This is a genomic window from Trinickia diaoshuihuensis, assembly GCF_003390925.1.
Lineage (GTDB): Bacteria > Pseudomonadota > Gammaproteobacteria > Burkholderiales > Burkholderiaceae > Trinickia > Trinickia diaoshuihuensis.
On sequence record NZ_QUBS01000076.1, the window covers coordinates 1 to 96364 of the forward strand.

Annotated in this window: 77 protein-coding genes and 3 pseudogenes; 42 read left to right on the forward strand and 38 right to left on the reverse strand. The window is 61.6% G+C overall.

Features of this window, described 5'->3' with window-relative positions:
- The first annotated feature begins 144 nt into the window (after nt 1-144).
- The 8 genes from DXT59_RS15605 to DXT59_RS15640 all read left to right on the forward strand — a co-directional run bounded on the left by DXT59_RS15605 (nt 145) and on the right by DXT59_RS15640 (nt 10105).
- On the forward strand, nt 145-3171 hold the full coding sequence (locus DXT59_RS15605; protein WP_116137796.1) for a type VI secretion system Vgr family protein: 3027 nt from the start codon (nt 145-147) through the stop codon (nt 3169-3171).
- 45 nt (nt 3172-3216) lie between these two features.
- Nucleotides 3217-7872 (forward strand): RHS repeat-associated core domain-containing protein, encoded by a 4656-nt coding sequence (locus DXT59_RS15610; protein WP_116137797.1) that lies wholly within the window; start codon nt 3217-3219, stop codon nt 7870-7872.
- Nucleotides 7869-8264 carry an immunity 50 family protein gene (locus DXT59_RS15615; RefSeq protein ID WP_240324529.1) on the forward strand — a complete coding sequence of 132 codons (396 nt, stop codon included), beginning with the start codon at nt 7869-7871 and terminating at the stop codon, nt 8262-8264. The genes DXT59_RS15610 and DXT59_RS15615 overlap by 4 nt, the downstream gene beginning before the upstream one ends.
- 103 nt (nt 8265-8367) lie before the next feature.
- Nucleotides 8368-8508, forward strand: coding sequence for an HNH/endonuclease VII fold putative polymorphic toxin (locus tag DXT59_RS31585; RefSeq protein ID WP_116137798.1), 141 nt, complete (start codon nt 8368-8370; stop codon nt 8506-8508).
- A 17-nt stretch (nt 8509-8525) separates the two neighbouring features.
- Nucleotides 8526-8909: an Imm50 family immunity protein gene (locus DXT59_RS31590; protein WP_116137799.1), complete on the forward strand. Its 384-nt coding sequence runs from the start codon at nt 8526-8528 to the stop codon at nt 8907-8909.
- A 59-nt stretch (nt 8910-8968) separates the two neighbouring features.
- A complete protein-coding gene (locus tag DXT59_RS15630) occupies nt 8969-9187 on the forward strand; it encodes an RHS repeat-associated core domain-containing protein (RefSeq protein WP_275895782.1) in 219 nt (72 codons plus the stop codon).
- Nucleotides 9188-9336: 149 nt separating this feature from the next.
- Nucleotides 9337-9582, forward strand: coding sequence for a hypothetical protein (locus DXT59_RS15635; RefSeq protein WP_240324530.1), 246 nt, complete (start codon nt 9337-9339; stop codon nt 9580-9582).
- A 199-nt stretch (nt 9583-9781) separates the two neighbouring features.
- The gene (locus DXT59_RS15640) at nt 9782-10105 is read left to right on the forward strand and encodes a hypothetical protein (RefSeq protein ID WP_116137802.1); all 324 of its coding nucleotides are present in this window, start codon (nt 9782-9784) and stop codon (nt 10103-10105) included.
- A gap of 38 nt (nt 10106-10143) precedes the next feature.
- Here the strand turns inward: DXT59_RS15640 and DXT59_RS15645 are convergent, their stop codons facing one another.
- From DXT59_RS15645 to DXT59_RS15695, 10 genes are all read right to left on the reverse strand, one after another.
- Nucleotides 10144-10854, reverse strand: a complete 711-nt coding sequence (locus DXT59_RS15645) for a serine aminopeptidase domain-containing protein (RefSeq protein WP_240324531.1) — start codon at nt 10852-10854, stop codon at nt 10144-10146.
- Nucleotides 10855-11092: 238 nt separating this feature from the next.
- A complete protein-coding gene (locus tag DXT59_RS15650) occupies nt 11093-12451 on the reverse strand; it encodes a glutamine synthetase family protein (protein WP_116137803.1) in 1359 nt (452 codons plus the stop codon).
- Between the two features lie 10 nt (nt 12452-12461).
- Nucleotides 12462-13385, reverse strand: coding sequence for a homoserine O-succinyltransferase (locus DXT59_RS15655; protein WP_116137804.1), 924 nt, complete (start codon nt 13383-13385; stop codon nt 12462-12464).
- Between the two features lie 84 nt (nt 13386-13469).
- Nucleotides 13470-14969 (reverse strand): GMC family oxidoreductase, encoded by a 1500-nt coding sequence (locus DXT59_RS15660; RefSeq protein ID WP_116137805.1) that lies wholly within the window; start codon nt 14967-14969, stop codon nt 13470-13472.
- A 52-nt stretch (nt 14970-15021) separates the two neighbouring features.
- The gene (locus tag DXT59_RS15665; RefSeq protein ID WP_116137806.1) at nt 15022-15627 is read right to left on the reverse strand and encodes a LysE family translocator; all 606 of its coding nucleotides are present in this window, start codon (nt 15625-15627) and stop codon (nt 15022-15024) included.
- A 51-nt stretch (nt 15628-15678) separates the two neighbouring features.
- Nucleotides 15679-16521, reverse strand: coding sequence for a gamma-glutamyl-gamma-aminobutyrate hydrolase family protein (locus DXT59_RS15670; RefSeq protein ID WP_116137807.1), 843 nt, complete (start codon nt 16519-16521; stop codon nt 15679-15681).
- Nucleotides 16518-17585, reverse strand: coding sequence for a fatty acid desaturase family protein (locus tag DXT59_RS15675; protein ID WP_116137808.1), 1068 nt, complete (start codon nt 17583-17585; stop codon nt 16518-16520). The genes DXT59_RS15670 and DXT59_RS15675 overlap by 4 nt, the downstream gene beginning before the upstream one ends.
- Nucleotides 17586-17615: 30 nt before the next feature.
- Nucleotides 17616-18938, reverse strand: a complete 1323-nt coding sequence (locus DXT59_RS15680; RefSeq protein ID WP_116137809.1) for an O-acetylhomoserine aminocarboxypropyltransferase/cysteine synthase family protein — start codon at nt 18936-18938, stop codon at nt 17616-17618.
- A gap of 1 nt (nt 18939) precedes the next feature.
- The gene (locus DXT59_RS15685) at nt 18940-20091 is read right to left on the reverse strand and encodes a 2-aminoethylphosphonate--pyruvate transaminase (RefSeq protein WP_116137810.1); all 1152 of its coding nucleotides are present in this window, start codon (nt 20089-20091) and stop codon (nt 18940-18942) included.
- 1350 nt (nt 20092-21441) lie between these two features.
- Nucleotides 21442-22494, reverse strand: coding sequence for a glycosyltransferase family protein (locus DXT59_RS15695; protein WP_116137861.1), 1053 nt, complete (start codon nt 22492-22494; stop codon nt 21442-21444).
- A gap of 231 nt (nt 22495-22725) precedes the next feature.
- On the opposite strand from DXT59_RS15695, the gene DXT59_RS15700 reads away from it, so the two are divergent.
- Nucleotides 22726-22989, forward strand: coding sequence for a PAAR domain-containing protein (locus tag DXT59_RS15700; RefSeq protein WP_116137812.1), 264 nt, complete (start codon nt 22726-22728; stop codon nt 22987-22989).
- 34 nt (nt 22990-23023) lie between these two features.
- Here DXT59_RS15700 and DXT59_RS15705 read toward each other — a convergent pair whose 3' ends face one another.
- The 9 genes from DXT59_RS15705 to DXT59_RS15745 all read right to left on the reverse strand — a co-directional run bounded on the left by DXT59_RS15705 (nt 23024) and on the right by DXT59_RS15745 (nt 30922).
- Nucleotides 23024-23695, reverse strand: a complete 672-nt coding sequence (locus tag DXT59_RS15705; RefSeq protein WP_116137813.1) for an HAD family hydrolase — start codon at nt 23693-23695, stop codon at nt 23024-23026.
- Nucleotides 23696-23704: 9 nt separating this feature from the next.
- A complete protein-coding gene (locus tag DXT59_RS31450; protein ID WP_275895780.1) occupies nt 23705-23827 on the reverse strand; it encodes an NUDIX hydrolase in 123 nt (40 codons plus the stop codon).
- 101 nt (nt 23828-23928) lie between these two features.
- Entirely contained in the window at nt 23929-24987 is a 1059-nt protein-coding gene (locus DXT59_RS15715) for a Gfo/Idh/MocA family protein (protein ID WP_116137814.1), read from the reverse strand.
- Nucleotides 24988-25118: 131 nt separating this feature from the next.
- On the reverse strand, nt 25119-25832 hold the full coding sequence (locus DXT59_RS15720; protein WP_116137815.1) for a phosphorylase: 714 nt from the start codon (nt 25830-25832) through the stop codon (nt 25119-25121).
- Entirely contained in the window at nt 25832-27826 is a 1995-nt protein-coding gene (shc, locus tag DXT59_RS15725) for a squalene--hopene cyclase (protein WP_116137862.1), read from the reverse strand. Before shc ends, DXT59_RS15720 begins: the two co-directional genes overlap by 1 nt.
- Before the next feature lie 126 nt (nt 27827-27952).
- Nucleotides 27953-28801 carry a presqualene diphosphate synthase HpnD gene (hpnD, locus tag DXT59_RS15730; protein ID WP_116137816.1) on the reverse strand — a complete coding sequence of 283 codons (849 nt, stop codon included), beginning with the start codon at nt 28799-28801 and terminating at the stop codon, nt 27953-27955.
- Between the two features lie 198 nt (nt 28802-28999).
- Entirely contained in the window at nt 29000-29941 is a 942-nt protein-coding gene (locus DXT59_RS15735; protein WP_116137817.1) for a sensor domain-containing diguanylate cyclase, read from the reverse strand.
- Complete coding sequence (locus tag DXT59_RS15740; protein WP_116137818.1) at nt 29938-30561, reverse strand: chemotaxis protein CheC; 624 nt, start codon at nt 30559-30561, stop codon at nt 29938-29940. Before DXT59_RS15740 ends, DXT59_RS15735 begins: the two co-directional genes overlap by 4 nt.
- Nucleotides 30554-30922 (reverse strand): response regulator, encoded by a 369-nt coding sequence (locus DXT59_RS15745; RefSeq protein ID WP_116137819.1) that lies wholly within the window; start codon nt 30920-30922, stop codon nt 30554-30556. Before DXT59_RS15745 ends, DXT59_RS15740 begins: the two co-directional genes overlap by 8 nt.
- Before the next feature lie 81 nt (nt 30923-31003).
- On the opposite strand from DXT59_RS15745, the gene DXT59_RS30650 reads away from it, so the two are divergent.
- The 3 genes from DXT59_RS30650 (at nt 31004) to DXT59_RS15755 (ending at nt 34425) form a co-directional block, all read left to right on the forward strand.
- On the forward strand, nt 31004-31189 hold the full coding sequence (locus DXT59_RS30650; RefSeq protein WP_162878100.1) for a hypothetical protein: 186 nt from the start codon (nt 31004-31006) through the stop codon (nt 31187-31189).
- Nucleotides 31190-31372: 183 nt separating this feature from the next.
- On the forward strand, nt 31373-33634 hold the full coding sequence (locus DXT59_RS15750; RefSeq protein WP_116137820.1) for a hybrid sensor histidine kinase/response regulator: 2262 nt from the start codon (nt 31373-31375) through the stop codon (nt 33632-33634).
- 53 nt (nt 33635-33687) lie between these two features.
- Nucleotides 33688-34425 (forward strand): hypothetical protein, encoded by a 738-nt coding sequence (locus DXT59_RS15755; protein WP_162878101.1) that lies wholly within the window; start codon nt 33688-33690, stop codon nt 34423-34425.
- A 4-nt stretch (nt 34426-34429) separates the two neighbouring features.
- On the opposite strand, the gene DXT59_RS15760 is transcribed toward DXT59_RS15755, so the two are convergent.
- A complete protein-coding gene (locus tag DXT59_RS15760) occupies nt 34430-34987 on the reverse strand; it encodes an NADPH-dependent FMN reductase (protein WP_116137822.1) in 558 nt (185 codons plus the stop codon).
- Nucleotides 34988-35432: 445 nt separating this feature from the next.
- Between DXT59_RS15760 and DXT59_RS15765 the strand changes: the two genes are divergently transcribed.
- The 4 genes from DXT59_RS15765 to DXT59_RS15780 all read left to right on the forward strand — a co-directional run bounded on the left by DXT59_RS15765 (nt 35433) and on the right by DXT59_RS15780 (nt 37833).
- Nucleotides 35433-35678 carry a BufA1 family periplasmic bufferin-type metallophore gene (locus tag DXT59_RS15765; protein ID WP_116137863.1) on the forward strand — a complete coding sequence of 82 codons (246 nt, stop codon included), beginning with the start codon at nt 35433-35435 and terminating at the stop codon, nt 35676-35678.
- A 90-nt stretch (nt 35679-35768) separates the two neighbouring features.
- Entirely contained in the window at nt 35769-36635 is an 867-nt protein-coding gene (gene bufB, locus DXT59_RS15770; RefSeq protein ID WP_116137864.1) for an MNIO family bufferin maturase, read from the forward strand.
- On the forward strand, nt 36629-37375 hold the full coding sequence (locus tag DXT59_RS15775; protein WP_116137823.1) for an HvfC/BufC N-terminal domain-containing protein: 747 nt from the start codon (nt 36629-36631) through the stop codon (nt 37373-37375). Before bufB ends, DXT59_RS15775 begins: the two co-directional genes overlap by 7 nt.
- Complete coding sequence (locus tag DXT59_RS15780) at nt 37372-37833, forward strand: DoxX family protein (protein WP_116137824.1); 462 nt, start codon at nt 37372-37374, stop codon at nt 37831-37833. Before DXT59_RS15775 ends, DXT59_RS15780 begins: the two co-directional genes overlap by 4 nt.
- 93 nt (nt 37834-37926) lie before the next feature.
- Here DXT59_RS15780 and arsC read toward each other — a convergent pair whose 3' ends face one another.
- Nucleotides 37927-38286 (reverse strand): arsenate reductase (glutaredoxin), encoded by a 360-nt coding sequence (gene arsC / locus DXT59_RS15785; protein WP_116137825.1) that lies wholly within the window; start codon nt 38284-38286, stop codon nt 37927-37929.
- A 588-nt stretch (nt 38287-38874) separates the two neighbouring features.
- On the opposite strand from arsC, the gene parA reads away from it, so the two are divergent.
- From parA to DXT59_RS15795, 3 genes and pseudogenes are all read left to right on the forward strand, one after another.
- A complete protein-coding gene (parA, locus tag DXT59_RS15790) occupies nt 38875-39537 on the forward strand; it encodes a ParA family partition ATPase (protein ID WP_116137865.1) in 663 nt (220 codons plus the stop codon).
- A gap of 24 nt (nt 39538-39561) precedes the next feature.
- Nucleotides 39562-39676 (forward strand): annotated as a pseudogene (locus DXT59_RS31595) (ParB/RepB/Spo0J family partition protein); the annotation flags it as partial.
- A 77-nt stretch (nt 39677-39753) separates the two neighbouring features.
- Nucleotides 39754-40623 (forward strand): annotated as a pseudogene (locus DXT59_RS15795) (ParB/RepB/Spo0J family partition protein); the annotation flags it as partial.
- A 149-nt stretch (nt 40624-40772) separates the two neighbouring features.
- Here DXT59_RS15795 and DXT59_RS15800 read toward each other — a convergent pair.
- Nucleotides 40773-42131, reverse strand: a complete 1359-nt coding sequence (locus tag DXT59_RS15800) for a replication initiation protein (protein ID WP_116137827.1) — start codon at nt 42129-42131, stop codon at nt 40773-40775.
- Between the two features lie 1843 nt (nt 42132-43974).
- Here DXT59_RS15800 and DXT59_RS15805 point away from each other — a divergent pair.
- Complete coding sequence (locus DXT59_RS15805; RefSeq protein ID WP_116137828.1) at nt 43975-45189, forward strand: DNA-binding protein; 1215 nt, start codon at nt 43975-43977, stop codon at nt 45187-45189.
- Nucleotides 45190-45277: 88 nt separating this feature from the next.
- Here DXT59_RS15805 and DXT59_RS15810 read toward each other — a convergent pair whose 3' ends face one another.
- Together DXT59_RS15810 and DXT59_RS15815 are read right to left on the reverse strand one after the other, a co-directional pair.
- Nucleotides 45278-45652, reverse strand: coding sequence for a DUF2471 family protein (locus DXT59_RS15810; RefSeq protein WP_116137829.1), 375 nt, complete (start codon nt 45650-45652; stop codon nt 45278-45280).
- Nucleotides 45653-45734: 82 nt separating this feature from the next.
- Nucleotides 45735-46349, reverse strand: coding sequence for a helix-turn-helix domain-containing protein (locus DXT59_RS15815; protein ID WP_116137830.1), 615 nt, complete (start codon nt 46347-46349; stop codon nt 45735-45737).
- A 156-nt stretch (nt 46350-46505) separates the two neighbouring features.
- Between DXT59_RS15815 and DXT59_RS15820 the strand changes: the two genes are divergently transcribed.
- On the forward strand, nt 46506-47705 hold the full coding sequence (locus DXT59_RS15820; RefSeq protein WP_116137831.1) for a glycine C-acetyltransferase: 1200 nt from the start codon (nt 46506-46508) through the stop codon (nt 47703-47705).
- A 12-nt stretch (nt 47706-47717) separates the two neighbouring features.
- The gene (tdh, locus tag DXT59_RS15825) at nt 47718-48746 is read left to right on the forward strand and encodes an L-threonine 3-dehydrogenase (RefSeq protein WP_116137832.1); all 1029 of its coding nucleotides are present in this window, start codon (nt 47718-47720) and stop codon (nt 48744-48746) included.
- Here tdh and DXT59_RS15830 read toward each other — a convergent pair.
- A complete protein-coding gene (locus DXT59_RS15830; protein WP_116137866.1) occupies nt 48724-49377 on the reverse strand; it encodes a YceI family protein in 654 nt (217 codons plus the stop codon). The two genes, tdh and DXT59_RS15830, sit on opposite strands and share 23 nt — an antisense overlap.
- 203 nt (nt 49378-49580) lie before the next feature.
- Between DXT59_RS15830 and DXT59_RS15835 the strand changes: the two genes are divergently transcribed.
- From DXT59_RS15835 to DXT59_RS15855, 5 genes are all read left to right on the forward strand, one after another.
- Entirely contained in the window at nt 49581-50222 is a 642-nt protein-coding gene (locus tag DXT59_RS15835) for a TetR/AcrR family transcriptional regulator (RefSeq protein ID WP_116137833.1), read from the forward strand.
- Nucleotides 50223-50231: 9 nt separating this feature from the next.
- A complete protein-coding gene (locus DXT59_RS15840; protein ID WP_116137834.1) occupies nt 50232-50717 on the forward strand; it encodes a nuclear transport factor 2 family protein in 486 nt (161 codons plus the stop codon).
- Between the two features lie 271 nt (nt 50718-50988).
- The gene (locus tag DXT59_RS15845; RefSeq protein WP_240324536.1) at nt 50989-51438 is read left to right on the forward strand and encodes a hypothetical protein; all 450 of its coding nucleotides are present in this window, start codon (nt 50989-50991) and stop codon (nt 51436-51438) included.
- A gap of 1038 nt (nt 51439-52476) precedes the next feature.
- Nucleotides 52477-56901 carry a response regulator gene (locus tag DXT59_RS15850; RefSeq protein ID WP_240324532.1) on the forward strand — a complete coding sequence of 1475 codons (4425 nt, stop codon included), beginning with the start codon at nt 52477-52479 and terminating at the stop codon, nt 56899-56901.
- Nucleotides 56902-57576: 675 nt separating this feature from the next.
- Nucleotides 57577-57822, forward strand: a complete 246-nt coding sequence (locus tag DXT59_RS15855; RefSeq protein WP_116137836.1) for an H-NS family nucleoid-associated regulatory protein — start codon at nt 57577-57579, stop codon at nt 57820-57822.
- A gap of 8 nt (nt 57823-57830) precedes the next feature.
- Here the strand turns inward: DXT59_RS15855 and bluB are convergent, their stop codons facing one another.
- Nucleotides 57831-58517 carry a 5,6-dimethylbenzimidazole synthase gene (gene bluB / locus DXT59_RS15860; protein WP_116137837.1) on the reverse strand — a complete coding sequence of 229 codons (687 nt, stop codon included), beginning with the start codon at nt 58515-58517 and terminating at the stop codon, nt 57831-57833.
- 76 nt (nt 58518-58593) lie between these two features.
- Nucleotides 58594-59100 (reverse strand): ferritin-like domain-containing protein, encoded by a 507-nt coding sequence (locus tag DXT59_RS15865; protein ID WP_116137838.1) that lies wholly within the window; start codon nt 59098-59100, stop codon nt 58594-58596.
- Nucleotides 59101-59258: 158 nt separating this feature from the next.
- Here DXT59_RS15865 and DXT59_RS31455 point away from each other — a divergent pair, with 158 nt between their 5' ends.
- Nucleotides 59259-59390, forward strand: coding sequence for a hypothetical protein (locus tag DXT59_RS31455; protein ID WP_275895781.1), 132 nt, complete (start codon nt 59259-59261; stop codon nt 59388-59390).
- Nucleotides 59391-59410: 20 nt separating this feature from the next.
- Here the strand turns inward: DXT59_RS31455 and DXT59_RS15870 are convergent, their stop codons facing one another.
- The 6 genes from DXT59_RS15870 to coxB are packed head-to-tail and all read right to left on the reverse strand — an operon-like array spanning nt 59411 to nt 65704.
- Nucleotides 59411-60733: a c-type cytochrome gene (locus tag DXT59_RS15870; protein WP_116137839.1), complete on the reverse strand. Its 1323-nt coding sequence runs from the start codon at nt 60731-60733 to the stop codon at nt 59411-59413.
- Nucleotides 60730-61725, reverse strand: coding sequence for a cytochrome c oxidase assembly protein (locus tag DXT59_RS15875; protein WP_116137840.1), 996 nt, complete (start codon nt 61723-61725; stop codon nt 60730-60732). Before DXT59_RS15875 ends, DXT59_RS15870 begins: the two co-directional genes overlap by 4 nt.
- Entirely contained in the window at nt 61701-62030 is a 330-nt protein-coding gene (locus tag DXT59_RS15880) for a hypothetical protein (protein WP_116137841.1), read from the reverse strand. Before DXT59_RS15880 ends, DXT59_RS15875 begins: the two co-directional genes overlap by 25 nt.
- A gap of 28 nt (nt 62031-62058) precedes the next feature.
- Nucleotides 62059-62679 carry a cytochrome c oxidase subunit 3 gene (locus tag DXT59_RS15885; protein WP_116137868.1) on the reverse strand — a complete coding sequence of 207 codons (621 nt, stop codon included), beginning with the start codon at nt 62677-62679 and terminating at the stop codon, nt 62059-62061.
- Between the two features lie 50 nt (nt 62680-62729).
- Nucleotides 62730-64682, reverse strand: a complete 1953-nt coding sequence (ctaD, locus tag DXT59_RS15890) for a cytochrome c oxidase subunit I (protein ID WP_116137842.1) — start codon at nt 64680-64682, stop codon at nt 62730-62732.
- Nucleotides 64679-65704: a cytochrome c oxidase subunit II gene (gene coxB, locus DXT59_RS15895; protein WP_116137869.1), complete on the reverse strand. Its 1026-nt coding sequence runs from the start codon at nt 65702-65704 to the stop codon at nt 64679-64681. The genes ctaD and coxB overlap by 4 nt, the downstream gene beginning before the upstream one ends.
- A 330-nt stretch (nt 65705-66034) precedes the next feature.
- On the opposite strand from coxB, the gene DXT59_RS15900 reads away from it, so the two are divergent.
- Together DXT59_RS15900 and DXT59_RS15905 are read left to right on the forward strand one after the other, a co-directional pair.
- Nucleotides 66035-67333, forward strand: coding sequence for an Nramp family divalent metal transporter (locus DXT59_RS15900; protein ID WP_116137843.1), 1299 nt, complete (start codon nt 66035-66037; stop codon nt 67331-67333).
- Nucleotides 67334-67648: 315 nt separating this feature from the next.
- Nucleotides 67649-69229 carry an aldehyde dehydrogenase (NADP(+)) gene (locus DXT59_RS15905; RefSeq protein WP_116137870.1) on the forward strand — a complete coding sequence of 527 codons (1581 nt, stop codon included), beginning with the start codon at nt 67649-67651 and terminating at the stop codon, nt 69227-69229.
- 129 nt (nt 69230-69358) lie between these two features.
- Here the strand turns inward: DXT59_RS15905 and DXT59_RS15910 are convergent, their stop codons facing one another.
- Together DXT59_RS15910 and DXT59_RS15915 are read right to left on the reverse strand one after the other, a co-directional pair.
- A complete protein-coding gene (locus tag DXT59_RS15910; RefSeq protein WP_116137871.1) occupies nt 69359-69961 on the reverse strand; it encodes a short chain dehydrogenase in 603 nt (200 codons plus the stop codon).
- Between the two features lie 56 nt (nt 69962-70017).
- Nucleotides 70018-70509, reverse strand: coding sequence for a hypothetical protein (locus DXT59_RS15915; protein ID WP_162878102.1), 492 nt, complete (start codon nt 70507-70509; stop codon nt 70018-70020).
- Between the two features lie 383 nt (nt 70510-70892).
- On the opposite strand from DXT59_RS15915, the gene DXT59_RS15925 reads away from it, so the two are divergent.
- The 4 genes from DXT59_RS15925 (at nt 70893) to DXT59_RS15940 (ending at nt 74032) form a co-directional block, all read left to right on the forward strand.
- Nucleotides 70893-71129, forward strand: coding sequence for a hypothetical protein (locus DXT59_RS15925; protein ID WP_116137846.1), 237 nt, complete (start codon nt 70893-70895; stop codon nt 71127-71129).
- A 77-nt stretch (nt 71130-71206) separates the two neighbouring features.
- Nucleotides 71207-72151: a serine O-acetyltransferase EpsC gene (gene epsC / locus DXT59_RS15930; RefSeq protein ID WP_116137847.1), complete on the forward strand. Its 945-nt coding sequence runs from the start codon at nt 71207-71209 to the stop codon at nt 72149-72151.
- Complete coding sequence (locus DXT59_RS15935) at nt 72148-72981, forward strand: AraC family transcriptional regulator (RefSeq protein ID WP_116137848.1); 834 nt, start codon at nt 72148-72150, stop codon at nt 72979-72981. Before epsC ends, DXT59_RS15935 begins: the two co-directional genes overlap by 4 nt.
- 100 nt (nt 72982-73081) lie before the next feature.
- A complete protein-coding gene (locus DXT59_RS15940) occupies nt 73082-74032 on the forward strand; it encodes a DMT family transporter (RefSeq protein WP_116137849.1) in 951 nt (316 codons plus the stop codon).
- 14 nt (nt 74033-74046) lie between these two features.
- On the opposite strand, the gene folE is transcribed toward DXT59_RS15940, so the two are convergent.
- The gene (gene folE, locus DXT59_RS15945) at nt 74047-74712 is read right to left on the reverse strand and encodes a GTP cyclohydrolase I FolE (protein ID WP_116137850.1); all 666 of its coding nucleotides are present in this window, start codon (nt 74710-74712) and stop codon (nt 74047-74049) included.
- A gap of 149 nt (nt 74713-74861) precedes the next feature.
- Between folE and pcaD the strand changes: the two genes are divergently transcribed.
- Nucleotides 74862-75653: a 3-oxoadipate enol-lactonase gene (gene pcaD / locus DXT59_RS15950; RefSeq protein ID WP_116137851.1), complete on the forward strand. Its 792-nt coding sequence runs from the start codon at nt 74862-74864 to the stop codon at nt 75651-75653.
- Between the two features lie 23 nt (nt 75654-75676).
- On the opposite strand, the gene DXT59_RS15955 is transcribed toward pcaD, so the two are convergent.
- On the reverse strand, nt 75677-75925 hold the full coding sequence (locus DXT59_RS15955) for a hypothetical protein (RefSeq protein ID WP_116137852.1): 249 nt from the start codon (nt 75923-75925) through the stop codon (nt 75677-75679).
- An 86-nt stretch (nt 75926-76011) separates the two neighbouring features.
- Complete coding sequence (locus DXT59_RS15960; protein ID WP_205417438.1) at nt 76012-77337, reverse strand: MFS transporter; 1326 nt, start codon at nt 77335-77337, stop codon at nt 76012-76014.
- A 782-nt stretch (nt 77338-78119) separates the two neighbouring features.
- Between DXT59_RS15960 and DXT59_RS15965 the strand changes: the two genes are divergently transcribed.
- From DXT59_RS15965 to DXT59_RS30965, 7 genes and pseudogenes are all read left to right on the forward strand, one after another.
- Nucleotides 78120-80222 (forward strand): two-partner secretion domain-containing protein, encoded by a 2103-nt coding sequence (locus DXT59_RS15965; protein ID WP_338065177.1) that lies wholly within the window; start codon nt 78120-78122, stop codon nt 80220-80222.
- Nucleotides 80207-82045 (forward strand): ShlB/FhaC/HecB family hemolysin secretion/activation protein, encoded by a 1839-nt coding sequence (locus tag DXT59_RS15970; RefSeq protein ID WP_420823394.1) that lies wholly within the window; start codon nt 80207-80209, stop codon nt 82043-82045. Before DXT59_RS15965 ends, DXT59_RS15970 begins: the two co-directional genes overlap by 16 nt.
- A 78-nt stretch (nt 82046-82123) precedes the next feature.
- Nucleotides 82124-82999 carry a peptidylprolyl isomerase gene (locus DXT59_RS15975; RefSeq protein ID WP_240324534.1) on the forward strand — a complete coding sequence of 292 codons (876 nt, stop codon included), beginning with the start codon at nt 82124-82126 and terminating at the stop codon, nt 82997-82999.
- A gap of 102 nt (nt 83000-83101) precedes the next feature.
- On the forward strand, nt 83102-83779 hold the full coding sequence (locus DXT59_RS15980) for a hypothetical protein (protein ID WP_116137856.1): 678 nt from the start codon (nt 83102-83104) through the stop codon (nt 83777-83779).
- Nucleotides 83780-83911: 132 nt separating this feature from the next.
- Entirely contained in the window at nt 83912-95236 is an 11325-nt protein-coding gene (locus DXT59_RS15985) for a two-partner secretion domain-containing protein (RefSeq protein WP_116137857.1), read from the forward strand.
- A gap of 9 nt (nt 95237-95245) precedes the next feature.
- A complete protein-coding gene (locus tag DXT59_RS15990) occupies nt 95246-95866 on the forward strand; it encodes a hypothetical protein (protein ID WP_116137858.1) in 621 nt (206 codons plus the stop codon).
- Nucleotides 95867-96105: 239 nt separating this feature from the next.
- Nucleotides 96106-96364: pseudogene (locus DXT59_RS30965) on the forward strand (hypothetical protein); the annotation flags it as partial.

The following is a 96364-nucleotide window of genomic DNA, read 5'->3' on the forward strand; positions in this document are numbered from 1 at the left end:
AAGACGATCGGCCGGTTCAGCAGAAACTCGCCGCTTGAAATCGATCGCCGTCAATTTGTTCATACACCACTATTGACGTTAGCTCCATTAAAATCTCGCCTCGCGCTGCCGATGATGCAGCTTCGCTTTCCAAGGAATGGCGGCATGAAGTCCAATACGCTTTTCGACGCCCTTTACTATGGCGCTGCCCAACGCAATCGGCTCATTAAACTCGATACGCCGCTAGGCGCCGATTGGCTCGTGCCGCTACAGGCTAAGGGCAATGCGCGGCTTGGGCGCGATTACGAATTCATTGTCGACGCCGCCTCCATCCGCGGTAACGAAATCAAACTCGACTCGCTGATCGGCCAAGCCGTGACGCTGTGGCTGCAGCAAACCGACGGCGGCTATTTGCCCCAACACGGCTATGTCCATGCATTCAGCCGGCTAGGGACGGACGGAACGCTCACTTTTTATCAGTTGAGATTTTCGTCGTGGCTTTATTTCCTACGGCTGCGCCGCGATATGCGTGATTGGCAGGAACAAGCGGGCGAACAGATCGTTGCCGACGTCTTCGAGCAGCATCCGCAAGCGCGCGGAGCCTATCGATTCGATTTGCGGCAGCCGATGCCGCAGTATTCGAACCGCGTGCAATGGGAATACGACTGGGACTTCGTTCAACGCAGCTTGGAAGAGGCCGGCGTTTTTAGCCGCTTCGAACAGGCGGGCGACGGCAAGTCGCATACGCTCGTGCTGATGGACGACGCCTTCGCCTTGCCTCAGCTCGCGCCCGATACGATCGAGTTTCGCCGTGCGGGATTGCGTGAGGAAGCCGATGGCCTGACGCAGTGGAAAGCGCAGCAGCAAATCCAAAGCGCGAAGCTGACCACGCGCACGTTCGACTACAAGCGCCCGGATTTGCCGAAACAAATGGTCAGCGTGATCGACTCGAACGATGCCATTCCGGCGCAAGGCGAGGTGTACGACTACACCGGCGCCTACACGTGGGGCGCAAGCGAGCGCGGCACCCACCAAGCGAGCGTGCGAACCGAAGCCTGGCAGTCGCAAGCCACGCGCTACCACGGCATCGGCAGCGTGCGTTACGCGAGCCCCGGCTATTGGTTCACGTTGACGGGTCATCCCGTTCACGATCGCGAAGCGCAGCAAGACCGGGAATTCGTCATCCTCGCCGCCACTTGGACGATCCGCAACAACCTGCCGGGAATGGACGGCGTAGCGGACTTTCCCGAAAGCCTGCAATCGGAGATCGTTCACGTCGCGTCGACCAGCGTCGATGGCGTGACCGTCAAACACCCCGACGGCAGCGCAGGCTTCTTTCAAGTCGAGATCGAGGCACAAGCCCGGCGTACGCCCTATCGCAGTCCACTCGAACATCGGAAACCTCTTTTGGGACTGCAAACAGGCATCGTCGCCGGTCCCAACGACGAAGAGATCTATACCGATGCGCTAAACCGCGTGAAGGTCTGGTTCCCGTGGAATCGGCGCAACGAGGGCGACGAGGGCGCCTCCGTTTGGGTACGCGCCGCGTTCCCCGATGCGGGCGGCGATCGCGGCGGCCACTATCCGTTACGGAAAGGCGACGAAGTCGTCGTCGGCTTCATGGAGGGCGATTGCGACCGCCCCGTCATTCTTGGACGCATGCATGGCGGCCCCACGCCGCCGACGTGGCACACCCACGGATTGCTCTCGGGATTCCGATCGAAAGAGTATGCGGGCAGCGGATTCAATCAGCTCGTGATGGACGATGCCACCGGGCAAAACCGCGTCCACCTCTATACGACGAGCGCCGATTCGCACCTGCATCTCGGATATCTCGTCGATCACACGAATAACACGCGCGGTGCCTACTCAGGCACGGGCTTCGATTTGAAATCGGCCGCGCACGGCGCAATCCGCGCGGGACAGGGGCTTTACGTCTCCACCTACGCCAAATCGCAAGCGAGCCAACCACTCGACGTCGCCGAACCGCAGAGTCAATTGAACAGTGCGCACAGCGTGATGCAGGCGATGTCGCGCACGAGCGAGCACCATCAAGCCGAAAGCCTGCAAGACGGCTACGAAGCGATACGCGCTTACACCGATGCGACGCGCAAGAGCGTGCCGGGCGCCGCGGGGGGCGACGGACGCACGGCCGGCGGCGGCACCGGCAATGCCAACGGCTTCGATCAACCCGTCATGTTGTTCGGCAGCCCGGCCGGCATCGGCCTATCGACTCAGCAATCGGTTCACGTCTCGGCGACGGATCACGTCAATTTCGTGAGCGGACAAAGCATGCACGTCGCCACGAGCAAATCGTTGCTGGCGAGCATGGGCGAGAAGCTTAGCCTCTTCGTGCAAAACTCCGGCATGAAGCTATTCGCCGCGAACGGCAAGGTCGAACTACAAGCGCAGTCGGACAACATCGAGCTCACCGCGCAGCAAGGGTTGAAGGTCATCTCCACGACCGATCGCATCGAAGTCGCTTCCGACCAAGGCATCGTGCTGACGAGCGGCGGTGCGTATATCAAGATCGCCGGCGGCAACATCGAAGTGCACGGGCCCGGCAACGTCGATGTGAAGGGTGCTCAGCGGCAGTTCGCCGGCCCCGCGAGCATGGGATACCCGTTGCCTTCGGCGCGCCCCGATGCGCCGGGCCAGTTGGAACTCCTGCATCAGTACGCGAACGGCGAAGCCGTGAAAACCGGGGCCTTTTCCGTATTCGACTCGAGCGGCGCGCTACTGAAACAGGGCTCGCTCGATGCCAGCGGAAAGACGATCGTGAGCGGACTGCCGCCCGGTGTCGTGAAGGTCAAGTTTGGCGAGGATCCTCGCATGCAGGATCAAGAGGCCAGCAAATTCAAGGTGCCGAAGTGGCCGCAAGAAGATGCGCCCGATGCCGGCGATACGGCAACGGCGGCGGCCAACGATCAAATGCAGAGCTTGATGCCGGCAGGCGGCGCTACGAAAGGCGCCGCGGGCTTTGCCGCGCAGGCGAGCGACGGATTGTCGTCGCTCAAAGGCATGGCGACCGGCCAGGGCATGAGCTTCGCCGAACAAGCGCTCGCCAAGGTATTGCCCTCAGGCGCGCAAACCGCCCTTTCGCACGCTGGACAAATCGGTTCCGCGCTCCCTGCGCTCGGACATGTTGCGCAAAGCGGGCTCGGCTCATTCGCCGTACCGAAACTGAGCTGACGTCGGCACTCCGAACTTATTCAAGAACAAGCACAATCAATCGCCATGGCCGAAGCGACCGTACTTCTACCCAAGCCGACCGACACGTTCGTATCGCCGCTGATCAAAATCGATCCGAAAGATGTCTCTTCGGCCGTGCACGAGTTGGACGTTTGGCTGCAGAGCATCAGCAACGGGCTCATTACGATCGATCGGCTGGACACCGTGGCGCGGAACGTACCGGTTTTGGCGAACATCTTCGCCGCCGTCGATGTCATCGCCGACATCAAAGCGATGATCCAGCACGGCAATCGACCGCTGGACGCGTTCGATTGGTTGAACCTCGGCATGGATCTGATCGGCGTCGTGCCCTTCCCGCCCGGTACCGCCGAGTTGCGGATCGGCGCGCGGCCGCTGCTCAAACTCGTCCGTGAGAAGATTGCACAGAGCGGAAAGGCCGCGCTCGAAGGGGGAGCGCAAGTCCTGGGCACCGCGATTATCGATGCGCTGGTCGCGAATCTGAACGCGCGCTATGCCGGCGAAATCGAATCGTTTTTGACGCTGGTGAAGAATGCGCTAGCGGACATGCTCGAGAAGTGCGCGACGCTCATCGGCGACTTGATGACCGGCCTCGCCGATTTGTTCCTAAAAGTTGCCGGAGAGAAATCGCTTAGCGTAGTCGGTAACGTGCATGCAGCCGAGCGCCATGCGAACGAGGTGGCGGCGGGCTTCGTTGCTTACGACGCAAAGCAAGCGTTGCATGGACTCTTCGGCCTGGTTGCCGATTGGGCGAAGATCGAAGCCAAGGGGACGATCAATGCCGCGACGCAAGTCGCCAAGTTCGCGAATCCGAATTACGGCCACGATCTGAAGGTAATCGCCGACGATTTGCGCACGCGCATTCCCGAAGTGAAGGCGCGCATTCGCGGTTTGAACGGTACCGATGTCGGTCATATCGGCTGGGTTATTCAAATCGCCGAACAAGGCGTTCAGCGTTGGCGCAAGAGCAAGGACGTGCACCATGCGGCGGGCGTTCCGTCGCAAGGCAAGACGCGTGTCCAAGAGAAGCGACCCGAGGGAGCGGCGGACAGCATTGGGCATACCGCGCCGGCCGAACATCCTGGCGCCTCGAACTGCAACCTCCACTGCCCCGTTCCCTCGCCGGCGCAAGGGACGCATGCATCGGTGGGCTTCGCGCTCGGCGACGAGACGATCGAACACCTCGACTTTTCGATCGGCGGCGCCATGCCGATCGTTTGGCAGCGCACTTATCGGTCGTTCTTCGACGCTAACGACGCACACGGGCCTTTGGGTGCGCGATGGATTACGCCTTACACAACCCGTTTCGACATCGATGAGAACGAATCGAAACTCGTCTATCACGACGCGGCGGGACGCAGCATCCAGTGTCCGCTGCTCGAGCCCGGCCAAGCGCACGACAATATTTCCGAGGACTTCACCCTTAAACGGATCGACGAGCATCAGCTTGCGCTGACGCGCGGGCATGAGTTGCTCGAATTGTTCGAGAAGCACGGCGACCGGTTTCGGCTGTCGCTGATCCGCGATCGCCGAGGCAACCAGATTGCGCTCGGTTACGACGAGCACGGGCGACTATTCCGCCTGGTCACCGCGCATACGCAAGTGGCGTTCAAGTACGACGATCGTTCACGCATCGTCGAAGCCGGGCAATACGATGCCAACGGCGAGCTTGTGGCCAAGCTCGCGCGCTATACGTACGACGCGAATAACGACTTGGTCGGCGCCGCCGATCGATACGGCAACAAGCGCCAGTATCAATACAAGCATCACCTGGTGACGCGTTATACGGATCGCACCGGACGCGCGATGAATCTCGAATGGGACGGCGTCGATCCCAAGTCCAAGTGCATTCGCGAATGGCGCGACGACGGCAGCGATGAAGTTCGGCTCTCGTGGCATCCGACGCTTCGCCGCGTGGAGGTGACCGATGCGTTGGGCCAGGTCACGCGACACGACTTCGACATCAAGGGGTACACCTTCCGCATCGTTCATCCCGACGGCAGCGAAGAGTGGATGTATCGCGACGCGAACGACAAGCTCACCGAATACATTCACCGCGACGGCAGCGTCGAGCAAATGGAGTACGACGCGCGCGGCAACTTGATTCGGCACCGCCGCGTGGACGGCAGCGTCGTGGAGATGGCCTACGACAGCAAATCCCAGATGGTGGCGCTCACCGATCCGCACGGGAACGTGTGGCGGCAAGCGTACGACGACAAGGGCAATCTCACCGAGCAGATCGATCCGCTGGGGCACAAGACCGAATACGGGTACAACGCGCAAGGGCTCGTCATCAAGGTCAAGGATGCGAAAGGCGGCGTCAAACAGCTTGCGTACGACGACGCGGGGCAACTGACGCGCTACACCGATTGCTCGGGCAAGACGACGAAGTGGAAATACGACGCCGATGGCCGGCTCGCGGAAACGACCGATGCAGCCGGCAATACGACGAAGTATGCCTATGACGAGAACGGGCAATTGGCGCAAGTGCAGTCGCCGGCTGGGATCGAGAAGATTCAATACGACGCCGAGGGCCGACTGCGCGGTCACACCGATCCGCTTGGGCGCAACACACGCTATCACTACGACACGGCTGGGCGAATCTCCAACCGTACCGATGCGCTCGATCAGTCGATCTCCTATCGCTACGATTTGCTCGGGCGATTGACGACGCTCACCGATGCCAACGGGGCCGCTTATCGCTTCCGTTACGACCCGGTGGGCCGATTGCTCGAGGAAGTCGCCTTCGACGGCAAGACGACGCGCTACAGCTACGATGCGGCCAGCGGACGGCTGACCTCGATCGACGAAGCGGGCCAAGTCACCGAACTCGAATACGACATGGGCGGGCGCCTGGCCAAGCGCAGTTCCGGTGCCAGCGAAGAACGTTTTGCTTACGACCAAAGCGGACGGCTCATCGATGCGCAAAACCGCTATAGCAAGGTGCAGCGGTTCTTCGATCCGGTGGGTAACTTGGTGCGCGAGCATCATGCTTATACGGTCTTCGATCAAGCGCGTAGTTATGTTTGGCACCACCAGTACGACGAACTCGGCAATCGGATCAAGACCGTGCGGCCCGATGGGCATGCAGTCGATTGGCTCACGTATGGCTCGGGCCATGTGCACGGCATGCTGCTCGACGGTGAAGAGCGAATTCAGTTCGAACGCGACGACCTGCATCGCGAGACGCAGCGGACGCTGAGCAGCCGTTTGGGGCATCGCACTGTTTATGATCCGGCCGGGCGCGTGGTTCAAACGGCGCTGCAGCGGGAGAAGGCGCCGATGCCTGTGGTCGATCGGCGATACCGTTACGACGCCGCCGGGCAATTGACGCAAATCGAGGACAGCAACAAGGGGTATATCGACTATCGGTATGACCCGGTGGGACGTTTGATCGAAGCGGCGAGCCCGTGGAGCCGCGAGCGGTTCGCGTTCGACCCGGCGAGCAATATCGTCGATGCGAAGAGCACCAATGCGCCGCATTCGGTGCCTGTCGTGTTCAAGCCGCGTGAGGAAAGCACGCTGCCGCAAGAGGTGCCGAAGATTCTCGGCAATCTGCTCAAGCAGTATGCGGGCATGCATTTTTCGTATGACGCGCGCGGGAATCTGGTTGCTAAGCGCACGCCCCAGGGCGAGCAGAAGTACGAGTGGGATGAATTCAATCGTCTGTCGACGGCGATGGTCAAGGAAGGCGATCGGCGCGTTGCGGCGAGTTATTTTTATGACGCACTGGGCCGGCGTATCGCCAAGGCGGTGAACGGAGAGCAGACGCTGTTCGGATGGGACGGCGATACGCTCGCGTATGAAAGCACCGAGGGCGGGAGTACGCATTACGTTTATGAAGCGGGCTCGTTTGTGCCGCTGGCGCAGTTTGTGACGGGCTCGCCGGTGCGGGGCGTTGAGACGCCGGTTTGGCGGGACGAGAATCGGTATCTGCCTGAGGAAGATCCGCTGCAGCGGGTGGCGCAGGCGGGTGAGAAGGCGCATGTGTTTTACTACCACTGTGACCAGATCGGCACGCCGTATATGATGACGGACGAGCTGGGCGACGTGGTGTGGGAAGCGACGTATAAGGCTTGGGGGGAAACGCAGGAGGTTATCGCTCGCGCGTCGAAGGCGGCGGGGGTGGTGGGTAGGAATGTTGTTAGGTTTCAAGGTCAGCAAGTGGACCCTGAGACGGGACTGCATTACAACCGGTATCGGTATTACGATCCGAGCAGTGGCAGGTTCGTCTCCGCTGATCCTATCGGCCTTGCAGGCGGCTTGAATATTTATCAACACGCGCCTAATCCGACTCAGTGGATAGATCCACTCGGGCTTGCACGTTGCCCCTGCGATCCATGCAGTAAGTTCCGCAGAGCAAGCCTGAGGGACATTCGTCGTGAGCTCGGCATCCCGATGTCGCAACAACCAATCAGTCAAAAAATGGTTCCACTGACTGACTCGACGGGCGCCCGGATCCTTGGTGATGACAAACAGCCGATTATGACCAGGGAGTTGACCTATCGGGTCAATGGCAAGAATGTGATCATTCAGGACCATTCTGCAGGACATTCGTTTGGAGAAGGGGGGGTTGGCGATCAGCCCTCGCACCATAACGTTCGACCGGAAGACAGACCTCGCACAGGCTCAGTAGACGGGATGAATGATCATTACTACTTTAATTGTCGGAACAAAAAATGACCACGCACGGCAAAGTGATGAACCCGCAAGCTTTGACGTCTCTCTACGGAGAGTTTCCATCGTTAGATGGAGCCGAGCTTATCGGTGTTAATTTTAGATGTGATGACCCTTTGTTAACCGCCAAATTCGTTACCAGAGAAAAACCAAGGGTCAATCCGAAACGTTGGCCTCAACAATTTGACGAAGTCATCATTGAACTATCCTTCATGGGAGTTGGTGGCTTGTCGTTTCGGGACTGGGGTTATAGAAACGCGATCAATAAATTCGAACTTGGCTCCAGGGGTGATCGCGCCTCTGTACGGATCTCGTGTGAAAACGGGACGGTATTGGAGTTCTTGTGCGATTGGATTCGGATCGAGAGCGTCAACTATGGGCTCGTAGGTACCCCGTAAGCAGGCGAACGAGAGGAAACAATCGGGCCTCTGATTCGCGAACTCAGTTTCAGGGGCAGCAGTTCGACGAAGAGACGGAACTCAGCTACAACCAGCATGGGTTGTGCGTGTTGTTTTGATCCAAGATCACAGTGCCGGTCACCGATTTGGTGAAGGCGGCATTGGTGATCAACGACCACATCTCAGCGCGCAGCCTTGTGGAAACCCGCGAACTGGTAAGGTTCCAGGCACGCGACCTCATTAGGCTTTTTGGAAACGGTAATGGACCTTATAGAATTGCCCGGCTCCGAGCTACTTCGACGAGTATTTACATATAGTCCGTCGACGGAAGAAATCGATCTATTCGACGTATCGCTAAAGCGTGACGGAAAGACCCTGATCGCACACTTCGACCTACACGATCAGCTTCCGGATCGGCCACCGGAAAAATGGAAGAATTTTAATCGCTGCCGGCTTGGAATCTATTGCGCCGCAATCAACAAGCTCAAACTTTATCACTGGAACCCCAACAATTTGGTGAGACTTTCAATCAAAAAGATCGAGGAGCATGGGTACGAAGTTCAGTTTTCTAGCAATCAGCTAGAAATCGAATTCCGTTGTCAGCATATTTCGGTCATAGGTCCCACGGTCTACTTAGACGAATAGGCAGCGAGGGCTCGGTGATTCTTTGGTCCTCAGATTAAAGACGAACGATTATTGGTTTGGTGACGCGACGCATATATGCTGCTCAGGTCGATCCTCGTCGGTATCACGTGCAGCAGCATGGTCCCGAGACAGGGCTGCAGTACAACCGGCATCGCTTCCGTGACCGGGCCACCGGTCGATTTATCATCAACGATCCGACCCGGCTCGCTGGCGGCGCTAATTTGTATCAGTGGACAAGAAAACCAATGGCTGCGCGACGCATGCCGGTGACATCCTGAGAGCGGGTGGAGCGCGGGATGTCTTGACAACAACGAGAGAACGGCTAAATGGTTGATCAAGAACGGGCAACGTCAATAGGATACCGATGGGAAGAATTATGTGTAGCTCACATGGCACCACTGGAATCGTGCATGTCTCGAGCGATATCGTGGCAGGTATTCGCATCGGCCAACCTGCATTGCAGATTTTTCAGTATGACATAGATTGGCTGGGTGACGGGCGCGTGAGCGTTTCATATTTTGTCTCAAAAGATTATGCGAACCGGGTTGGACTGCCTGAGCCCGCCGGGGCTCTATTTGACACCGAGTTTGAGGAGAAATACGCTACCGTCTGCGACGCGCTCGCTGCCGTCTGCGACAAATGCTTTAACGAATACCTCCACAAAATGGCATAGAATTTTAGGCGTCCTTGAACGTTTCCCTCGTTCGACCATTAGCTGGCCTGAGTGGGTTTGAGGGGCATTGGTAGTGTGCGATCCGGCAAGGGGCGGTTCGAATCGATGGCCTCATCGGCCCACGTGCGGTATTAATTTGTCTCAAAACTAGCCAAACGAAATTTCTGAAGAAGCTCGGCTTCAAACCAAAGGTACCGTAATGCCTCTAGTCATTTGCCGTATTCATGGGCGCGCGGGCGGCGAGTTGCTCTCCCGTACGCTTTTCGAGTTCGTAAAAGACCGCGCGACCTGGGGCAACGCTCCCCTCGTTCGGCCGCTCACCCTCGCATTTGAAGATATTGAGTTCCCCGGCTACATGTTGGACGACGACATCGTCGAAGTCGTTCAACTGGGCGGTGTGCTCGAAGGCAGCGAAACGTATCGATTCACCGATGAGGAGGCAATGGAGTCAGCCATCGGTATATTTACCGCGACATGCTATCGCTGCCTCCGTGAACTGATTGCATCTCAATCCAAGCCATAGCGTCAGCATGCGAACCTGCATTACAAGCGGTATCGGTGCTACGATCCGGCAATGGTGCCCGCCATCCACTTCTCAATATCACCGACCACCTTGTCGTCGATCTCCCAATAGCCATGCGGTGTCAATGAACTGCATTCGTTTGACGACTTCGCTACCCCGCCCTCCACGAAGAGCACCGTCGAACGCGAATTCGGCATGGCGTCCGCTATCTCTTTGGCCTTAGACGGCGGCGCGACCCAACAGCGATCGTCGCGATTGGCTACGATAAGAGCGGGAACTCGAACATCCTGAGGATGGGCATCGAATACCGTTTCTTTCGATTTACCCAATACCGACACAGACTCCGTCAGGATCACACCGGCAAGCTCTCGCCGTTCCGCATGTGCCGCGGCGTTCATTGCCGCGATCGATCCTTGGCTTGTGCCCATCACCCACACTGGCACGTTCGATAAGGAGTGTGCGAAAGCCAGAATGTCCCGGGTCACATTCGCGTATTCCGGCGTACTGCGCTTACCACGCATCGACTGATGGCCGATCGCATCGACGATTACGACACCGTATCCGTAATGCGCCCACAATGCACGTGTGCGTACGACAAAGTTGTCCTCGTGCCTGATCGCGCCGTCGCTCTCGATGCCGATATCACCCGTTCCACCAGGAAACATAACGATGATGCCGTGCATGCCGCTCTCAGGACCATAGAACAGCACACGTTGGTATCCGCCGCCATCGAGCATCAGGTCACGCACCTCCGTCCTGACTCGTTCCACCGCAGGCGCTACCTTGAGGCCGCCGCTATACGAGGACATCTCGTGAGCAGCGGTGTCCGTAAGCGATAACGATATGCCGGCCGCAACCAGCGCAATACAGCTTACAAGTCGATAAAACATCTTGCTACCACGCGTGACTATTAGTATCGAAATAGTGATGCGCACGCTCTGTATCTGTCAACGTAGTTGCCGCGTCGCTTCGTCTCCCCCATCCCCTTCAACTCCGCTCGAATCCCCGCGCCAGTTCCCAGTCCGTGATCCGCCGATCGTACTCATGCTGCTCCCATCGCGCCGCGTGCACGTAGTGGCTGACCACCTCGTCGCCGAGCGTCTCTCGCAGCCACGTAGAGTTCGAACTGATGTCGATAGCGTCGCGCAACGTCTTCGGAATATCCGGCAACACATCGTCGCGGTATGCATCCCCGACGAAAGGCTCCGGCAGCGCAAGTTTCTCATCGATGCCCGCGAGACCCGCGGCGAGCAACGCGGCAAAGGCGAGATACGGATTCAGATCGGCCCCGCCAATGCGACATTCGACCCGTATCGCCTCGGAACCTTCCCCACACAAACGAAATCCAGCCGTTCGGTTGTCGCGGCTCCATGCGGCCTTCGTGGGCGCGAACGTACCGCTTTGAAATCGCTTATACGAGTTGATGTACGGAGCAAGAAACAACGTAATGTCTCTCGAATATTTAAGCAGCCCCGCAACGTAGTGCCGCATCAACTGTGACATGCCGTAAGTCGCGTTCGGGTCATAAAACAATGGCTTCTTGTCGAGCGACCAGAGCGATGCATGGATGTGGCTCGATGAGCCCGCTTGATCGTATCGCCATTTCGCCATATACGTGATCGCCCTCTGATGCTGCGCGGCGATCTCCTTGCTGCCGTGCTTGATGAGGGTGTGCTGATCGGCCATCACCAGCGGATCGGCATACCGCACGTTGATTTCGCCCTGCCCCAAACCCCATTCGCCCTTCGAACATTCGACGACGATCCCAGCGTCATGCAACCCGTTCCTGATCGGGCGCATGACGGACTCCTGCCGCGTCGTCGACAGGATGTGATAGTCCTGGCTATAGGTTCCCGCCGTCTCCGGAGCAACATATCGTCTACCCGAGATCGCTTCGTAGGTCTCGTCGAACAAATAGAATTCCAGCTCCGACGCAAAGCAAGCACTGAGTCCCCTATCGGCCAGGCGGCGCAGTTGCCGTTGCAGAATCTGTCTCGGTGAATGGGCTACCGGCCGCTCATGATGATCGAGCACGTCGCATATCACGAGCGCGGTGCCATCGAGCCAGGGTAGTTTCCGCAACGTCGAGATATCGGGCTTGAGCACGAAATCGCCATACCCATCCGCCCAACTGGCGCTCGCGTAGCCGGGTACCGGCTCCATTTCCATGTCGTTCGCCAACAGGTAATTGCACGCGTGCGTTTCCCTATGCCCATGCTTCACGAAGAAGTCGGCATGAAACCGCTTACCCACCAAACGGCCTTGCATATCCACCATGCAGACGAGCACGGTGTCGATGACACCGGAAGCGACCGCGTCCTTCAATTCGTCGAAAGAGAGACTCATAGCAGCGGTGTTATCGATCAATGCCGATCCTGCTTACCTCGGTCGGCGTGGTTTGATAGATCTGAGCGATCCAGTTTCCGAACAGCAGATGCGCATGCCCGCGCCAACGGTTAGTCGGCGCAAGCTTGTCCGAATCGTCAGGGAAGTAATGCTTGGGAACATCGATCTCGCGACCGCTGGCCCGATCGCGAAAATATTCATCGGCGAGCGTGTACGAGTCGTACTCGATGTGGTTGAACATATGCAGCGAATGATGCTTCGGATCGTGAACAAGGCACATGCCCGTCTCGGGCGATTCCATCAACACGGATACACCGCTGTTCGGCGGAATGTCCGCGCTGCGCATCTCGGTCCAGCGTGACACGGGAATATGGACTTCGTCGGAAAACCCTTGCAGATAGGGAGATCGTGCCTCCATGCTGTAGTGAGGGAAGACGCCGAACGCCTTTTTGCTCAGCTCGTATTTCGGCATGCCGTGAAAGCGATGCATCGCCGCCTGCGCGCCCCAGCATATGTTCAGGCAGCTATGAACGTTCGTTTGCGTCCAATCGAAAATCTTGACGAGCTCATCCCAGTAACTCACTTTGTCAAAGGGAAGCGTTTCGACCGGCGCGCCGGTCACGATGAAGCCGTCGAATTTCTGCGCCCTCACCTCTGCCCAGTCGTGATAGAACGACACGAGATGATCCGTCGGTGTGTTCTTCGGCGAGTAATGGGTGATCTTGATCAGCGTGAGTTCGATCTGCAGTGGCGTGGCGCCGAGCAAACGGGCGATCTGGATCTCCGTTTTGATCTTGTTCGGCATCAAGTTCAACAAGCCGAATCGCAAGGGCCGCTTGTGCTCCCAAACCGGCTGCTCGTCGTCCATCACCATAACGCCTTCCGTCTCGAGCGCAGCCACGGCAGGCAATCCGTTAGGAATCCTAATTGGCATGGTCTTTCAGACTCCGTTATGTGTCGATCACACGAAAGGGATGGTGCGACTATGCGCTGCTCTCAGAGCGGCGCTTCGGCGAATCTATTTCGCATCGTCAACAATCATGTCCGCGGCTTTCTCACCGACCATCATGACCGTCGCGTTGATATTGACCGACACCATTGCGGGAAACACCGACGCATCGCAAACTCTCAACCCCACGACGCCCTTCACCTTCAAATCCGGCGTGAGGACAGCCCCTGGGTCACGCTCGGAGCCCAGCCGGCAGGTGCCCGAAGCGTGATAGTAGGTCTGACAGTTATTGCGGATGTAGTTGCGCAGCAATTCCTCGCCCGCGACCTCCGGCCCGGGCAGTAATTCCTTAGTGACGATCCGGCCGAAGCTTTCCGTTTTCCCCATGCGCCGGCAGAAATCGATCGCTCTGAGCAGTACGTCTTCGTCGTAGCGATCAGCGTCGGACAAGTAGTTCATGTCGATCGCCGGTGCGATGCGAATGTCGGGAGACGTGATCTTCACGGTCCCATGGCTTCGACTGATCGCAATGTTCGGCTCGAGCGCGATGATGGACCGGCCTTTCGGTGCGGACGGATGATACTCATCGCCGAATCGGCCGTTGAACCAGCCCGCTGTCATTCCGAACTGCACTTGGCTGTCCGCGGAGCGTGCATCCGGCGAGGTCTTCAACATCGCCACAGCCTCGTAAGGCGTGATGTCCCAATCGGGAACCGGCGTTGCCGTTTCGAAGATGACGGGGACCGTGTAGTGGTCGAGCAGATGCTTGCCCACGCCTGGGCTGTTGTGCACGACCTCGATATCGTGCGCACGCAGGTCGGCGGCGTCGCCGATTCCCGAGACCATCAGGAGTTGCGGAGACTGGATGCCTCCCGCGCACAGAATAATCTCTCGGCGCGCGGCGATACGCCCCTTGTCCGTTATGCAGGCGGTGGCCACTCGGTCCGTGAATTCGATCCGGTTAACGAGCGTCTCCGTCAGAATCCCCAGATTCGGCGGCAGCGATGCGAGCGGATGCAGATAAGCAACGGACGACGAACTGCGGAAGCGTCCATGCGCGTTCAGCGCCAGCATGCCAATGCCCGGCTCGACCTTGCTTCTGAAGTCGACCTTCGCAAGCCCGAGCTCTTCTCCGGCCCTGATGAAGGCCTTGGAAAACGGATGGTTTTCCGGGCGGCGCTCCACGGTAATCCGTGCTTCGAGGCGATCGAAGTACGGAATCACATCCGCGCCGGACCACCCTTTGCCACCAAGCTCGCGCCACGCGTCGAAATCCTCTCTCGGCGGCACCAAGTACGCGCAGTCGTTGTGATTGCCGCATCCGCCCAGCATCTTCGCCCGAGAATAATTCAGGTGTCGACTCGACTGCCGAGTGGGGCGAGCGAGGAACCCCCAGTCCGTACTTGAATCGAGTTCGAACAGTCTAGAGATGTCCATCATCGCCGGAACACCCTCGTCTCGCGGCCCGGCTTCGATCAGCGCGACCGAACCGATATTCGCATCCGCCAGCCGTCGGGCGATGATCGCGCCTGCGCTGCCACCACCGATAACGATGTAGTCAAAGACCATGGGAATCCTTTTATCGGATTGTTGATCGATATGCCGTCTGCAATGCCATCCATCAATAAGGAAAAAGAACGAGGCCTAGCGCAACGAGCGCGTACAGCAACGCCGTGATTCTGTTCAGCGCCGTTGTGTTGTTGAAGGCCGGGCGGGCTTTGTGCGCGAGAAACATGTACCCGCCGTAGATCGACAGCGAAATGGCCGTCGCCGCAATGCCAAGCGAGATCGCCTGCTTGGTGTAGGAAAAGCGCGGGCTGATGAAGCTCGGGTAGGTCAGCAGACTCGCCAGCCAACCCTTCGGGTTCGTCAGCGAGACCAATAGCGAGTTGACGAACATTTGCTTCGAGCTCGCGTTGCCGGCGGCGCCATCACGCTGTTGCGAGCGGCTGAAGAACGCCGTTAACGCCAAGTACGTCAGATAGACCGCACCGATCCACCGCAAGTAGACCAATACCCATCGATTGTCATGTATCAGCAAACCCACGCCGGACAGAACCACCGTTGCGTGAATAGCGGTCGCGAGCCCGAAACCGAATGCGCCCGGGATCGCGGTCTTCAGGCCATGCTTGATTGCCTGTGCAACCGCGAACGCCACGTTCGGCCCCGGTACCGCAACCGCGGACGTAAAAGCCACAGAGAACAACACCAGCAAATGCAGATCCATGGAACCACCGAGGTATAAGAATTATTGTTACGGCTGGGACTCAACTCAATGCTAAGCAAGCGCGCTTTGCCGCCATTTCTCTGCCCTTTCGGTTTGATAAGCGCGACAAGCGTCACCGAATGCCTGGAAAATCTTCTGGCTGTTGACGTCGGTAGACGCATGCCATTCGGGATGCCATTGCAGTGCGAGCTGAAACGTTGCCGACGTGGGATACGACAATGCCTCGACCACGCCGTCATTCGCTACGGCTTCCACGCGGATGGTGGAGGCGGTGTCGGCAATGCCCTGATTATGGAGCGAATTGACGAATAGCTCGCTGTCACCGACGATCGACGACAAGATTCCGCCCGGCACGACCTTCACTGCGTGAACGGGAAGGTATTGCTGATCGCGTGGCAAATTCGGATTTTCGTGATGAACGACGCCCTTGTTCTGCAACGACAAGTCCTCATACAGCGTGCCGTTCCGATGCACGTTCATCTCCTGCAGTCCGCGGCAGATACCAAGGATCGGCATCTCGAGTTCGATCGCCACCGTCAACGCAACGCGTGACAAGCGATCTCGTGGCCGATCGCGCACGCCGGGAATCACATCGTCGTCCGCGCGATGCCACGAGCGTTCCGTTTCGTTGAAGATGTTGGGATCCAGATTGGACTCATCTCCGGTCAGCACCAGCCCGTCGAGACGAGGCAGCAAGTCGCGAAACGTCTCGACAGTGGCCTCCCAAGGCAGCTTGCCGTCGATGGTCGGTAGGATCACGCACTCGACCAATGCGTGATCGTGCAACGCCTCGAGATAGCGTCGCCGCAGCCAATCGCGGTGGACCCCGTCATGGAGATGGCGATTGGCAGTGACGCCGACAGCGGCCCGCCTCGCTTGGAAAGCACCGGTCATGGTTGCGCTCGCAGCGGCGCCGGGACGGAGCCCTGGGTCGCGTGATAGAGGTCCCGATTCCGCTCGATCAGTTGACTGATGACGCTGGGCTGACCTTTCGGACCGCGAACGAAGAGACCTCCCCATGAATCGGCGATTTCGGCATATTGGGGGTCCCGCATCCGGATCTTCTGGGCGCGCTTCAAAAGCCAAAACGGAACGCCGGGCGAGAGATGATGTTCCAAATGGTATTCGTCTAGATTGACACCGAACAGAAGCCGCTCGATGAGGTTGCCTTTCCGGTTCCGCGTCAGATAAACGTTCGCCACTTCGGTCTCGCACATCGGGGAGTGCTCGGCGATCTCGACGAACCACCCCAGGATTTGGAATGTGGTGAGGTAGGGAATCAACCAAAACAGCACCAGCAGATGCAGCGATTCGGCCCGAGCGAAACCGATAAGCACGATCGTCCAGAAGGCTGCGAATCCATACGTGTCGATCGCGGCCCCGCGCTTGTCGACGTCCGTGCCCTCCTTGCTGGATATGAGGAACCGGTTGTGCCATAGGTAATTCAGGTAGCGCAGCGTCGCCCCGCCGAAAATCGCTTTCCAGACGATGGAAAACGCATATTCGCGCGGTGGCCGAATCTCATAGACGCCGGCCGAAATGAAGAATTTCAGATCGGGATCTCTTTCCGGATCCCCCAAGTGTGGGTGGTGCAGATGAACGTGCGATACGCGATAGGCCCAATGGCGTTGAAAGAGCGGATACGCGGCAAATACGATCCCGAGGAAGTAGTTCCACGTCGTATTCTTTGCGAGCGTCCTATGCGCGGCATCGTGCGAGATCGTCGTGAGTCCACGTTGATGCGCGCCGATGATCAGAACCGCGAGCGGATACAACCACCACGAGACTCGGACGGTAGCGAATGCGCACGCCAGCATGATGAAGTAGTCCTTCAGAATGTAGAGCGCGCCGGTCACATTGTCAGGCCGCAGTTCGGATAGCGCTCGCGTCACGTCACGAGAGAAATGAAACGACTCGAACCGCTTGTTGCGAAGTTTCCAAACCTGAGAAGCTTCCATGATCGAAATGGTCCTCACCGAAATGGGGCGTCAAATTGCGTCGAGTCCTCGCTCAATGTCCGCAATCACATCATTCACGTTCTCGATGCCAACGCACAGGCGGATGGAGCCGTCGAAGATGCCAGCGGCTTCGCGCTTCTCTCGCGGCACGGTCGTATGCGTGGTTGAGACGGGATGGGTGACGAGTGTTCGAGCGTCGCCCACGTTCGAGACGTGATACATGAGCCGGATGTTTTGGACGAACTTACGGCCGGCCGTTTCGTCTTCCAATTCGAACATGATCATCGCGCCATAGCCGACTTGGTCGTCGACGAGTTCGTCGATGAGTTCGCGCTCGCGTCCGGTCGCAAGCCCGGGATACGAGACACGCTTTACCTTCGGATGTTTCTTGAGGAACGTCGCAACCGTCGCGGCGTTTTCGCTATGGCGCTGCATTCGGAGATGCAGCGTCTCGAGCCCCTGGATCAACTGAAAGCTCGAGAACGGGCTGATCGTGGCGCCCGTATCGCGCAGCCATGTCATGCGCGCTTTCAGCAAGTAGGCGCTTGCCCCAAGATCGCCGAGTGTCCGCACCGCGTCAGGCCAGACGATGTTTCCATGCGCTTCGTCGGGTTCGTTGAACAACGGGAAGCGGGTGCGATCGTCGAAGGAGAAATTGCCATTGTCGACGACCAACCCGCCGAGTGTCGTTCCATGGCCGCAGATGTACTTTGTCGCGGAATAGGTCGTAATGGCGGCGCCCAGCGCGCCTGGCCGAGACACGAGTGGCGTGGTCGTGTTGTCGATGACGAGCGGCACCCCTCGGCGCTTCCCGATTTCGGCAAGCGCCGCGACCGGAAACGGAACGAGCGTAGGGTTGGAGAAGACCTCGCCGAAGATCGCGATCGTTCTCTCATCGATCTGCGACTCGAATGACGACGGGTTTTTCGGGTCGGCAGGCCGTGCCTCGATGCCCAATCGCTTGAACGTGTTGAACAACAAATTCCATGAGTTCCCGTACAAGTATGTCGACGCAACGACGTTATCCCCCGGCCTGCCGCTGGATAGATTCGCGATCGCCAGGAACGTGGCGGCCTGTCCCGAGGCCACCGCGAGGGAATCGCCGGCACCGTCGAATGCGGCGAAGCGCTGTTCGAGCACGCGCGTCGTGGGGTTGATAATGCGCGTGTACGTGAAGCCGTCTTCCTTGGCGTTGTAGATGTCCGCGATCTTTTGCAGATCGTCGTCGAGCTCATACGCAGTCGTTTGGTAGATCGGGACAGCAACCGCCTTGGTGACTGGGTCGCGCCGGTAGCCCGCATGCAGCAGCGCCGTTTCTCGCGATATTTCGAGACTAGGATTGTTGCGCGACATATCACAGGACCTCTTTCACGAATTGGAATTCAGCGCCGTACAACGCTTTGCTAGGAATGCGCGGCACATCGAAAAAATCGCGGAATGCGGCTGCGAGCAACCGAATCCACGCAGGACGAATCGAGCCGATACAGCCGATCCGGAAGCTGCTCGTGGGGAGATGCAGCTTCGAATAGATGTACAAGTTGTAGTTGGCGAGGTGTTGGTACAGCGCGTCGAAGTCGCTCTGCGTATCGATGACGCCTTCCGCGGTGAGCGCGACGCATACCGGCGAGCGCACGTTCGCGCTCAAGAGCGGAGGCGCGTACGGCGTAGTCGCGCGAATGATCTCGTCGCGAACCGAACTGTAGCGCTCGCCTCTGCCGACCACGCCTTCGGCAGCCAGAACCTCCAGGGCTTTCGAGCAGGCTTGAATGATGTGCGTCGGCGGAGTCGACCTCCATTCCCCGGTTCTCTCGAAGTTGCGCCATTGATCACGAACGTCCAGCACGAATGAGTTCGTTTGACGGCTTTCGCTTTCAAGCGCCTCGAGCGATGCGACGACAAAAGAGACGCCCGGCGGCCCTTCGATGCACTTGTTGCTGGATGTCACAAGGACATCGAACTTGACTTGCTTGGCGCTGATTTCGGTCGCGCCGAACGAACTCATCGCATCGATAATCGTCTTGATGCCACGCTTGCGCGCCAGCTCGACGATAGCGCCAAGGGGGTTGATTACTCCGGTGGTCGTTTCGCTATGAACAAAGCACAGATGCGTGATATGACGATTCCGGTCCAAATACGCCGCAATCTCCGGCGTTGAAAGAGGCTGATCGCTCGGCATCGTCAGGCCGACCGCCTCTATCCCACGCAGGTGCAATATTTTTAATATTCGTTCGCCATATATTCCATTAATACATACGAGAGGACGATCGGTAGCCGTTACGAAAGAAGCCAATGCCGCTTCCATTCCGTATGACCCGCCCCCTTGAATCGGCACGACCGAGTGCGTACCGTTTCCGTCGAGTAGATCGAGCAATAAACCACGAACACGGGAAGTGATTCTTCTAAAACTCTCATCGCGTGAGCCGATATCATATTGCATCTGGGCTTTCACTTCGTCGCTCAGAGCCAAAGGGCCAGGCGTCATCAAAAAGTGATGCTGCTCCGACATATAACACCTCGTTAGTTGAAACGTCTATATGCAAATACGGAGACGCAAATCGACATGAAGCCCTGAACGCTTAAGCCACGCTACACCATAGAACGGCACTTCGCTATTCTATTTTCTGGAAATCAAAGAAGCGCATTCAAGAATTACATGCGGGACGCAGCATCGAAGCTCGTCCACCGCATCGCGATTAGGAATGGATAAAGTATCTCGAAAAAGCCGTCGAATATGCTTCTTGCATAATCCAATCTCGGCTTTAAAAGGGTCTCGATACGCTGAACGCTATCAACGATTTTTGCTTCTATATATACCTCGGCCTAACCGGCGTTATCGCTTAGGCGCGCGCCGTCACCGACGACGATGGTCGCAGCGGTTGTGCATCCGAGTGCAGATAAGTCGTATCGCGGGCGGGCGGCCGCCAATACCTGGCGCTGCCATGCGTGCGCGTTCTACCGTGTCCGAGATGCCTGCGTTGCGCGGCACCCGCTCTCCCCGCATGCGAACGTGCCCCCCCTTCGTTCGCCACAACCGGCGGCGCCGCGCCGGGCTCGGCCTCAGACGCGCCCCGGCCCGTTCCGACCGATTCTTGCGCCCGCAGGTCATCCTTTGCCGGCCCGCTGAGATTCGCGGGCTCCGGCTCGTTCCGCGTCGCCGAGCCATCGGCTACTAGCGATGCACTCTCGTCCGACAGCGCTGCATCGGACGGCCCCTCGAATCGATGCATCAATGTCAGGCCGGTGAATAGAACGACGCATGACGCAAGAATTCCCAAACCGCCTTTCACTCCCCATTGCCGCCAGCCGGACAATGCGAATGCGCTCGCCCGCCCATAGCCCTCGCCATCCCGGGGCTCGGCTCCCGAGTCGACGAAACCGCCTGCCGGCCCATCGAGATCGCCTTCGAAGTCGGTTGCCGCAAAGGCACGCATAGGCGGCTGGTACGGCACAGCCGCAGGTACATCGCCGCCCTGTGTCGGTGGCGCAGATGAAGCCCTATCCGCTGAGCCAAGCGGCGCTCCGCAATATGGACAAAAGGAAAAGGCGCTAGGCTCCGAAATCCGGCCGCTACAGCGAGCGCACGTCATCGAAACCTTCGAGTCGAGAGCGGACGGTTCGCTCATGCCGCGCTCCTAGCGCATCGGCGCAGCGGATGTCGCGCCGCACGTCGAAGGCTCGCGCCGACCTGCGAGCGCGGTGAGCCGGCCAGGTGGATAAAAGAACTCGATCATGACATCAGTCAATCGCGTCGAACGAGTGACCCACTATGGTTGAGTGCAACGCATGGGTCAAGCGCGCGGACGGCGAGAGACTCGGAGAAATCGGCCACAATTTCGGCCATTTTGGCCTGCGCGAACTAAGCGGTCCGAGCGCGCAAAGCGCCGATCCAATCGATACGATCCAACTCCGAGTACGCGCGCTCGACCAGCGCCAGATCCGCGGGGCGCGCGCTGGCATGGATGCCCGTCAGAGCAGGAATGGGAAAGTCGATCGCGGCGCACTTCGGGTAGTCCCGCGCGCGCAACGTGGAAGGAATCGTCGTGAAGAATGCGGCGGTAGGCACATCGAAGCCCGCGCCGACGTGCAACGCGCTCGTGTCCGAAGTCACAAGAAGCGTCGAGCCGCGGACCCACGAAAGGTATGAAGCCGTACTCTGGGAGTGTGTGGAAATGTTTATGTAGTGCTCGTGCTCGATCGGCAACGAGCCGACGATCGGCAATCGAAACTCCGCCCAAAGCCGGCTCACGATCCCGGGAAGGTATCGCGAAGGAATGCTTCTTACCGGCGTGCTGGCGGTGGGGGCGAGCAAGATGTAGGGGCGCCCTTTCCACTCCCGAGGAAGATCGGGCAGGCCGAGTTGTTTGAGCCAACCGTTGCTCTTTTCTTGCAGCGCAATATCGGCAGGCTCGAGCCCGAGCGCCCACAAGAAAAAATCGATCATCGGCATGGTCGAAAAATTCGGCCAAAACAAATGATTGCCGACGTCCACTTTCGGCTCATTTGGCGGCAAAGCATCGAGCGGCACGGGTAAATCGAGCACCGTGCCGAACAGGGGCGCTGCGAGTTGATAAAGCGTTTTGACGAATAGCGGCGTCCGGGCGGGGCGATAGATGGAAAACGAAATGCCGGGATACCGGTGCTGGACCGCCGCAAGTGCGGTGAGACCGACAATGGAATCGCCGAGCGTCACGCCCATTCCGTTGATGATATGCGCGCGGCTAGCGCCGTCGTAGCGGATCGTTCCGGTGGACGTATTGGCGTTGTGTATCCCGTCCGAAGCGGACAGCGCGCGATATTCGGCGATCGCCGCATCCGATACCTCGAGGTCGTACGAAGCGGTGATCCGCCCTTGCGCCGAGAGCAACGATCCGGCGTGCGTCAAAGAAGTCACATCGTCCAACGTGGTCATCGCTTCGTCCCCGAACAAGCCTCGAACGAGGCGTGGCGCAGTACCGTTTTTCGAACCGGTTTAATCAGATGTTCTCTGAATCGTACCTTACCGGCAACTCGAATCCTATCTTCCCCGGGCATTTCATGCTCGGAAAGACGCACCCGAGCGGCGCGATTGGGTCGCGCGCCGCCCCGCCGCCCGGTCTCCGTATAATTACGCCATTACAAATTCACGAACGAGGGAAACGAAATGAAAAACGTGATTCGCGTCGGCGATCCGACGAGCCACGGCGGCAAAGTGATTACCGGCGCTTCGAATTTCGAAGTCGACGGCATCCCCGTGGCCTGTGTCGGCGACAAGTGCACCTGTCCTCAGAACGGTCACGACAATTGCACGATCGTCGAGGGCGATTCGCAATTCGTCGTCGATGGGCGCGCCGTGGCGTTCGACGGCCACAAGACAAGCTGCGGCGCGGTACTGCAATCCACGGCGCAAGGATTCGGCGCGAGCTGACGCGACGCTTGCGCTTGCGCGCTCAACGGGTTCGCTACAAGACCGTTTGCATCGCGTCGTCGAGCATGCGCCATAACGAGGCCGCCGTGAAATCGTCGATGACCTCGTCGGCACCGGCCTCGATAAGCGTGTTCGCCGGCAAGGCCGTGCGCATGCCGAACGTATAGATCTTGGCGGCGCTCGCGGCTCGGATACCGGACAGCGAATCTTCGAAGGCGACAGCGTGCCGCGCGTCTCCGCCCAGCCGCTCGAGGCCGGTCAAGTACGGCAGAGGATCGGGTTTGCCGCGCGCGAGTTCGTCGGCGATGACAAGCGTGTCGATACGATCCGCCAAACCAAGCCCGCCCAGCATCAATTCCGCATTCGCTCGCGGTGCGTTCGTCACGACGGCGATACCCACGCCTCGCGTGCGCGCCCAATCGAACAACTCCAACGTACCCGCCGTGGGCTCCAAGCGGTTCACCGACGCGCGAAAGAGCGCCTCCTTACGATCGGCCAATTGCCGATGCTCGCTTTCGGGCACGTCCGGAAAGAACTCGCGCATGATGACGTCGTTCGTCGCACCCATGATCCGCGACTGATACGTCTCGAGCGTGAGACTCCGCCCGCGCTCGCCGAGCAAAACTTGGAACGCGCCGAAATGAAGCTCGTCCGTATTCACGAGCGTGCCGTCCAAATCGAACAGCAACGAAAAATTGCGCGACATGTAGATTCCCTAGATAAAGCCGGCGCCCAATCGATCGACCGGGCCGACGAAAACGTTGAGCCGCTCGGCCACCGAGCCCGGACTCATAAACGTCTGGAAAACGTTCTCGATGCGGTAGCCGATCTCTTCCACGGTCGAACCGTGGTGATGGTATCAGGGAAGGGAAGCGAAACGGCCGGATCGAACGTCGCCGCTTAAGTACGAAGCGCTAGGCTGCCGGGCGACGAAGATGCTCAGTGCTGAAAGCGGCCGAGCCCCGCGCCGGGCGACGGCGATGCGCGCCGGTCCTTGCGGGCCATCGCAGCAGCGTCGCTCTCTCTATCCGCCGCGTTATCGGCCTCGCAAATCGCTTCGACGATTCGGTAAGCTGCTACGAGGCTCGAGAAATCGGCTTCGAAACGCGTGCGCGTGCGGCACGCTTCGAAGAAGCGATGCAGTTCGCTCTCGTAACCGCCGCGCCCGGGGCCAAACTCGGAGGAGCTCTGGCTGTCGATTTCCGCGTACGAGCCCGACTCCGCCCCGCGCACGACGATGTTTCCGCGCTCGTCGAGTTCGGCCGTCGTCGACGTCGAACCGGTCAGTTTCATTTGGAATTCAATATCGCGGAGCGTCGTTCCCACCACCAAGCGGGCAGTGGCGCCGGATGAGAATACGCATTCGGCTTCGACGATCAGTCCGGGGCCATGGCGCCGGACCTCCGACCGAACGCCGGCGAGCTCGCCGCCGCCGAACGTCACAGCCAAGTCGATCGATTGAAGCGCTTGTCCTAGCAGCAACGAACGCAACGGGCAGTCATGCCCAGGAAGCGCGTGGCGCGGCTGATCGGCATAGTGCGTCAATTCGATGCTCGACGTTTGCCCGAACGCCGCGCTCGCCGCGAGTTCGCGCAATTGCCGGATCGGCCGCGCAAACCGTTGGTTCATCCCCACGCCGGTTCGCACGCCGCATTGGCGCGCCATGTCGACGAGCATGCGCAATTCGTCGAGCGTCGAGCAAGGCGGCCTTTCCACGAAAACGCTGATTCCGCGCGGCATCGCGCTCATCGATATCTCGCGATGCAAATGCGGCGGACAGGCGATGACGATCGCGTCCATGCTTACCGTATCGAGCATGGACGAGACCGCATCGGCCGTTGGAATGCCGGGAATCCAGCGCGCAATCGCGCTCGCGTTAGCCACCTCGGTGTCGCACGCGCCGACGATTTCGATGTCCGGGGTTTGAAGCAGCGCGGGAATCAAGTTCTGTTGCATCTGCGCGCCGATGCCGACTAGGCCAACCTTAAGCGTGCCCATCGTAGTCTCCCGAATAATTCGCGCGCTCGGACCCGCGAGGAGTCGATCGAAAGAGACTATCGGAATACGAAAGGATTGGGATCTACTAAAACTGGTAGCGGTCGGCTACGCCCGAAGCGACGACGTGCGGCCTATCGTGACGAAACGGCATCCATGTTCAGCGCGCCCGCTCGCTGCAGCGCCGCGCGCGCCGCGACCAAGGACAGTCGCGCCGCACGCGCGTCGAACGCCAAGCGAATCATGGCGGGCAGTTGACCAGGCGCGCGTGCAAGCTCGCGCAAGATCGGCGCGAGCGCCGTCGTGCCATCCTCGCGCAGCCCCGCCGTAGCAGCCGGCGGCAAGGTGCGCCACGCCGGATCGACGATCGCGCGACAAACGGCAAAAGGCAGCCCGTGAGCACCCGCCTGCTCCGCTGCGATGTGCGACTCCATATCGACGGCCAGAGCGCCCGTGTCGCGATGCAGCGCCTGCTTTTGCTGTTCGGATACAACGGGCGCCGCGACCGCCGCCATGGGACCGGATTCGACGCGCACACCCCGCATCGATCCACGCAGCGCACTCGCGATACGCGCGCCCCATGCGGCATCGGTCGATCGACGGCCCGCCGGCCCTGCGATGGTATCGGCGACGACGAGTGCGCCGGGCATCAAGTCAGGCGCCAGTCCGCCGGCCGTGCCGAAACTCATGACGCCCGATGCGCCCCGGGCCAAGGCTTGCGCCAACGCGCGCTCGAGCAGATCGGCCCGGGCCGCATACACGACTTCGACGCCGGGTCCGCGAGCAATGCGCGCTTCGAACGCCATGCCGGTGACGACGATCAGCGGCCGTGCCGCGCCCGCCGTCATTACATGCCGACCGTGACACGCACGCGCGCGTCGCGTTTCAAATTGCGATACCGCGCGAGCGCCCAGAGCGGGAAGAATTTGCGGTAGCCGTGATAGCGCAGGTAGAAGACGCGCGGGAAACCCGTCGCGGTAAAGCGCGTTTCGTCCCACAAGCCGTGCTCGCGCTGCGTAGCGACGAGGTAAGCCACACCCTGCGCAACGGCAGGATGATCGATCGCGCCCGCGGCCATCAGACCCAGCAGCGCCCACGCCGTCTGCGAGGCGGTGCTCGGCGCTTTTTCATAGCCGCGGTAGTCGAGCTTGTAGCTCGCGCCGTCTTCGCCCCAGCCGCCGTCTTCGTTCTGGATCGAGATCAGCCACGCCACCGCGCGCTTGATCCGTGCATCGTCATGCGCGATGCCGGCCGCATTCAGCGCGCACAGCGCCGTCCACGTGCCGTAGATATAGTTCATGCCCCAGCGGCCATACCAGCTACCGTCGTCTTCCTGTTCGGCGAGCAGGTAATCGTAAGCGCGCCGCGCGGGTTCGCTGTTGCCGGGCATCTCGCCGAGTTGCGCCAGCATCGACAAGCATCGGCCCGAAACGTCCGCCGTCGGCGGATCGAGCAGCGCGCCGTGATCGGAGAACGGAATGTTGTTCAAGTAGAACTGCGTGTTTTCAGGCTCGAACGCGCCCCAGCCGCCGTCGCTCGACTGCATGCCGACGATCCATTCGCGCGCACGCGCGATCGCCTCGCGATCGACGTTCGAGTGCGTGAGCGCAGCCGCGCGATCCATCGCTAACGCGACGACGGCCGTGTCGTCGACATCGGGGTAGTAGGGGTTCGCGTATTGGAACGCCCAGCCGCCGGGACGCACGTCGGGGCGACGTGAAATCCAATCGCCGCGCACGTCGAGCACCTGCAGCGGCCGCAGCCATTGCAAGCCGCGCAGGGCGGCTTCTTGCGCCTTTGGCGCTTCGGTTTCCAACAGCGCGTGCGCAACGAGCGACGTATCCCAAACCGGCGACAAACACGGTTGGCAATACGCCTCGTCCTCCGCGATCGCGAGCAGCTTGTCGATCGACGCACGGGCGATCGCGCGATTGGGGTACTCGGGCCCGTAGCCGAGCGTGTCGTACATCATCACCGCGTTCGCCATCGCGGGGAAAATGGCGCCGAGGCCGTCCTCGCCGTTTAGCCGCTCGTCGACGAACGCCACCGCCGCGCGGATCGCACGCTCGCGCGTCTTCTTCGGAAAAAGGCCGTCGACCGCGCGCAGCACCGTATCGACCACTCGGAAAAACGCGAACCAGCCGCGGCTCTGATGGCCCGCGCGCGGCAACAAACCCGTGCGCGCCGGATCGCCCAAGAACAATTCGTCGATGCGCACGCCGCGCGGATTTTTCGCGACCGGCCGCCGCGCGTTGAGCACGAGCAACGGCACGATGACCGTGCGCGCCCAGTACGACACCTTCGAAAGATGGAACGGAAACCATTGCGGCAGCAGCGTGATCTCGACGGGCATCATCGGCACTGCCGTCCAGGGCACGATACCGAACAGCGCGAGCAAGATCCGCGTGAAGACGTTGACGGCTTCGGCACCGCCAGCGCCCAGAATAGCCGTGCGCGCTCGCTGCATATGCTCGGCGTCTTCGCGCTCGCCAGCCATCTTCAAGGCGAAATACGCCTTGACGCTCGCGCTGACGTCCATCGCCCCGTCCGTGAAGAGCGGCCAGCCGCCGTCGCTCAACTGGATTCGGCGCAAGTAACGCACGATTTTGCGCTCGAGCTCGACGTTGGGCGCTTCGCCTAGGTAGTGCACGAGCAGGATGTATTCCGCGGGAATCGTCGCATCCGCCTCGAGCTCGTACACCCAGTGCCCGTCGGGCCGTTGATCGGCGAGGATGGCGTCGGTCGCGCGCTCGATCGCGGCCTCGAGCGCGACCTTCGTTTGGGCGGCGCCGGCATCGTTCGAGGCCGCCACGATGGCGGGAGGAGCGGTAACGTCGTTCATCGGCATCTCAATGGTGTTCGAGACGAAGCGCGCGCGCTTCGTCATTCATCTTTTATGTGTCTGATTTCGCCGGACAAGCATCCCGGCCCCTGCAGCCAGGACGGGCGATTCGGCGCGCGGCGCGGATCAAAAAAATGCGTAACGCGCGACGATTGCAAGCAGCCGCAAACGCGGTTTCGCCACGGGCGAGCGTGGCAAATCGAAGCCGCGCTCGAGGGTTCGCTCGAGCAGGCAACGGTATACGCCCGACATGATGCGCGGCGCGCGCACGGTTTTTCGCGGGGCGCCGTCCATGATCGCGTCGGCCTTGGCGAAATGCTCGAGCGCGCGTTGCGCGAGCGTCGCGCACACGCGCGGCAGCGAGGGATCGTCGGCGATTTCGACCGGATTCGTCGCGGCGATGCCTTCGCGCGCCAACAACTCGCGCGGCAAATAACAGCGATTGATTGCGGCATCTTCGTCGATGTCGCGCAAGATATTCGTCAGTTGCAGGGCGCGCCCGAGGTGGTGCGATAGCCGATGACCCGCCTCCTCGGTCATCCCGAACACCCTCACCGACAAACGGCCGGCGGCGCTGGCGACGCGGTCGCAATACAAGTCGAGCGTTGCTTCGTCGGGCGCGCAGATGTCGGCGGCGGCATCCATGGCCATGCCGTCGATCATCGCGTGGAAGTCTTCGCGGCGCAGCCCGAACGCGCGGATCTGTTGCGCAAGCGGAACGAGCGCGCGGCGCGGTTCGCCGTCGTAGCAAGCGTCGATATCGGCGCGCCAGCGCTCGAGCCCGGCGCTGCGCTCGGCGCGCGGGGCATCGCTATCGGCGATGTCGTCCACCGCGCGGCAAAACGCGTAGATCTGAAACATCGCCTCGCGCTGCGCGGCCGGCAAGATGCGCATGGCGAGATAGAACGAGCTGCTCGACGTGACGGCTGCGGCGTCGGGTGCTGCTTCGTCCGCGACGAGATTGGATACGGCCAAGGCGAACTCCGCTGTGGCGCCCTTTACCCTTTATTGAGGGGCGAATGACAATCGATGCTGTTTGCGGCGCGCCGCTCGGGCGCGCTCGAGACGCGCCTCGCTCCGCAAGCGGCGCGGCGCACCGGCAAGGGAGCCGGAAACCGGCGAAAGTATACCAACGTTTCATTCGGCGCCACAGCGGCGCCGGCGCCCGCCCGTTCAGGTGAGCGCCACCGAGCGATTGCGGCCTTGGCGTTTCGCGCTGTAAAGCGCGGCATCCGCCTCGTTGATGAGCACTTCGTAGCTGGTCAAGCCCGGACGCGCCGCCGCGCCGCCGACGCTTGCCGTCACGGGCACGCGCACGCCTTCGGCCTCCACCGGTGTGTCGCCGATCGTCATGCGGATTTTTTCAGCGACCACCATGGCATCGGCCAGCGGCGTGCAGGGCAGGAGCAACGCGAATTCCTCGCCCCCGAACCGGCCGAACGTGTCCTGGACGCGCACAGCCTCCGCCACGCGCTGCGCCATGACGCGCAGTACCGTGTCGCCCACGGCATGCCCGAAGCGGTCGTTGATGTCCTTGAAGTGGTCGAGATCGAACAGCAGCACCGATAGCTCGCCGCCATAACGCTGCCAGCGCAAGAACTCGTCGCGCAGCCGGTCTTCGAAGAAGCGCCGGTTCGCGATCCCCGTGAGGCCGTCCAGATTGGCGTATTCCTGCAGCTTTTCGACTGCTTCCTCGCGCTCGCGCTGCATGACGCTGACGTGGGTCACATCGGAAATGGTCACGCACACGGCCACGACTTCGCGCTCGCGCGTAAGCGGCATGAAGGTGCAGTCTTGCTGCATGAAGTCGACGCCGCCCGTGATCGGCCGGTCATGATCGAACTTGAAGAGATAGGGGCGCTGCTCCCACGAGCTGAACGCGAAGCTGCCGAGTTGGAAGACGCTCTCGACCTTGCGCGTAAGCCATACGCGCGGCAATTCGGGAAAGCTGTCGAAAATCGACTTGCCCACGACAGTGTCGGCCGGCAGCCCGCTGTGGTCCTGCATGAACCGGTTCCACATGAGCACCTTCATGTCTCGATCGAGCACGAAGATGCCGAACCCTACCCGTTCGATCACTAAATCGCTGAGAGATTGCTCCATCGCGTCGTTCATAGGCTGGACAACAACCCGTCGAGGGCATCGCTCATCCGGCGAATCGAATCCTCGGCCATGAGCATCACGAGGTGCGCGCGGAAGGTCTGATCCTCGAGCGCGAAATTCACCTCGAGCAGCAAGGCCAGCTTCCATGCCAGCACGTCGGCTTGAAAAACATCGTCGAGCGATATCCGCTCGCCGAGCATGCCCGGCGGCGAAAAAATCGGCGTGCGATCGAGCTGATTGAGAATGCATGACACGCATGCCCCCGTCAGCACGTTGGCGACATCGAACATCAGCTCGGTCTGGCTCACCGATTCGTAAGCGGAATGAACGTAAGGATCGTTGACGAGCGCGCACAGATGGCCCACGCCGCTGCTGCGGCAGATGACCAGCGCCTCGCCTTTGATGTCGGAGCGAAAGCCCTGCCGCACCGCGGTCACGCTTTCGTCGATCCCGGTCATCTCGCGCAGCGTCCGCGCCGCGTCCTCGGCGCGCACCACGCGCACGCGCGGCACCGATAGTTCGATGAATGTATCGAGCAACCGAGCCAGGCGCGTGGCGGCCTGGCCCATCGCCAAGTTGGCGATCTCCTGCAAGGCGTCGCGCTGCTCTTCGGTGAACACGTTCTCACGCATACAACCCGTACTCCTTGAGGATGGGCAATATCGCCTCTGGGGTCACGGGCTTGGCGACGAAGGCCACGGCACCGAGCGCGCGCACGCGCTCTTGCGCCAGCGGCTGTACGTCCGCGGACACGACGATCACGAACGTATTCAGGTCCTCATGCTTCAGGGCCTCCAGTACCTGGTAACCGGTCATATCCGGCATCGTCAGGTCGAGAAACATCACCGAGGCCTTCCCCGCGCGGTAAAGTGCGAGGGCCTCGCGGCCGTTCGATGCGTATGCGATGTCGACGTCCCAGTCTGCCGGCAAGGCTTTCGTCAGAACCTTACGAGCAAGCAGGGAATCATCGGCGATCACAATCGGCAAGGGCATGGCAAGAGCGTGACGAAAAACGAAAGCGGTCTATATCGCGTTAACGGCGGCTCGGGACGTTTTCTTTAACGGGAGCGGAGCGTGTCGACGGGCGGTGGCGAGCGCGTGCGGCAAGTGTCCCACGCGGGCGCTCGTTACAGCGAGCGCATCATGTCGCATAAAAATGAAGCGAAATTCTCGGAGCAAACCAGCGGAAAATCAACTCTCCAATTTCATAAACGATCGAGCAAGCTCGTCGATTTCTTCCGTATGAAGAAAAAAATATGAAGATTTAACGCCAATTTGCGGAGATTTTTCTTTTGTGTACGTTTGCGCTTCCGATTTCGTCGCTGTTTTAGGGCGAACGTTCGAACGCATCGGATGACCGATCTTCCAACGAAAAGGCCGGTGACGGACCAACTCGCTTATGATGATTGCACGGCTCACTCGCCGATTGGATGACCTACGGATATGACTCGACGGCTCGATGACTCCACGACGAACGCCTTGCCCGAGCAATGGCAAGACGATTCGGCGGCGCTGGGCATGCCCGAGCCCGATTTTGCGGTCCGGCGCATTACGTTGATCGCGCTGCTGGCCGCGGCCATTATCTTGCCCGCCGTGTATGCGGCCGCCTCCGTCTATTCGAATTTCCGAGCTCGCGTGGCCGGGGCGACCGACGCGACCGTGCGAACGGTGCGCGTGGCCGAGGAGCACGCCCTCAAGGTGTTCGACTTGAACGAGACGCTCGACGCGCGTGTCGACGATCTCGTACGAGGGCTCGACAACGACGCGATTCGCGGGCGCGAAGCCGAGATTCATAACAAGCTTCAGAGCATCGGCGGCGGCTATCCGCAAGTCGCGTCGGTATCGATCTTCGGCCCCGAAGGGCTCCTGCTGGCGAATAGCCGGTATTACCCCGCGCCGCACGCGTCGATCGCCGCGCGTGACGATTTCGTCGGTATCCGTGGCGGCCATATCCTCGAGCACGTGTCGAAGGTCATGGTCTGGCATGCGGGCAACGGCGAAGCCGTCTTCAATACGGGCATCGCGCGTCGCGGAGCGAACGGCGCGTTCGCCGGGCTCGTCTCCGTGGCGCTGCGCCGTTCCTATTTCGAATCGTTCTACCGCGAATTGCTCGGCGGCGAACAAGGAGCGATGACGGTCATGCTCACGCGCACGGACGGCGCCGTACTGGCATCGTATCCACCGCGTCCGGAGCAAGCCGCCGTCTCTCCGAGGTTCGCGGCCGCATTGGCCGCCGGCAGCCGCTCGGGCGTCCTTCGGCTGGCCGATGGCAACGGTACGCAGGCGCGGCACGACGGGCAAATCGTCGCATACCGCCAAGTGGGCAACTATCCCGTGTACGTGTCGTGCGCGTATAGCGAAGCGGCGATTTGGTCGGCCTGGTATCGCCATGCGCTGATCTTCGCGGCTTCCGTGTTGACGCCGTCGATCGTGCTTTGGTTCGTGCTCGCTTTCTCGCTCAAACGCCTAGCGGCGGAAAAGCAGAGCTGGGAGCGCTGGCAAGCCGAGGCATCGATGCGGCGATCGATCGAATCGGCTTACCGCCAGTCGCGCAAGATGGAAGCGCTGGGCAATCTCGTCGGCACGGTCGCGCATGATTTCAACAACCTGCTGACCATCGTCGCGACCAACGTGCAGATCGCAAGGCGGCGCGGCGTGTCGAGCATCGATCGCGAACTCGGCGCGATCGAGCGCGCGTTGAAAAACGGTCAATCGCTCACGCGCCAATTGCTAGGCGTCGCGCGCAAGCAGCCGCTGCGCAGCGAAACGATCGATCTGTCGCGATGGATGGCCGCCAGCCGAGAATTGTTGCGCGCATCGCTAGGCGCCAATGCCGCGCTCATCATCGATATCGGCCGCGACGTCTGGCCGATCGAGGTGGATAGCGCGGAGCTCGAACTCGCACTCATCAACGTGGCCGTCAATGCGCGCGATGCGATGCCGAACGGCGGGCGCTTCACGGTCCGCGCGGCGAACGTGCGGCTCGAGCCCGAAGGCGGTTTCGCGCTCACCGGCGAATTCGTGCAGATTTCGCTGGAGGATACGGGAGCGGGCATGCCTGCGGAGGTGCTCGCCCATGCGTTCGAGCCGCTCTTCACGACCAAACCGAAGGGAATGGGCACCGGTTTGGGCCTGCCGCAGGTATTTGCGTTTTGCGACCGCTCGGGCGGGCTCGCCACCATCGATAGCGTCCCCGGCGCCGGCACCACGGTACGCCTTTATCTGCCGCGCGCTCACGACGAACCCGCGGCTTCTGCGCCCCATGCGCCAAGCACCGAGCAAGCCGTGCCCACAGGCGGCCTGCATGTGCTGCTCGTGGAAGACAACGACGAAGTCGCGGCGGGCACGGAGGCCCTATTGCGCATGATGGGTCATCGCGTCACCTGCGCGTTCAACGCCGATGCGGCGCTCAAGCTCGTCGCCGAGGCGGTTACGCAGCCGACGGACCCGTTCGACGTGTTAATTTCGGATATTCATATGCCGGGCACGGCCAATGGTATCGATCTGGCCGAAGCCGCGCAGGCACTCCCCGAACCGCTGCCCGTCATCCTGATTACGGGCTACGCGCAGGAGCTCGAGCGAGCGCGGAATGTCAACGTGCGCGTGCTGTCCAAACCTTTCGATATCGCCTTGCTGGAATCCATGCTTCAGACGATTCGCGGCGAGCGGGAAACCCGTGCGCACGCTCACGGCAAGGCGACTTGAGCGATGCGGCGCGAGTTTTGCGCAGCATGTCGCAACAGTATCGGGAGGACATCATGCAACATACGGTCATCGCGTTTTTCGATACCTATCCGCAAGCCGAAGCGGCGCGCGACGCGCTCCTTGCCGCCGGCATCGCGCCGGCCGATGTGACCCTGAAGGCGAAATGCGAGCCGACTTATGTGACCGACGCCACGTCGGCCTACGAGCCGGCGCCCGCAGCGAACGAGGGTCTGCTTGCCAGCATCGAGCGCTTTTTCGAATCCCTCTTCGAGACCGGCCCCCGCGAGCGAGAGCGCGAGCATTATGCGGAAGCAGTGCGCCGCGGCGCGGTGATGGTGTGCGTGGAGGCGGCAACCGATGAGCTCGCGCAACTGACACGGACGACGCTCGAACCGATGGGTCCACTCGACGTCGAGGAGCGAGCGGCGACGTGGAGTCCACCCATCGACGACGCCGCGCGGTCTCATTCGCCGTTGGAGGAACTAGGGCTCCGGCCAAGCGTCCCGGCGGCCACCGCGTCGCATGGCGCCGTCTATACCTATGCACGCGACGGCGCGGGTACGCCTGCGCGGGTGCCGACTCCCGGGGGACGCTCGGAGACGGAAGCAGCGGCCACGGCCGTCGCGGCGGGCTCCGCGCCAGGAATGGGTGCGGTCTTTACCGCGGGACACGGCACGCCGGCAACGGCGCCCGCAACGTCGCCGTTGCCGCGCCCGAATGCCATGCCCGACGAATATCTCCAAGACGAGGAGAACTTTCGCGGCGACGGCGAGGGCGCGGAACGAAGGTGAGCGGCTACTTGCCGGCGTGGTGACGCTGCACCCACGCCTCGAAGCGCTGGACGAAGCCGGTGAGGAATTTGCGCGTATCTTCGTTCGCGATCGCACCGGAGCCGTCGAAGAACGAATCCGTGTGCTTCAAGAAGATCTCGGGCTGCCCGAGCGTGGGCACGTCGAGATAGGCAAGAACGTTACGCAAATGTTGCTGCGCGAGCGCCGTACCGGCGGCGCCGACCGAAATGCCGCAGACAGCCGCCGGTTTGTCCTTCCAGGAGTTGGAGCCCCAGGGCCGCGAGCCCCAATCGAGTGCGTTCTTCAAGACGCCAGGCATCGACCGGTTGTATTCCGGCGTTACGAACAAGAGCCCGTCCGCCGCTTCGATCCTCGCTTTGAATTGCTTGGCCGCATCGGGAAAGTTCGAGTCGTAGTCTTGGCTGTATAGCGGCAGCGTACCGATATCGAGAAACGAAAATTCGAACTGCTCGCCGGCGAGTTTCGTTAGCGCATGGGCGAGTTGCTTGTTGAACGACTCCCGCCGCAAGCTGCCGACGACGACTTCGATTTTGTAGGCCATGTTTCTTGCTCCTCTGAGTGAGAAAGACACACCGAAACGCATATGCTGGGCTCGGCCCTCCATCATAGCGGTCGGCGCTCGGCCCTGCCGGCTCGTTTTTCCGTCATCCCACTAAACCCCCGGTGGGCCGTGGGTTTCCGCCACACTTTCCACAAAGTTTTCCACAGATTCTGTGGATAACTCGTCAATATCGCGCGCCGTTACGAATCGACACATCTGTGTCGGTTCGATGACGCCGCTCGTTTGGCGTTTTATTCCGGGTGCCCGCCTCGAGGCGTCGGACGAACGGCGCGCATGCGAAGTCGCGTTTTTTTCCGTGACTTGCATCCGTTCATGTGGCGCCCGCGTATTGAAGACAGCAACAGTCGAGCGTCGAGACGACGCACCGACTCGAGCGACCGAAGCCTCACTAACGGCTTTCTCAATCCAATCTCAGGAGAATCAGATGAACAAGCAATGGATCGCCGCTGCCGCCTTCACCGCCGCTTTGGGCGCAACGCTCGCCACCCCGGTTTTCGCCGCGGATATGGAGAAGTGCTACGGCATTGCCAAGGCTGGACAAAACGATTGCAAGGGCAACAACCACTCGTGCGCGGGTCAAGCGACGAAGAGTATGGACAAGGGTGAGTTCAAGGCTGTCGCCAAAGGCACCTGCGCGCAACTCGGCGGCTCGCTGACACCCGATATGTAAGCGAAGCGCAAGGCTTTCCATATGGGCGGCCGTGCGCTTCAAAGCGAGCGCACGGCCGGCGGGACGAATAGGAAGGCAGGAGCGACGTCGATGAAATCGATGACGATAACCGGTGCGGGGTTGGGGTTGCGCGGGCCCCACGTCGCCGATGTGCTGGCAAGCAAGCCGGCGGTCGGCTGGTGGGAAGTCCACAGCGAAAACTACTTCGGCGGAGGTGAGCCGATCGCGGCGCTGGAGCAGGTGCGGGCGCGATATCCGATCAGCCTGCACGGAGTCGGTCTCGGCTTGGGAAGCCTCGATGCGCCTTGCCCCGGCCACTTGGCGAGGCTGAAATCGCTCGTAGAGCGCATCGAGCCCGCCGTTGTGTCGGAGCACTTGTGCTGGAACCGCGGCGGCGGGCGCTACTTCAACGATCTATTGCCCGTGCCCCGTGTGGATGGCGCTCTGGAACTCGTCGCGCAACATATCGACGCCGTTCAGAATGCCCTCGGTCGCGCGGTCTTGATCGAAAACGTCTCGGCCTATGTTGCGTTCGAAGACGAGCGATGCACGGAAGCCGAGATGCTCGCGGCGCTGGTCGCGCGAACGGGTTGTGGCGTATTGCTCGACTTAAACAATTTGCACGTCAATGCGTTAAACCTCGGCGTCGATCCTTTCGAGGAACTCGCGCGATTGCCGCGGCAGTCTGTGGGCGAGATGCACGTGGCCGGATTCGAATGGCTCGACGATGTCGCCATCGACACGCATGGTGCGCCGGTATCCGACGCCGTGTGGGCCCTCCTCGATGCGGCGCTCGAGCGCTTCGGCCCCACGCCCGTGCTACTCGAACGCGATACCCACTTACCGCCCCTCGACTCGCTGCTGCGAGAGTATGCGCAACTGGAACGGCAACTCGCTGCATCCATGGATAGCGCCGAGGCGATCGTACCCGGGGCGGCCGAGGCGGTGTCATGCTGACGAATACCGAATACGGTGCACGCTTGTTGCGCTTCGCCGGGTCGCTCGTCGACGACACGCTCGCGCCGCTCGGCGTGACGCTCGGGACGCGCGAACGGTTAAGCATTTATCGCAACAACGTGCGACTCAATCGAATCGCCGCGTTAACCGATGCCTTCGCCAACGTGGTGCAGCTTGTCGGGCTCGACTACTTTCAAGCGCTCGCGCGGGCTTATGTCGATCGAACGCCTGCATTCTCCGCCAATCTTCACGACGACGGTATCGGCCTGCCCGCATTCATTCGGGGCTTTGGGCCTGCCGGCGATTTGCCCTATCTCGGCGATGTTGCAGAGGCCGATTGGCTGCTTCATCGGGCCTATTTTGCGGACGACGCCGCCGCGGTTGAAAGCGCTGCCCTTGTCGAGTTGGGCCCCGAACGATTCGCCGCCTCGTCGATTCGGTTCATGCCGAGCGTTGGGCTTGTACGTTCGCGCAGATGGCCTATTGCCGACATATTGCACATGCACGCGGGGGGCGCATCCGCGAGTCTCGACGCTGGCCCGCAGTCCGTACTGATCTGGCGCGAAGGCTATCAAGCGCGCTGGCAAGCGGTCACGGATATGGAGGCGACGGCGCTCGCCATGCTCGTCGCGGGCAGGACCATTCAAGAAGCGTTCGCTCGAACGGGGGCTGACGCCGGCTCGTTGCTGACACAACTATTCGCTCATCGGCTCGTGGTAGCCATCGAGGAGGCCCTATGAAAATCATCGCTCGTTTGCTGTGCTGGCTCGATGCGAGCGCAGTCGCCTTGCAACCGCTCGTTGCACTCGCGGTCAGGCTTTATCTTTTCCGCGTTTTCTTTCTGTCGGGACTAACGAAATTGCGCAGTTGGGACAGTACGCTTTATTTGTTTTCGAACGAATATCACGTACCAGTCTTACCTCCAGCCGTTGCGGCCGTGATGGGCGCCGGCGGTGAATTGATATTTCCAGTCCTGCTGCTGCTCGGCTGGCAAGGACGGTTTGCGGCCGCGGGATTGTTCGTCGTCAATCTCGTCGCGGTCATGTCCTATCCGGGCCTAGAGCCGGTGATGATCAAAGACCACGTATTGTGGGCGGTATTGATCGCGTATCTGTTTTTCCACGGCGTGGGACGTTGGTCCCTTCAAGGATTTTTTCAGCGACCGTCGATGACCAGCGCGCGCAAGGGACATGCTTGATCGCAACGGGCGTCGCGCCGGCAACGCCCGCAAAGCGAATGAAACGTCAAATGGAGGCGTCCGTGATAGGGGCCGTCACCGACGCCGGCTCGCTCACGCAAACAGCGCCTCGACGTGTTCCGGCGGACGGCCGATGACAGCGCGGCCATTGCGGACGACGATCGGACGCTGCAGCAAGATGGGATGCTTTGCAACGGCTTCGTAGAGCTGTGCGTCGCTGAGCGAGGGGTCCGACAAATTCAAGTCCTTATAGGGCGCTTCATTGTCGCGAATCATGTCTCGCACGGGACCACCGAGCATTCGATGAAGGGCCCTCAAATCTTCAACCGATGGAGGCTCCTTCAAATACTCGACGACCTTCACTTCTTCACCGGATTGAGCCAACCGGCTCTCGACCAGTTCGCAGGCGCCGCGGGATTTCGAGCAGCGCGGGTTGTGGTAGATGGTGATCATGTTCGGCTCTGTTTGACGCAAAGCCGCTATTTTACGGGCCTGACGCGGCAAAACGATACGACTAGGACCGCGCGGCGTCCGGGTGTGGTCGGCCCGGGACCATCGCGCGCAGTTGTCAATGCTTGGCCCTACGTCGGGTGCAAGCACGCTGATGACAGGCGGTTTATGCGCATAAAGCGGCTCGGGCAGGACTCACGGACGGAAATGAGCAGAAGCCGGTTCTCGGCCTTCGTCTTTCGGTCCGTCCGCGAATGCCTATCTTCGTCGTAAGAGTAGCCTCGATTTGAAACCCGAACCGTGGGCTGGGTGCGGATAGTTGCCTTTTTGCATCAGATCGAACAACGCTCCTCCGCAACGATACGACGGGGGCCGGCCAACACGGGCCAACCGACTCGGACATCACGCACCGTTCCAATCGCAAGCACCGACAAACTCTCGCACAGCAGCCAAGACGATCGAGCGAGGCTCTCGTGCCTTTATGCGCATAAACCATCGGCCGAACGGCTAATTCGTGGTGTCATCGCGACGAAATTATTGAAAATAAAAATCTACAAGGTAGAATTCTGCGATCTGTTAAGGAGCGAAAAATTGGCAGCGGAAATCGTCGCGGTAACTCAACAGAAGGGCGGGGTAGGAAAAAGCACGATCGCCATGCATCTCGGCGCGGCTTTTCATGAGAAAGGAAAGCGCGTCCTCGTCGTCGACGCCGATGGCCAAAACACGCTCGTTCATTGGGCCAGCGCTTCTGCGGACGGCGACACGGGTATCCCGTTTCCGGTCGTGAACCTCTCGGAAGCGGGTGGCCAAATTCATCGAGAGATCAAGAAGTTCATCGGCGACTACGACGTAATCGTCGTCGATTGCCCACCCTCGATCACGGAAAAAGTGTCGGGCGTCGTGCTGTTGGCCGCATCTATCGCTGTCATCCCCACCTCGTCGTCCCCGGCCGACTATTGGTCGAGCGTAGGCTTAGTGAAGCTTGTGCAGCAGGCCCAGGTCATGAACGAGGACCTCCGCGCCGTATTCCTGCTGAACAAGACGGAAGAGAAGCGGATGCTTACGCGCGAGCTCAAGCGAGCGCTCGAGGATCTCGGCTTCCCACTACTGAAGACCCAGATCCCGACGCGTGAAGCCTATAAACAAGCTATGGCGCTCGGGCAGACCGTATTGCAAATGAGCGACCGCGGCGCGAAGCTGGCCGCCGCTGAGATCCGCGCTTGCGCGGAGGAAATAGCGTCCATGCTCCCCTGACTTTATGCGCATAAAGGACACCGAATGAAACCCTCCCAGTTCGCCAAAGGCTTCCAAGCGCGCCCCGACACGACGAGCAGCGAGAAGCGCACCGCCCTCGACCGGCTCAATGCGATCGACGATCTCGTTCAAAACGAGGGGGTGCCTTCGACGAAGCCGGCGGCCAAGCGCGTCGAGCCGCCGCAGCGCGCCGTCCAGGCGGCTAGCGAGGCTGCAAACGCCAATGAATCGGCCGCATATCGCGCATGGCGTGTAGCGAACGGTTATGAGCCCGGGCAAGTGATCGAGCTCGACTTGAGAGCGATCAAGCCGAGCCCCTTCAATCCGCGGCATTTCTATTTAAAAGCATCGATCGCCGAATTGGCGGTCAACCTTGCCAAGCAAGGGCAACAGCAAGCGATTCACGTCATTCCCGATTACGCCAATACGGGGACGTATTTCGTCAGCGACGGCGGCCGACGCGTCCGAGCCTTGAAAGAGGCGAACAAGGAGACGGTCAAAGCGGTCGTGGTTGATCTTCCAATCGGGATCGAGAGCTACAAGCTCGGCTACGATCTCAACGTTCAACGCGACTCTCAAACGGTCTTCGACAACGCTGTCGTCTGGCGTCGGTTTCTCGACGAACGACACTTCCAGAGCCAAAAGGAACTGGCCGAACACCTCGGACTCGACGAGTCGACAGTTGCCGTGGCCCTCTCGCTGGCGAAATTGCCTGAATCGATCATGCAGGAGATGGTTGCGCGACCTGACCGGTTCGGCTCCAACATGGCGTATCAAGTCGGCCGCTATTTTTCGGCGCGGGGTACGGAATCGACGTTGCGTTTGATCAATCGCATCGTTTCGGACGACCTTAGCACACGCCAAGTCGCCGATATCGTAAAAGGCAGAGCGAATCCGGAGGAAAACGTCAAACCGGCGACCCGTCAGCGCTACGCACAACGGATGGAAATCAAACTCGACGGTGTCGCTGTCGGAGATTTGAAATCGTACGGGGACGACCGCCTGGAACTGCGGCTACGGGGGCTATCGCGCGATAAGCGCGACGAGATCCTGCGGCAGATCGAACAGATACTACAGTCGAGCTGAAAGCCTGCATCGAGACCGCCCGCCGCGCCAAGGCGCGGCGGCGAAGCTCCAACCGCCACACCGGCAAATAGTCGAGCAGCGAACCGGCGCGGCCGTAGTGCGGTAATGCGCGAGCCATCGCCTTCTCGGAGTTCGATGCCTAGCCTAGCCTAGGCTGCTCGCGACTGGCTCAACGTGAACGACAGCAAATCGCCGTCGGTCGGTTCGCCCCAAGTCTTCCGCGCAAGCCAGTCGAAAAACGCCGTTTCGCCGAGCTTGGAGTTCAAGCCCCGCCGGCGCCAATCCTCGCGCAGATGAGACCCCAGTTGCGGCAGCATGTCCTCTTCGAACGATTGCCGCGCGAGCTCCTGTTCCGACTCACCTTGCTCTTCGTAGAGCACACGCGCCTCTTTCCGGCGATAAGCCGCATACTCGTCCAACAACCGCGCCTTGAGTTCATCGGCCGGCACGGCAGCCGATAGCGCCTTGCTGGCGCTGTTTGCAGGCTGGTCGACGAGATCGACGGGCGGTGCATAGCCTTTCTTGAGTGCGTCCTTGAACAATGCCGGAGCGCTGCGCACGGGCGGCAACGAGGTGCTGCGCATGCGCTGCTCCGTCATTTGCAACGCAGCCCGGATGCGATTCTCCTCGCTGTCGGCATAGAGCGTTTGCGCTTCCTTCAACGGAATGCCGATCTTGACCATGCGGTCGATCAGGGTACTGTCGAAAACGTTCGGATGCTCGTCGAGGGCAAGCATCGGTTGCTTGCGCTCCGTCACGCGAAACTGAATCTCGGCGACGCGCCGGCCTTCGCGGTGCTCGATCAGCTCCACGAAGATGTTCGTGACGGCGTTCACTTCCGCGATCGCCGGGCGCAGGTAGTCGCGCTTGAAATACTTGTACTCGCGTTTGGCTTCGTCGCCGGCCTCGGTATCCGGGGTACCCGACAGGATCGGACGCCACCAAGCCCACGATTCGCGCATCGTCAGGTGGCTCGGATTCGTGAGATAGCGCACGCAGATCTCGTATAGCGCGAGGCCCGCGCTGCTTCGCAATTGGCTCTGAAACTGCAAGCTCAGGCGCGCGTATTGAACCGGATCGAGCAGCTTCTTCTTGATCTTAGGCGCGAACGAGAATTCCACCCAGACTCGGCGCGTGGCCGGGTCTTCGAGAATTTCGGCGTCGGCGATCAGCGTCGAGATCCCCCACTTGCGCCCCGGCTTCTGGCTCGATGTACCCTGACTCCACTCCACTTGGACGGAGACCATACGCCGCAAATGCTCCTTCACGAGCGCGGTATCGTTCGAATCGAAAGCGGAGTTGGCGACAATGTCCGACAAGAGCGCGCGATAAGTGTCGCCCGATTCGTCCGCCTGCTGGGCGACCGCCAGCAACACGTTGAACAGCTTGCGTGTGAGCAGGGTGATCTTGCCGCTCTTGGGCTGAATTGCGATCGCTTCGACGGCCTTTCGCAATTCGGCGGAGCTCGGACTTACCACATCGGTTTTCTTCGCGCGCTTCGTTGCCATGCGTCGGTCGGGAAAGAAAATTTCCGACAGGATACAGAGTGCGGTGAAGGGCGTCTACAAGCACGCTCTCACCCTTCCGGGTGAAACACGTCAGAACGTGGCGCCTCACCTCGATCGGCTCCCGCAAAGGCTCACCAGAACGAATCGGGGTGGACAAACCGCGCCGTTGCGGCACATGGCGCTCATGGTAGGCCACCGTCGTTCGAACTTCGATTAGTGCTTCCAATGCTTCCCGTATCGGCTCACCATGAAGATGTCGCAAATTAGCGACGGCCATCGGGCGGCGAGGGCGCGCATAAATCGCTGCGACCAACCCTGCACGCAAACCGCGCGCAACTCCCGCGTCGCCGTTTCGGCAACGATTCGATTCAACGTCTACCTAGCGCCTTGTCCCGAAAGCTTTTTTGGGTCAAAGACGCCGGTAGCCTCGATACTCCCGTGGCAAAGCCGGTGCGCACAACTCGCACGCCTTCGAGCCGTCCCGGAAAAGCTCACCTTGGACATCGGCAAGCGCCCACACTGCGGCGGCTTTCCGTCATTGACCGCTTCATCGACCGCTTTATAGCGCGGCATTCCGGTCCCGAAAACCTTCACCTAAGCCCCATTTCATCCATGCTCGAGCAGCGGGACCATACACTCCCGCAAACCCTCACCTCAACTGTGCGCATCGAACATTTCCCAACCGGATCCGATACTTAGCGCTGCGGTAGCCGGCACGAGGATCTTCCTCCGAGATCCCGAATTTCCTCACCTCTCGACTCATCGCCCCCACGAACGAAGCAATGCCCCAACCCACGAGAGAAGCCCCGAAAATGCTCACCTTTGGCGATCGAGCCTGGACGAAAGAAGTCTCACCAATACGATAGAGCCTAGGTTTCAGCGAAAGTGGCGGCTAACTTCGGAGGCGATCTCGGTTTCGGCGCTCATTCAGCCCCCCGGAAAGCCTCACCTTTTCGCGCATCGGCGCCGGCTAACGAAAGTATCCGAAGCGCGGGGGCCATAGTCCTGAAAACCCTCACCATACGCAAAATCGCACCGCTCAGCCTGAGCGCCGATGCATCGCGGCACCCGTTTTCTCGCATATCAGCTCCCGAGAAAGCTCACCTCTAGGCGCTGTTCGTCTCATCCGATAGCATTTCTTCCCGAAAAGCCTCACCTCGAGTGCGCTTTTTTTCCCGCAGAGCCTCACCGAAGCCATTTCCGAGCCTCGTTTGGCCCCCAACTCGGCGGTTCGAGGACGTCCCGCAAGTCCTCACCAGCCCCAAACCGCGTGTGCGAACAAGAATCCGCTACTACCGGCGATCCAGCCGCGCCGGCTCCCGAAATCGCTCACCGTTGGGACCCGGAGGCTTTTCAGCGTCTCCTGAATCCCCTCACATCGTTTCCTGATATCGCTCACGGGTCTCCCCGAACCCCTTCACGGACGGATCCCGTCAAAGCTCACTTCGTCTCCCGGAAAGCTTCACCTGACCCGGCGCAAAGCCAAGTCCAGTAAGGGTTCGGCGTGGCGTTAACGTTTTTAACTTAGGTTCAAGGGTGTTTACTTAACTTCTCTCAAGGCGTACCCGTGTGTCTTGAGAAAAAACAGAATGCCCAAAAGCAACGACGCTCCGTGAAACAACGGCCGATTTAGCAGGGACGCACAGATTGTTCGTTAAAACAATGGCTTAGACTCGATTCCTCGCTTTGTTTCACGAAATGCCGAGCAGGCATGAGCCGATGCGCGAGCTTTGACTGTCATCTATGGGAGTTTTTGACATGCAGGCAGTTGTTCGGCCTCGATTGTGTCATTTGATACGTAATCCGTTATTATTGACACATTCAAAATGACAGGCAGTGCCTCATGACCCTCGACGAGCAACGTGAAGCGATCCGACAAGAGCTTGAATCCTTACGCCATACCGGCACGCCTCGCCGCGAACTTTCGTTGCATGCCTGCAAACGATTGTTTTTCGATCTCGGTATCCGCCCTTCGACGGCCGCCGTGCGCGAACTGACTCAAACCGGCAGCGCCAGCGACATTCCGAAGGATATCGACTATTTCTGGGAACGTATCCGCGACGCGTCGCGGATCAAGATCGGAGCAGGCGCAATTCCGTCAGCGCTCGAGGAAAAAGCCGGAGAGCTGCTGGGTGCGTTGTTCGAGCATGCGCTCGCGGAGGCGAAGCGTACGCTCGAAAGCGAACGGCAAGCGTTGTTCGATACGGTCGAGCAAACCAAAAACACGATGCGCGAGGCGGAGATCCGTCAAGCGTTGGCCAACGAGGCATTGCAACTCAGCGAAAGGCGCGCCGAAGAGGCTCTCGAGCGCGTGCGAATGCTCGAGGCACAAATCAGCGTGTCCGCCGCAACACGTACGAGCAGCGAGGACGCCCTCCAAGCGACGGTCGTTCGACTGGAAACCGAACGCGCGCGCCTCGAACAACAACTGGAAGCCGAGCGAGCCACCAACGCCTCGTTGCGCGAGCGCATCGATTCCCTCCATCAGGAATTGCGCGAGAGCACGGAGCATTACGCGGCTCAGATCAAGGATGCGATTTCGGAAGCCGAGCGTCGCGTCAAACCGATGCTGGTGGAACTCGATTCGTTGCGAACCATGGCTGCGACATACCAGGCCGGCATCCGGGATGCGAGCCGCAAGGAATTCGATTTCATTCAACAACTGAGCGCGGCCAAGGGACGCGGCGACCGGCTCGAGGCCCAAGTGCGCGAGCAATCCGATGAAATCGAAGCGCTGACGCGTGAGTTGGCCGCGTCCCGGGAGCGCGGCGCGTTTTCCCCCGAGTTCGCCGCGCTGTTACGCGGTTGGGCCGAAACCGGGAGACTGAGCGATGCCGATTTTGCCGCGCTCGGCACGACGGCCGACGCCCTCGCACCGATTCCGGCGCACTGTCCGAAATGCCCGGACGGCGAACCGGAACTCGCGCGGGCCGGCGACGGCTTCGAGTTGCTGTGTCCCGAGTGCGATCATTCGTCCGGCATCAAGCGCTCGCGCCTCGAAGCGGTGACCCGATTCCTCAATGCGCCGCGCACCGATGATTCGAACGTAAGTACTTGATTTAGGACAGATCGAGCCTGCCGTCGTCACACGGTGAGCCTTTTCGGGATTCAATAGGTGAGTCTTTCCGGGATCCCAGCGGCGGCAATCACGCGCCCCACGGCTGCCTGACGGCGTTCTTTCCGTGCGCTTGATTGGGCGAATTCGCGAGCTGCGCGTCTTCGTATGCCGCGACGGCAAACGCGAACGCCATCGGCAAAGCGTTCGACTTACCGAACGTGGCGGGATCGTCCGTTTCCGGGTAAGTCATGTCGTCGGGCCGCTTGAATAGATCGAGCACCTCCGCTTCATGCCTGCTTGCGAAACCGAGATCCGCCAACGCTTCGGCTTCGATCGCGTGCAGCAGCCGCCACGTCAACGGCACGCCTTGTACGACGTAGCGTCCCGCGATATGACGGACGATGTGTTCGAGGTCGCGCGCCGCGGCCTGAAAGCGCAGCGCGGCAAGATCGTTTTCTTTCATGGCCGCTCTCCGAATATCGAGATACTGTGGAAATATACAGTATTCGCGCCGAGCGGCCAAACCTCATTGACTCACCGGGGCACTACCCATGAATGACGACCAGCAGTGCCTTGGCTTCGGCCTTGCCGGCGTTGCGGATCGCATGAGGGATGTCGGCCTGATAGCGGGCCGTGTCGGCCGGTTTAAGGCGTTTCGTTTCCCCGGCGGCTTCGATTTCGATCGAGCCCGCGAGCACCGTAAGATGCTCGCGCGTGCCGGGTTCGTGCGCGTTCGACACTAATGCCCCGGCGGGCTGCAACGTCAATTCGTACCATTCGAACTTGCCCGCGAGTTCGATCGGGCCCCAGACGCGCAGTTGATATTTCGCTTCATGCCCGTCCAGAGTCGGTATCTCGTGAGGGCCCGAAACGGCAATCGCCTCGGGCGCACGCTGCGCGGCAAATAGCTGATCGAGGCTAACCCCCAGTGCGTTGGTGAGCCGCCACGCAACCGCGATCGTCGGATTGGCCTTGTCACGCTCGATTTCCGATAGCATCGATTTCGATACACCGGCTGCGCGCGACAGATCGTCGAGCGTCAGCTTCCGTTCGATGCGCAGCCGCTGAATATGCTCCCCGACGCGCGGCGGAGCCGAAGCCGCGGCAGGGGCGGCCTGAGCCGGTGAAGGCGCGGTGCGCCGGTTGGCGGAGCTTGCCATTTCGTTTTCGATCGCTTAAAGTCGTTCGCTATATCGAACTTGTGTTCGGAAAATTGGAATTGTTCGGCAAAACCGGACAACCGACTATAACAGCAATAGACAGCCGCCTTGCCCGCCATCCGGCGCAAGCGGCATCTTCCCGTCAGGAGCGAACCGATGCGCGACTCATTCCTCGCCCACTTGCGCGGCACGATCGATCAGATCCGGGCCGATGGCTTTTATAAGACCGAACGCGTGATCGCAAGCCCGCAATCGGCCGACGTCCATCTGGCCAGCGGCGAAGACGTCCTGAACTTTTGCGCCAACAACTATCTCGGGCTCGCGAACGATCCGCGCCTAGTCGCCGCGGCGAAAGACGGGCTCGACAAGGACGGATTCGGGATGGCGTCGGTGCGCTTCATCTGCGGGACGCAGACGGTGCACAAGGAACTCGAGCAAGCGCTCTCCGCTTTCCTCGGTACGGAGGACTGCATTCTCTATTCGAGTTGCTTCGACGCGAACGGCGGCTTGTTCGAAACGTTGACCGACGAAACCGACGCGATCATTAGCGACGAGCTCAACCACGCGAGCATCATCGACGGTATTCGCTTGTCGAAAGCCAAGCGCTATCGCTACAAAAACAATGATCTCGCCGATCTCGAGACGAAGTTGCGCGAAGCCGATGCAGCCGGCGCCCGCTTCAAGCTGATTGCCACCGACGGCGTCTTTTCGATGGACGGGATTATCGCCAACCTCGCCGGAATCTGCGATTTGGCGGATCGCTATGGCGCGCTCGTGATGGTCGACGATTCGCATGCCGTGGGTTTCATCGGCGAGCACGGTCGCGGCACGCCGGAGTTTTGCGGCGTCCAAGGCCGCATCGACATCATTACCGGCACGCTCGGCAAAGCGTTGGGCGGCGCATCGGGCGGATACGTCGCGGCACGGCGCGAAGTCGTCGAGCTGTTGCGGCAGCGTTCGCGGCCGTACTTGTTCTCCAATACGTTGACGCCCAGCATCGCGGCGGCTTCACTCGCAGTGCTCGAATTGCTCGCGAGCGACGAAGGTGCTCAGTTGCGCCGCCGCGTCCGCGCCAACGGTGAGCATTTTCGGGAGGCCATGAGCGCCGCGGGCTTCACCCTCGTGCCGGGGCAGCACCCGATCATTCCCGTCATGCTCGGCGATGCATCGGTCGCCTCCAGCATGGCAGACGCCCTGCTCAAGGAAGGCGTCTACGTCATCGGTTTTTCCTATCCCGTCGTGCCCAAGGGCCGCGCGCGGATCCGTACACAAATGAGCGCGGCACATACGCCTGCGCAAATCGATCGCGCCGTCGATGCGTTCACGCGTGTCGGCCGTTCGCTCGGCATCGTTTAAGGAGCGCGGAACATGAAGGCACTCGCAAAACTCGAACGCGCGCCCGGGCTGACCCTGACGCAAGTGAACAAACCCGAGGTGGGGCATAACGATGTCATGATCCGCATCAAGCGCACGGCGATATGCGGTACCGACATTCATATTTGGAAGTGGGACGACTGGGCGCAAAAGACGATTCCCGTACCGATGCATGTCGGTCACGAGTACGTGGGCGAAATCGTCGAAATGGGACAGGAGGTCCGCGGTTTCGCGATCGGCGATCGGGTCTCGGGCGAAGGGCATATCACGTGCGGATTCTGCCGCAACTGCCGCGCGGGGCGGCGCCATTTGTGCCGTAACACGATCGGCGTCGGCGTGAACAGGGAGGGCGCATTCGCCGAATATCTCGTCATTCCCGCGTTCAACGCGTTCAAGATCCCCGATGAAATCTCCGACGATCTCGCCGCGATCTTCGATCCGTTCGGCAACGCGACGCACACTGCCCTATCGTTCAACTTGGTCGGCGAAGACGTTTTGATCACGGGAGCAGGTCCGATCGGAATCATGGCCGTGGCGATTGCGCGGCACGTCGGCGCACGCAACATCGTGATCACCGACGTCAACGAATACCGGCTCGGCCTGGCGCGCAAAATGGGCGCCACGCGAGCCGTCAACATCGCGAAAGAATCGTTGCGCGACGTCATGAGCGAGCTTCACATGACCGAAGGCTTCGACGTCGGCCTGGAAATGTCGGGCGTACCCAGCGCTTTCACGGGGATGCTCGAGGCGATGAACCACGGCGGCAAGATCGCGCTGCTCGGCATCCCGCCCGCGCAAACGGCCATCGACTGGAATCAAGTGATTTTCAAAGGGCTGGAAATCAAAGGCATCTACGGGCGCGAGATGTTCGAGACCTGGTACAAGATGGTGGCGATGCTGCAAAGCGGTCTCGATCTCTCTCCGATCCTCACGCACCATTTCGCCGTCGACGATTATCAGAAAGCGTTCGCGACGATGCTCTCCGGAGAAAGCGGGAAGGTCATTCTGGATTGGACGGCGTAACCGGCGCGGGCCGCTCGAATTCGGCTTCGACGCGCACTTGCACGTCGTTGCCGACCGCGGGATACCAGCTCGCCAATCCAAACTGCGCACGGCTAAAGGTGCCGTGCGCGGAGAATCCAAGCGTATCGGCGTGAGTCAGCGGGTTGCGTCCGTATCCATTGAACGCCACGTCGAGTTCGATCGGACGCGTCACCGTCCGTATCGTCAAATCTCCCTCCAGCTTGCCGCGAGCCGGCCCCGTCGGGACGAAGTGCTTGCCCACGAATCGAATGGTCGGAAACGTCGCCGCGTCGAACATGTCGGGGCCCTTGACCATCTTGTCCAGTAACGGCACTTTCGTATCGACGCTCGCGGCATCGATCGCCACGTCGACCGAGCTTGCCTCCAATCCGCCCGGCTTCCATTGAAGCGTGCCGCGCGCGCGGTTAAAGCGCATCACGAAGCGCGAATACTTCAAGTGTTCGACATCGAACGTGATACTCCAATGCTCGGCGTCGAGCGCGTACTCCCCCACCGGCACGTGCGCTTCGTCAACGGACACCGTATGCGATACCACCCGTAGCGGCGTGCAGGCCGGGAGCGCGACCGCGCCCATCGCGATGGCGGCCGCGCCCCACACCGCCCGATGCATGAGCCAGCGCTCGATCGTCGTCACTTCGTTTCCTTCCTCGTCTTCGTCGTTCCCAATCGCCGGCCACGCCGAACGTGGCGCCCGGCTCCCGTGAAACCTCACCTTCGGGCGATAGCTTAGCCGCATGCGCCGCATTGACAAAGGAGAATGATCGTTCTACTCTCGCGATCATGAAGAAAGCAATCGACGATTCCCTACCGGCTATGCGCGATGCCGAGCGCAAAACATCGGGTCCACGCGAGCGGCTGCTCGATGCCGCCGAGGCGCTGATCTACTCGGGCGGCATTCATGCCACCGGCGTCGACGCGATCGTTCGCGCCTCGCAGGCCACCCGCAAAAGCTTTTATTCCTACTTCGAGTCCAAAGACGCGCTCGTGGCTGCGGCGCTCGAGCGCCGGCATCTGCGCTGGATGGACTGGTTCGAGCAAAGCACGCGGCTGACGGGGAGCTCGCCTCGCGCGCGGTTGCTCGGGATGTTCGACGTCTTGCGCGAATGGTTCGCTTCGCCCGGCTTTCATGGCTGTGCGTTTCTCAATGCGTCGGGCGAGATCGCCTCGCCCGACGATCCGATTCGGATCGTTGCCCGCGAACACAAGGCGGCGCTACTGCGCTTTATCGAAGCATGCTTTGCATCGTTCGCGGAAGAACAGGACATCGGTGCCCGGCAGGCCGCGGCGCTCGCGCGGCAATGGCTCGTGCTCGTCGACGGCGCGATCGGCGTGGCGCTCGTGAGCGGATCGCCCGACGCCGCAGCCGACGCGCAAGCCGCCGCTCGGCAATTGCTCGATCACGCGGCATCGACGCCGCCCCCGCGCGCTTCGAAGACGAAGCGCGCATCTACCTAGGAGAAACATATGCCCGATAGTAGTCCTAACGAAACGCGGCCGCCGTTGCCGCCCTTCACGCTCGAAACCGCCAAGCAGAAAGTGCGGGCGGCCGAGGACGGTTGGAATACGAGGGATCCGGAGCGCGTCGCGCTCGCGTACACGCCGGAAAGCGTATGGCGCAACCGAGCCGAGTTCGTGACGGGCCGCGCGCAAATCGTCGCTTTCTTGCAGCGCAAGTGGGCCAAGGAGCTCGACTACCGGCTCATCAAAGAGCTTTGGGCGCATGACGGCAACCGTATCGCGGTTCGCTTCGCCTACGAGTGGCACGACGATTCGGGCAACTGGTTTCGCTCGTTCGGCAACGAGAATTGGGAGTTCGACGAACGAGGGTTGATGGCGCGCCGCTTCGCCTGCATCAACGATTTGCCGATCCGCGAAAGCGATCGTCTGTATCGTTGGCCGCTCGGCCGGCGGCCCGACGATCATCCGGGGCTCTTCGAACTAGGCCTCTAATCGCGCGCGTCGTCCATCCGGCCTGCGGCCCGAGCCTTGCTCGCGTCGCTCGTCGCGCTCGCGAGCCGTCTGGGATCATCCCGTGTTCAGATTGCTGTAGTAGAGTGCGCGACGAACGGCGCAATGCCGGAAGAACGGGACGAACGAACGACGCCGGCGGCGGCCGGCAAACGGAGAGGACATGCGTTTCAGGATGGCGGCTGCGCGCGGCATCGGCGTGCGCGCGGCGAAGGCGATATCGGCCGTCGTGCTCGGGACGATCGCGTCCACGATGATGCCGGCGCAAGCCCAGGCGGCAGATTGGTGCGGCGGCGGCATATGGGTCGACGCGATGCTTGCGTCGCATCACATTCATCCGAAGCAATCGTTCGAAGACGTTAATCCGGGGTTGGGCGTCGAGTGCTGGCTCAACGGCCAATGGGCCCTGACGGCGGGCGGGTTCCGCAATTCGCTTTCTCATCCGTCATGGTATGGCGGTGGTGTCTGGGCGCCGGAATTCGCGCATTGGGGCTTTGTCCGCTTGGCCGTCATGGGCGGCCTGATCTCGGGATACAACTACGGCAGCTACGGCTTCGGTCACGACCATTCGATCGGACCCGTGGCAGCGCCCGTCGTGATGGTCACGTATAAGCACGTGGGGATGAACTTCATCCTGATTCCGCCGATTCCCTCCGATAACCTGCCGTTCACGGTCGGGTTTCAGTTGAAAGTGGGATTCTGACGATTCCCGGAAAAGCTCACCATTGGCTTGGACGGATCGACACGTCGGTGCCGGCGGCTAGGCGGGTTGGACGGAACGGTCGTCTGTCGACGGCAGCCAACCTTCTTTCGCATTCGATGAAGCAACTCCCGGAAAGGCTCACCTCACTGTGAGCCGGACGGCGAAGTACTGACCCGGGGGTGAGGTTTTTCGGGAGCCGTAAATCGCGACCAAGAGTCTGTCCGGCTCCACGCGTATGGGCAGTTCAGCACAGTCCCTGCATCATGATGACGCGGCAGAAACTGCGTTAGGTGAGTGTTTTCGGGAGGTTATATGCCCGCAAAGCACTTGCCGCTCGAGCCGGTATTGCCGGTGCGCCCAACGTGGAAAAGGATCCCGCGATTCGCCGAAGGTGAAGGTTTTCGGGAGCGCTCTACACGTTAGGCGCGGCGACGCAGCGGCATTCAGCCGTGAGGTGAGCTTTTGCGGGAGCCGGCTGCCCGGCGTCCGGGCTCGAGTTTTTGCGTGCCCTCCCGGCTAGCGAGTATGTCTTTGCTTCACCCGTCGTGCAAAAAAGAAATGCCTTTGCTCGACGTTGTTTCGACGCGCGCTCGCACTCCATCCACCCGCCCGGCGACGGGCGCACTGACCGGGATGGCGGTGTGGCCGGTCCCACAAGCTCCTGAGCGAGGGCGGCGTCGAGGCCGTGCAGCGCAACGCGGACTAGAACCCATCGACGGCGTCTCTGGCATGCAACATGCTTATTTGTCCGATCGAGCATTCGTGTCGCCGCTTTCGAGGCGAACGTGAGGATCAGGTGCGCCTATGAACTCGCCAACGCGCTGCGGCCATCTGCTCCCTTGCGATCGGTCCAAGTTCCCGATGCTTTGCCGCGCAGCGTTTGCTGCGGGTGAAGGGGTCGCGGCGCGATTTCCCCCACTCCCGGTTACGACTCGACGCGCAGATCCGACAGCCGAGGCACTGCTGTTGGTTTTTTGCGCGCCCGACGCATATCTTTGCTGAATCGGATTAGGGACTCCTATGAGCGACGGATCTAGCATGTTGCCCAACAACGACACCCACGATTTCCTGGCCGGCGGTGGAGAGCTCGGCGAACTCATCCGCGGCCATGACTGGCGCTCCACCGAACTCGGCGATCCGGCGCACTGGCCTTTGAACTTGAGGCTCGCGTTGCGCATCATCCTGAACTCGCGTCAGCCGATGTGGATCGGCTGGGGTGCGTCGCTGGTCTTTTTTTATAACGATGCCTATCGGTCGATCATCGGCGGCAAGCATCCGTGGGCGATCGGGCGCCCGACCACCGAAGTCTGGAGCGAAATCTGGGACGACATCGGCCCGATGCTCGAACTCGTCATGAGCGGCCGCGAGGCGATATACGTGGAAGCGCAGCCGCTGATCATGGAGCGCAACGGCTATCGCGAAGAAACGTACTACACGTTCTCTTATAGCCCGATCCCGAACGACGACGGCAGTATCGGCGGGATGATCTGCGCGAACACGGACGATACGCAGCGTGTGATCGGAGAGCGGCAGCTTGCCTTGCTACGCGATCTTGCGGCGGGCGCCACCGATGCGCGTAGCTTGCAAGAGGCGAGCGAACGCAGTGTCCGGGCACTGGAGCGGCATACCCGTGATCTGCCCTTCGCGATGCTCTACCTGGCGCGCTCCGGCACTGGAGACGTCGAACTCGTCGGCACCTCGGGGATCGAGCGCGGAGATGAAGCGGCGCCGGTGCGCTTGCCGGCCGAGCGCGTCGCGCTGTGGCCCGTACAGGAGGCGCTGCGCACCCACCGGCCCGTCCTCGTGCCGAACCTGCGCGCGCTCACTACCTCGCCGTTGCCCGCCGGCCCGTGGCAGGAGCCGCCGTCGCAAGGCGTCGTGATGCCGATTTTGCCTTCGGGAGAAAGCGGTCACGCGGGCGCACTCGTCGTCGGCTTGAATCCGTTCCGTCTATTCGACGAGCATTATCGCGACTTTCTCAGCCTCGTCGCCGGCCAGATCGGCGCGGCCTTGGCGCATGCGCAAGCTTATGAGGAAGAGCGCCGGCGCGCCGAGGCGTTGGCCGAGATCGACCGCGCTAAAACGGCGTTCTTTTCGAACGTCAGCCATGAATTTCGCACGCCGCTCACGCTCATGCTCGGGCCGATCGAGGACGCACTCGGCGATACGGGCCATGCGGCGCTCCCCTCGCCCCAGCGGCAACGGCTCGTGACGGCGCATCGCAATGGCTTGCGCTTGCTCAAGCTCGTGAATTCGTTACTCGATTTCTCGCGTATCGAAGCGGGAAGAGTCGCCGCCACCTTCGAGCCCACCGATCTCTCCAAATTGACGGCCGAGCTTGCATCGAACTTCGAATCGGCTACCGAACGCGCCCGGCTCTCGCTCTCGATCGAGTGTGAGCCGCTACCACAGCCCGTCTACGTGGATCGGGACATGTGGGAGAAGATCGTCCTGAACTTGCTGTCGAACGCGTTCAAGTTCACGTTCGAAGGCGGGATCGGCGTTGCCACGCACCCGTCTGCGGATGGAACCGGTGTTGAAGTGATCGTGCGCGATACGGGCGTGGGCATTCCCGAACCCGAATTGCCGCGGTTATTCGAGCGGTTCCACCGCGTCGAGGGACAACGGAGCCGTTCGTTCGAGGGGTCGGGTATCGGGCTCGCGCTCGTTCAGGAATTGGTCAAGCTCCATGGCGGCACCATCGCGGTGACCAGCGAGGTGGGACGCGGCACGACGATCGCGGTCCGCCTGCCGTTCGGCTACGCGCATTTGCCGGCCGAGCACGTCAGTTCGGCGCACACGCCCTCGCAGCGGTCGGGGCGCGTCGATGCCTATGTGGAAGAGGCGCTGCGCTGGCTTCCGCTCGACGACGAACCGGCAGGCGAGCGCGAGGACGACGCATCGCTCGAGCGCGAAAGCGACGTGCCGGAATGGTCGTTCGGCGACGGTACGGTGGGCGCTCGCGTCGTAGTCGCCGACGACAACGCCGACATGCGCGATTACATCGGCCGCATGTTGCGCACGCGTTGGGAAGTGGAGACGGTGGCCGACGGGCAAGCGGCGCTCGATGCGATTCGTCGTCGCAAACCCGATCTCGTCTTGAGCGATGTGATGATGCCGGTGCTCGACGGCTTCGGGTTGCTACGCGAAATCCGCAACGATCCGCAATTGCGCGATCTGCCGTTCGTCATGCTCTCCGCGCGCGCGGGCGAGGAGGCGCGCGTCGGAGGGCTCGAATCGGGCGCCGACGACTATTTGACGAAGCCGTTCTCGGCTCGGGAGCTGATGGCGCGCATCCATGCGAATTTGCAGATGGCACGGTTGCGGCGCGATGCGACGCGCGAACTGCTCGAGAGCGAGGCGCGCTTTCGAAACATGGCCAACCATGCCCCCGTGATGATGTGGGTCAGCGAGCCGAGCGGGTCGCTCACCTATTTGAATCGGCTCTGGTGCGAGTTTACGGGCCAAGCGCTGGAAGACGCGTTGGGGGCGGGCGCATGGGAGGCGTTGCATCCGGAAGATCGTCAGCACTACGAAGCTTCGTTCAAAGCGGCGAACGAGCGCGGCGAACCGTTCAGCGCGGAATGCCGGGTGCGCCGCGCGGACGGCGTGTATCGCTGGGCGCTCAGCGCCGCGGCCCCGCGTTTCAGCGACGATGGGACCTTTCTCGGCTATATCGGTTCGATTATCGATATCACCCATCGCAAGGAGGCCGAACGCATCTTGCAGGAGGCGAACGTGGTGCTCGAACGTCGCGTGGCCGCGGCCATCGCCGAGCGCGTGCACACGGAAGCGCAACTGCGGCAGGCGCAAAAGATGGAGGCGATCGGCAAGCTCACGGGTGGCGTCGCGCACGACTTCAACAATGTGCTGCAGGTGATTGCGGGCAACCTGCAGTTATTGAGCCGCGACGTCGCGGGCAACTTGCGGGCGGAACAGCGTTTGCAGACCGCGATCGCCGCGACTTCGCGCGGCTCGCGCCTCGCCTCGCAATTGCTGGCGTTCGGGCGCAGGCAACCCCTTTCTCCGAAGAGCGTGAACCTGGGGCGGCTCATACGCGGCATCGACGATATGCTGCGGCGCTCATTGGGCGAAGGAGTCGAGATCGAAACGGTGATCACGGGTGGCCTGTGGAATACGTTCGTCGATACCGTGCAGGTCGAAAACGCGCTCTTGAATCTCGCGATCAACGCGCGTGACGCGATGCAGGGCCAGGGCAAGCTCACGATCGAGGCCGGCAATGCATTCCTCGACGATACGTACGTCGCGCGTCACGGCGATGTGGCGGCGGGGCAATACGTCATGGTCGCCGTTACCGATACCGGTTGCGGGATTCCGAGCGAGCTGCTGGAACGCGTATTCGAGCCTTTCTATACGACCAAGCCGGAAGGCCAAGGCACGGGCCTCGGCTTGAGCATGGTGTACGGCTTCGTCAAACAATCGGGCGGGCATATCAAGATCTACAGCGAGGTGGGACACGGAACGACGGTGCGCATTTACCTGCCGCGCGCGCAGCAGCCGGAAGACGTCGAAACGGATCTGGAGACGGGGGCCGTCACGGGCGGCACCGAGACGATCCTTGTCGTCGAGGACGACGAAGACGTGCGCGGTACTGTCGTCGATCTGCTTTCCGAGCTTGGCTATCGCGTGCTGAGGGCGAAGGATGCGCAAAGCGCTTTGGCGATCGTCGAGAGCGGAGTGCCGATCGATCTGCTTTTCACCGACGTGGTCATGCCGGGGCCGCTCAGCAGTCCCGAACTGGCCCGCAGGGCGCGCGAACGCCTGCCGAACATTGCCGTACTCTTTACTTCCGGCTACACGGACAACGCGATCGTCCATGGCGGCCGGCTCGACGACGGGGTGGACTTGCTCAGCAAACCGTACAGCCGGGAGGCGATGGCGCGTAAGATTCGCTATGTCCTGCGCAATCAAGCACGCGCTCAAACGGCGCCGCCGGAGAAGCCCATCCTCACCGCACCGGCGCACGAGGTGGTGCCGGACGCGTCGCGTTTGGCCGCGCGCGTGCTGTTGGTGGACGATGACGCGATGGTGCGCTTCACGACGGCCGACATGCTGACCTACCTCGGCCATGTCGTGACCGAAGCCGGCGACGCGACCGACGCGTTGAGGCTCCTGAGCGAGCGCGCGTTCGATGTGATCGTCACCGATATCTCATTGCCGGATTTGTCTGGCGACGAGCTTGCCATGCGCGCCCTCGCGTTGCAGCCGGGCCTGCGCGTGATATTCGCGACCGGCTATGATGCGCTGCCCGAGGATAGCGATCATCAAGCGCTCGCGGGCGCGATGCTGCTGCGAAAGCCGTACAACAAGGAGCGAATCGAGGAAGCGATGAATGCCGCCATGGCAGCGCGTTTGGCGGCGGGCGCTTCGCCTGCGGTCATCGAAGAGCGGGCGACACCGGCCGTGTCTTCCAACCTGGCGAAGCGGATGCCGTCGATATGAATGCGGCTTGCGCCGCCTCGGGAAGGGTGAGGAGATTCGGGAGCATCGCAGCCGATCGCGTTGCCGCGCGATTCAATCCCGAAAATCCTCACCTTTTAGGGACTCGGGTCTACTAAGGTGAGAACTTTCGGGAGGTCGAGGCCGATCTGTTTTTCGCGTGCGGATGCAACGAAGGGTAGGATTAATCGGACTTTGTTGTAGGAATTATGCAATGCATGCGTGAAAACGATTATGAGAGAAATATCGCAATGTCGCTGATCGTACGTTAATCTCGGGTGAAAGCACCCACAATGCTCGGGCGCCGTTTAGCCGGCCGCCGTGGCCTTACGCTAGGGGCTGCGCACGAAGGCGCGCGCGCGATGATAAAGTAGGCTATCGCGCCGAAACGTCCGACGAAAGCCGGGCTGCACCGTGCACGCGCGGGCGCGACGCATGATCGGCGGCGGTTGGAACGTTCCGTGCATATGAAACGGTACCCTGGCTTTTTGCAGTTTTGCTTTTTGCCGATTTTGTATCGATAATTCAAGCCGACACCGCTTGACCACGATCGTGCGCTGCCTTTCCTGGTACGCGCCCGTGGACGGCTGCAACTTTGCGACTGCGAGTCGAGTATGATTCGGCTCGGGTCAACTGGGGATTTAGCGCCCCCCGCATCAACCATAACCGGAATCATCGATGGAACAGCTTGAAGGCGAAGCTCGCGAACGGCTGATTCGCTGGCTGCGACGCCGCATGGACGAATACGGCATTACCGTGGAAGCCGTTGCCGAATCGATTTCCGCCGATAAGGCGGCGGAACGCCCGATTCTTTATCGCGACGCGATGGGCAACACATGGGACGGGTACGGGGATCCGCCCGATTGGCTGCGCCGCGCCGTGGCGGCCGGTCAGCAAATGGACTTTTTTCGCTGCGAAAGCTAATGCGCCGCTTAGTTAGCGCGTGAGTCTTCGAGGGATGGGGGTGCGGCCGCTTGATCGGCCGGCCATTGATTCTCATAGACGCATTCGCCGACCGGCATTCGCTTGGCCCATTGCTCGAGTTCGAGCATCGGCTTCGGATAAAAGCCTTCCACGTGACCGAGGCAAAGAATGGCAACCGGTTTCGCACCGGTCGGCATCCGCATCAGCGTGCGCACTTCGTCGACGTCGAATAGCGATACCCATCCCATACCGAGACCCTCGGCACGCGCGGCAAGCCACATGTTTTGAATGGCGCAGGCCACCGATGCCAAATCCATCTCGGGCAACGTGCGACGGCCGAAAACATGCCGCTCGCGGCCGTCCATCAGGGCCATGACGAGCAACTCGCCGCATTCGAGCATGCCCTCCACCTTGAGCCGCATGAATTCGTCGTGGCGCTCGCCGAGCGCGTCGGCGGTGCGCACGCGCTCGCTTTCCACCGCGGCATGGAGCGCGCTGCGCAGCGCCGGATCGGTGATGCGCGCAATCCGCCATGGCTGCATGAAACCGACGCTCGGTGCGTGGTGGGCGGCGTCGATCAGGCGCGCGAGAACTTGCGCGTCTACCGCACCCGGCACGAAATGCCGCATATCGCGCCGTTCGTAGATCGCGCGATAAACGGCCGCGCGTTCATCATCGTTGAATTGCATCGCCATGGAGGGAGGCGGCTTTCGAGCCGCGTGTATCGCAATACGCGCAGTGTAAAGCGCTCGCCCCCTTCACGCACGCTCCTCATCGTTTTGCGTCCTCGCCCACGCGCGAGCGTTCCAAATACGCGGCGACGACTTCAGGCATATGTTCGAGTAGCCAGCGCCCCATCTCGATTTCTTGCGGCAGGATCGATTCGCAGCAACGTTGCGTGTCGGCGTCGCCGGCTGTTTTGGCGGCCGCGATCAGCGCCGTATACGAGGCCACCTCGAACTGCTCGAATACGAAGCCCGCGATCGCTCCCTTGACCACCTCGTCGCTGACGGTCATTCCGCCCACCGCTTGACCCATCGCGGCGACGCGTGCCGCGAGATCCTTGATCGCCGATGGGCTGCTACCCAGACGGTCGAGACAGCCTTCGAGCAGCTTTTGTTGCGATAGCGTTTCGTCGATATGCTGCTCGATGCGCCCCTTGAGACTCGGATAGTGCTCGAGTCTCGAAGCTTGGGCCTTGAGCATCGATTCGGCCTGTTTTTCCATTGCATAAGCGTTCCTCAACCAGTCGATCAGGTGTTCTTTAGGGTCGGTCACGGCGTTCTCCTAAAAACCTCGTTCGCGCCACGGCAGGGCTGCCGGCGCCTGTCCTGTCCGCAAGGCCTATTCCCGGCGCGGCGGCGGGAATGCTCGTTGCGAAATGAATCGTGAGGTTCTGTAGTACGTCGGAACCGAAAACCGAATGGAGGACTGCCATGCCGCAAACGAAGACCAGCAATTCCGCCCCGAGCAATCCGCGTCAGCAGCAACCCAGCAAGCCGATGGGGCAGCAGCAGCAAAACCAGCAAAAGCTGCCTTTGCATCAAGGAGGGCAGCGGCAGCCTTGAGGGGCGGCGACGCGCCGTTGCTATTTGTGCAGCAGTTCGCGTAGCGAGGCGACGTCGTTTCCGCTGATGGGCTGCGCATCGTTGCCCCAGGCGCTGCGGACGTAAGTCAGCGCCTCGGCGAGTTGCGCATTCGATAGCGTGCCGGCGAAGGCCGGCATGCGCTGCCGCGGCGGCCCGCTCAGCGTGGCGGGGCTATTGCCGCCTTCGACCAAGAGCCGGATCAACGAGGTGGTGTCCTTCGTCAGCACCGATGCGTTGCCTGCCAGCGCGGGGATCGCCAGGGGCACGCCTTTTCCGTCGTCGCCATGACACTTCGCGCAAAACGATTGGTAGACCACGTATCCGAGGGACTGAGGCTCCGCGACGTGATTGCCGTTCGCGCTGGTGCGGGCGCTCTGATCCGCCGGGGCGAACGTGCCCGACGGTTGTCGCACGGGCAGGCTCTTCAAATAGTGGGCGATGGCAAGCAGATCCGTATCGGAAAGATACTGCGTGCTGTCTTCGATCTGTTCCACCATGCTCCCGTAAGCCACGTCGCCGCGGGCATGTCCCGTTTTGAGGAACTGCGCGATATCGGCCTCGCCCATGCGGCCGAGACCGGATCCCGGATCGCCGGTCAGGTTCGGTGCGAACCAATGATCGTTCACGCCGCCCGTCAAAAACCGCGCGGCCGATTCGTCGTAGCCGCGCTCTTGATAGCCCCAACCGCGCGGCGTGTGACAAGCCCCGCAGTGTCCGAGCGATTGGACGAGATAGGCGCCGCGCGTCCATTGCGGATCGTTCGGCGCACGCGATTTGAATCCGCCGTGCGGCATGAAGGCCGACTGCCAGCCGAACAGCGTCCAGCGTTGATTGAACGGAAACGCCACGTCGGCCGGCTCGCTCGGCTTCGCAACGGGTTTGACGCGCTGCATGATGTAGACGTATAGCGCGCGCAAATCGTCGTCGGACATTTTCGAGAACTCGGGGTAAGGCATCGCCGGATAAAGCGCCTTGCCGCCGGGGGCGACGCCGTGTCGTACGGCCCGATCGAAGTCTTCCAACGAGTAGCGGCCGATCCCGAAATTCGGATCGGGCGTGATGTTGCTCGTCTTGATGGTGCCGAACGGCGAGCCCATGCCGAGCCCTCCGGCGAACGGGGCTCCGCCTCGTGGGGCGGTATGGCAGCCGGCGCAGTCGGCGGCCTTGGCGACATACTCCCCGCGCGCGAGCGTGGCCGCGTCGGCGGGTGCCGCGGTCGCGGCGGTGGGCGCGCCGTGGCGCGGGCTACCCATCGCGATCGCGAGAACGGCGGGCAGCGTCAACATCAGCAAGTCGGTTGCCGTGCGTGGCGGCTTTTTCATTGTGATCGCTTCCCCGATGTAAGACGCGGTTGCGCGGCGAGCGCCGGCCAATCGTGGCGTCGCGATGTTCTCGGTCCGCGAGTCAGCCAACGCGATGCGACCGCCAGCGCGCCGATCAAATAGGCGACGGCACCCGGCACCCACATGATGAGACCGCCCAGTTGTTGATCTTGAAGCGGGTCTATGCCGAGCAGGCTCGTCGGCTCGATATACGACGGATACCAGACGCCCGGTGCGAGTGCGATCAGCGCGCCGAGCGCGCCCGTATGGACCATGGTCGTGAACAGCGACAGCATCGCGTGTCCGCTGCCCCGCCGCGTCGCACCCTCGCCTACGATGCCGCGCCACAGCAGCAGTGCCGTGACCAAAAAGCTCGCGTGCTGCATCGTATGGATCGCCGGGTGCGCCACGGCGGCCTGGAACAACGCGGGGACGTGCCAAGCCCATAGCGCAAGGGCGTGCAATGCCCAGGCCGGTAGCGGCGCGGTGAGCCGTTGCCAAGATGCGGCAACGGGGCGCGAGCGTACGGCGCGCCCCACGGCCAGGCGCATGGCGTGGGGAAACCCCCAGAGCATGACGCCGAGCGGACGCCCGAGCACCAGTAACGGCGCGCAGACGAGCATCATCGCTTCGTGTTCGACCATATGCGCCGAGAACAGGGCATCGCTCAGCGCACCGAGCGGGGACAGTAGCGCGAGCGCAAGCACTGCCCATCCGGCGACGAACGCGGCCGCTTGCCGGCGACGCGCGGGACGCCCCTCGCCGCTGCGCCCGTAGAGGCGGACGAAGCCGATGCCGTACAACCCGATGCTGAGGGCGAGCAGCGCCGTGACCCAAAACGGGAATTGCCAATCGAAGACTGGCTTGCCCCCGGCGGTGACGACCATTTCGTGCGCCTGCGCGGCGGCACATTGCGCCGCCGCGCACGCGGCTATCGACGCGCGGGCGAGGCGGCGCGGGCGGACGGCTAGCGGCAAGGCGAAAGAAGCCATTGCGGAAACCACATCGTCAATTGGATCAGCGTGCACAGGGCGCCTACGACCATGGCGGCGAACGCCATGGACGCAGCGCGTGCGCCGCGGGCCTCGTAACTGGCTGCAAACGGTCCCGAAACGGCTCGCCACTGTTGAAAGGCGAGATATGTGGCGCCCGCCGAAAACAAAAATCCCGCCGCGCTGACCACGCACAGCGGAGCCGGCGTTCCCCACCGGCAGGCAAATTGCACCAATGCGTAATCGGCGCTCTGCGCGCCCAGCACTACGGTCGGCGCCGCCAGCAAACCGAGCCAAGTCTTCATTGCCGCATGCCTCCTCGCCCGGTTCCGCTCATGGTTGAAGCCGAGGCGCAATGTAGATGACCGCATAGATCGGCAGCCAACTCAATACGACGAAATACCAATACAGTGCGTTTTCGCTCACATCGACGAATCGTTTGCCCTCGAACGGGCCGAGATAAAGTAAGGCCGCCAAGATGGCCGTTTCGATCGCGTCCGTGATCAGGTGCGTCGTATGCAAGCCGAGCACGAACCACACGATCGACCCATACGCGTTCGCGTACCACATGACGTTCAAGGTGGCGAATTCGAATGCGCGCACGGCGATGAACGCCACCGCGAACGCCAGGCATACGACGAGCCACAGGCGCGCGGCGCGCCTGTCCTGCCGCTGCGCGGCCCGTTTGGCGAATTGATTGGGAATCATGCTCAACGTCAGGACGAGCGTATTAAGGGTGCCCCAGCGCCAATCGGGCGGCGGGGCGTTGAGCGGCCAGCTTGCGTTGATGTCGCGCAGGTAAAAGTAGATGGCGACTGCGATGGCGAAGGCGGTCCCCTCGATCAGCATCAGCCCGGCCGTGGCCCACCACATGAGGCTGCGGATGCTGAAGCCGAACGTCGGCAAGCCCGCGACGTCGAGCGTGTCGACCGCCGCGGGTGCGATGGATGCCATGGCCCTGCCATCGCCATGATCGCGTTCGGGCGCGCCCGCTTCGGTAACGTTCATGGCGAGCGCTCCAATGCCTGGGCGCGCGCGGTCTCGCGGCGCGTCGGCCAAAACCACGCGCTCAGCGTGACGACGACCGGTATCGAACCCCATACGATGGCCCACGGCGTGAACACCGACCCGATGAACAAGACGGTCGTTGCGATCGCGCTGACGAACGGCCAGATCGAGGGCATCGGAAAGAGCGGGCGCAGGTCGGGCTCGGCGTCCAACACCGTGGTCACCAGTACCTCGCGCGATTGCGCGGCCAGGCCGGAAACAAATGCCGGCGACCCGGGCGGGTCCCAGAGCGGATCGCGGCCGTGGACGACGGGCAGCGCGTCGAAGTTGTGCGCGGGCGGTGGGCTCGACGTACTCCATTCGAGCGTGCCCGCACCCCATGGATCGCTCGGCGCTCGCTCGCCGCGCCAAAGCGCGAGTACGACGTTGACGAGAAAGAGCAGTACGCTCACGCCGATCATCGCGGCGCCGCAGCTCGACAGCAAATTCATGTTCGACCATCCCATTCCGGCCGGATACGTCCACATCCGGCGCGGCATGCCGTGCAGACCGAGCAGATGCATCGGAAAAAAAGCAACGTTAAAGCCGATGAAGAACAACCAAAATTGCCAACGTCCGATGCGTTCGTCGAGCATGCGGCCCGCCATCTTCGGAAACCAGTAATAGAAGGCCCCAAAGAGCGGAAACACGGCGCCGCCCAGCAGGACGTAATGCAGGTGGGCGACGACGAAGTAGGTGTCGTGCAGTTGCAAATCGAGCGGGACTGCCCCCAGCATGATGCCGGTCATCCCGCCCAGCACGAGAACGAAAAAGAACGCCAGCACGAACAGAAGCGGTGTCTTGACGCAAAGCCGCCCGGTGACGAGGGTCGCGATCCAGCAGTAGATCTGGACGCCCGACGGCACGGCGATCATGACGCTGGCCGCCGTGAAAAAGCTCTTGCCGAGCGCGGGGATGCTCGTCGCGAACATGTGATGGACCCAGAGCCCGAACGCGAGGAATGCCGTGGCGATGAGCGCGAGCACGACGGCCGTGTAACCGAATAGGGGCCGGCGCGCGAACGTCGGCAGAATCGACGAAATGAAGCCGAGCGCCGGGATGAAGATCAAATAGACCTCGGGGTGCCCGAAGAACCAGAACAGGTGCTGCCAGAGCAGAACGTCGCCGCCGAGCGAGGGGTTGAAAAATTGCGTGCCGACGAGACGGTCGAGGATCAGTGCCGTACTCGCCAGCATGATCGACGGCATCGCGAAAACGACCATGAACTGGGTGACGAGCGTCGCCCAAGCGAATAACGGCATGCGGTTCAGCGACATCCCCGGCGCGCGCATCTTCAAGATCGTCGTGATCAGAATCACGGCTTCGAGCAGCCCCGACAATTCGGTGAAGGTGATCATTTGCGCCCAGATGTCGGGTCCTTTGCCGAGCCCGTAGTTGGGGCCCGCGAGCGGGACATAGCTGAACCAGCCGGCTTGCGGCGCGGCGCCGAGCAGCGCGAATCCGTATAGCGTCAAACCGCCGAACAGGAAGACCCAATACGCGTAGGCGTTCATGCGCGGGAAGGCGATGCTGCGCGCGCCGATCATGAGCGGGATCAGATACCCCGCCACGGCCTGCATGACCGGTACGGCGAACAGAAACATCATCGTCGTGCCGTGCAGCGTGAACAGCGCATCGTAGGTGTCCGGCCCGACGAGCCGATTGCCGGGGCGCGAAAGCTGCGCTCGCATGACGAGGGCGAGCACGCCGGCTAGTAAAAAGAACGCGAACGTCGTCGCGATGAAACGCCGGGCGATCGTCTTGTGATTGATTGCTGCTAGCGAACCGAGCAGCCCGGGCGGGTCGGCCCACGTCAGCGCCAGCGCGCGCCGGGTAGCCTCGGGCGCATGAGGGCCGTCGCGCAACGGAGGCTCGGCCCGCGGGTGGGAAAGGGCGTCGGAATCGATCATTGGAGTGTCGTGAGCCAAGCTACGAGCGCGTGTAAGTCAGCGCCGGACAACGGAACGGCCGGCATCGTCGTACCCGGCTTGGCGCTGCCCGGATCGCGGATCCATCGAGTCAAATCCGGCGCGTCGTTGGGCAGCGCACCGGCCGCGATCGTCTGCCGGCTCATCAAGTGAGTGAGGTCGGGCCCTAGCTGGCCGACCGCGCTCGTGCCGCGCACGGTATGGCACCCCGCGCACGCCGAGCGCTCGAAGACTTGCCTGCCTTGGGCCGCCAATGCGTCGGCGGGCGCGGGGATCGGCGCGCTTTCAGTCTGCGCGGCGGCCCAGGCCTCGTATCGAGCGGGCGGCTCGGCCACGATGCGCAGCGCCATCAGCGCGTGCTCCGGACCGCAAAATTCGGCGCACGGTCCGTCGTATAGGCCCGCGCGGTCGGCGCGAAATTCGATGGTCGAGGTAATGCCCGGCAGCAAATCCTTCTTCCCGTGCAGATTGGGCACCCAAAAACTATGGATGACGTCGCCCGCTTTAAGCGTGACGACGACCGGCCTGCCGATGGGCACATGAAGCTCGTTGGCCGTCACGAACGCGATGCGCGATGACTCGGCCGGGTAGCGTGCTTGCCACCACCATTGCCATCCGGTCAATTCGATCTGGAGCGGGTTCGCTCCGGGCAACTTCGAGAGGGCCCGGTCCGTGAGTACGTCGGCCACGATGAGTCCGATCAGCAGCACCACGGAAAAGAGGCTCGCGCCGACGACGACGCGTTGCGCGCGGCGCTCCGGGCGCACGGTACCGGATAGGTCCGGCGCGGCGTGTTGTTGGGCGCCGGCGCGCCGAACGAGTGCGAACAGCACCCCCGCCAGGACGGCGGCGAACACGGCGCCGCACACGATCAGCGTCAAATGCCACAAGCGCACGATGTGCTCCGCTTGGATACCGGCGGGCGCAAGCGCGTTGTGCTCGAGGAAAGCGGGAGCGGCCCGGCACGCGAGCGGGATCGCCGCGGCAAGGCCGGCCACCGGCATGGCCCTTGCAAGGACATGCGCGCCGCGCGCACCGGTGAACGATGTACGCAAGCGTCCAACGAAAGCGGGCAGGGCGCGCGGTAATTTCATGCGACGACGTCGTTCCTTGTGGCGGACGCGATGCTGTCAGCACGATGTATTCCCGATTTTCCGAGAGCGTGTGGGCAGGTGCAGCAAAGGCGGAAAGCCGAAAACGCGGAACGCTGCCAAACTTCACGTGTGCGTATTAGGCGCGAGCAGGAAAGACGGTACGCGCGGCTTCGCCGCTCGGCCGTCGAGTCGCCGGATGCCCGGCGACGCGCTTGCGGCGTCTTCAAACGAGGCTTGCCCATGAACGACACGCCGGTCTCCCCGCGTGAACGCACCTGGAGTGCGCGTACTACCTTGCAATTGCGCGAAGCGCTGACCGGCCATCGGCGCGGCATACGGTTTCTGCTGCCGTTCGCCGGGCCCGCCGTCGTCGTCTCGGTCGCTTATATCGACCCGGGCAACCTCGCGACGAATCTGCAAGCGGGTGCGGCTTACGGCTACGCATTGCTTTGGGCCGTGCTGTTTGCCAACGGGGCCGCGATGTTGTTTCAAGCCGTATCGGCGCGCGTCGGCGTCGCAACGGGGGTGAGCCTCGCCAAGCTATGCGCGCACAGGCTCCCGCGATCGGTCGTTTGGGCAATGTGGGGCGTCAGCGAGATCGCGGCCATGGCGACCGATCTGGCGGAATTCCTCGGCGGCGCGATTGGCTTTTCGCTACTGGCCCGGATCCCGTTGCTCGTCGGCATGGGCATCACGGCGGCGCTGACGTGGGCGCTGCTCTCGCTGCAACGGCGCGGCTATCGTCCGATCGAATTGGCCATCGGGGCGCTCGTGGGTTTGATCGCCGTCGCCTACGTCGCGCAACTGGCCTTTGTTTCCGTGCCCTGGCAACCTGTGCTGCGAGGCCTTTTCGTGCCGACGGTGCCGGACGGCGAAGCATTGCTCGTTTGCGCCGGCATCGTGGGGGCGACCATCATGCCGCATGCGCTATTTCTGCATTCGGGACTCAGCGGGGAACGCATCAAGCCGCAAAACGAACAAGAGCGAGCGAAACTCGTTCGCTATGCGAACGCCGAGACGATCATCGCTTTGACGGTCGCCGGGCTCGTCAACATCGGCATGGTCGTCATGGCATGCGGCGCGTTTCATCATGGTCACCCCGAGGTCACGGAAATCGGTGCCGCCTATCGCACGTTGACGCCGCTGTTCGGTTCGATGGCCGCGGGACTCTTTTTGACCGCGCTGATGGCGTCGGGTATTTCGAGTTCGGTCGTCGGCACCATGGCCGGTCAAATGATCATGCAGGACTTCTTGGGCGTGTCGTTGCCGCTATGGTTGCGGCGTCTGGTGACGATGGCGCCGAGCTTTCTCGTCGTCGCGTCGGGGGTGGGCGTGACGCGCGCGCTTGTACTCAGCCAAGTGGTCTTGAGCTTTGCCGTGCCCGTTCCGATGCTGGCCCTCATCGGATTCGCGAGCAGCCGCGACGTCATGGGCGAGCACCGGCTCGGGCGCGCGCTGCTGATTCTCGCGGTGACCATCTTCATCATCGTCGTCGCCATGAATGCCACGCTGCTCGTGCGAACCTGGCCGTTTTCGTGAAAAGCAACGGCGGGGCGCGGCGGCGCGTAGGGAACGTCGCAAAAGGTGAGCCTTTACGGGACCTTCGCTCGGTGAGGCCGGTCGGAGCAGTCGACTTCACGTTAAAGGGCGCGTCCTCGCTCACGGCGTGTCGCACCGCGGGGTGAAAGGTGAGGATTTTCGGGAGCTTGTATTCCAACATGTGGGCAAGATAGACAGCCTTGGTCTCCTCTGCGCGATTCATGCGATCATCGACGGTTCCGACGTGGCTTCGCCCGTCAACGCCATTGCGACTACTTGCCGGACTGCGAGCCGGCCCAACTGGAGAATCCGACGATGCAGATCACGGGAGACATGCTGATCGGCGGCGCCTCGGTGCGCGGTACCGCCGGAACGCTGCGCGCGTTCGACCCCGCCCGTAACGCCGAACTCGAGCCGGCCTTCGGCGCCGGAGACGCCGGCGACGTCGATCGCGCCTGCCGGCTGGCGCAGGCCGCGTTCGATCCTTTCCGGCATGCGCCGCTCGAGGTGCGCGCACGGTTGCTGGAGACGATCGGCGAACGCATCCTCGCACTGGGCGACGCGTTGATCGAACGCGCGCATGCCGAATCGGCGTTGCCCAAGGCGCGCCTCGAAGGCGAGCGGGCACGCACGGTCGGCCAACTCAAGCTGTTCGCGCAAGTCGTGCGTGACGGCCGCTGGCTCGGCGCAACGCTCGATTCCGCCCTGCCCGAGCGCAAACCGTTGCCGCGCTCCGATCTGCGTTTGCAAAAGATCCCGGTGGGTCCCGTCGCCGTGTTCGGCGCCAGCAACTTTCCGCTTGCCTTTTCAGTTGCGGGCGGCGATACGGCATCCGCATTGGCCGCCGGTTGCCCCGTCGTCGTCAAGGCGCACCCCGCGCACTTGGGGACGTCGGAACTCGTGGGGCGGGCGATTCAAGAGGCGGTCGCCGAGTGCGGTTTGCCGGCCGGCGTGTTCGCGCTCGTGATCGGCGCGGGCAATGCCGTGGGTGAAGCGCTCGTCGCTCATCCGGCGATCAAGGCTGTCGGTTTCACGGGTTCGCGCGGCGGCGGCATCGCGCTGACGAATATCGCCGCGCGTCGCCGCGAGCCGATTCCCGTCTATGCGGAAATGAGCAGTATCAACCCGTTCTTCGTGTTGCCCGGTGCGTTGGAAACGCGGGCCGAGGTGATCGCGAACGGGTTCGTCGACTCGCTGACGCTCGGCGTCGGTCAGTTCTGCACGAACCCGGGGCTCGTGGTCATCCTCGACGGTCCGAACCGGCAAGCTTTCGTTGACGCCGCCTCGAAGGCGCTCGAGAAGAAGGGCGCGCAAACGATGCTGACCGCCGGCATCGCGAGCGCCTATCGCGACGGCATCGGCAAGCGGGCCGCCATGGTCGGCGTGACGCAAATCGGACAGGGCACGAGTACGGATGCGCCGCATTCGGCTTTGCCCGCGCTCTTCGCCACGACGCAATCGCGTTTCCTCGCGGAGCCCCCGCTCGAGGACGAGATTTTCGGGCCGACGTCGCTGATCGTCACCTGTGAGAGCGTCGACGAAATGGTGCATCTGGCCGAGCACCTCGAAGGGCAACTAACCGCGACGCTGCACCTGGAGCAAAGCGACATCGAACTCGCGCGCCGGCTCGTGCCGACGCTGGAGCGCAAGGCCGGCCGCATCTTGGCGAACGGATTCCCGACGGGCGTCGAGGTGTCGCACGCGATGGTGCACGGCGGGCCGTTCCCGGCCACCTCCGATTCGCGCACGACGTCGGTGGGCTCGCTCGCGATCGAGCGGTTCCTGCGGCCTGTCTGCTATCAGGACCTGCCCGCCGAACTGCTGCCGCAAGCCGTACAGGACGACAATCCGTTGAACCTCTGGCGTCTGCGCGACGGTACGCTCGAACGCCGCTGATCGAGCGATCGCTCCAAACCGGCCGAGGATGGTGATGACCGTCTTCGGCCGAGCCTGCCTCGTGCATACTTAGGTGCCCACTTAGGCGGCGTTGCCGCTCGGGTGCGGCCTCTTTACCTCATTGAACCGTCAACCGCCGACGCGATAAACGCGTCCCGTCTGGGCGCCTTCGACGCTGCGGCAATAGGCCAGCGCGGCGCGCTCGGCGCTGACCGCCTCGAACCCGCGAAAGTAGGGGCCATAGGCGTCGAGCGACTCCTGGAGCACGGTGGGGCTCACGAGGTTGATGCGCAGGCCGCGCGGCAATTCGATCGCCGCGCCGCGAACGAAGCCTTCGAGGGCGAGGTTCACGGTGGTGGCGTTGATACCTTCGCGAATCGGCTCGTCGGCCAAAATGCCGCTCGTCAGCGTGAACGAGCCGCCGTCGTTGACATGGTGCTGGGCCGCGAGCACGACGTTGACCTGCCCCATGAGCTTGTCGCGCAGTCCGATCCAAAACTGATCCGCCGTCATCTCGTGAAACGGCCCGAAATGGACCTTGCCGATCGTCGTGACGACGGCATCGACGCGCCCGATCTCGTGGAAAAGACGTTCGACGTTCGGCAGGTTCGTTACGTCGACGTGATAGTCGCCATGCGACGCACCGACTGTGATGACCTCATGACGTGGCTTCAATTGCGCGCACACGGCTTGGCCGAGCGTACCGCTCGCCCCGATCACGACGATTTTCATGCTCGCTCCCAAACGGATGAGGCGGCCGGAGCGCACGGTGCCCGCCGCATGAAGCATTATGGACGCGTATCGAGCCGGATGCGCAAAGGCAGTGCGAGCAAAACGGCGGCGACGAGCTTGGCCGCGAGTTCGAGGGAGGTCACTGCCGCGCCGAGCGGAAAGTTTCGCCATTCGAGCGGCAGTAGCGGCGACACGAGCGCGACCGACGCGAGGCACAGCACGACGATGAGCCAGCGCGCCCATGCATGACGCAGCGCGACGAACGTATAAAGTACCCCGACGATGACGCGGGCCGTCAACGCGGCCGCAAGCGAAGACGAGACCGCGCCGCCGCTCTGTCCCGGCATCGACGTAAACTGCGCGAGCGGCAGCTCCAACCAGGCGAGCGCATAGCTCACGCCGAGGCAGGCGAGCGCGGCCGAGAAACGCCGAGCCGAGGCGGACTCCAGCGCAGCGCGGCGCGTGCGCAAAGCCCGGCTGACACGCCGCATGGGAGCGTTGGGTAACGGATGGCTCGCGTTCATGAAGGCTCGCTGGTAGGTGGACACGATTCGTCGGCTCGTCACTGAGCCAGCATCGAGCGTGCACACTCGTTCCGACATCCTAACGCAGCCGCGAACAATCGCAAGCGAAGCGCGGGCGTGAAAAGTGGGCGGGCGCACGATTGCGGGGCACGACTCCTCTGCGCAAATGGCGCATGCGAATGCAAAAGCCGTTCCGGCTTCGACGGGGCTTGGCCTCGCGGCCCGTCGACTTCGATGGGTGGAAAATCGGCGATTTTTTCCATAGAAGCGACGTTCCCTACAGAGTATGATTCGAATCCTGCGAGGCCGGCGCCCGTGGTGAAAACGCAGTCAGGCGCTCGTCTCTCGCGGCTGCGCGACGTGTCGCACGACGTCGCGGCAAGCGTATACAGGGAGGCAGGTGACTCATGCATCACCCCGACGCCGCATTCACGCATCGCGGATACTTGCTCAATTGCGCGCCCGCGCGGGCAGGAGACGGCACCTTTCAGCCGTACGTCGTCATCTCGCGCTCGAGCGACGGCGAGCTCGTGGCGAACCGCTTTTTCCCGAACGACTTGCGTTTTGCCGAGGAAGCGGCTGCGATCGCCCATGCACGCGATTGGGCCGTGCGCTGGATCGACGCAAGCAGTCTGACGGTTTAACGGGCTGCTCGCGCAAGGTAGAACGAAACGCGGTAATCTCGCCGGATTGCCCGACCTTCGCTGCATATTTCATCTCTATGTCGAATCCGCTTTCCCGCCAATGGGGCCTCGACCAAATCGTGGCCGAGCTGCGTGCCTCGCGCGAAGAGTTGCATCGAACCCGCCATCCGCGCGGCATTCGAGCGCTGCCTTCGCGCGACGCCATCGTCGGCATCGTCGAGGGCCTGCGCGCCGCAATGTTTCCGACGCACTACGGCGCGCCCGATTTGACCGACGAAAGCGTCGATTACTATGTCGGCCAGACGCTCGAGAGCACCCTTCGGCTGCTATGCGAGCAGGTGCGCCGCGCACTGCGTTTCCTGCCCGAGCATGCCGATACGCCGGAAGCCGCGCTCGACGCGCGCGCCTTCGAGATTACGCGCGAGCTGGGCGCGCAGTTGCCGAGCATCCGCGCGACGCTCGTGAGCGACATCCAAGCCGCGCACATCGGCGATCCGGCGGCGCAGCACATCACCGAAATTTTGCTGTGCTACCCCGGCGTGCTGGCCATCATGCATCACCGGCTGGCTCATGCGTTGCATCGGCTCGGCGTGCCGTTGCTCGCGCGCTTCATCAATGAAATTGCCCACTCGGCTACGGGTATCGACATTCACCCGGGCGCGCAAATCGGCCGCAGCTTTTTCATCGACCACGGTACCGGCGTCGTGATCGGCGAGACCGCAATCATCGGCGAGCGCGTTCGTCTCTATCAAGCGGTGACGCTTGGGGCGAAGAGCTTTCCGGCGGATGCGGACGGCACGCTCGTCAAGGGCCATGCGCGCCATCCGATCGTCGAGGACGACGTCGTCATATACGCCGGTGCGACGATTCTCGGGCGCGTGACGATCGGCCGTGGCGCTGTGATCGGCGGCAACGTTTGGCTCACGCATAGCGTTGCGGCGGGGGCCAGCGTGTCGCAAGGCAATGTCCGAGAAGGCGCCCGCGGCGACGACGGCGAGCCGCGAGGACGCGCACGGCGATGAGCCGCGCCGACGTCGTCATGTATCGCAGCGCCGTGGCGGGCGTGCAGGCGACGGCGGCCGATACGGCGCGAACGTTCGCGCGCCATTCGCATGACACGTTCGGCGTGGGTCTCGTCGTTCGCGGCGCGCAGCGCTCGGCGAGCGGGCGCGGGCCCGTGCAAGCGGCGGCCGGCGATATCATCACCGTCAACCCCGGGGAGGTCCATGACGGCAGTCCTTTCGACGAGCGCGGAAGGGCCTGGCGCATGCTCTACTTCGAGCCCACGCTCGTGCACGATGTGGCGCGAGAACTCGGCGCGGCCACGCCCGTATCGGTCGAACTCGAGCAGCCCGTGCTGCGCGACGCGGCGTTTGCGGCGCGCTTCGAGCGCGGATTTGCCGCCGCCATCGGCGCGGAGGCCGCGCTCGACCGTTTGGCCTGCGACGAAGCGCTTTATTTGTTGATCGCCGACCTCGTGCGCCGGCATACGACGGCGCGATCGCGCGCACGGAGCGGCACCATGGACGATGCCTTCGGTGCTCGCATCCGTCGCGTCAAAGCACGCATCGACGACGATCCTTGCAAAGCGGTTTCGTTGACGGATCTTGCCGACGAAGCGGGTCTGAGCCGATTCCAACTGCTGCGCGGTTTTGCGCGCGATACAGGCCTGCCGCCGCACGCTTACTTGATACAGCGGCGCATTGCGCTCGCGAGGCGCCTCATCGAACGCGGCTTGCCGTTGGCCGAGGCGGCGGCGGGGGCCGGTTTCGCCGATCAGAGCCATATGACGCGCGCGTTCGCGCGCGCCTTCGGCATTACGCCGTCCCAGTACGCGGGCGCGGTTCGATAGCCCGCCGGCCGCGCGTTCCCCGTCTCCTGCAATTTCGTTCAAGACCGCCTGCGGCTGCCTATTTAAGCTGCCTCGCATTCGTTGACTTCGGAGCGAGACGATGGGTTCGCGTTTCACGGGTTATGTGTTTTGTACCTTGGCCATGATCGGCGTCGGCAGCACTGTCGTGGCGAGCAAAGTGATCGCGCACGGATTGCCGCCGTTCTCGGCTACCGCGCTGCGCTTTGCAATAGCCTTTCCGCTGTTCGCGTTAGCAATGAAACTGATGGGCCAAGGATGGCCGCGCGTGAGCCGGCGCGAGGCGTCGCTGCTCGTGTTGCAGGCAGCCTCGGGCAGTGTCGGCTACACCGTCCTGCTGTTGAGCGGCATGCGGCTCACCTCGGCTACCGATGCGGGCGTGATTGCCGGCACGCTTCCCGCGGTGGCCGCGCTCGTTGCGATCGTCGCGCTGCGCGAGCGGCCGGGTGTGCTGACGCTCGGCGCCGTTGCCTTGGCTACCGTGGGCGTGATCGTCTGCACCCTTCATACGGACGATGCGTCGGCCCACGGTGCGGCGGGCGCATCGGCATCGATGCTGCTCGGCGATGCCTTCGTGCTGCTGGCCGTGCTGTGCGAGGCGTTTTTCATTTTGCTGAACAAGCGATTGAAAACGCCGGTCTCGCCATTGCAGATGTCGACGCTGATGTCGGGTATCGGGCTTGCCGTATCGCTGGTGCCGGCACTGATCGAACGGCCGTGGGGCTTGCGCTATGACGGTCCCGCCGTGGCGGCTGTCGTCTATTACGCGCTCGTGCCGACGGTCGGCGGATTCATGCTGTGGTTCGCGGGGGCCGCGCGTATCGCCGGTGCGCAGGCTAGCGCGTTGACCGCATTCGTTCCGATTTCCGCCGCGGCGTTCGCGGCGGCGGTCCTGCACGAAGCGATCGGCCCCGCGCAGTGGTGGGCGATCGCATGCGTGCTCGGCGCCGTATTGCTGATCGCATCCGACGGCGCGCGTTCGAAGGTACGGGCAACCAAGCCGCCGCAGGCCGAGCGCGTGCGAGCCGGGTAGGGAGACTGACCGCGTCAGACGTTCGGGATGCTCATGCCGTCCGCATTGCCGACGATGGCGAGAAACTCGCGCCGCGTCGATGGATCGTCGCGGAACGAGCCGAGCATGCGCGAGGTCACCATCTGCACGCCCGGCTTGTGCACGCCGCGCGTCGTGATGCATTGATGGGCCGCTTCGAGAATGACGCCGACACCCTTCGGTTGCAGGATGTCGTTCAACGTATCGGCGATTTGCACCGTCATCTTCTCTTGGATTTGCAGACGCTTTGCAAAGGCATCGACGAGCCGAGCAAGCTTGGAAATCCCCACGACGCGATGGTTGGGCAGATAAGCGACGTGCGCGCGGCCGATGATCGGCACCATGTGATGCTCGCAGTAGCTCTCGAAGCGAATGTCCTTGAGCACGACCATTTCGTCGTAGCCCTCGACCTCTGAAAACGTGCGGGCGAGGATCTCGCGCGGATCGACCGCATAGCCCTCGAAAAACTCCTCATAGGCGCGCACGACGCGCGCCGGCGTATCGAGCAGGCCTTCCCGGGCCGGGTCGTCCCCGGCCCAGCGCAACAGCACGCGCACCGCTTGTTCCGCTTCCTCGCGGCTGGGCCGTGCCGGGGCCGCGTCGGCCCGCTTGGCACGCGGGCTCGCCGCGCTTGCCTTCTTTGCTCGGGAACCTTCCTTCATCGCATACTCCTAGTTCTTATCGCCTGCACGGCGTGCGTAACGAGGGACATTGTTTCACGATTTTTGCTCGTGCGCCCGTCGCCTCCGACGCTGGAGCACAATGGCGTTTGAGCCGTCCCAACGCTTACGACCGTCGAGGAACTGCCGCTATGCCTTTTGCCGTCATCAACGGAATACGTCTTCACTACCGCATCGACGGGATCGAGCACCGCGATGCGCCCTGGCTCGTGCTGGCCAACGCGCTCGGCGCGGACCTCACGATGTGGGCACCGCAGATCGCGGCGTTTTCGTCGCGGTTTCGCGTTCTGCGGTTCGACACGCGTGGGCTAGGCTGCTCCGATGTGCCGCCGGGGCCCTATACGGTGGGGCAGTGGTGCGCCGATGTCCTGGGTTTGCTCGATGCATTCTCGATCGAACGGGCGCATTTCTGCGGCATATCGATGGGCGGACTGATCGGTGTTGCGCTGGCCGCGCGGCATGGCGCACGCATCGATCGCGTCGTGCTCGCCCATACGGCGGCGCGGCTCGGAACGGAGCAAGTATGGCGTTCACGCGCGCAGCAAGCTCGCGAGCAAGGGACGCGCTCGTTGGCCGACGCGACGCTGCAACGTTGGTTCAGCAGCGCGTTCGCGGCGCGCGAGCCGCTCGTGCATGCGGCGATCCGCGATGCGTTCGCGCACATGGATAGCGAAGGCTATGCGAGCAACTGCGAGGCGATCGGCGCGACTGACTTGCGCGCGGAAACGAGTGCGATCCACGCGCCGGCGCTGGTCATCACCGGCCGCGCCGACCCGTCCGTTCCTCCCGGCGATAGCCGGGCGCTTGCGCAGGCCATTGAAGGCGTACGTTTCGTCGAACTGGACGCGCAGCATCTATCGAACATCGAACGGGCGGACGAATTCACGCGGACGGTGCTCGACTTCCTATCGACACCGGGCTGAGGGATAGGGCGATTGCCGCGCCGCTATTCCTCGGCGTCGTGCTCGGCGACGAAGCGAAGCAAATAGGCGCGTAGCGCCGCTTCGAGCGCCCGGTGATCGGCCACGCTCTTCGAACCGGCTTCTGCCTCTTCGCCGAACAGGCTGGGCGGTGCGTCGCAAACGCCCACTTCGAATCCTTCGCGCAGCACGCGGATTTCATGGGTGGCTTCGAGGTATTCCGCCACCCAATGGATACCTTCGATATGGACGCCAGTGCGAACGGATGCGGTCATCGCGAGCCTCCTCGGCAGCCAGAGTTACCGAAAGAGTACGCCACTCGCGCACCGAGCGCACGCGCTATCGAGCCACGCCTGCGCGCTTAGTGGCTGATCGCTTCCAGCGGACGCCCCTTCGTGGACGGGCCGATCAACATCATGCAGATACCGACCACCATCGATGCACCGATGAATACGGCCACGCCCGGCACGCCGTACTTATGCAGCAAGACGCCGATCGCCAGGCCCGCGAATGCCACGGCGAGCCGGCTCCACGAATAGACGAAGCCCACCGCTCGGGCGCGCACGCGCGTGGGGAACAGCTCGGCTTGATAGCCGTGGTAGGCGTAGGACATGACGTTCGAGGCGAGCGTAAACAGCACGCCGAGCACGATCAGCACGCCCGGTGCCGATGCTTGCGAGAACAGTGCGATGACGATCCCCATGATGAGTAGACCGCCGCAAATTTGCGTCTTGCGCTCGATTTTGTCGGCGAACAGCGTGCCGAGCAGCGGGCCGAACGGGTTCGCGATGGCGATGATGAACGCGTATTGAAGGCTTGTCGTGACATGCACGCCGCGGCTGATCAGCAGCGTGGGCACCCATGCCGCGAAGCCGTAAAAGCCGATCGCCTGCGCCATGTTGAAGACGGACAGCAACAGCGTGCGCTTCAGATAGAGCGGCCGGAAGATTTCGCTGAACGAGCCGCGGCCTTCGGTTTCGGCGCCGATGGGGGCGGGCGGCGAAAGCTTGATCCCCTTTTCGACTTCGACGCGCCGTTCGATATCGGCGACGATGCGCTCCGCTTCGTCCACGCGGCCTTGGCGTGCAAGCCAGCGCGGGCTTTCGGGCACATTGCGGCGAATGACCCAGACGAACACCGCGCCGAGCGTGCCGATGAGGATGACGACGCGCCAGTATTCGAGCCCGAACGGATGCGTATCTTTCAGGATGAACGCGAGGAACGCGACGAGCGGCACCACGCAGAACGTGATGAACTGGTTGACCGCATAGGCGCGGCCGCGCTCGCCGCCGGGGATGAGTTCGGAGATGTACGTGTCGATTGTGACGAGCTCCACGCCGATGCCGATCCCGGCGATCAGTCGCCACACGTTGATCGCTTGGCCCGAGTGCTGAAACGCCATGATCGCCGTGCAGACGACGTACCAGACCAGCGACCAGGTGAAGATGAAGCGGCGCCCGAAGCGATCGGCGACGAAGCCGAATACGAGCGTGCCGAGCCAAAGGCCCGCGAACGTCGAGAAGACGAAGGTGCCGAAGCCCGCGACGGCGATCGGCGCGAGCGCCGCGAAAATGCCTAGCGATTCGGGCTTGAACAAACCCGACTGCACCATGCCCGGCGCGACGTAACCCGTGAAGAACAAGTCGTAAAACTCGAACACGCCGCCGAGCGAGATGAGCATCACCATGGTCCAGACGGTGCGCGACGGCGGCAGGCGGTCGAACCGCGCTGCGATTGCTAAGGATTGCTGATTGGTCATCTTCGTCTCATCGGTTCTTGTACGTTTTGCTGTCGAGTCTTCGAATGCCCATGCCGCTGGCGAGCGCGATCGACGCGAGCTTAAGCATAGGCACTCGCGCGACAGACTGGCATGTGGTTAATTACTTAACAATGGGTGCGAATACGGACGGTTGAATCGTTGACGACGTTTTGTTCGTGTGCGAATGCGCAAACGTTTGCGTCAATTTGGGCGTAAAAGCGATGGTCTTTTTACAACATCTATTGACAAGCAAAATATCGGCGACAACGAAAGCATTTGGAAAGCTAATTCATGAGTCGATGTAAGAATTTATTTACATCGATTGTCCAGCTTCGACTGCCCGGGCGGTAAGCGCGATCTGGGTGCACCTCGGTTGCACCAGTGGAACCGCTTCCTTACATCGGTTCGTCAAACGCCGCCGTGCAATGTCCGGCTCTTGGACTGCGGTCACCGGCGATAGATATTTCATATGGAAGTACGAATGGTTCCTTTGGTAGGATTCGCCGGCTGTATCCGGGGGTCGCCTGCCATCGAGCCGTATGAGGGCGGAGCAAAACTAGATAACCAATGAGAGCGTCGAGCGCTATGCCGCCCCGATAGGGAATAAGCGGGCATAGCAGCATCGGCAAGATAGACCAATGCAAGTGCGGAAACACCGTGCGGGGTTCACGGTTAAAACGAAAGGCGCCGATCGCGCTCAGGCGTCGCGAGTGCGGCGCCACATCGGTGGCGTGACGTTGCTTAGCCTGTTGATGGCGAGCACCGCTTACGCCGGTACCGCGCCCGGCATCGTGGCCGATGGCGGCACGCACACGAGCGTGACGACCTCGAGCAGTGGGCGCCAAACGGTATCGATCGCGCCTGCGACCTATGGCGTATCGAGCAACACCTATTCAAGCTTCAACGTGACCCATGCCGGCGCGACGCTCGACAATACGAGCGCGAACGCCCGGACCATCGTCAACCAGGTCACCAGCACGAATCCCAGTTTGATCGAGGGCGACATCACCGTGCTCGGATCGCGTGCGAACGTCGTGTTGGCCAATCCGAACGGCATTACGGTGAACGGCGGATCGTTCGTCAATACGGGGCACGTCGCACTGACGACAGGGCAAGTCAGTTACGTGGACGTTCAACTGGCTCCCGGGCAGTTTCAGCGCAACGTCATCCTCGATACGCAAGGCGGGACCATCACGGTCGGGCCTGACGGCTTGGCCGGAACGTTGATCGGACTCGAACTGATTGCCAAGCAGATTCAGCTCAACGGCCCCGTGACGAACGCGTTTTCGTCCAGTACCGCTTATGTCCGCGCCATTGGCGGCACCTCGCACATCACGCTGAACACCGGTGTTTCGCCGAACGATAACAACAACGATTGGCTGACGCTCGCCAATGCGCAGATCGCCAATCCGAACGCGATCGCGATCGACGTCGAGCCTGCGGGCGGCATCACCGCGGGCAGCATCAAGCTCATCGCGACCGACCTCGGCGCGGGCGTGCGTAGCGCGGGCGCATTGTTGGCCAACGCCGGCGACTTCACATTGAGCGCGGCCGGCGACGTTCAGTTCCTCACCGGCAGCAGCGTTGAGGCGCAGGGCAACGCTTCCTTCCAGACGACAGGGGCGCTCGCGCTCACCGGTGCGAGCGTCGCAGCGGTGGCAGGCAACGTCACATCGTCGAGCAATGGCTTCTCGGCAACCAACGCCGGAGCGACCGAATCGACGATCGCATCGGGAAACGGCGGGGTGCTCATTCAGAGTAACGGCGATCTCGCCGTGACGAGCAGTCTGGTCCAAGGCAACACGCGGATTCAAGGCAATCAGGCCTCGCTCGGCGCGGTCACGCTGTCGGCGACCGGCAACATCACGAATGCGTCGGATACGAGCGAGCCGGGGACGCTCGGCGTCGTCTTCGGGGCCAAGGACGACGTGGCGATCAACGCGGGCGGCAACTTCGTCAACCGCAATGCGCGCGTCGAGTCGAACTACAACGTCACGATCGGCGCGGGCGGCGATATCGAGAACGTCATCGACCATACGCCCGGGATCAACAACGGCGTAGCGACAAGCTATTCCGATCACGGTCATCGCCTGTTGTTTCTGACGGCGAACGACAACGGCTTTTCCATCGACTACGGTACCTTGCCGGCGCCGAACCAGCTTTCCTACATTACGGCCCAAGGCGGCAAGGTATCGCTGAGCGGACGTAACGTGATCAACGACGGCGGCAGTATCATCGCCAACGGCGATGCCAGTGCGACGAACAAGGTTGCGTTGGTCGGCGCCGGAGACATCTCGATCGCCGCGCAGCAGCAGTTCACCAATCAAGCGGAATTCACGGGACAGGCATCGTTCAAGCAATCGTGCTTTATCTTTTGTCACGAGAGCGCATCGAGCAACGTGCAGCCGTTCGGCGGAATGATCCAGGGCAATGGCGACATCGCGATCACGGCCGGGGCGCAAGCGCAAAACATCGGCGGGTTCGTCGATTCGTTCGGCGGCAATTTGACGATTGCCGCGCCCACTATCGTCGCGCGCGGCATCCTCGGGTATTCGGCCTACAACCGGGACTTCGGGCTCAAGGCGTGGTTCGGCAATAGTTGGGCGACGCTGTACGCGAACGACGACGGTGGGATATTCGAAGCGGCATCGGGTCAGGTCACGCTCGTCGGGCAGGGCGTCGTGGATGGCGGTTCGTTCTCCGGCGCGGGCGGCGTAACCGCAACGAACGGTATCGTGACGATCTCCGCGCCGCGCCAACAGCCGGTGCGGATCGGCAGCCATTTGGGACTGGTCTCGTGGATCGGTCTGTGAAGCTCATGCTCTCGCGGCTGTCGTTGGCCGTCGCCCTGTCGTGGCCGGCATGCCACATCATGGCGCAAGCGGCGCCGGCGCGACCGGGGCCCGGTCAACCGGGCTTGCAGTCGTCTCTGCCCGCATTGCCGACCATCCAGGATCCGGGCCAGCGAATGCTCGACGATGCGCGCACGCAACAACGCCAGCGCGAACTCGATGCCGCGCCGGCGCAAATCCAGGCGGCGCCCCCATCGGTGCCGGCAGCGCCCGATCTTCCCGCGGGGGCCGATGTCGAATCGCTGCCCGATCCTGGGCCGACCTTTCTCATCGACCGCATCGAATTTTCGGGCGAGAAGGTGCTGACGAAGCAGCAACTCGATGCGGTGACAACGGCGTTCATCGGCAAACACTTGGGCCGCAATCGCATTGACTTACTGCTGCGGCGGGTGACCGAGGCCTACATCGAGCACGGGTACATCACGACGCGCGTCTATCTGAGCACGCCTCAACATCTCGCGACGGGGACGCTCGCCATCACGATCGTGCCCGGCCGTATCGAAGCCTTCATGTTGAACGGCGCGCCGCTTAGGCCCGCGCCCGCGTTGCCCAAGAGCGGATTGCCGAATACGAAGGGCGGTGGGTTGGTGACCGATGCGGGCACGGCCTGGGCCTTTCCGGAAAGCGTCGGCGACGTACTGCGCTTGCCCGATCTCGAACAAGGTGTCGACCAGATCAATCGGCTACGCCGCAATCAGGCGCAGATCCAAGTGCTGCCGGGGCAAGCAGCCGGCGATTCGATCGTCGCTATCACCAATCCGTACGGCAATCGCTTCAACTACAACCTTGGCGTCGATAACTACGGCGATCCGTCGACGGGCAAGCTGCGTTATCGAGCCGGTGCCGAAGCGGACAACGTATTGGGTTTTCAGGAGTCGTTGGGGCTGTCGTACATCGGAAGCACCGAGACCAATGCCGTGGTGCTGTCCGCGGCCGTGCCCTTCGGCTTCCAGACGGTCAGCTATACGACGTCGGTTTCCGAGTATCAGCAGTTGGTCAACCCCACTACGCTGCTGTACGGCCGGACCTTCAATCAGATTTTGGGCTGGACCGATGTGGTCTCGCGGTCCACGACATCGCGGCTCTCGGTCGATGCGACGCTCACCAAGATGCGTTCGGAACGCAACCTCAACGATGTCGAACTCGCCCCTCAGAATCTGACCGTGGCACGTGTCGGGTTATCCGGGCTCTGGCATTTCACGGCGAACAAGCAACCGGCCGCGCTGACGGCGGAGTTCGGTATTTCGCAAGGTTTGCCGTGGCTGGCTGCGACTCACGATCTTCAGGGCATCCACGAGGGCGACGCTCATGCGCAGTTCACGCGCGCCGATTGGAACGCGACGTTGCAACTGCCGCTGCCCAGTATGGGGCCGACCGATTGGACGTACCGCGGCACGCTGAACGGCCAATACAGCCATGACGCGCTGTTCGGCAACGAGCAAATCTTTTTGGGCGGAAGCGATAGCGTTCGCGGGTTTTCGCAGGCGGCGGTGAGCGGCGATAGCGGGTTCTATCTGCGTAACGAATGGGTTTGGTCCAATGCGCCGGCGTGGCACGACGCGCATTGGGAGCCGTATCTGTTTCTCGACGGCGGCAAGGCGCATTTGGTTGCGCAAGGCGGGTGGCCGACGATGGCGGGCGTGGGTATCGGCGCTCGCGTGCAGTGGATGTTTCATTCGCAGTCGATTTCGGGCGAGGTGCTCGCGGGGCAAGCGTTGTTGCAGCCCGCCGCGTTGGGCCCGAAGTCGCGCGTGCTGCTTTTCACATTGAACTGGGCGACGTAGACGGTGCCGGCACCGCATGTCGCTTCCTTATCCGATGGATTTCGAGGACCTACGATGTATCACCGACAAGTTCTGAGCATGGCACTGAAGCGCGGCATCGCCGGCGCCGCCGTATTGACATGGCTCGTTGCACCGGCATTCGGTGCGCAAGCGCCCTCGCCGGCGCCCGCAGCCGCTGCTGCCGCTGGTGGTGGCTCGACGTTGCCTAGCGGCACCGTGGCGCGCGTGAACGGCGTTTCGATCGCGCAAGCGGATTTGGATGCGGCCGTGCGGCAAAGCGGGCGGCAAGACACGCCCGAGTTGCGCACGACGTTGAAGAACGAACTCATTGCGCGCGAACTGTTCCGCCAAGCCGCGCAAAAGCAGCACTACGATACCCACGCCGATGTGAAGGCGGGCATCGAGCAAGCGAAGGCGATGCTGATGATGCAAGCGTATTTGCGCGATGCGATTAAGCCGGCGCCTGTCAGCGATGCAGATGTGAAGGCCAAGTACGACGCCATCGTCGCGTCTCTCGGGCAAAACGAATACAAACCGAGTGCGATCGTCGTCAAGGACGCCGCCACGGCCAAGACCGTGCTCGATCAATTGAAGAAGGGCGGGGACTTCGGGCAACTCGCGAAGCAATACAGCCAAGGGCCGAGCGCCGCGCAAGGCGGTGCGCTGAACTGGGTGTCGTTCAAAACGCCGATCACCGAAGGCCAGACCCAGGGTTGGCCGCAGCCGTTGGCCGAAGCACTCGTGAAGCTGCCGCAGGGCGCTGTGTCGAGTCAGCCGGTGCAAGTGGGTGACGCGCTTTGGATCTTGCGTGTCGATCAGATGCGTCCGACGCAAATTCCGACGTTCGATCAATCGAAGGGACAACTGCGTAAGGAACTGGAGCAGGTTGCGGTGGCGAAGGCCACGGCGCAGGTCGTGACCGATCTGGTTAAGGGCTCGCGTATCGAGCAGTAGCGGTTGAGACGCGACTGGTTTGCTGCGTACGAGCCTTGGACCGGAAAAGAGCATCAACTTGCTCTCTTATAGAGAGCTTTACTAAAACTGGGAAAGCAGAGCATGAAAAAGTTATACGGGGTATTGATTGCGGTAGTGGTGATGTTCTTGTCTGGCTGTGCTACGCCAATCCACATGAGCCCCACTAAAGAGACTCAAGCGCTGGAGACGACGAAGAGCTCGGTCCTACTGATGTCGTTGACCATGAAAAACGACTTTCACCCCAGCTACCAACCCAGCCCGATCGTCGTGAACGTTGAGCGCGGCGATGCTAACCAGCGCGCGGATCGCCTGAATTTTCTGTTCGATCAGGACGGTACCGAGGAAAGCAAAACGGAAAATCATTATTTGGTGCGTATGTCATTGCCGCCGGGGAAATATGTCGTACGAGGCATAACCGCGCAGAGCGGCATCTTTCCGTTTCATGGCATGTGCTATACGCCCCTGAACTATGACATCGAAGTCAAGCCGAATTCGATCGTCTACCTCGGGCACGTCGATGCAGCGGTCGTCGAGCGCAAGGATGGTGAATTGCGCGCCGGGCCGGTCATTCCGCTGATCGATCAGGCTGCGACGGGGTTCAGTGGAGGCACGTGGACCGTCGACGTGGCCGACCGTTTTGATCAGGACATGGGCGACTTCCGCAAAGTTTTCCCAGTCCTGGAAAAGGCCGATGTGCAAGACGAAGTGCTGCCGGCTTGGGATAAGAAAAAGGCAACGGATTGGTGGCAAGCACACTGAACAACGTCGGGCATCTAAGTCTATCGGGACGTTAGTGGGTCCAGGCAAGAGGCCCGGGCGGGACCTCGGAACGGTGCAACCGATGCGACGCCCAGTTGAATAAGAAGTAAACGAAAAAACGAAGATACCGACATGACCAAGTCGATACGGGGAAGCTGGCAGCGGTTCGAACAAGCACGTGCGGCGAGAGAGCGGCTGCACCTGCATTCGGGCGAGCACATCGCAGGTGACGAGACGCGTCGCTATCGCGCATGGCAGCGCGTAGTGAGCGCGCTCGTTGCGGCTACCCTGTTCATTGGTCCAATCACGGTGACGGTCGAGCAAGGCCGTATGGCGGCCGGCGTATTGGCCGCGGGTGATCGTCGTCTAAGCGATGACGCTTGGCGCGAGATCCAAGATCTTGCGCAATTGCGCATTCGCTTCGCGATGCAAGCGGCCGAGGCCGCGGCGATTACCGACCCGACCGCACCGATTTCTTTCCAACCGAAGATCACGCAATCGACGGGATCGGGCGGTGGTGTACCCGTCGTCAATATCACAGCGCCTAATGCCGCTGGGATCTCGCTCAATCAGTATCAGACCTTTAACGTCGACCCGGTCGGGTTGATTCTGAACAACAGCCTGCAAGGCGGGACGACGCTCACGGGCGGCAATGTCACGGCCAACCCGAACTTGAACGGGCGCACGGCCAGCATGATCGTGAACCAGGTCACCTCGACCGGCACTGCGTTCATGAGCGTGCTCAACGGTCCGCTCGAAGTGTTCGGCGCGCCGGCCACGGTGATCATCGCGAACCCGAACGGCATCGCAGTGCGCGGCGCGGGGTTCACGAACACGATCGGCGTGACCTTGACGACAGGCACGCCGCGATTCTTGACCGCACTCGGTGGGACGCAGACGGACTTCACGAACGCGCAGGCGGTGGCGTACGACGTGAAGGGCGGGCATATTCAAATCGAAGGCAATGCCGGCACGAATGGACCCGGGGCGGGGATTGAGGGGACGGTCGGCACGATCGACTTGATCGGCGAAACGGTGGGGATCAACGCGCCGCTTTATGCGGGGACGCGGATCAACGTGATCGCGGGCGATCAGGTGGTGAGCCCGGCTGCTACAGGTGCGACGGGTACGACGTACGCGACGCAGTCGAACGGGAGCGCGAATAACGCGGCATCGATCGGCAATGCGACGCAAGGTTATGCGATCGATGCAACGAACTTCGGGGCGATGACGGCAGGACAGATCGCGGTTATCGGGACAGCGCAAGGGATGGGGGTGAGAACCGACGCGGCGCTGTCGGCCAATGCGGGGAATTTGACGCTGTCGTCGAATGGGGATTTGACGGCGGGTAACCACGCGGCACAGCAGGAAGTGTCGATCACGAGCGCGGGGAATACGACGCTGTCGGGGACAGGGCTGGGGGTTGGCGGGTATCAGTTGAGCGCGGGTGGGGATGTGACGTCTGGGGGGACGTTGCAGTCGCAGGCCACGTTGTCAGTGGTGGCAGGCGGGAACGTCAACATTGCAAATGCGCAATCGGCCGGCGATATGACAATGACCGGCGGCGCGAATGTGACCGCTGCCAACATCCAGACCGGCGGCAACCTATCTGTGGCGGCGCAAGGCGCGGGGGGCGGCGGTGACGTGACTTTGAACGGCACGAACATCGTAACGGGCTCCACTACGCTGACGGCAGCGCGTGATATCGATGCCGATGGTCAGTTCGCAAGCGGCGCGTTGCAGGCCACCGCCCAACGCGACGTTAACGTCAATTCCGCGCTTCAAGGTTCAAGCGACATTGCGCTGACTGCCAAGACCGGCAATGTGAACATTCGCGCGAACATCAATGGTGCGAGCAACCTCGCGATGTCGGCCGGACAGGCGATTGCGATCGATGCTCAGGCGACGGCTCAACACGCCGTTTCACTCGCGGCAGGCGCCGTCTCCGTCAACGGATCGCTCGCAAGTGGCACCACGTTGAATGCAAATGCGACAGGGGCCTTCGGTGTTGCGGGATCGTTGATGGTCGGCACTGACGCGTCGATTGACGCGGCGAGTATCGACGTACCCGGCGTATTCATCGCGCAAGGCAACGGCGTGATGAATTCGCTCGGCGATATGTCAGGTACAGGCTCGATCGCATTTGGCCAGAGCGGAACCCTTGCAAGCGGGCAAGACATAACGCTAGCCGGCAAGCTTCTGTCGAACGGATTGCAAGTCACCGCTGCCAACTCGGTGACACTCGCGAGCGTGCAGGCCGGCGGGGCGTTTTCCGTTGTAGCCAACGGGAAAGCCGGTGGAGGGGACGTGACGCTCAACGGTTCCACCGCGGCCGTTGGTGCGACGAGCGTACAGGCGGCACGCGACGTGATCGTGAACGGCACGCTGGCCGGCGGCGCTCAGGTGGAAGCGAGTGCGCAGCGGAATGTGACCGTTGCAACTACCGGCACCATACAGTCGATCGGTGATCTCACCGTGACTGCAACCAAGGGCGAGTTCCAATCGAACGGGACGGTCAATAGCGGAGGAAAACTATCGGCCAGTGCCGCAGGCAATCTTTCGTTGAACGGATCGACGACGGTCACCGGGGACGCGTCGCTCACTGCAGGGCAAGATTTGGTGAACACCGGCACGCTGGCCGGTCAGAGTAGTGCGTCTCTGCGTGCCGACCATGACGTTTCGCTCGGCGGGACGAGCGGCTTCACGAGCGATGTCGCGGTCAGTGCAGCGCATGACCTTTCGGTGTCGGGCTTTCTGCAAGGAAACAACGTTACGCTCAACGCCGCGAATTCAGCGGTGCTGAACAACGTGCAGGCCAATGCCGCCCTGTCGATAAGCGCACTTGGCAATGCGACTGGCGGTGACGTCAACGTCAACGGCTTGGTTACGTCACAGTCCGGAACGACCTTGACGGCGGCGGGCAAGGCGTCAATCACCGGCAGTCTTGCCTCGTCAGGAGCGCTCAACGTCTCCTCGGCACTCGATACGTCGATTTCGGGGACGGCGAAGTCAAACGGCAGCATGACGTTGGCTAGTACCTCGGGATCGTTGACGAGTACCGGTGTCGTGGAGTCAGGTACGGACCTGACTATAAACGCCGCGAGGTCGATCAACCTCGGAACGAATTCGACCTCGGCGCTTGGCAATATGTCGCTGACGGCGGGTCAAGACATCGTCACGAATGGGACCGTCGTTGCGCAAGGAACGGGCGCGCTGAAGGCAGGGGGCACGATTTCCGGTGCCGCCTCGTTGGCGTTCGGGTTGGACGCCAGCCTGATTTCGACGGGCGATACAGCCCTTACCGGATCACTACGCGGCGCGACCGTGCAGACGAGCGCGGGCGGGAACAGTACGCTCAACAACGTGCAGGCCGGCTCCGTCATCGCACTTGGGGCCACGGGTAATCTAAGCCTGACGGGGACACTCGCGGGCGGATCGACGGTCGCGCTGACCGCCGGCAATGACATCAACGTGAGCGGCTCTTTGCAGTCCACGGGCGACATGACGCTGGCAGCCTTGGGCGGCAACATCGGTCTGGCCGGCTCATTGAGCAGCAATGGCAATCTGTTGGCGCGGGCCGGAAGCGATGTCAATTTCGGTGGGACGACGACCGTTGCCCTCGATACAACCCTGCAAGGCGGACGCGACGTCAATGTGACGGGAGCCGTGAATGGACAAGGCAACGGCACGATCGTAGCCGGCCGCAACGTCGGCGGCAACGGAACCATTGGATTCGCGCAAGCAGCGAACCTTACGGCGGGCGGCGACATAGCGCAGGGGGGCTTGGTTCAAGGTAAGACCGTTGTCGCCGCTGCAGGCGGAGATGCGGTCGTCAACAACATCGAATCCGCCTCGAGTATTGGTCTGAGCGCGGGCAACGCGACCATCGGCGGCCTCACCGTGAACGGCACCGTGGGTGCGGCGGGCGCGGTGACGGCGACCGCGACCGGGGGGATGGCTGTCGCGGCGAACGGCAAGATTGCGGCGGGGACGACTACCGCTCTAACCGCCTTGAGCGACATCGTCGTTGCCGGTGCGATCGAATCGAACGGCAATATGTCGATCACGTCGCAGTTTGGCAGCCTCAATGCGACTGGCGGGATCAACAGTGGCGGCGCGCTGGGTATTACCACGGGAATCGACCTTGCGTTGGGGACGAGCACGTCTGCGATTGGTGATGCCACGCTTAGCGCCGGACGCGACGCCGCGCTCGGCGGGACGTTCGTTGGCCAGGGGAACGGATACATCATCGCGGGCCGAGACATCACGGGCGCAGGCACGCAGGCATTCGCGAATGCGGCCGTTCTTGCCGCGCAACGCAATATCTCCCTTTCGGGTTCGTTGCAGGGCAACTCGATTCAGGCAACGGGAGGCGACAACGCGGGGCTGAACAATGCCACTTCTTCGACTACGTTGAAGTTAACTGCTCTCGGACTGGGCGGTAACGGCGATGCCTCGGTGACCGGAGCTACAAGTGCGACAGGCGCGATCTCGCTCAATGCGGCGCGTGACGTCGTTGTGACGGGAGCAGTGGGAAGCAATGCAACGTTGACGATGTCCGCGCAACGTAATGTCACGACGAGCGGGAGCGCAACATCGGCCGGCGACCTCAACGTGACGGCGACCAATGGAAGCGCGACGTTTGGGGGCAGTACCACTGCGACCGGCGCATTGAATGTCGCGAGCGGACTGGATACCCAACTTGGCGGGAATATCGCAGTCTCAGGCAACGTCGGGGTACAGGCGGGTCGCGACGTTCAGTTGACGGGGGCTTTGGCAGGACAAGGCACGGGCACGCTGACTTCAGGTCATGACATCACGGGTGCCGGCTCTGCCGCATTTGCGCAAACCACGACGCTGCAATCGGCCCACGACATTGCGCTGACGGGTTCCTTGCAAGGCTCGAGCGTCACAGCTACCGCGGGCAACAGTGCGGGCTTCGGCAGCGTTCAGGCTGTGACAGGGAACTTCGTAGCAACTGCCAACGGAACCGGCGGTGCGGGGGACATTACCTTCAGCCGTGCGGCGACAGCGCAAGGTGCGATGACGTTGCAGGCCGCTCGCGATGTGATAGCGGTTGGCTCGCTGAGCGCCGGAGGAGCGACGAGCATTACAGCTCAGCGCAACGTGGGCATCGGCTCGGCTAATTCGACCGGCGACATAGCGATCGGCGCCGGAGGTAGCCTTGCCGTCAGTGGCATTGCGATTACAAATGGCAATCTGAACGCAAGTGCGGGCAATGACCTTTGGATGGGCGCCGCGCTGGCTAGCGGAGCCATGAACTTGAGCGCTCGCGGCGCAAACGGCGCGGGCGACGTTGCGATTGGCGGCCTGATGGGATCGGGGGGCATCGCCAATGTCTCGGCGGCAAGAGACATCTCGGTCGGAGGAGACGTATCGACTGGCGACAAGCTGACGCTGACCGCCGGCCGCAATCTGTCGGTCGGCGGAAGTATCGATGCCGGGGGCGACACGAACCTCACAGGAACCGCGGGGAATATCGCGGTGATTGGCACGACGTCGACTGTCGGCAACTTGAATGCGCAGGCGGCGGGTTCGCTCGCGATGGGTGGGGGGCTCGTCAACGGCGGCACGACGTTGAGTTCCGGCGGCACAACGACGTTGACGGGGATGCTCGCCGGGCTGAACGCCGCAAATATCAACGCCGGTGGTTCGATAACCGGTGGCGGGAACCTGACCTTCGGCGGTGACATTGGGCTCAACGCGGGTTCCGGCATTGCGCTTGGTGCTATCCAAGGTGCCGGGCAGTTTACCGCGACGGCAAATGGCGATATGTCTTTCGGCGCTGCAACGACGGTCGGCAACGTAACGGCAACCTCGCATAACGGCAGCGTGGCGTTCAACGGCGCGCTGCAAACGGGCGGTAATGCGCGGATTCAAGCGGCCAACGACGCTACGGTGGCCGGTGGCATTGCGTCGATGGGAGCGACCAACGTTACGGGTACGAACGGCAACGTATCGATCGGCGGCGTGTCGAGCAACGGCGATGCGACGTTGACTGCAGGGAAGACGCTGACGCTGAGCGGAACGAGTGTGGTGGCCGGGCAACTCGCGCTTACCGGTGGGAACGTGACGTTGACCGGGACGGCGAGCGGCTCGAAGAGCATTGACGTGAGCGCGCAAGACACGCTCGACGCGAGCAAGGCATCGCTCGTTGCGACGCAGAACCTACGGGCGAGTGGAACGAACGTCACGCTCGGGAATGCGATCGTCGGCGGAACGTTGACCGTACAGGCATCGAATCAGTTGTCGCTGGTTGGCAGCGCAATCGACGTTGTGGGGGCCGCGTCGCTTAGTTCACAAAACGGGCTTACCAACGCGACGAACGTGCTGGCTGGCGGCGGACTGTCTGTTTCGGCCGGCAATCTGACGAATCTGGCCAATGGTTCGTTCGCGTCGACGGGCACGACATCGATCCAAGCGACGAACTTTGCAAATGCTGGCTTGGTGAATGGCGCGACGACCACCGTCAATGTCGCAGGGGCGCTCACGAACAGCGGCTCTTTGATGGGCCTCTCGGCACTTACGATCAATACCGGATCGCTGAACAATCAAAGCGGGTTGATCTTTGCGGGGGATCCGAACACGCCGAATGCGCCGACAAAGGGTGACGTTGCGCTGACGATCAACGGCGGCGGGAGTGCGTTCAACAACGTCGGTGGTCAATTGTTGGCGCAGCGCAACTTAGCGTTGAGTGCAGTGAATGCCGCGATCGATCCGTCGCAAGGAACGATTAATCAAGGAGGACAGCTTTCGATCACCGCTGGGTCGATCAGTGTCAATGGCACTTGGAATTACGGCGGGCAGAGTGTTGCGATCAACGGGCTGAACGGCATTACAAATAGCGGAACGATGACTGGCGCCGCACCGTTGACGATTTCGACCGGGGGCACGTTCACGAACCTCGGCAACGTCGCTGGCAACGACGTGACGTTCAACGGAACGCTTTATAACGCTGCCAACGCGGTGATGCATGCGGGCGATGTGCTCGCGCTCAATGGCAATACGACGAATCGCGGTACGGTTGAGGCGGTGAATGCGGTCAACGTAACCGGAGGATCGTACGACAATCAGGGCGCGACGACGCAGGCGCAGGGGAACGTAAATCTTAATCTTAGCGCCGCGCTTTTGAATACCGGTGGATCGGTGTTTGCCGGGAATAATTTAACGGTCAACGCAGCTTCGGTTGTGAACGACCAAACTGCGCCAACGGGACAACAGACGATAACGACCGCGGTAGTTGACCCTTCAGTTCTTTGGTCGGGCGCTGTCGGCACCAAGGGAATTGGATACGAATACATCTTTGGCGGGGACGGAGGTGAGCTCTCTGCCGGATATAACACAGTGTCCGCGACGCTTGGCGACCTGTTAGCTCCGACGGGCTCCACGACGAATAGCTCGCCGACGGCGCCGGAAGGCCATTGCTTTGATGGTTGTTCCATCTCGGCGTCTCAACCTGTTGCCGGCTCAGGCTCCGTTACGTTTAACGAGTATGACGGCGTGTGGGTCGTCGGAACGATAGCCGGCGGTAGTCTTCAGGCTTCGCGGACGTTCGTATTGCCGACCGTCTATGAAACCACCACTACCCAGCAGCCGGGCGTGTCCGGCACGTTGTCGGCCGGCAACGCCATCGCGCTGACTGCTGGCTCGCTGTCGAATCAAGGCGGACAGATTGCAGCACAAGGCAGCGTGACGTTGAATATTCAGTCGCTTTCAAACGGTGCAGTGGCGCCTACGCTGGCCACTCAAAGTACTACCTTTGTTAGTCAAAGCGACTATTCTGCGTTTCTATCGCAGCTACGTGCGCTGGGGACGATCGAGGTCCAGGGTACGGGCAATTCCACTGGCGCGTTCGATTGCGATTCTGCGCACTATTGCTTCGTCGGCTCTCCCTACGCGCCGACTACGTTTCAGATCGTAAGCGGTTCCACGGCCCCCTCCGCGACTGGATCGCTTACAGCGTCGACAGCGACGGGGATGATTGCAGCCGGTAGCAATGTCAACATCGCCTCCGTCGGCAATCTCGTCAACGCAGGATTGATCTATGCCGGCAACAATGTCCAATTGCTGGCCGGCACGTTGACTAATGAAGGTGGGAATCAGCAAAGCTATTCTTCTCAGGTCGGGTGCGCTTCAGGTGTTGCCGGGTATGCGTGTGGCAACGGAGGATCGCCGCGTGGAACCAATCCGGTTACGACAACGTTCAGCTACAGCCAAAACGACGCCACGATTTACGCAGGGAACGACCTTGTCGTCGCGGCGGGTCAAGTCAACAACACATACGGGAATTTGCTCGCCGGTCACGACATCGTGATCGGCGGCATTGGCTCGACTGCCAACTCGACGACGCCTGCACAAAGTCTCAACAATACGTCCGGCAATATCGTCGCGGGCAACAACATCACGCTTAACGTTTCAGGGGCGATCACAAATAATCTGCCACCTCCTGTTCCGGTGCATGAGAACTATGGTTCGAAGGAGCAGTACTCCGGCTGCATGACCGCGGGTGGCTATAAGGAAAGCTACTGCGAAGGATATGTCGATCAGCAATCCGGCAGCTCGTCGGTTATCAGCGCGGGTAACAATCTACAGATCGCTGCCGGTACGTTGACGAATATCGGTAGTTTGATCGCGGCGGGCAACAGCGCGACCATCAACGTGACCGGCCCCGTTGTCAACGAGGCGCAGACGCTCAACGCCTACTGGCATTCTCACTGGGTGCAAGAAACGGGGATGTTCAGTAGCGACAAACGCCACGACATTTGGGCGTGCGGTTCGGCGGCCGAATGCACAGCGCTATACGGCAGTGCCTACACGAGCACCGGCGGCACGATCGATCCGCCGCAGCCGGTTGGCAACATCGCTGCGACTATTCAAGCACCAAACCTTTCGATTTCGTCGAACGGCCAAATCCAGAACGTCGGAAACGTTATCGGAACGTCGGTTTCGCTGACGGGCCAGCGGCTCATTAACGGTATTACGACGGCGAACACCTATACGCCGCGCGTGAACAACCCATCGCAGGTTATTTCGTTGAGCCCCGTGGACTTGCCGGGATTGAACCTGGCGATGCCTCGCTCGGTCGGGACAGGGAAATTGCCCACGCCCGTCGCAGGTCAAGCTTCCTATGTGGATGCCTCGCTCGGCGCTTCGGCCGTGGGTTTTGTCGGCCCGCAGGATTTGATCCAAAACCTACCTTCGAACTTGCAACCTAGCTCGACGCTGTTCTATTACAACCCGCAGGAAGAGAATCTGTTGCTCCAGCAGGCGGCGCTGCAACAAACGGGAAAGGCGAGCTTTGTCGATGGATTGACTTTCGATAGCAAGAACAACATATCGGTGACGGACCAGGAGAAGGCATACCTGTATCAGAACGCCATCGACTATGCGAAGGCGAATGACATTCAGCTTGGCGATGCATTGACGCAACAGCAGGTCAGTGCCCTCGACAAACCGATGCTTTGGTATGTCGAGCAGACCGTACCGGATCCGTCATGCAAGGCGACAGGTACGGCCACGTGCCCGACTATTACCGCTTTGATGCCGCAGGTGTACCTGCCGACGAATACTGCAGCGATGTCGGCTGGCGGCAACATCGAAGGGCAAGACGTTACGCTGAATTTCGATAAGGACGGCAACGGCAGCGTCCTCAACACGGGAACGATCTCGGCGTCGAATACGTTGACCGTCAATACCAACACGCTGACGAACGAAGCGAATCAGGTCGACGTTGGGCAGATTTGGGAGAAAGTGAAAGGCGGCTACATCGATACGACCGGGACGGAGGTCCAGCCGGGCGGGTTCATGAGCGCGGCGAACATGGACCTTAACGTGCAGACGTTGAACCAGGTCGGCGGTGCGCTCCAGCAATTGAATGCTGACGGCACGGTTGATCAAGCGGGTACGCAACAAACGCTAGCTGCGCTACAGCAGCAGTTAGGCGACCAGTTCACTCAAACGTCCGTCACGGACCATCTACATACGGACTTCGTGAAAGACGGCGGTGGGCTTCCGATGTTCGTTGTCGCAGCGATTGCGATTGCCGCATCGATCGTGACGGCGGGGGCGGCCGCAGCGGCGTTTGGCGTCGCGATGGCGCAGCTATCGATTGGATCGGTCCTCATTGGCGCGCTCGGTGGCATGGTAGGAAGCGCGGTTAGTCAGGTTGCGTCTGGTCAAGGCCTTAACTTTGGGCAGATTCTTCAGGCTGGGGCGATCGGCGCTATCACCGCCGGTGCATTTGCAGCGATGGGCGCCAGCACGCAAGCACTCCAACAGTTCGGAAGCAAGATTGCGAATGGGACGGTTGGTCTCGCGGACATCGGCAATGCAGTACAGGTTGTGATCGAGCGCGGCGTGGTTACCGCAACTGCCGAGAGTGCGATCGAAGGCGCCAATTTTGGGCAGGCGTTGGAAGGTAGTGCGATTAGCGACCTTGGTGCGATCGGTGCTTCAGCGATCGGGACGGAATTCGATGGCCAGAATGAACATCCGGATATCAACAGTCCGCTTTACGTCGGAAGCCATGCCGTGTTGGGTTGCGCGCTGTCCGCTGCGCAGGGAACAGGTTGTGTCGGGGGGGCAATTGGGGGGGCAGTATCCGCAGCCTCGGCTGAAACAATTGCTTATGAAGTCACTGGGGGACAAGGCAACCCGAATTCCGCTCAGCTGGCGGCAATCACGTCGCTGTCCATGCTTGCGGGGGGCGGTCTTGCTGCCGCGCTGGGCCAAAACGCGGACGGAGCAGCAAGTGCGGCCGAAAACGAGACGTTGAACAACACCTGTGGTAGCGATGACCCGCATGGCTGTGGAAAGGCGTTAGGTTTGGTTGGCACTCTAGCGGGGGGCGCCGGAGCGTTTCTAGCCTCGCTGTTTGCTGACACGGCAACCGAGGGCCTTAACCTTCCAGCGACGCTGGAGGAGGTGGTGGCGGGAGCAAAAGCCGGCCGGAAAGCAGGAACCGCAGTCGGCAACTCGCTCGACTCGATGGCTTCCAAGAGTACTAGCGATGGCGCTGGCGGTAGTTCTGCCGGCAGCACGGGTTCGGGCCAAAGCGCGGAAGGGACAGGGGGCGGGACTAATGCTACTGGTTCTACACCGCCGAAGGTCGGGCTCTACAAGGGGGCGACACAGGAGACGATCGATAAAATCAATCAGGTTATTCAAGTGGCGGAGGACACCACCACTGGGTCGGGAACGAAAAATTTCACGATGCCGACGCAATCGTCGCGGCAGGCCGCGTTCGATTATTTGGCTGAAGGTGCTGAACAAGCTACGATCGAGACTCCGAAAGGCCCGATCCAGTCGGCGACGCTAGCCGACGGTACGAAGGTTGTGTCCCGCCCGTTCAGCAGTAGCATGAGCGGGAACACGCCGACGATCCAGATCATAAGACCGGGCGGCGGTACAGCGCTTGAGATCCGGTTTCCCCAGTAAGGACAAGCCATGAGCAAGTATCTTCCGTTCTTGCATGAAAACGATGACGAACGCTTCTTTTGCCTCGACCCGGTCGAGGTGGAGTTCTCCTTGAATGTGAGGAAACTCTTCGACTATTCGCACGGGGAACGTTTCGACGAACATGTAGTCGGGAAGTTGGGGCTGCGAATCGGCTTCTTTCTCCATACCGCACAAGCGGCTATGGCGGGAGACGAGTCTGTGTTTGAGAAATTCTTTTCGTCATTGCAAGAGTGTGGTGTGACGTGCCTTTATGCTTTGCCGACTGGGTATGACTATGATTCATTGAATGAGAAGACGATGGAGGTTACTGAATATGATCCGCCGTTAGTTGCAAAAATCTCGCCTAGTGCTTCCGACTTCGGAAAAATCAGGCGCGGGCTGATTGGATTGCTTTTTAACCAGAGCTATTTGTTTTCCCCGTGTCTGACATACGGGTTGTTGGACTGGAATGGTCATCATTCGCTTTTTCTTGGGCCATCGGCGTTTATCGAGGAGGTTTTAGGAAAGCGAGTCGAGGACACCTGGGAGCCAGTCAAGGTAGACACTGAGATCGAGTCGACTGTCTTGACTCGCTTGAGAGCGGCCATGGAGGCATACGGAATCTCATAACGCCTTCGGAATGGTCGGCCAGTTGTCCTTGTGACCGTTTTCAACAGCCCGCGACTGGCGTTGCGGATCCTATGTGTGAATAGGCCTACGTGATCCGGAGGGCTGCGCTTCAAAACCGACATGTCGCTCAAAATAGTGTTAGCTGCGATGAGGACAAGGAGGCCTTCGGGCAGGACCTCGCGACGATGTAACTGAAGATTTGATGCTGCTGCATACGAAAGCCCGCCTATGAAGGTCGCTTGGCCGGTCTGCTGCAACGCCGCCTGCTGCCTCTATCAGAACGCGTCGACTATGCGAAGCACAACAACTTGCAGCTCGGTGTCGATCTCTCGCAGACGGAAGTCAATGCGCTAACGCAGCCGATGCTTTGGTACGTGGAGCAGACGGTACCGGATCCGAGTTGCTTGTCTACGGTGTTTGTCAACGTAGTTGTCGCGTCGCTTCACGCGCACTGCTTTAATTCGGCTCGGGGCATACGCTCCGGATTGAGCCAGACTT

Bases quoted from the DNA above. Each gene is read 5' to 3' on its own strand.
- DXT59_RS15605 (WP_116137796.1), top strand. From the start codon at position 145: ATGAAGTCCAATACGCTTTTCGACGCCCTTTACTATGGCGCTGCCCAA.
- DXT59_RS15610 (WP_116137797.1), top strand. From the start codon at position 3,217: ATGGCCGAAGCGACCGTACTTCTACCCAAGCCGACCGACACGTTCGTA.
- DXT59_RS15615 (WP_240324529.1), top strand. From the start codon at position 7,869: ATGACCACGCACGGCAAAGTGATGAACCCGCAAGCTTTGACGTCTCTC.
- DXT59_RS31590 (WP_116137799.1), top strand. From the start codon at position 8,526: ATGGACCTTATAGAATTGCCCGGCTCCGAGCTACTTCGACGAGTATTT.
- DXT59_RS15640 (WP_116137802.1), top strand. From the start codon at position 9,782: ATGCCTCTAGTCATTTGCCGTATTCATGGGCGCGCGGGCGGCGAGTTG.
- DXT59_RS15650 (WP_116137803.1), bottom strand. From the start codon at position 12,451: ATGAGTCTCTCTTTCGACGAATTGAAGGACGCGGTCGCTTCCGGTGTC.
- DXT59_RS15655 (WP_116137804.1), bottom strand. From the start codon at position 13,385: ATGCCAATTAGGATTCCTAACGGATTGCCTGCCGTGGCTGCGCTCGAG.
- DXT59_RS15660 (WP_116137805.1), bottom strand. From the start codon at position 14,969: ATGGTCTTTGACTACATCGTTATCGGTGGTGGCAGCGCAGGCGCGATC.
- DXT59_RS15665 (WP_116137806.1), bottom strand. From the start codon at position 15,627: ATGGATCTGCATTTGCTGGTGTTGTTCTCTGTGGCTTTTACGTCCGCG.
- DXT59_RS15670 (WP_116137807.1), bottom strand. From the start codon at position 16,521: ATGACCGGTGCTTTCCAAGCGAGGCGGGCCGCTGTCGGCGTCACTGCC.
- DXT59_RS15675 (WP_116137808.1), bottom strand. From the start codon at position 17,585: ATGGAAGCTTCTCAGGTTTGGAAACTTCGCAACAAGCGGTTCGAGTCG.
- DXT59_RS15680 (WP_116137809.1), bottom strand. From the start codon at position 18,938: ATGTCGCGCAACAATCCTAGTCTCGAAATATCGCGAGAAACGGCGCTG.
- DXT59_RS15685 (WP_116137810.1), bottom strand. From the start codon at position 20,091: ATGTCGGAGCAGCATCACTTTTTGATGACGCCTGGCCCTTTGGCTCTG.
- DXT59_RS15695 (WP_116137861.1), bottom strand. From the start codon at position 22,494: ATGACCACGTTGGACGATGTGACTTCTTTGACGCACGCCGGATCGTTG.
- DXT59_RS15700 (WP_116137812.1), top strand. From the start codon at position 22,726: ATGAAAAACGTGATTCGCGTCGGCGATCCGACGAGCCACGGCGGCAAA.
- DXT59_RS15705 (WP_116137813.1), bottom strand. From the start codon at position 23,695: ATGTCGCGCAATTTTTCGTTGCTGTTCGATTTGGACGGCACGCTCGTG.
- DXT59_RS15715 (WP_116137814.1), bottom strand. From the start codon at position 24,987: ATGGGCACGCTTAAGGTTGGCCTAGTCGGCATCGGCGCGCAGATGCAA.
- DXT59_RS15720 (WP_116137815.1), bottom strand. From the start codon at position 25,832: ATGACGGCGGGCGCGGCACGGCCGCTGATCGTCGTCACCGGCATGGCG.
- shc (WP_116137862.1), bottom strand. From the start codon at position 27,826: ATGAACGACGTTACCGCTCCTCCCGCCATCGTGGCGGCCTCGAACGAT.
- DXT59_RS15735 (WP_116137817.1), bottom strand. From the start codon at position 29,941: ATGAACGACGCGATGGAGCAATCTCTCAGCGATTTAGTGATCGAACGG.
- DXT59_RS15740 (WP_116137818.1), bottom strand. From the start codon at position 30,561: ATGCGTGAGAACGTGTTCACCGAAGAGCAGCGCGACGCCTTGCAGGAG.
- DXT59_RS15745 (WP_116137819.1), bottom strand. From the start codon at position 30,922: ATGCCCTTGCCGATTGTGATCGCCGATGATTCCCTGCTTGCTCGTAAG.
- DXT59_RS15750 (WP_116137820.1), top strand. From the start codon at position 31,373: ATGACTCGACGGCTCGATGACTCCACGACGAACGCCTTGCCCGAGCAA.
- DXT59_RS15755 (WP_162878101.1), top strand. From the start codon at position 33,688: ATGCAACATACGGTCATCGCGTTTTTCGATACCTATCCGCAAGCCGAA.
- DXT59_RS15760 (WP_116137822.1), bottom strand. From the start codon at position 34,987: ATGGCCTACAAAATCGAAGTCGTCGTCGGCAGCTTGCGGCGGGAGTCG.
- DXT59_RS15765 (WP_116137863.1), top strand. From the start codon at position 35,433: ATGAACAAGCAATGGATCGCCGCTGCCGCCTTCACCGCCGCTTTGGGC.
- bufB (WP_116137864.1), top strand. From the start codon at position 35,769: ATGAAATCGATGACGATAACCGGTGCGGGGTTGGGGTTGCGCGGGCCC.
- DXT59_RS15775 (WP_116137823.1), top strand. From the start codon at position 36,629: ATGCTGACGAATACCGAATACGGTGCACGCTTGTTGCGCTTCGCCGGG.
- DXT59_RS15780 (WP_116137824.1), top strand. From the start codon at position 37,372: ATGAAAATCATCGCTCGTTTGCTGTGCTGGCTCGATGCGAGCGCAGTC.
- arsC (WP_116137825.1), bottom strand. From the start codon at position 38,286: ATGATCACCATCTACCACAACCCGCGCTGCTCGAAATCCCGCGGCGCC.
- DXT59_RS15800 (WP_116137827.1), bottom strand. From the start codon at position 42,131: ATGGCAACGAAGCGCGCGAAGAAAACCGATGTGGTAAGTCCGAGCTCC.
- DXT59_RS15805 (WP_116137828.1), top strand. From the start codon at position 43,975: ATGACCCTCGACGAGCAACGTGAAGCGATCCGACAAGAGCTTGAATCC.
- DXT59_RS15810 (WP_116137829.1), bottom strand. From the start codon at position 45,652: ATGAAAGAAAACGATCTTGCCGCGCTGCGCTTTCAGGCCGCGGCGCGC.
- DXT59_RS15815 (WP_116137830.1), bottom strand. From the start codon at position 46,349: ATGGCAAGCTCCGCCAACCGGCGCACCGCGCCTTCACCGGCTCAGGCC.
- DXT59_RS15820 (WP_116137831.1), top strand. From the start codon at position 46,506: ATGCGCGACTCATTCCTCGCCCACTTGCGCGGCACGATCGATCAGATC.
- tdh (WP_116137832.1), top strand. From the start codon at position 47,718: ATGAAGGCACTCGCAAAACTCGAACGCGCGCCCGGGCTGACCCTGACG.
- DXT59_RS15830 (WP_116137866.1), bottom strand. From the start codon at position 49,377: ATGCATCGGGCGGTGTGGGGCGCGGCCGCCATCGCGATGGGCGCGGTC.
- DXT59_RS15835 (WP_116137833.1), top strand. From the start codon at position 49,581: ATGCGCGATGCCGAGCGCAAAACATCGGGTCCACGCGAGCGGCTGCTC.
- DXT59_RS15840 (WP_116137834.1), top strand. From the start codon at position 50,232: ATGCCCGATAGTAGTCCTAACGAAACGCGGCCGCCGTTGCCGCCCTTC.
- DXT59_RS15845 (WP_240324536.1), top strand. From the start codon at position 50,989: ATGATGCCGGCGCAAGCCCAGGCGGCAGATTGGTGCGGCGGCGGCATA.
- DXT59_RS15850 (WP_240324532.1), top strand. From the start codon at position 52,477: ATGTTGCCCAACAACGACACCCACGATTTCCTGGCCGGCGGTGGAGAG.
- DXT59_RS15855 (WP_116137836.1), top strand. From the start codon at position 57,577: ATGGAACAGCTTGAAGGCGAAGCTCGCGAACGGCTGATTCGCTGGCTG.
- bluB (WP_116137837.1), bottom strand. From the start codon at position 58,517: ATGGCGATGCAATTCAACGATGATGAACGCGCGGCCGTTTATCGCGCG.
- DXT59_RS31455 (WP_275895781.1), top strand. From the start codon at position 59,259: ATGCCGCAAACGAAGACCAGCAATTCCGCCCCGAGCAATCCGCGTCAG.
- DXT59_RS15870 (WP_116137839.1), bottom strand. From the start codon at position 60,733: ATGAAAAAGCCGCCACGCACGGCAACCGACTTGCTGATGTTGACGCTG.
- DXT59_RS15875 (WP_116137840.1), bottom strand. From the start codon at position 61,725: ATGGCTTCTTTCGCCTTGCCGCTAGCCGTCCGCCCGCGCCGCCTCGCC.
- DXT59_RS15880 (WP_116137841.1), bottom strand. From the start codon at position 62,030: ATGAAGACTTGGCTCGGTTTGCTGGCGGCGCCGACCGTAGTGCTGGGC.
- DXT59_RS15885 (WP_116137868.1), bottom strand. From the start codon at position 62,679: ATGGCATCCATCGCACCCGCGGCGGTCGACACGCTCGACGTCGCGGGC.
- ctaD (WP_116137842.1), bottom strand. From the start codon at position 64,682: ATGATCGATTCCGACGCCCTTTCCCACCCGCGGGCCGAGCCTCCGTTG.
- coxB (WP_116137869.1), bottom strand. From the start codon at position 65,704: ATGCCGGTGGCCGGCCTTGCCGCGGCGATCCCGCTCGCGTGCCGGGCC.
- DXT59_RS15900 (WP_116137843.1), top strand. From the start codon at position 66,035: ATGAACGACACGCCGGTCTCCCCGCGTGAACGCACCTGGAGTGCGCGT.
- DXT59_RS15905 (WP_116137870.1), top strand. From the start codon at position 67,649: ATGCAGATCACGGGAGACATGCTGATCGGCGGCGCCTCGGTGCGCGGT.
- DXT59_RS15910 (WP_116137871.1), bottom strand. From the start codon at position 69,961: ATGAAAATCGTCGTGATCGGGGCGAGCGGTACGCTCGGCCAAGCCGTG.
- DXT59_RS15925 (WP_116137846.1), top strand. From the start codon at position 70,893: ATGCATCACCCCGACGCCGCATTCACGCATCGCGGATACTTGCTCAAT.
- epsC (WP_116137847.1), top strand. From the start codon at position 71,207: ATGTCGAATCCGCTTTCCCGCCAATGGGGCCTCGACCAAATCGTGGCC.
- DXT59_RS15935 (WP_116137848.1), top strand. From the start codon at position 72,148: ATGAGCCGCGCCGACGTCGTCATGTATCGCAGCGCCGTGGCGGGCGTG.
- DXT59_RS15940 (WP_116137849.1), top strand. From the start codon at position 73,082: ATGGGTTCGCGTTTCACGGGTTATGTGTTTTGTACCTTGGCCATGATC.
- folE (WP_116137850.1), bottom strand. From the start codon at position 74,712: ATGAAGGAAGGTTCCCGAGCAAAGAAGGCAAGCGCGGCGAGCCCGCGT.
- pcaD (WP_116137851.1), top strand. From the start codon at position 74,862: ATGCCTTTTGCCGTCATCAACGGAATACGTCTTCACTACCGCATCGAC.
- DXT59_RS15955 (WP_116137852.1), bottom strand. From the start codon at position 75,925: ATGACCGCATCCGTTCGCACTGGCGTCCATATCGAAGGTATCCATTGG.
- DXT59_RS15960 (WP_205417438.1), bottom strand. From the start codon at position 77,337: ATGGTGATGCTCATCTCGCTCGGCGGCGTGTTCGAGTTTTACGACTTG.
- DXT59_RS15975 (WP_240324534.1), top strand. From the start codon at position 82,124: ATGGCACTGAAGCGCGGCATCGCCGGCGCCGCCGTATTGACATGGCTC.
- DXT59_RS15980 (WP_116137856.1), top strand. From the start codon at position 83,102: ATGAAAAAGTTATACGGGGTATTGATTGCGGTAGTGGTGATGTTCTTG.
- DXT59_RS15985 (WP_116137857.1), top strand. From the start codon at position 83,912: ATGACCAAGTCGATACGGGGAAGCTGGCAGCGGTTCGAACAAGCACGT.
- DXT59_RS15990 (WP_116137858.1), top strand. From the start codon at position 95,246: ATGAGCAAGTATCTTCCGTTCTTGCATGAAAACGATGACGAACGCTTC.